At 71.2% G+C, this 115,343-nt stretch carries 101 protein-coding genes and 1 riboswitch (1 of these 102 cut by a window edge); of the genes, 69 read left to right on the top strand and 32 right to left on the bottom strand.

The window, feature by feature from the left end:
* The 10 genes from carB to EDD92_RS09255 form a co-directional block, all read left to right on the top strand.
* Window positions 1-1,664 carry the 3' portion of a carbamoyl-phosphate synthase large subunit gene (gene carB, locus EDD92_RS09300; RefSeq protein WP_123963864.1) on the top strand. The gene continues 1,645 nt to the left of window position 1, outside the view, so the window shows 1,664 of its 3,309 coding nt (coding positions 1,646-3,309); its start codon lies beyond the left edge, outside the window; it ends in the stop codon at window positions 1,662-1,664.
* Window positions 1,665-1,738: 74 nt separating this feature from the next.
* Window positions 1,739-2,845 carry a quinone-dependent dihydroorotate dehydrogenase gene (locus EDD92_RS09295; RefSeq protein WP_123963863.1) on the top strand — a complete coding sequence of 369 codons (1,107 nt, stop codon included), beginning with the start codon at window positions 1,739-1,741 and terminating at the stop codon, window positions 2,843-2,845.
* Window positions 2,842-3,687: an orotidine-5'-phosphate decarboxylase gene (gene pyrF / locus EDD92_RS09290; RefSeq protein ID WP_123963862.1), complete on the top strand. Its 846-nt coding sequence runs from the start codon at window positions 2,842-2,844 to the stop codon at window positions 3,685-3,687. Before EDD92_RS09295 ends, pyrF begins: the two co-directional genes overlap by 4 nt.
* A gap of 343 nt (window positions 3,688-4,030) precedes the next feature.
* On the top strand, window positions 4,031-4,354 hold the full coding sequence (locus EDD92_RS09285) for an integration host factor (RefSeq protein ID WP_003977346.1): 324 nt from the start codon (window positions 4,031-4,033) through the stop codon (window positions 4,352-4,354).
* A gap of 59 nt (window positions 4,355-4,413) precedes the next feature.
* Window positions 4,414-5,007, top strand: coding sequence for a guanylate kinase (gene gmk / locus EDD92_RS09280; RefSeq protein WP_115909361.1), 594 nt, complete (start codon window positions 4,414-4,416; stop codon window positions 5,005-5,007).
* 53 nt (window positions 5,008-5,060) lie between these two features.
* Complete coding sequence (gene rpoZ, locus EDD92_RS09275) at window positions 5,061-5,333, top strand: DNA-directed RNA polymerase subunit omega (protein WP_003977348.1); 273 nt, start codon at window positions 5,061-5,063, stop codon at window positions 5,331-5,333.
* A gap of 112 nt (window positions 5,334-5,445) precedes the next feature.
* Window positions 5,446-6,648 (top strand): bifunctional phosphopantothenoylcysteine decarboxylase/phosphopantothenate--cysteine ligase CoaBC, encoded by a 1,203-nt coding sequence (gene coaBC / locus EDD92_RS09270; RefSeq protein ID WP_123963861.1) that lies wholly within the window; start codon window positions 5,446-5,448, stop codon window positions 6,646-6,648.
* Between the two features lie 240 nt (window positions 6,649-6,888).
* Window positions 6,889-8,097, top strand: a complete 1,209-nt coding sequence (metK, locus tag EDD92_RS09265) for a methionine adenosyltransferase (RefSeq protein ID WP_123963860.1) — start codon at window positions 6,889-6,891, stop codon at window positions 8,095-8,097.
* A 175-nt stretch (window positions 8,098-8,272) separates the two neighbouring features.
* Window positions 8,273-10,426 carry a primosomal protein N' gene (locus tag EDD92_RS09260; RefSeq protein WP_123963859.1) on the top strand — a complete coding sequence of 718 codons (2,154 nt, stop codon included), beginning with the start codon at window positions 8,273-8,275 and terminating at the stop codon, window positions 10,424-10,426.
* Between the two features lie 358 nt (window positions 10,427-10,784).
* The gene (locus tag EDD92_RS09255) at window positions 10,785-11,102 is read left to right on the top strand and encodes a hypothetical protein (protein WP_123963858.1); all 318 of its coding nucleotides are present in this window, start codon (window positions 10,785-10,787) and stop codon (window positions 11,100-11,102) included.
* A gap of 202 nt (window positions 11,103-11,304) precedes the next feature.
* Here the strand turns inward: EDD92_RS09255 and EDD92_RS09250 are convergent, their stop codons facing one another.
* Window positions 11,305-11,847 carry a hypothetical protein gene (locus EDD92_RS09250; RefSeq protein ID WP_123963857.1) on the bottom strand — a complete coding sequence of 181 codons (543 nt, stop codon included), beginning with the start codon at window positions 11,845-11,847 and terminating at the stop codon, window positions 11,305-11,307.
* 246 nt (window positions 11,848-12,093) lie between these two features.
* Here EDD92_RS09250 and fmt point away from each other — a divergent pair, with 246 nt between their 5' ends.
* The 14 genes from fmt (at window position 12,094) to EDD92_RS09180 (ending at window position 27,649) form a co-directional block, all read left to right on the top strand.
* Window positions 12,094-13,026, top strand: coding sequence for a methionyl-tRNA formyltransferase (gene fmt, locus EDD92_RS09245; protein WP_030946826.1), 933 nt, complete (start codon window positions 12,094-12,096; stop codon window positions 13,024-13,026).
* A gap of 63 nt (window positions 13,027-13,089) precedes the next feature.
* Window positions 13,090-14,517 (top strand): RsmB/NOP family class I SAM-dependent RNA methyltransferase, encoded by a 1,428-nt coding sequence (locus tag EDD92_RS09240; RefSeq protein ID WP_123963856.1) that lies wholly within the window; start codon window positions 13,090-13,092, stop codon window positions 14,515-14,517.
* A gap of 89 nt (window positions 14,518-14,606) precedes the next feature.
* A complete protein-coding gene (rpe, locus tag EDD92_RS09235; protein WP_123963855.1) occupies window positions 14,607-15,293 on the top strand; it encodes a ribulose-phosphate 3-epimerase in 687 nt (228 codons plus the stop codon).
* A 78-nt stretch (window positions 15,294-15,371) separates the two neighbouring features.
* Complete coding sequence (locus tag EDD92_RS09230; RefSeq protein ID WP_030946817.1) at window positions 15,372-16,415, top strand: sugar-binding transcriptional regulator; 1,044 nt, start codon at window positions 15,372-15,374, stop codon at window positions 16,413-16,415.
* Between the two features lie 46 nt (window positions 16,416-16,461).
* Window positions 16,462-16,779 carry a barstar family protein gene (locus tag EDD92_RS09225; protein ID WP_123963854.1) on the top strand — a complete coding sequence of 106 codons (318 nt, stop codon included), beginning with the start codon at window positions 16,462-16,464 and terminating at the stop codon, window positions 16,777-16,779.
* A 151-nt stretch (window positions 16,780-16,930) separates the two neighbouring features.
* A complete protein-coding gene (locus tag EDD92_RS09220; RefSeq protein ID WP_185124403.1) occupies window positions 16,931-18,373 on the top strand; it encodes a GuaB1 family IMP dehydrogenase-related protein in 1,443 nt (480 codons plus the stop codon).
* A 73-nt stretch (window positions 18,374-18,446) separates the two neighbouring features.
* Complete coding sequence (locus EDD92_RS09215) at window positions 18,447-18,935, top strand: GNAT family N-acetyltransferase (RefSeq protein WP_123963852.1); 489 nt, start codon at window positions 18,447-18,449, stop codon at window positions 18,933-18,935.
* Between the two features lie 233 nt (window positions 18,936-19,168).
* A complete protein-coding gene (locus EDD92_RS09210) occupies window positions 19,169-20,671 on the top strand; it encodes an amino acid permease (RefSeq protein ID WP_123963851.1) in 1,503 nt (500 codons plus the stop codon).
* Window positions 20,672-20,681: 10 nt separating this feature from the next.
* Window positions 20,682-21,134: an Lrp/AsnC family transcriptional regulator gene (locus tag EDD92_RS09205; RefSeq protein ID WP_099927428.1), complete on the top strand. Its 453-nt coding sequence runs from the start codon at window positions 20,682-20,684 to the stop codon at window positions 21,132-21,134.
* A gap of 136 nt (window positions 21,135-21,270) precedes the next feature.
* Window positions 21,271-22,479 carry an MFS transporter gene (locus tag EDD92_RS09200; RefSeq protein WP_123963850.1) on the top strand — a complete coding sequence of 403 codons (1,209 nt, stop codon included), beginning with the start codon at window positions 21,271-21,273 and terminating at the stop codon, window positions 22,477-22,479.
* Between the two features lie 57 nt (window positions 22,480-22,536).
* Window positions 22,537-24,498, top strand: a complete 1,962-nt coding sequence (locus EDD92_RS09195) for an ATP-binding protein (protein ID WP_123963849.1) — start codon at window positions 22,537-22,539, stop codon at window positions 24,496-24,498.
* A complete protein-coding gene (locus tag EDD92_RS09190; protein WP_260326431.1) occupies window positions 24,495-24,872 on the top strand; it encodes a DUF742 domain-containing protein in 378 nt (125 codons plus the stop codon). Before EDD92_RS09195 ends, EDD92_RS09190 begins: the two co-directional genes overlap by 4 nt.
* A gap of 239 nt (window positions 24,873-25,111) precedes the next feature.
* Window positions 25,112-25,900, top strand: a complete 789-nt coding sequence (locus EDD92_RS09185; protein ID WP_123963848.1) for a carbon-nitrogen hydrolase family protein — start codon at window positions 25,112-25,114, stop codon at window positions 25,898-25,900.
* 48 nt (window positions 25,901-25,948) lie between these two features.
* A complete protein-coding gene (locus EDD92_RS09180; RefSeq protein ID WP_123963847.1) occupies window positions 25,949-27,649 on the top strand; it encodes an NAD(P)/FAD-dependent oxidoreductase in 1,701 nt (566 codons plus the stop codon).
* Here the strand turns inward: EDD92_RS09180 and EDD92_RS09175 are convergent.
* Both EDD92_RS09175 and EDD92_RS09170 read right to left on the bottom strand, forming a co-directional pair.
* A complete protein-coding gene (locus EDD92_RS09175; RefSeq protein WP_123963846.1) occupies window positions 27,646-28,575 on the bottom strand; it encodes an LLM class F420-dependent oxidoreductase in 930 nt (309 codons plus the stop codon). The genes EDD92_RS09180 and EDD92_RS09175 overlap by 4 nt on opposite strands.
* Before the next feature lie 87 nt (window positions 28,576-28,662).
* Window positions 28,663-29,349 carry a DUF5995 family protein gene (locus EDD92_RS09170; RefSeq protein ID WP_123963845.1) on the bottom strand — a complete coding sequence of 229 codons (687 nt, stop codon included), beginning with the start codon at window positions 29,347-29,349 and terminating at the stop codon, window positions 28,663-28,665.
* Between the two features lie 162 nt (window positions 29,350-29,511).
* Here EDD92_RS09170 and EDD92_RS09165 point away from each other — a divergent pair, with 162 nt between their 5' ends.
* The 3 genes from EDD92_RS09165 (at window position 29,512) to EDD92_RS09155 (ending at window position 32,650) form a co-directional block, all read left to right on the top strand.
* On the top strand, window positions 29,512-30,627 hold the full coding sequence (locus EDD92_RS09165) for a glycoside hydrolase family 6 protein (protein WP_123970328.1): 1,116 nt from the start codon (window positions 29,512-29,514) through the stop codon (window positions 30,625-30,627).
* Window positions 30,628-30,832: 205 nt separating this feature from the next.
* Window positions 30,833-32,092, top strand: a complete 1,260-nt coding sequence (locus EDD92_RS09160) for an alginate lyase family protein (protein WP_123963844.1) — start codon at window positions 30,833-30,835, stop codon at window positions 32,090-32,092.
* 99 nt (window positions 32,093-32,191) lie between these two features.
* A complete protein-coding gene (locus tag EDD92_RS09155) occupies window positions 32,192-32,650 on the top strand; it encodes a thioesterase family protein (protein WP_123963843.1) in 459 nt (152 codons plus the stop codon).
* Here EDD92_RS09155 and EDD92_RS09150 read toward each other — a convergent pair.
* The gene (locus EDD92_RS09150) at window positions 32,610-33,821 is read right to left on the bottom strand and encodes an MFS transporter (RefSeq protein WP_123963842.1); all 1,212 of its coding nucleotides are present in this window, start codon (window positions 33,819-33,821) and stop codon (window positions 32,610-32,612) included. The two genes, EDD92_RS09155 and EDD92_RS09150, sit on opposite strands and share 41 nt — an antisense overlap.
* A gap of 142 nt (window positions 33,822-33,963) precedes the next feature.
* On the opposite strand from EDD92_RS09150, the gene EDD92_RS09145 reads away from it, so the two are divergent.
* Window positions 33,964-35,310: an ROK family transcriptional regulator gene (locus EDD92_RS09145; RefSeq protein ID WP_123963841.1), complete on the top strand. Its 1,347-nt coding sequence runs from the start codon at window positions 33,964-33,966 to the stop codon at window positions 35,308-35,310.
* Here EDD92_RS09145 and EDD92_RS09140 read toward each other — a convergent pair.
* From EDD92_RS09140 to EDD92_RS09130, 3 genes are all read right to left on the bottom strand, one after another.
* Entirely contained in the window at window positions 35,265-35,678 is a 414-nt protein-coding gene (locus EDD92_RS09140; protein WP_185123972.1) for a hypothetical protein, read from the bottom strand. The two genes, EDD92_RS09145 and EDD92_RS09140, sit on opposite strands and share 46 nt — an antisense overlap.
* Window positions 35,679-35,742: 64 nt before the next feature.
* Complete coding sequence (locus tag EDD92_RS09135) at window positions 35,743-36,483, bottom strand: SDR family oxidoreductase (protein ID WP_123963840.1); 741 nt, start codon at window positions 36,481-36,483, stop codon at window positions 35,743-35,745.
* A 157-nt stretch (window positions 36,484-36,640) separates the two neighbouring features.
* A complete protein-coding gene (locus EDD92_RS09130) occupies window positions 36,641-37,531 on the bottom strand; it encodes an RNA polymerase sigma-70 factor (protein ID WP_123963839.1) in 891 nt (296 codons plus the stop codon).
* A 231-nt stretch (window positions 37,532-37,762) separates the two neighbouring features.
* Window positions 37,763-37,893: riboswitch (FMN riboswitch) on the top strand.
* Window positions 37,894-38,045: 152 nt separating this feature from the next.
* On the opposite strand from EDD92_RS09130, the gene EDD92_RS09125 reads away from it, so the two are divergent.
* From EDD92_RS09125 to EDD92_RS09085, 9 genes are all read left to right on the top strand, one after another.
* Window positions 38,046-38,651, top strand: a complete 606-nt coding sequence (locus EDD92_RS09125; protein ID WP_123963838.1) for a riboflavin synthase — start codon at window positions 38,046-38,048, stop codon at window positions 38,649-38,651.
* Window positions 38,648-39,289, top strand: a complete 642-nt coding sequence (pnuC, locus tag EDD92_RS09120; protein WP_123963837.1) for a nicotinamide riboside transporter PnuC — start codon at window positions 38,648-38,650, stop codon at window positions 39,287-39,289. The genes EDD92_RS09125 and pnuC overlap by 4 nt, the downstream gene beginning before the upstream one ends.
* Window positions 39,286-40,575, top strand: coding sequence for a bifunctional 3,4-dihydroxy-2-butanone-4-phosphate synthase/GTP cyclohydrolase II (locus EDD92_RS09115; RefSeq protein WP_123963836.1), 1,290 nt, complete (start codon window positions 39,286-39,288; stop codon window positions 40,573-40,575). Before pnuC ends, EDD92_RS09115 begins: the two co-directional genes overlap by 4 nt.
* 39 nt (window positions 40,576-40,614) lie before the next feature.
* Window positions 40,615-41,100 (top strand): 6,7-dimethyl-8-ribityllumazine synthase, encoded by a 486-nt coding sequence (gene ribH / locus EDD92_RS09110; RefSeq protein ID WP_030946752.1) that lies wholly within the window; start codon window positions 40,615-40,617, stop codon window positions 41,098-41,100.
* Window positions 41,101-41,134: 34 nt separating this feature from the next.
* Window positions 41,135-41,407 carry a phosphoribosyl-ATP diphosphatase gene (locus tag EDD92_RS09105; RefSeq protein WP_030946750.1) on the top strand — a complete coding sequence of 91 codons (273 nt, stop codon included), beginning with the start codon at window positions 41,135-41,137 and terminating at the stop codon, window positions 41,405-41,407.
* A gap of 64 nt (window positions 41,408-41,471) precedes the next feature.
* On the top strand, window positions 41,472-42,320 hold the full coding sequence (hisG, locus tag EDD92_RS09100; RefSeq protein WP_123963835.1) for an ATP phosphoribosyltransferase: 849 nt from the start codon (window positions 41,472-41,474) through the stop codon (window positions 42,318-42,320).
* 13 nt (window positions 42,321-42,333) lie between these two features.
* Window positions 42,334-42,777: a PH domain-containing protein gene (locus EDD92_RS09095; protein WP_123963834.1), complete on the top strand. Its 444-nt coding sequence runs from the start codon at window positions 42,334-42,336 to the stop codon at window positions 42,775-42,777.
* 177 nt (window positions 42,778-42,954) lie between these two features.
* A complete protein-coding gene (locus EDD92_RS09090; RefSeq protein ID WP_099927409.1) occupies window positions 42,955-44,280 on the top strand; it encodes a hemolysin family protein in 1,326 nt (441 codons plus the stop codon).
* Entirely contained in the window at window positions 44,277-45,362 is a 1,086-nt protein-coding gene (locus tag EDD92_RS09085) for a hemolysin family protein (protein WP_123963833.1), read from the top strand. Before EDD92_RS09090 ends, EDD92_RS09085 begins: the two co-directional genes overlap by 4 nt.
* Window positions 45,363-45,465: 103 nt before the next feature.
* Here EDD92_RS09085 and EDD92_RS09080 read toward each other — a convergent pair whose 3' ends face one another.
* A complete protein-coding gene (locus tag EDD92_RS09080; RefSeq protein WP_123970327.1) occupies window positions 45,466-47,331 on the bottom strand; it encodes an AAA family ATPase in 1,866 nt (621 codons plus the stop codon).
* Between the two features lie 428 nt (window positions 47,332-47,759).
* A complete protein-coding gene (locus tag EDD92_RS09075) occupies window positions 47,760-48,413 on the bottom strand; it encodes a uridine kinase (RefSeq protein WP_123963832.1) in 654 nt (217 codons plus the stop codon).
* A 219-nt stretch (window positions 48,414-48,632) separates the two neighbouring features.
* Between EDD92_RS09075 and EDD92_RS09070 the strand changes: the two genes are divergently transcribed.
* The 5 genes from EDD92_RS09070 (at window position 48,633) to EDD92_RS09050 (ending at window position 53,758) form a co-directional block, all read left to right on the top strand.
* Complete coding sequence (locus EDD92_RS09070; protein ID WP_185123971.1) at window positions 48,633-49,583, top strand: hypothetical protein; 951 nt, start codon at window positions 48,633-48,635, stop codon at window positions 49,581-49,583.
* A gap of 68 nt (window positions 49,584-49,651) precedes the next feature.
* On the top strand, window positions 49,652-51,106 hold the full coding sequence (locus EDD92_RS09065; RefSeq protein ID WP_185123970.1) for an amino acid permease: 1,455 nt from the start codon (window positions 49,652-49,654) through the stop codon (window positions 51,104-51,106).
* Between the two features lie 205 nt (window positions 51,107-51,311).
* Window positions 51,312-52,700, top strand: a complete 1,389-nt coding sequence (locus EDD92_RS09060) for a peptidase C39 family protein (RefSeq protein ID WP_123963830.1) — start codon at window positions 51,312-51,314, stop codon at window positions 52,698-52,700.
* A 136-nt stretch (window positions 52,701-52,836) separates the two neighbouring features.
* Window positions 52,837-52,974 carry an SCO1431 family membrane protein gene (locus tag EDD92_RS09055; protein ID WP_123963829.1) on the top strand — a complete coding sequence of 46 codons (138 nt, stop codon included), beginning with the start codon at window positions 52,837-52,839 and terminating at the stop codon, window positions 52,972-52,974.
* 124 nt (window positions 52,975-53,098) lie between these two features.
* On the top strand, window positions 53,099-53,758 hold the full coding sequence (locus tag EDD92_RS09050; protein WP_123963828.1) for a TetR/AcrR family transcriptional regulator: 660 nt from the start codon (window positions 53,099-53,101) through the stop codon (window positions 53,756-53,758).
* 102 nt (window positions 53,759-53,860) lie between these two features.
* On the opposite strand, the gene EDD92_RS51010 is transcribed toward EDD92_RS09050, so the two are convergent.
* Window positions 53,861-53,992 carry a hypothetical protein gene (locus EDD92_RS51010; protein ID WP_260326426.1) on the bottom strand — a complete coding sequence of 44 codons (132 nt, stop codon included), beginning with the start codon at window positions 53,990-53,992 and terminating at the stop codon, window positions 53,861-53,863.
* A gap of 230 nt (window positions 53,993-54,222) precedes the next feature.
* Here EDD92_RS51010 and EDD92_RS09045 point away from each other — a divergent pair, with 230 nt between their 5' ends.
* Entirely contained in the window at window positions 54,223-55,395 is a 1,173-nt protein-coding gene (locus EDD92_RS09045) for an acyl-CoA dehydrogenase family protein (RefSeq protein WP_123963827.1), read from the top strand.
* On the opposite strand, the gene EDD92_RS09040 is transcribed toward EDD92_RS09045, so the two are convergent.
* The gene (locus EDD92_RS09040) at window positions 55,358-55,606 is read right to left on the bottom strand and encodes a hypothetical protein (protein ID WP_078912850.1); all 249 of its coding nucleotides are present in this window, start codon (window positions 55,604-55,606) and stop codon (window positions 55,358-55,360) included. The two genes, EDD92_RS09045 and EDD92_RS09040, sit on opposite strands and share 38 nt — an antisense overlap.
* Window positions 55,607-55,745: 139 nt before the next feature.
* Between EDD92_RS09040 and EDD92_RS09035 the strand changes: the two genes are divergently transcribed.
* Window positions 55,746-56,870, top strand: coding sequence for a hypothetical protein (locus EDD92_RS09035; protein ID WP_123963826.1), 1,125 nt, complete (start codon window positions 55,746-55,748; stop codon window positions 56,868-56,870).
* A gap of 12 nt (window positions 56,871-56,882) precedes the next feature.
* Entirely contained in the window at window positions 56,883-57,980 is a 1,098-nt protein-coding gene (locus tag EDD92_RS09030) for a phosphotransferase family protein (protein WP_123963825.1), read from the top strand.
* 10 nt (window positions 57,981-57,990) lie between these two features.
* Here the strand turns inward: EDD92_RS09030 and EDD92_RS09025 are convergent, their stop codons facing one another.
* On the bottom strand, window positions 57,991-58,425 hold the full coding sequence (locus EDD92_RS09025) for a hypothetical protein (RefSeq protein WP_123963824.1): 435 nt from the start codon (window positions 58,423-58,425) through the stop codon (window positions 57,991-57,993).
* 266 nt (window positions 58,426-58,691) lie between these two features.
* On the opposite strand from EDD92_RS09025, the gene EDD92_RS09020 reads away from it, so the two are divergent.
* The 4 genes from EDD92_RS09020 (at window position 58,692) to fxsA (ending at window position 62,803) form a co-directional block, all read left to right on the top strand.
* Complete coding sequence (locus tag EDD92_RS09020; protein ID WP_030946711.1) at window positions 58,692-59,132, top strand: Lrp/AsnC family transcriptional regulator; 441 nt, start codon at window positions 58,692-58,694, stop codon at window positions 59,130-59,132.
* A 77-nt stretch (window positions 59,133-59,209) separates the two neighbouring features.
* Window positions 59,210-60,820: an amidohydrolase gene (locus tag EDD92_RS09015; protein WP_123963823.1), complete on the top strand. Its 1,611-nt coding sequence runs from the start codon at window positions 59,210-59,212 to the stop codon at window positions 60,818-60,820.
* Window positions 60,821-61,355: 535 nt separating this feature from the next.
* Window positions 61,356-62,150 carry a polyprenol monophosphomannose synthase gene (locus EDD92_RS09010; protein ID WP_123963822.1) on the top strand — a complete coding sequence of 265 codons (795 nt, stop codon included), beginning with the start codon at window positions 61,356-61,358 and terminating at the stop codon, window positions 62,148-62,150.
* Between the two features lie 95 nt (window positions 62,151-62,245).
* Window positions 62,246-62,803 (top strand): FxsA family membrane protein, encoded by a 558-nt coding sequence (gene fxsA, locus EDD92_RS09005; RefSeq protein WP_123963821.1) that lies wholly within the window; start codon window positions 62,246-62,248, stop codon window positions 62,801-62,803.
* A 100-nt stretch (window positions 62,804-62,903) separates the two neighbouring features.
* Here the strand turns inward: fxsA and EDD92_RS09000 are convergent, their stop codons facing one another.
* The 4 genes from EDD92_RS09000 to EDD92_RS08980 all read right to left on the bottom strand — a co-directional run bounded on the left by EDD92_RS09000 (window position 62,904) and on the right by EDD92_RS08980 (window position 66,523).
* Window positions 62,904-63,278, bottom strand: a complete 375-nt coding sequence (locus tag EDD92_RS09000; RefSeq protein WP_003977404.1) for an RNA polymerase-binding protein RbpA — start codon at window positions 63,276-63,278, stop codon at window positions 62,904-62,906.
* 267 nt (window positions 63,279-63,545) lie between these two features.
* Window positions 63,546-64,880, bottom strand: a complete 1,335-nt coding sequence (locus tag EDD92_RS08995) for an MFS transporter (protein ID WP_123963820.1) — start codon at window positions 64,878-64,880, stop codon at window positions 63,546-63,548.
* Window positions 64,881-65,105: 225 nt separating this feature from the next.
* Window positions 65,106-65,873, bottom strand: a complete 768-nt coding sequence (locus EDD92_RS08985; RefSeq protein ID WP_123963818.1) for a glycerophosphodiester phosphodiesterase — start codon at window positions 65,871-65,873, stop codon at window positions 65,106-65,108.
* Window positions 65,870-66,523, bottom strand: coding sequence for a YitT family protein (locus EDD92_RS08980; RefSeq protein WP_123963817.1), 654 nt, complete (start codon window positions 66,521-66,523; stop codon window positions 65,870-65,872). Before EDD92_RS08980 ends, EDD92_RS08985 begins: the two co-directional genes overlap by 4 nt.
* A 101-nt stretch (window positions 66,524-66,624) precedes the next feature.
* Here EDD92_RS08980 and EDD92_RS08975 point away from each other — a divergent pair, with 101 nt between their 5' ends.
* Entirely contained in the window at window positions 66,625-68,124 is a 1,500-nt protein-coding gene (locus tag EDD92_RS08975; protein ID WP_123963816.1) for a PLP-dependent aminotransferase family protein, read from the top strand.
* A gap of 48 nt (window positions 68,125-68,172) precedes the next feature.
* Here the strand turns inward: EDD92_RS08975 and EDD92_RS08970 are convergent, their stop codons facing one another.
* Window positions 68,173-69,837 carry an ATP-binding protein gene (locus tag EDD92_RS08970; protein ID WP_123963815.1) on the bottom strand — a complete coding sequence of 555 codons (1,665 nt, stop codon included), beginning with the start codon at window positions 69,835-69,837 and terminating at the stop codon, window positions 68,173-68,175.
* 40 nt (window positions 69,838-69,877) lie between these two features.
* Entirely contained in the window at window positions 69,878-70,072 is a 195-nt protein-coding gene (locus EDD92_RS08965) for a hypothetical protein (RefSeq protein WP_016434155.1), read from the bottom strand.
* Between the two features lie 259 nt (window positions 70,073-70,331).
* On the opposite strand from EDD92_RS08965, the gene EDD92_RS08960 reads away from it, so the two are divergent.
* The 5 genes from EDD92_RS08960 (at window position 70,332) to EDD92_RS08935 (ending at window position 75,775) form a co-directional block, all read left to right on the top strand.
* Window positions 70,332-70,724 (top strand): ankyrin repeat domain-containing protein, encoded by a 393-nt coding sequence (locus EDD92_RS08960; protein WP_123963814.1) that lies wholly within the window; start codon window positions 70,332-70,334, stop codon window positions 70,722-70,724.
* Between the two features lie 301 nt (window positions 70,725-71,025).
* Entirely contained in the window at window positions 71,026-72,444 is a 1,419-nt protein-coding gene (locus EDD92_RS08950) for a HEAT repeat domain-containing protein (RefSeq protein WP_123963813.1), read from the top strand.
* Between the two features lie 186 nt (window positions 72,445-72,630).
* Complete coding sequence (locus EDD92_RS08945; protein ID WP_123963812.1) at window positions 72,631-73,776, top strand: glycosyltransferase family 1 protein; 1,146 nt, start codon at window positions 72,631-72,633, stop codon at window positions 73,774-73,776.
* A complete protein-coding gene (locus tag EDD92_RS08940; protein WP_123963811.1) occupies window positions 73,773-74,930 on the top strand; it encodes a glycosyltransferase in 1,158 nt (385 codons plus the stop codon). The genes EDD92_RS08945 and EDD92_RS08940 overlap by 4 nt, the downstream gene beginning before the upstream one ends.
* Window positions 74,927-75,775, top strand: coding sequence for an SGNH/GDSL hydrolase family protein (locus EDD92_RS08935; RefSeq protein ID WP_123963810.1), 849 nt, complete (start codon window positions 74,927-74,929; stop codon window positions 75,773-75,775). Before EDD92_RS08940 ends, EDD92_RS08935 begins: the two co-directional genes overlap by 4 nt.
* 88 nt (window positions 75,776-75,863) lie before the next feature.
* Here EDD92_RS08935 and EDD92_RS08930 read toward each other — a convergent pair whose 3' ends face one another.
* From EDD92_RS08930 to EDD92_RS08910, 5 genes are read right to left on the bottom strand one after another with little or no spacing between them, the layout of a single operon-like run.
* Window positions 75,864-76,742, bottom strand: a complete 879-nt coding sequence (locus tag EDD92_RS08930; RefSeq protein WP_123963809.1) for a biotin-dependent carboxyltransferase family protein — start codon at window positions 76,740-76,742, stop codon at window positions 75,864-75,866.
* Window positions 76,739-77,356, bottom strand: a complete 618-nt coding sequence (locus tag EDD92_RS08925) for an allophanate hydrolase subunit 1 (protein ID WP_123963808.1) — start codon at window positions 77,354-77,356, stop codon at window positions 76,739-76,741. Before EDD92_RS08925 ends, EDD92_RS08930 begins: the two co-directional genes overlap by 4 nt.
* On the bottom strand, window positions 77,353-78,111 hold the full coding sequence (locus EDD92_RS08920; protein ID WP_123963807.1) for a LamB/YcsF family protein: 759 nt from the start codon (window positions 78,109-78,111) through the stop codon (window positions 77,353-77,355). Before EDD92_RS08920 ends, EDD92_RS08925 begins: the two co-directional genes overlap by 4 nt.
* Window positions 78,112-78,130: 19 nt before the next feature.
* On the bottom strand, window positions 78,131-78,952 hold the full coding sequence (locus tag EDD92_RS08915; RefSeq protein WP_123963806.1) for a putative hydro-lyase: 822 nt from the start codon (window positions 78,950-78,952) through the stop codon (window positions 78,131-78,133).
* Window positions 78,949-80,244: an MFS transporter gene (locus EDD92_RS08910; protein WP_123963805.1), complete on the bottom strand. Its 1,296-nt coding sequence runs from the start codon at window positions 80,242-80,244 to the stop codon at window positions 78,949-78,951. The genes EDD92_RS08915 and EDD92_RS08910 overlap by 4 nt, the downstream gene beginning before the upstream one ends.
* Window positions 80,245-80,419: 175 nt before the next feature.
* Between EDD92_RS08910 and EDD92_RS08905 the strand changes: the two genes are divergently transcribed.
* The 4 genes from EDD92_RS08905 (at window position 80,420) to EDD92_RS08890 (ending at window position 88,402) form a co-directional block, all read left to right on the top strand.
* Entirely contained in the window at window positions 80,420-81,121 is a 702-nt protein-coding gene (locus EDD92_RS08905) for a GntR family transcriptional regulator (protein WP_123963804.1), read from the top strand.
* 157 nt (window positions 81,122-81,278) lie between these two features.
* The gene (locus EDD92_RS08900) at window positions 81,279-82,805 is read left to right on the top strand and encodes a hypothetical protein (RefSeq protein ID WP_123963803.1); all 1,527 of its coding nucleotides are present in this window, start codon (window positions 81,279-81,281) and stop codon (window positions 82,803-82,805) included.
* 31 nt (window positions 82,806-82,836) lie between these two features.
* Window positions 82,837-83,727 (top strand): hypothetical protein, encoded by an 891-nt coding sequence (locus EDD92_RS08895; RefSeq protein ID WP_123963802.1) that lies wholly within the window; start codon window positions 82,837-82,839, stop codon window positions 83,725-83,727.
* 37 nt (window positions 83,728-83,764) lie between these two features.
* Window positions 83,765-88,402 (top strand): hypothetical protein, encoded by a 4,638-nt coding sequence (locus EDD92_RS08890; RefSeq protein WP_123963801.1) that lies wholly within the window; start codon window positions 83,765-83,767, stop codon window positions 88,400-88,402.
* A gap of 31 nt (window positions 88,403-88,433) precedes the next feature.
* Here EDD92_RS08890 and EDD92_RS08885 read toward each other — a convergent pair whose 3' ends face one another.
* A complete protein-coding gene (locus EDD92_RS08885) occupies window positions 88,434-88,976 on the bottom strand; it encodes a hypothetical protein (RefSeq protein WP_123970325.1) in 543 nt (180 codons plus the stop codon).
* A 417-nt stretch (window positions 88,977-89,393) separates the two neighbouring features.
* On the opposite strand from EDD92_RS08885, the gene EDD92_RS08880 reads away from it, so the two are divergent.
* From EDD92_RS08880 to EDD92_RS08860, 5 genes are read left to right on the top strand one after another with little or no spacing between them, the layout of a single operon-like run.
* Entirely contained in the window at window positions 89,394-92,324 is a 2,931-nt protein-coding gene (locus EDD92_RS08880; RefSeq protein ID WP_123963800.1) for a nitrate- and nitrite sensing domain-containing protein, read from the top strand.
* Complete coding sequence (locus EDD92_RS08875) at window positions 92,321-92,758, top strand: roadblock/LC7 domain-containing protein (RefSeq protein WP_099927375.1); 438 nt, start codon at window positions 92,321-92,323, stop codon at window positions 92,756-92,758. Before EDD92_RS08880 ends, EDD92_RS08875 begins: the two co-directional genes overlap by 4 nt.
* Window positions 92,759-92,767: 9 nt before the next feature.
* Window positions 92,768-93,163, top strand: coding sequence for a DUF742 domain-containing protein (locus EDD92_RS08870; protein WP_030946641.1), 396 nt, complete (start codon window positions 92,768-92,770; stop codon window positions 93,161-93,163).
* Window positions 93,164-93,187: 24 nt separating this feature from the next.
* Complete coding sequence (locus EDD92_RS08865; RefSeq protein ID WP_123963799.1) at window positions 93,188-96,817, top strand: hydantoinase B/oxoprolinase family protein; 3,630 nt, start codon at window positions 93,188-93,190, stop codon at window positions 96,815-96,817.
* Complete coding sequence (locus EDD92_RS08860; protein ID WP_123963798.1) at window positions 96,798-97,403, top strand: ATP/GTP-binding protein; 606 nt, start codon at window positions 96,798-96,800, stop codon at window positions 97,401-97,403. The genes EDD92_RS08865 and EDD92_RS08860 overlap by 20 nt, the downstream gene beginning before the upstream one ends.
* 76 nt (window positions 97,404-97,479) lie before the next feature.
* Here EDD92_RS08860 and glpK read toward each other — a convergent pair whose 3' ends face one another.
* The 4 genes from glpK to EDD92_RS08840 all read right to left on the bottom strand — a co-directional run bounded on the left by glpK (window position 97,480) and on the right by EDD92_RS08840 (window position 102,849).
* Window positions 97,480-98,991 (bottom strand): glycerol kinase GlpK, encoded by a 1,512-nt coding sequence (glpK, locus tag EDD92_RS08855; RefSeq protein WP_123963797.1) that lies wholly within the window; start codon window positions 98,989-98,991, stop codon window positions 97,480-97,482.
* 484 nt (window positions 98,992-99,475) lie between these two features.
* Window positions 99,476-101,128 carry a GGDEF domain-containing protein gene (locus EDD92_RS08850; RefSeq protein WP_123963796.1) on the bottom strand — a complete coding sequence of 551 codons (1,653 nt, stop codon included), beginning with the start codon at window positions 101,126-101,128 and terminating at the stop codon, window positions 99,476-99,478.
* Between the two features lie 108 nt (window positions 101,129-101,236).
* The gene (locus EDD92_RS08845; RefSeq protein ID WP_123963795.1) at window positions 101,237-102,427 is read right to left on the bottom strand and encodes a lipid-transfer protein; all 1,191 of its coding nucleotides are present in this window, start codon (window positions 102,425-102,427) and stop codon (window positions 101,237-101,239) included.
* A complete protein-coding gene (locus EDD92_RS08840; protein WP_123970324.1) occupies window positions 102,424-102,849 on the bottom strand; it encodes a Zn-ribbon domain-containing OB-fold protein in 426 nt (141 codons plus the stop codon). Before EDD92_RS08840 ends, EDD92_RS08845 begins: the two co-directional genes overlap by 4 nt.
* Window positions 102,850-103,029: 180 nt before the next feature.
* Between EDD92_RS08840 and EDD92_RS08835 the strand changes: the two genes are divergently transcribed.
* Together EDD92_RS08835 and EDD92_RS08830 are read left to right on the top strand one after the other, a co-directional pair.
* Window positions 103,030-103,839, top strand: coding sequence for a M15 family metallopeptidase (locus EDD92_RS08835; RefSeq protein ID WP_123963794.1), 810 nt, complete (start codon window positions 103,030-103,032; stop codon window positions 103,837-103,839).
* 47 nt (window positions 103,840-103,886) lie between these two features.
* Window positions 103,887-104,423 carry an NUDIX domain-containing protein gene (locus EDD92_RS08830; protein ID WP_123963793.1) on the top strand — a complete coding sequence of 179 codons (537 nt, stop codon included), beginning with the start codon at window positions 103,887-103,889 and terminating at the stop codon, window positions 104,421-104,423.
* Window position 104,424: 1 nt separating this feature from the next.
* Here EDD92_RS08830 and EDD92_RS08825 read toward each other — a convergent pair whose 3' ends face one another.
* Window positions 104,425-106,791, bottom strand: a complete 2,367-nt coding sequence (locus EDD92_RS08825) for a glycoside hydrolase family 31 protein (RefSeq protein ID WP_123963792.1) — start codon at window positions 106,789-106,791, stop codon at window positions 104,425-104,427.
* A 213-nt stretch (window positions 106,792-107,004) separates the two neighbouring features.
* Between EDD92_RS08825 and EDD92_RS08820 the strand changes: the two genes are divergently transcribed.
* Window positions 107,005-108,972, top strand: a complete 1,968-nt coding sequence (locus EDD92_RS08820) for an acetoacetate--CoA ligase (RefSeq protein WP_123963791.1) — start codon at window positions 107,005-107,007, stop codon at window positions 108,970-108,972.
* A gap of 10 nt (window positions 108,973-108,982) precedes the next feature.
* Here EDD92_RS08820 and EDD92_RS08815 read toward each other — a convergent pair whose 3' ends face one another.
* A complete protein-coding gene (locus tag EDD92_RS08815; protein ID WP_123963790.1) occupies window positions 108,983-110,302 on the bottom strand; it encodes an aminotransferase class I/II-fold pyridoxal phosphate-dependent enzyme in 1,320 nt (439 codons plus the stop codon).
* Window positions 110,303-110,413: 111 nt separating this feature from the next.
* Here EDD92_RS08815 and EDD92_RS08810 point away from each other — a divergent pair, with 111 nt between their 5' ends.
* A complete protein-coding gene (locus EDD92_RS08810) occupies window positions 110,414-111,628 on the top strand; it encodes an MFS transporter (protein ID WP_123963789.1) in 1,215 nt (404 codons plus the stop codon).
* Between the two features lie 22 nt (window positions 111,629-111,650).
* Window positions 111,651-112,544: a hypothetical protein gene (locus EDD92_RS08805; protein ID WP_123963788.1), complete on the top strand. Its 894-nt coding sequence runs from the start codon at window positions 111,651-111,653 to the stop codon at window positions 112,542-112,544.
* 79 nt (window positions 112,545-112,623) lie between these two features.
* On the opposite strand, the gene ptsP is transcribed toward EDD92_RS08805, so the two are convergent.
* Together ptsP and EDD92_RS08795 are read right to left on the bottom strand one after the other, a co-directional pair.
* The gene (ptsP, locus tag EDD92_RS08800) at window positions 112,624-114,294 is read right to left on the bottom strand and encodes a phosphoenolpyruvate--protein phosphotransferase (protein WP_123963787.1); all 1,671 of its coding nucleotides are present in this window, start codon (window positions 114,292-114,294) and stop codon (window positions 112,624-112,626) included.
* Between the two features lie 78 nt (window positions 114,295-114,372).
* On the bottom strand, window positions 114,373-114,822 hold the full coding sequence (locus EDD92_RS08795; RefSeq protein ID WP_030946599.1) for a PTS glucose transporter subunit IIA: 450 nt from the start codon (window positions 114,820-114,822) through the stop codon (window positions 114,373-114,375).
* Between the last annotated feature and the right edge of the window lie 521 nt (window positions 114,823-115,343).

The raw sequence follows: 115,343 nt of genomic DNA, 5'->3' as shown, positions 1-115,343 counted from the left end.
AGGAGACGGAGGTCGCACAGCGCGAGAAGCCGGCGGTCATCATCCTGGGCTCCGGCCCCAACCGCATCGGCCAGGGCATCGAGTTCGACTACTCCTGCGTCCACGCCTCCTTCGCACTGAGCGACGCGGGCTACGAGACCGTGATGGTCAACTGCAACCCGGAGACCGTCTCCACGGACTACGACACCTCCGACCGCCTGTACTTCGAGCCGCTGACGCTCGAGGACGTCCTGGAGATCGTCCACGCCGAGCAGCAGGCCGGTCCGGTGGCGGGCGTCGTCGTCCAGCTGGGCGGCCAGACCCCGCTGGGCCTCTCGCAGGCGCTGAAGGACAACGGCGTGCCGATCGTGGGCACCTCGCCCGAGGCCATCCATGCCGCCGAGGACCGCGGTGCCTTCGGGCGGGTGCTCGCCGAGGCGGGCCTGCCGGCCCCCAAGCACGGCACGGCCACCACCTTCGCCGAGGCCAAGGCCATCGCCGACGAGATCGGCTACCCGGTCCTGGTGCGGCCGTCGTACGTGCTCGGCGGACGCGGCATGGAGATCGTCTACGACGAGACCCGGCTGTCGTCCTACATCGCCGAGTCGACCGAGATCAGCCCCTCCCGTCCGGTCCTCGTCGACCGCTTCCTCGACGACGCCATCGAGATCGACGTCGACGCGCTCTACGACGGCCATGAGCTCTACCTCGGCGGCGTCATGGAGCACATCGAGGAGGCCGGCATCCACTCCGGCGACTCGGCGTGCGCACTGCCGCCGATCACGCTGGGCGGCTTCGACATCAAGCGGCTGCGGGCCTCGACCGAGGCCATCGCCAAGGGCGTCGGCGTCCGCGGGCTCATCAACATCCAGTTCGCGATGGCCGGCGACATCCTCTACGTCCTCGAGGCCAACCCGCGGGCGTCCCGCACCGTCCCCTTCACCTCGAAGGCGACCGCGGTGCCGCTGGCGAAGGCCGCCGCCCGGATCTCCCTGGGCGCGACCATCGCCGAGCTGCGCGCGGAGGGGCTGCTTCCGGCCAACGGCGACGGTGGCGAGCTCCCGCTCGACGCGCCGATCTCCGTCAAGGAGGCCGTCATGCCGTGGTCCCGCTTCCGCGACATCCACGGCCGGGGCGTCGACACCGTCCTCGGCCCGGAGATGCGCTCCACCGGCGAGGTCATGGGCATCGACTCCGTCTTCGGCACGGCGTACGCCAAGTCGCAGGCGGGCGCGTACGGCCCGCTGCCCACCAAGGGCCGCGCCTTCATCTCGGTCGCCAACCGCGACAAGCGCTCGATGATCTTTCCGGCGCGCGAGCTGGTCGCCCACGGCTTCGAGCTGCTCGCCACCTCCGGCACCGCCGAGGTCCTCAAGCGCAACGGCATCAACGCGACCGTCGTGCGCAAGCAGTCCGAGGGCACCGGTCCGAACGGCGAGAAGACCATCGTCCAGCACATCCACGACGGCGAGGTCGACCTCATCGTCAACACCCCGTACGGCACCGGCGGCCGCCTCGACGGTTACGAGATCCGTACGGCGGCCGTGGCGCGGTCGGTCCCCTGCCTGACGACGGTCCAGGCGCTCGCCGCAGCCGTCCAGGGCATCGACGCCCTCAACCACGGCGACGTGGGCGTCCGTTCGCTCCAGGAACACGCGGAACACCTGACCGCGGCCCGCGACTAGCAGCCCTGAGGGGGACACCGGAAACGGTGTCCCCCTCTTCATGAGGTCACCTGAGACTTCAAGAGGACACCGACATGTACAAGCTTTTCTTCCGTCTGGTTTTCAAACGGATGGACCCGGAGCAGGCCCATTACCTGGCCTTCCGCTGGATCCGGCTCGCCGCCCGCGTCCCCGTGCTGCGCACCTTCGTCGCTGCCGCCCTCGCACCGCGCTACCAGGAACTGCGCACGGAGGCCTTCGGGCTGCGTATGCACGGGCCCTTCGGGCTCGCCGCCGGCTTCGACAAGAACGCGGTCGCGATCGACGGCATGTCGATGCTCGGCTTCGACCACGTCGAGATCGGTACCGTGACCGGGGAGCCGCAGCCCGGCAACCCCAAGAAGCGCCTGTTCCGGCTCGTGAAGGACCGTGCGCTGATCAACCGCATGGGCTTCAACAACGAGGGCTCGCTGGCCGTCGCGGCCCGTCTGGCGTCCCGTGAGCCGGTTTTCAGGACCGTCGTGGGCGTCAACATCGGCAAGACGAAGGCCGTCCCGGAGGCGGAGGCCGTCGGCGACTACGTGAAGTCGACCGAGCGGCTGGCGCCGTACGCCGACTACCTGGTCGTGAACGTGTCGTCCCCGAACACCCCCGGCCTGCGCAACCTGCAGGCCACGGAGGCGCTGCGGCCGCTGCTGAGCGCCGTCCGCGAGGCCGCCGACCGCACGGTGACCTCCCGCCGTGTCCCGCTGCTCGTGAAGATCGCGCCGGACCTCGCCGACGAGGACGTCGACGCCGTGGCCGACCTGGCCGTCGAGCTCGGCCTGGACGGGATCATCGCCACCAACACCACCATCGCGCGCGACGGACTCGGTTTGAAATCCGAACCGTCTCTCGTGAAGGAGACCGGTGGCCTGTCCGGCGCACCCCTCAAGTCCCGCTCCCTGGAGGTGCTGCGCCGCCTCTACGCGCGCGTGGGCGACCGCATCACCCTCGTGGGCGTCGGCGGCATCGAGAACGCCGAGGACGCCTGGCAGCGCATCCTGGCCGGCGCCACCCTGGTCCAGGGTTACAGCGCCTTCATCTACGAGGGCCCCTTCTGGGGCCGCGCCATCCACAAGGGCCTCGCCGCCCGCCTCGGCACCAGCCCGTACGCCACCCTCGCCGACGCGGTCGGCGCCGACGTGAGGAAGACGGCATGAGCTCTCTCGAACCCTTCGGCGCACGCCTTCGCCGCGCCATGGACGAGCGCGGGGCGCTCTGCGTCGGCATCGACCCGCACGCCTCCTTGCTGGCCGAGTGGGGCCTGAACGACGACGTCGCCGGTCTTGAGCGGTTCAGTCGCACGGTCGTCGAGGCGATGGCCGACCGGGTCGCAGTCCTGAAGCCGCAGAGCGCGTTCTTCGAGCGCTTCGGCTCGCGCGGCATCGCGGTCCTGGAGAAGTCGGTGGCCGAGGCGCGGGCGGCCGGTGCGCTGGTCGTGATGGACGCCAAGCGCGGCGACATCGGCTCGACCATGGCCGCGTACGCCGAGACCTTCTTGCACAAGGACTCCCCGCTCTTCTCGGACGCGCTCACCGTCTCGCCCTACCTCGGCTACGGATCGCTCTCCCCGGCCGTCGCGCTCGCCCGGGAGAGCGGCACCGGCCTGTTCGTGCTCGCGCTGACCTCCAACCCGGAGGGCGGCGAGGTGCAGCACGCGGTGCGCACGGACGGACGGAACATCGGGGCGACGATGCTGGCGCACCTCGCCGCCGAGAACACGGGGGAGGAGCCTCTGGGGTCCTTCGGGGCCGTCGTCGGCGCCACTCTGGGCGACCTGTCGTCGTACGACCTGGACATCAACGGGCCGCTCCTGGCGCCCGGCATCGGCGCCCAGGGCGCCACCGCTGCCGACCTTCCCGGCGTCTTCGGAGCCGCCGCGCGCAACGTCGTGCCGAACGTCAGCCGGGGGGTGCTGCGGCACGGTCCCGACGCCGGGGCGCTGCGCGCGGCCGCGGAGCGCTTCGCGGAGGAGATCAGGGCCGCCGTGGGAGCCGTATGAGGCTTTCGCGACGGTCGTCGCAGGTGTTCGAGGCGCTCGCACGAGTCCTCCGATGAGTGGTCGTCGGGTGCTTCGAGGTCCGCTTGAGTCTGGATACATCCTCAAATCCGGGGCATTATGTCCTAAATGTCCGTCCTGGCAGAGGCTGACCAGGACTTTTCCGCTGTTCTCGCTGACTCTGGCGCGCTCGCCCGCTAGTCTCCGACGAGTGGGGGCCCCTCCCGCGCTCTTGAAGCAATGGGGGACAACGGGCAAGCGTGTTGCTCGTGGCTCCCCAGGTGTGGGGCGACTAGGTTCCTCACCGGTCCGTATCCGACAGTTCGACATCCGAGGTGACGTAGGCGTGGCTCTTCCGCCCCTTACCCCTGAACAGCGCGCAGCCGCGCTCGAAAAGGCCGCCGCGGCTCGCCGGGAGCGGGCCGAGGTCAAGAATCGACTCAAGCACTCCGGCGCCTCCCTGCACGAGGTCATCAAGCAGGGCCAGGAGAACGACGTCATCGGCAAGATGAAGGTCTCCGCCCTGCTCGAGTCCCTGCCGGGCGTGGGCAAGGTCCGCGCCAAGCAGATCATGGAGCGTCTGGGCATCTCCGAGAGCCGCCGGGTGCGCGGCCTCGGTTCCAACCAGATCGCTTCCCTGGAGCGTGAGTTCGGCAGCACCGGCTCCTGAGTCCGGGTACTCCGGACCGGGAGTCCCGGGCACTCCGGGATTGCTGGAATAATCGCTGCATGGCTGCAACATTCCGGGGGACGACCCCCGAGCCCCCGGACGTACGTCCGCGGCTGACCGTGCTCTCCGGCCCCTCCGGGGTCGGCAAGAGCACGGTCGTCGCTCATATGCGCAAGGAACACCCCGAGGTCTGGCTCTCGGTGTCGGCGACGACCCGCAAGCCCCGCCCCGGCGAGAAGCACGGAGTCCACTACTTCTTCGTCACCGACGAGGAGATGGACAAGCTGATCGCCAACGGCGAGCTGCTGGAGTGGGCCGAGTTCGCCGGCAACCGCTACGGCACGCCGCGTGCGGCCGTGCTGGAGCACCTGGAGGACGGCGTGCCGGTCCTCCTGGAGATCGACCTCCAGGGCGCCCGGCAGGTCCGCGAGACCATGCCGGACGGCCGGCTGGTGTTCCTGGCTCCGCCCTCCTGGGAGGAGCTCGTCCGCAGGCTCACCGGCCGGGGGACCGAGCCGCCCGAGGTGATCGAGCGCCGTCTCGACGCAGCCAAGATCGAGCTGGCGGCCGAGCCGGAGTTCGACATGACCTTGGTCAACACCTCCGTCGAGGACGTGGCTCGCGAGCTGCTAGCCTTGATGGATGTCCTGTGATCACGAGTGATGTGATCACGACCGATCTTTTCCCATCCATCGGAAGGTAGAGCGTGTCCTCTTCCATCTCCGCGCCCGAGGGCATCATCAACCCGCCGATCGACGAGCTCCTCGAGGCCACCGACTCGAAGTACAGCCTCGTGATCTACGCGGCCAAGCGTGCCCGCCAGATCAACGCGTACTACTCGCAGCTCGGCGAGGGCCTCCTCGAGTACGTCGGTCCGCTCGTCGACACCCATGTCCACGAGAAGCCGCTCTCGATCGCCCTGCGCGAGATCAACGCCGGTCTGCTGACGTCCGAGGCCATCGAGGGCCCGGCGCAGTAGTACTTTCGTATTGCGGTTGGTTTTTCCACAGGCCCGACAGCGCGACTGTCGGGCCTGTGGTGTGTGATGGAGTCGTTGATGGACTCGTACGTTGCCGAGCCGGGGAGAGACGGTGGACAAGCCCAAGGTCGTCCTGGGGGTCAGCGGTGGCATCGCCGCCTACAAGGCCTGCGAGCTGCTGCGGAGGCTGAGCGAGTCCGGCCATGACGTACGCGTGGTGCCCACGGCCTCCGCGCTGCACTTCGTCGGCGCCGCCACCTGGTCCGCCCTCTCCGGCAACCCCGTCTCCACCGAGGTCTGGGACGACGTCCACGAGGTCCCGCACGTCCGCATCGGGCAGCACGCCGACCTGGTCGTCGTCGCCCCGGCGACCGCGGACATCCTCGCGAAGGCCGCCCACGGCCTGGCCGACGACCTGCTCACGAACACGCTCCTGACCGCCCGCTGCCCGGTCGTCTTCGCACCCGCCATGCACACCGAGATGTGGGAACACCCGGCCACCCAGGAGAACGTGGCGACGCTGCGCCGCCGCGGCGCCGTCGTCATCGAACCGGCCGTCGGCCGTCTGACCGGCGTCGACACCGGCAAGGGCCGCCTGCCCGACCCTACGGAGATCTACGCGATCTGCCGCCGCGTGCTGTCCAGAGGCGTCACCGAGCCCGACCTCAACGGCCGGCACGTCGTCGTCAGCGCCGGCGGCACCCGCGAACCCCTCGACCCGGTGCGCTTCCTCGGCAACCGCTCCTCCGGCAAACAGGGCTACGCCCTCGCCCGCACCGCCGCCGCGCGCGGGGCCCGCGTCACGCTGATCGCCGCGAACACCGGCCTGCCGGACCCTGCGGGCGTGGACGTCGTCCAGGTGGGCACGGCCGTACAGCTGCACGAGGCGGTACTGAAGGCGACCTCGGACGCGGACGCCGTCGTCATGGCCGCAGCGGTCGCGGACTTCCGGCCGGAGACCTACGCGGCCGGAAAGATCAAGAAGAAGGACGGCCAGGACCCGGACCCCATCGTGCTGGTGCGGAATCCGGACATCCTCGCGGAGATCTCGACGGAGCGCGCGCGCCCCGGACAGGTGATCGTCGGCTTCGCCGCCGAGACCGACGACGTCCTGGCCAACGGCCGCACCAAGCTGGAGCGCAAGGGCTGCGACCTCCTCGTGGTGAACGAGGTGGGGGAGCGCAAGACCTTCGGCTCCGAGGAGAACGAGGCAGTGGTACTGGGCGCCGACGGCACCGAGACCCCGGTACACCGCGGCCCGAAGGAACATCTGGCCGAAACTGTCTGGGACCTGGTCGCGGAGCGCCTCGGCTGAATGTTTCATTCGCTTCTCGGTCCCCACAAACCTCTGCCACCGGGCGTGGCGCCCCCTGGCCAACGCCCCTCGGTATTGGGCAGAATGCGCGTGCCGCAGGTCACAGCACTCCCGAGAGGCGAGACAGGGAGGCGGGTGGCCGAGCACGACCGATAAACTGTTCTCGGACGACGCCGGGCGCAGCCCCCGGGCCCGTCCGCCAATGATCAGCCAGCAGCCGCTGCAACCCCAGGGAGCGTTGTGTCCCGTCGCCTGTTCACCTCGGAGTCCGTGACCGAGGGTCACCCCGACAAGATCGCTGACCAGATCAGCGACACCATTCTCGACGCGCTTCTGCGCGAGGACCCGACCTCCCGGGTCGCCGTCGAGACGCTGATCACCACCGGCCTGGTCCATGTGGCCGGCGAGGTCACCACCAAGACGTACGCGGACATCGCGACCCTCGTCCGCAACAAGATCCTCGAGATCGGTTACGACTCCTCGAAGAAGGGCTTCGACGGCGCCTCCTGCGGCGTGTCGGTGTCCATCGGCGCGCAGTCCCCGGACATCGCCCAGGGCGTCGACACGGCGTACGAGAACCGCGTCGAGGGCGACGAGGACGAGCTGGACCGCCAGGGCGCCGGCGACCAGGGCCTGATGTTCGGCTACGCGACCGACGAGACGCCGACCCTGATGCCGCTGCCGATCTTCCTGGCGCACCGTCTGTCGAAGCGCCTGTCCGAGGTCCGCAAGAACGGCACCATCCCCTACCTGCGCCCCGACGGCAAGACGCAGGTCACCATCGAGTACGACGGCGACAAGGCCGTCCGCCTCGACACCGTGGTCGTCTCCTCGCAGCACGCGAGCGACATCGACCTGGAGTCGCTCCTCGCCCCCGACATCCGCGAGTTCGTCGTCGAGGCGGAGCTGAAGTCGCTCCTGGACGACGGCATCAAGCTGGACACGGACAGCTACCGCCTCCTGGTCAACCCGACCGGCCGCTTCGAGATCGGCGGCCCGATGGGTGACGCCGGCCTCACCGGCCGCAAGATCATCATTGACACGTACGGCGGCATGGCCCGCCACGGCGGTGGCGCCTTCTCCGGCAAGGACCCGTCCAAGGTCGACCGCTCCGCCGCGTACGCGATGCGCTGGGTGGCGAAGAACGTCGTCGCCGCGGGTCTCGCCTCCCGCTGCGAGGTCCAGGTCGCGTACGCGATCGGCAAGGCCGAGCCCGTCGGTCTGTTCGTCGAGACCTTCGGCACCGCCAAGATCGACCACGAGAAGATCGAGAAGGCCATCGACGAGGTCTTCGACCTGCGCCCGGCCGCGATCATCCGCGACCTCGACCTGCTCCGCCCGATCTACGCCCAGACGGCGGCGTACGGCCACTTCGGCCGTGAGCTGCCCGAGTTCACCTGGGAGAGGACGGACCGCGTGGACGCGCTGCGGAAGGCGGCGGGGCTGTAGGCTCCGCGGTCCTTCACCGGGCCCGGCTCCCTCGGGGAGCCGGGCCTCGGTGCGTTCCGGGTGCAATGGGCCCGCCCACCGGACCGGACCGTGGACCCCGCGCGGTATCCGTGACCCGCGGCCGGACTGATCTCGGGCGCCGACGTTGTCAGTGGCGTTTGGTAAGAATGCAAGCGTGAGCAGCGAGAACGGGCGGATGGACGGCGGGGCGGAGGGTGCGCCGCCCGAGCAGCTTGCGCTCATCCGGGAGAGCGTGCGCAAGGCCGAGGTGCCCAGGGCCAAGCCGCGGACCTGGCGGGGGGCCGCGCTGGCCAAGGAGCTGCCTGTCGCGCGGGTGCTGGTCGACAAGGGGGTGCTGCATCTTGACCGGTACTTCGACTATGCGGTGCCGGAGGAGCTCGATGCAGATGCTCAGCCCGGGGTTCGGGTCCGGGTGCGGTTCGGGGCCGGGCGGCATCGAGTGCGGGACGGGCGGCGCGAGGGCGGCGGGCTGATCGACGGGTTCCTTGTCGAGAGGCTTGCCGAGTCGGACTACTCCGGGCCGCTTGCCGCGCTGGCCCAGGTCGTGTCTCCCGAGCGGGTGTTGAGCGAGGAGTTGCTGGGGCTGTCCCGGGCCGTCGCCGATCGGTATGCGGGGAGTCTGGCCGACGTGCTCCAGCTCGCCGTGCCGCCACGCAGCGCGCGGGCCGAGCAGCGGCCCTCGCCCGAGCCGTTGCCGCCGCCTGCGATGCCGGAGGCGGCGTCCTGGGTCCGGTACGAGCGGGGGGCCGGGTTTCTGGAGTCGCTGGCGTCGGGCGGTGCGCCGCGTGCGGTGTGGAATGCGCTGCCCGGGTCCGAGTGGAGTGACGAGCTGGCGCGGGCCGTGGCGGCGACGCTGGTCTCCGGGCGCGGTGCGCTCGCGGTGCTGCCCGACGGGCGGGCGGTCGCCCGGGTCGACGCCGCGCTGACCGCGCTGCTGGGGGAGGGGCGGCATGCGGTGCTCACCGCCGACGCCGGTCCCGAGAAGCGGTACCGCGAGTGGCTCGCAGTGCGGCGGGGGGCCGTCCGGGCCGTCATCGGGACCCGGGCCGCCATGTTCGCCCCGGTTCAGGATCTCGGCCTTGTCGCCATCTGGGACGACGGGGACGACAGCCACAGCGAGCAGCACGCACCCCAGCCGCATGCGAGAGAGGTGCTGCTGCTGCGGGCCGCTCTGGACAAGTGTGGTTTCCTGCTGGGCAGTTGGAGCTGCACGGTCGAGGCGGCACAGCTGGTCGAGACTGGTTGGGCCCGGCCGCTCGTCGCCGGGCGGGAGCAGGTGCGGGGGGCTGCGCCGCTGGTGCGGACCGTGGGGGACGGGGACCTCGCGCGGGACGAGGCGGCGCGGGCCGCCCGGCTGCCGACCCTTGCCTGGCAGGCCGCGAGGGAGGGGCTGCGGCAGGGGCCGGTGCTCGTGCAGGTGCCCCGGCGGGGTTACGTCCCTCGGATGGCGTGCGCCAACTGCCGGGCGCCCGCGCGATGTCGGCACTGCGCGGGGCCGCTTGAGGGGCAGGAGGCCGGGGCCGCACTGCGGTGCGGGTGGTGCGGGCGGGACGAGAGCGGCTGGCACTGCCCGGAGTGCGGCGGGTTCCGGCTGCGGGCGCAGGTGGTGGGGGCGCGGCGCACCGCCGAGGAGTTGGGGCGGGCGTTTCCCGCCGTTCCGGTGCGGACCTCCGGGCGTGAGCATGTGCTGGACACCGTGCCGGACGCGCCCGCGCTGATCGTGAGCACACCTGGGGCCGAGCCCGTCGCCGAGGGCGGCTACGCGGCGGCCCTGCTGCTGGACGGCTGGGCAATGCTCAACCGGCCCGACCTGCGCGCCGGCGAGGACGCGCTACGACGCTGGATCGCGGCCGCCGCGCTCGTCCGGCCGCAGGGTGCCGGCGGCACCGTGGTGGTCGTCGCCGAGCCGACGCTGCGGCCCGTGCAGGCACTCGTGCGGTGGGATCCCGTCGGGCACGCGGTGCGGGAGCTCGCCGAGCGGGCCGAGCTGGGCTTTCCGCCGGTGTCACGGATGGCGGCGGTGTCCGGGGACGGGGAGGCGGTCGCCGAATTCCTGCGCGCGGCCGAACTGCCCCGGGAGGCCGAGGTGCTGGGACCCGTGCCGCTGCCGGTCACGACAGCCGGGCGGCCGCGGCGGACGGGGGCGCCTCCGCCCGGGGAACACTGGGAGCGGGCACTCGTTCGCGTACCGCCGGGGCGCGGAGCCGCACTGGCCTCGGCACTGAAGGCTGCGCAGGCTGCGCGGATGGCACGGGGGGCCGGAGAGGCCTTGGTCCGGGTGCGGATCGATCCGCCTGATATCGGGTGAGGCGGTTGGGCGCTGGGGACGCCGGGGCCGTTGACATCGGGTGAAGCGGCTGGCTGTCGTGCGCGGCCGGGCAGCGGGTGAAACCGCATGACTTCGGTGAGGTCGCCGGGCAGCGGCACAGGCTGCGTGGCTCGGGTCGGGTGAGGCCGTCGGACATCGGGCGATGCTGTGGGACGTCGGGTGTGGGACCGCCCGGCAGCGGGGGAACCGCCTGAGAGCTCCCGGCAGCGGGTGAGGCTGTCGGCCCCGGGCTGAGGTGGGCCGCTTTCCGGAGGCATGGGCATCTCGAGAGGTTCCGGAATGCGCATCCCGGGGGTGTTCCCGAGGGAGCGGCCCGTCGTGTTCCCGAAGAAGCGCCATGTCGCGTTCCGGGGCCCCGGCCCTGTTCCCGGAGGCGCAGCCCGCCCTGTGTCCCGGGGCGTGCCCCGCCGCGTTCCCCGAGGCGTGCCCCGCCGCGTTTCCCGAGGTGCACGCCATCCCCGTGCCCCGACGTGCGGCTGCCCTCCCGGGGCCGGTCCCGGAGGCGTGCCCCGCCGCGTTTCCCGAGGCGTACGCCGCCCCCGTGCCCCGACGTGCGGCTGGCCTCCGGGGGCCGGTCCCGGAGGCGCAGCCCACCCCGTTTCCCGAGGCATGCCTCGCCGCGTACCGCGAGGTGCACGCCGTCCCCGGTCCCTGACGTGCGGTTGCCCTCCCGGGGCCGGTCCCGGAGGCGTGCCCCGCCCCGTTGCCCGAGGCCTGCCTGGCCCCGTTCCCCGACGCCTGCCCGGCCGCGTTCCCCGAGGCGTGCCTCGCCGCGTACCCCGAGGTGCACGCCGTCCCCGTGCCCCGACATGCGGCTGCCCTCCCGGGGCCGGCCGGGAGGGCAGGGGAGAGGTGGTTCAGCCGTTGCGGGGGCCGGGGAAGGCTGTTGGCCTGGCCTCGTCGCGGAGGGACGGGCTGCCGGCGGTCGGCTGGGTCGGCATGGAGCGCGCGGCGGGGACCGTCGGCACCGTCGTGATGCCGGTGTTCACACTGACCGTCCGGGAGCCCGCCGACTCGGTGGCCCGCTCGGTCTCGGCGGCCGCCTGGGCCGCGGCGCGACGGGCACCGTAACGGCGGTGGACCGCCTGCTTGGTGACCCCGAGTGCGGAACCCACCGCGTCCCACGAGAAGCCGAGGGAGCGGTCGAAATCGACCGCAGCCGTAACCAGGGTCTCGACACTGTCCCGCAGCTCCTGCGCAAGACGGACCGTCGGGGCGGGAGCGCGTCCGTACACGACGAAGCCCGTGGAGGGGCCGGAGCGGCGCGGGCGGTAGACATTGCCCAACTGCGCGGTGAGCGTGCGCAGTGCGTCCACCTGCCGGCGGACCCGCTCGATGTCCCGCACCAGCAAGTGCAGGCTGGCCCGAGCCTGGGCGTCGTGGGTTGCGTGGTCGGCCATGAACAAGCCTCTCGAACCGGCGTTGAAAAGGATCCGGGCCGCGCGATTGCGGCCCGTTGTGGTCAACTCTGTCTTGACCAACGTGTTTTTGCTTCGGGGGTCACGGTCTGGGGGCGTAGGGGCATATGCGTACGCCCCCCGCTGGGACAGGTTTGCGCCTCGGGCGCAGGCGTCGAGCTCCGCCGGGCGTGGTCATAGACTTGTGCGTTGCCACAACAACTCCCGTCCGAGAGGCCCCGCCCACCCATGAAGCTCGTCTTCGCCGGTACCCCCGAGGTCGCCGTCCCCGCTCTGGACGCTCTCATCGCCTCCGGGCGGCACGAGGTGGCCGCCGTCGTCACGCGGCCCGACGCGCCGGCCGGACGGGGACGCAGGCTGGTGGCTTCGCCCGTGGCGCAGCGGGCGCAGGAGGCCGGGATCGAGGTGCTGAGGCCGCTCAAGCCGCGGGACCCCGAGTTCCTGGAGCGGCTGCGGGAGATCGGGCCCGACTGCTGTCCCGTCGTCGCATACGGGGCGCTGCTGCCACGCGTCGCGCTCGACGTCCCGGCCCACGGCTGGGTCAACCTGCACTTCTCACTGCTGCCCGCATGGCGGGGGGCAGCGCCTGTGCAGCACTCCATCATGGCGGGCGACGAGATCACCGGCGCCTCCACCTTCCTCATCGAGGAGGGACTCGACTCGGGGCCGGTCTACGGCACCGTCACCGAGGAGATCCGGCACACCGACACCAGCGGTGACCTGCTGACCCGGCTCGCCTTCGCCGGTGCCGGGCTGCTCGCCGCGACCATGGACGGCATCGAGGACGGCACGCTGAAGGCCGTACCGCAGCCGAACGAGGGCATCACCCTCGCCCCGAAGATCACCGTCGAGGACGCCCAGGTCGACTGGGCCACCCCTGCGCTGCGCGTCGACCGGGTGGTGCGCGGCTGCACCCCCGCGCCCGGCGCCTGGACCACCTTCCGCGGCGAGCGGCTCAAGCTCATCCAGGTCACGCCCGCGCCGGACCGGGCCGACCTCGCACCGGCGCAGCTGGCCGTCGGCAAGAACAGCGTCCACGTGGGCACCGGTTCGCACGCCGTAGAGCTGCTGTGGGTGCAGGCCCAGGGCAAGAAGCCGATGCGGGCGGCGGACTGGGCGCGCGGGGTGCGGATCGCGGACGGGGAGACGCTCGGCGGGTAACGGGGGACGAGCGGGACGTACCCTTGGTGCGTATCCACATCAGACATCCGGAGCACCTTTTTCGTGAGCGACACCTCCCGTGGGCCCCGCAAGCCCGGCAAGCCCCACCGTCGGCCCAAGAAGGACCCCGTCCGCATCCTCGCCTTCGAGGCCCTGAGGGCCGTGGACGAGCGGGACGCGTACGCCAACCTCGTGCTGCCGCCGCTGCTGCGCAAGGCGCGGGAGAAGGAGGGACCCGACAAGTTCGACGGGCGGGACGCCGCGCTCGCGACTGAGCTGGTGTACGGGACGCTGCGACGGCAGGGCACGTACGACGCCGTCATCTCCGCCTGCGTGGACCGGCCGTTGCGCGAGGTCGACCCGCCGGTGCTGGATGTGCTGAGTCTTGGTGTGCACCAGCTGCTCGGGACGCGGATTCCGACCCATGCGGCCGTGTCCGCCTCCGTCGAGCTGGCCCGGGTCGTACTCGGTGACGGGCGGGCCAAGTTCGTCAATGCCGTGCTGCGAAAGGTCGCGCAGGACGACCTGGACACCTGGATCGAGCGCGTCGCACCGCCCTACGACGAGGACCCCGAGGATCACCTGGCCGTCGTGCACTCGCACCCGCGCTGGGTCGTCTCCGCGCTGTGGGACTCGCTCGGCGGCGGCCGCGCCGGCATCGAGCGGCTGCTGGAGGCGGACAACGAGCGGCCCGAGGTGACCCTGGTCGCGCGCCCCGGGCGGGCCACGACCGAGGAGTTGCTCCGTGAGGAGGCCGCCGTCGCGGGGCGCTGGTCGCCGTATGCCGTGCGGCTCACCGAAGGCGGTGAGCCCGGTGCGATCGCGGCCGTGAGGGACGGCCGCGCGGGCGTGCAGGACGAGGGCAGTCAGCTCGTGGCCCTGGCGCTGGCCGGCGCTCCGCTGGACGGGCCGGACGAGAAGTGGCTCGACGGATGTGCCGGCCCCGGCGGCAAGGCGGCGCTGCTCGGTGCGCTGGCCGCCCAGCGGGGGGCGACACTGCTCGCCGCCGAGAAGCAGCCGCACCGGGCCGGCCTGGTGGCCAAGGCCCTGCGCGGCAACCCCGGGCCGTACCAGGTCATCGCCGCGGACGGCACCCGCCCGCCGTGGCGGCCCGGCTCCTTCGACCGCGTCCTGATGGACGTCCCCTGCACCGGGCTCGGCGCGCTGCGCCGGCGGCCCGAGGCGCGCTGGCGGCGCCGTCCCGAGGACCTGGACGGGTTCGGGCCGCTGCAGCGCGCCCTGCTGCGCACCGCACTGGACGCCGTACGGGTCGGCGGAGTCGTCGGCTACGCCACCTGCTCGCCGCATCTCGCCGAGACCAGGGCCGTCGTCGACGACCTGCTCAAGCAGCACCCGGACGCCGAGCTGATCGACGCGCGCCCCCTGCTGCCGGGCGTACCGGACCTCGGCGACGGCCCCGACGTACAGCTGTGGCCGCATCTGCACGGGACCGACGCCATGTATCTGGCGCTCATCCGGAGGACTGGCTGACTTCGCGCAGCGCCGTCCTCAACGTCCCATCAACGTCACAGGTCCGGACCGGCGCGAACAAACGTGCCCGGACATGGCAGGCTTGGGTCATGGCCGTGCAGATCAACCCCAGCATCCTGTCCGCCGACTTCTCCCGCCTCGCGGACGAGGCGAAGGCGGTCGAAGGAGCCGACTGGCTCCACGTCGACGTCATGGACAACCATTTCGTCCCGAACCTCACGCTCGGCGTGCCGGTCGTAGAGTCGCTGGCCCGTGCGACGGACACCCCGCTGGACTGCCATCTGATGATCGAGGCCCCCGATCGCTGGGCTCCGCAGTACGTCGAAGCGGGGGCCTCGTCCGTCACCTTCCACGTCGAGGCGGCCGCCGCGCCCGTCCGGCTCGCCCGGGAGATCCGGGCCAAGGGCGCTCGCGCCTCCATGGCCCTGAAGCCCGCCACGCCCATCGAGCCGTACGAGGACCTGCTCCCCGAGCTCGACATGCTGCTGATCATGACGGTTGAGCCGGGCTTCGGCGGGCAGGCGTTCCTCGACATCATGCTTCCCAAGATCCGCCGCACCCGCGAGCTGATCAGCAAGCACGGCCTCGAACTGTGGCTCCAGGTGGACGGCGGAGTCTCCGCCTCCACCATCGAGCGCTGCGCCGAAGCCGGCGCGGACGTGTTCGTCGCGGGTTCGGCGGTGTACGGGGCGGAGGACCCGGCGCACGCGGTACGTGCACTGCGCACCCAGGCGGAGACGGTGACCGCCAAGGCGAGCTGGGCGTGCGACCACTGAGCCAAGACAACGTGAACGGCGCCCATCAGGGCGGATCAAGTGCGCCGAATCTGCAAGGATGAACGGCGAATCCAGAGTGTGAACAGCAGTGAGGAGATCGCCGTGTCGGGTATGTCGGCGGGCCGGTCAGCAGTGCGGATGGGACCCGCTGAGCTGGTGCAGGCGGCGGCCATGGCCCGCCGCTTCTACCTCGAGGGCAAGTCCAAGATCCAGATCGCGGAGGAGTTCGGCGTCAGCCGCTTCAAGGTGGCCCGGGTCCTGGAGACGGCTCTCGAACGGGATCTCGTACGCATCGAGATCCGCGTCCCGGCCGAGCTGGACGCCGACCGCTCGGACGCGCTGCGTGCCCGCTACGGCCTCAGGCACGCCGTCGTGGTGGAGTCCCCGGCCGAGGCCGAGGAGACACCCGACCCGGAGAACCTCGGTGAAGTGGCTGCCGACCTGCTCGGCGAACTCGTCAACGAGGGCGATGTGCTCGGCCTTGCCTGGGGCCGCTCCACCATCCACATGGCCGCGGCCCTGGACCGGCTGCCGCCGTGCACGGTGGTGCAGTTGACGGGCGTGTACGACGCCGGGACCGCCGAGCGCGGCTCCGTCGAGGCCGTACGCCGTGCCGCGCAGGTGTCCGGCGGCGACGCCCACCCCATCTATGCGCCGATGCTGCTGCCGGACGCGGCGACCGCGGCCGCGCTGCGCAACCAGACCGGGATCGCCCGGGCCTTCGAGTACTTCGACAAGGTCACGGTCGCCTGCGTCTCCATCGGTTCCTGGGAGCCCGGCATCTCGACGGTGCACGACATGCTCAGCGACGAGGAGCGCGCGCACTACGCCTCGCTCGGTGTCGCCGCCGAGATGTCCGCGCACCTCTTCGACGGCCAGGGCCGCCGGGTCGGCCGGGACCTCGGCGAGCGGTGCATCACCGTCAAGGCCGACCAGCTCCGCCGTATCCCCGAGGTCGTCGCGATCGCGGGCGGGGCGCGCAAGGCGTCCGCCATCGACGCGGTGCTGCGCTCCGGGCTCGTCACCAGCCTGGTGACGGACACGTCGGCCGCGGACGTCCTGATGACCGCGGGCCCGACGCCGAAGCCGGCGCTCAACAGGGCCGATCCGGACGGGATCTGACAGATGGTCAGGACCATTGCCACGACTCGTTCAGGGCGGTACTGAGATGACGGAACTCGTGGTCACGCTGGACCTCGACGGGGTCACGGACAAGGCGGGCCTGATGGACCGCTGCGTCGGTGCCCTGCAGCTGCCCGACTGGTTCGGACGCAACTGGGACGCCCTGGCCGACAGCCTCTCCGACCACACCGTCTGGCCCGAGGCCGCGGTGGAGAGGGGGCTGCTGGTCGTCGTACGGAACTGGCAGACGTACGCCAAGGCGAGCCCGCAGGAGTGGGAGACCGCGCAGGAGGTGTTCGCCGAGGCGGCGGACCGGACGCCGGCGCTCTGTGTGGCGCTGGCTCTCGGGGGTGCGGCGCGATAGTGCTTGGAGGTTCCTCCGAAGGGGCCTCTGACCAGCCTGGATGATCTGCCCGTGCATCGCATTCCGGTCGACATGGGACAATGAAGTACGTGCTCTTCCCCCTGGCTGACCTGTCCGGGGGCCACCTCTGATCGACTGGGATGTGCAGCACGTGCGTTTCCTCAACGACATCCAGCCCCCGTACGACCTGACGTACGACGACGTCTTCATGGTCCCGAGCCGCAGTGCGGTCGGCTCGCGGCAGGGCGTGGACCTCAGCTCCCCGGACGGCACGGGCACCACGATCCCGCTGGTCGTCGCCAACATGACTGCCATCGCCGGCCGCCGCATGGCCGAGACGATGGCCCGGCGCGGTGGCCTCGTCGTCATCCCCCAGGACATTCCGATCGAGGTCGTCACCGAGGTCGTCTCCTGGGTGAAGAGCCGCCACCATGTCCTGGACACCCCGATCGTGCTGGCCCCGCACCAGACCGTCGCCGACGCGCTGGCCCTGCTGCCCAAGCGTGCGCACAACGCCGGAGTGGTCGTCGACGAGGACGGCCGGCCGGTCGGCGTCGTCACCGACCAGGACCTGACCGGCGTGGACCGCTTCACGCAGCTCGAGGTCGTCATGTCCCGGGATCTGCTGCTCCTGGACGCGGACATCGACCCGCGTGAGGCGTTCAACCGGCTCGACCACGCCAACCGCCGCTACGCGCCCGCCGTCGACAAGGACGGCAGGCTCGCCGGCATCCTGACCCGCAAGGGCGCCCTGCGTGCCACGCTGTACACGCCGGCCACCGACGCGCAGGGCAGGCTGCGCATCGCCGCCGCCGTCGGCATCAACGGCGATGTCGCGGGCAAGGCCAAGCAGCTGCTCGATGCGGGCGTGGACACACTCGTCATCGACACGGCGCACGGCCACCAGGAGTCGATGATCAGCGCGGTCAAGGTCGTGCGCGCCCTCGATCCGCAGGTCCCGATCGTCGCCGGCAACATCGTCGCCGCCGAGGGTGTGCGCGACCTGATCGAGGCGGGCGCGGACATCATCAAGGTCGGCGTCGGCCCCGGCGCCATGTGCACCACCCGCATGATGACCGGCGTCGGCCGGCCGCAGTTCTCCGCCGTGCTGGAGTGCGCGGCCGAGGCGAAGAAGTACGGCAAGCACGTGTGGGCCGACGGCGGTGTCCGTCACCCGCGCGACGTCGCCATGGCCCTGGCGGCCGGTGCGTCGAACGTGATGATCGGCTCGTGGTTCGCGGGCACCTACGAGTCCCCCGGCGACCTGCAGCAGGACGCGAACGGCCGCCTCTACAAGGAGTCGTTCGGCATGGCCTCCGCGCGTGCCGTCCGCAACCGTACGTCGGACGAGTCGGCGTACGACCGCGCCCGCAAGGCGCTGTTCGAGGAGGGCATCTCCACCTCCCGCATGTTCCTCGACCCGGTCCGTCCCGGCGTGGAGGACCTGATCGACTCGATCATCGCGGGCGTCCGCTCCTCCTGCACCTACGCCGGTGCGGGCTCCCTGGAGGAGTTCGCCGAGAAGGCGGTGGTCGGCATCCAGAGCGCGGCCGGCTACGCGGAGGGCAAGCCGCTGCACGCGAGCTGGAGCTGAGCCAAGTCCCTTGCGTACGGCCCCCGTTGAAATTCGGGGGCCGTACGCGTGCCTGGGCTCTACCGTCGTTCGCATGGAGATCACCGTCTGCCGCGCCTGCGACGTCGCGCTGCTCGACCGGCACATGCCCTCGCCCGGAGTCACCTCGTTCCACGCCCGGCGCTTCGCCCGGCAGGAGGCGGGGGACTGCACGTACCTCATCGCGTGGCTGGAGGGCCGGCCCGTGGGGCACACGGAGATGCGCTGGATCGGCTGTGAGGCGCCCGAAGTCGCCGTGGACTGCCCCGAGATCGGCGGGCTGGGCGTCTGGCCCGAGGGGCTGCGCTCGCGGGGGATCGGTACCCAACTGATCGGAGCCGCCGAGGAGTTGGCCAGGGGGCGGGCCCTGTCGGTGGTCGGCATCGGTGTCGGCAAGGACAACCCGCGAGCGGCCGCGTTGTACGCACGGCTCGGGTACCGCCCGATGGTGGACTACCTCGACCGCTACACGTACGTGGACGTGAACGGCGTCGAGCGCGAGTGCGTCGACTCGTGCACCTTCCTGGTCAGGGAGCTGGACTGAGCGGCCCAACGCAATGCTCGACAGCCACCGTGCAACGAACGCCCGCTCCGGTGCGATGAACGCAATGATCTTGCGGCTATGCGCAAGGTTGCTGCATTTCATATGTGAAGGCCTGGCCCGTAGGGTCGTGCCCTGTACGTGGCGTGGCAGGGACCCCGCTCGGTGGGTTCCTGCTCGCGCAGGGGTGCCGCCGGTCCCCGCCGCCCTGACCGCAGTGACGAAGGAGTCAGCGCGTGCTCGATCAAGGCGCACCCCCGCAGGACCGCACCACGAACGCCCCACCGTCCCCGGGCGTCGGCGCCCGCCTCATGCGTCGCAAGCCGGTGGAACGCCTGGTCGCGGAGGGCGGCCAGGGTGAGGGCGGCAGCCTGAAACGCTCCCTCGGGCTGTGGCAGCTGACGATGATCAGCATCGGCGCCACCCTCGGCACCGGCATCTTCGTGGTCCTCGGCGAGGCCGTGCCCAAGGCCGGTCCCGCCGTCACCCTGTCCTTCGTGATCGCGGGTCTGACCGCGCTCTTCTCGGCCCTCTCGTATGCCGAGCTGGCGGGCACCATCCCGGTCGCCGGATCCTCGTACTCGTATGCATACGCAACCATGGGTGAGCTGATCGCCTGGATCTGCGGCTGGTGTCTGGTCCTGGAGTACGGCGTCTCGGTCGCCGCCGTGGCGGTCGGCTGGGGCGAGTACCTCAACGAACTGCTCGACGGGACCATAGGCGTCACCATCCCGGACGCCCTGTCCGCCCCGCCCGGCGACGGCGGCATCTTCAACCTGCCCGCGCTGATCGTGGTCCTGCTGGCCATGGCGTTCCTGCTGGGCGGCGCCCGGGAGTCCGCGCGCGCCAACACGGTCATGGTCTGTGTGAAGATCGCCGCGCTGGTGCTGTTCTGCGCCATCGGCATCCAGGGCTTCAGGTCCGGGAACTACGCGCACTTCATGCCGCTCGGCATGGCGGGCGTGAGCGCCGCCGGTGCCACGCTCTTCTTCTCCTACATCGGCTTCGACGCCGCCTCCACCGCAGGTGAAGAGGCCAAGAACGCCCAGCGAGACCTGCCGCGGGCCATCATGCTGTCGCTCGTCATCGTCACCGCGCTGTACGTCCTCGTCGCCGCCGTCGCTGTGGGCGCCAAGCCCTGGCGGCGGTTCAACGACTCGGAGGCCGCGCTCGCCCAGATCATGCGCGACGTCACCGGCCAGTCCTTCTGGGGCACCCTCCTCGCCGCCTGCGCCGTCATCGCCATCGCGAGCGTCGTGCTGACCGTGCTCTACGGCCAGACCCGCATCCTCTTCGCGATGTCCCGGGACGGGCTCGTCCCCAAGGTGTTCGGCAAGGTCCACCCGAAGACCGGTGCGCCCCGCGCCAACACGGTCATCGTCTCCCTGTTCTGCGGAGTCCTGGCCGCCGCGATCCCGCTCGGCCAGCTCGCCGACGCCACCAGCATCGGCACCCTCTTCGCCTTCGCGCTGGTCAACATCGCCGTGGTCGTGCTGCGCCGGACCCGGCCGGGCATGCCCCGCACCTTCCGGGTGCCGCTCTCCCCGGTGCTGCCCGCCCTGGGCTTCGCGTTCTGCGTCTGGATGATGGGCAGCCTGTCCGCCGTCACCTGGGTGGTCTTCGGGGTCTGGATGGCGGTCGGGCTCGTGTTCTACTTCGGGTACGGCTATCGCCGCTCCCGCCTTGCCACGCGAGAAGACCTCGCGACTCCAGACGTACTCGCGACTCCAGAGAAGTGAACCACCAGCAGTGCTGAACGATCTCGACGAACGCATCGTGCACGCCCTCGCCGAGGACGCCCGCCGCTCCTACGCGGACATCGGGCAGCTCGTCGGCCTGTCCGCGCCTGCCGTGAAGCGGCGCGTGGACCGGCTGCGCGCCACCGGGGCCATCACCGGCTTCACCGTACGGGTGGACCCTGGGGCGCTCGGCTGGGAGACCGAGGGGTTCGTCGAGATCTACTGCCGGCACAACACCTCGCCGGACACCATCCGGCGGGGCCTGGAGCGCTACCAGGAGGTGGTGGCCGCCTCCACGGTCACCGGCGACGCGGACGCGATCGTGCAGGTCTTCGCCTCCGACATGCGGCACTTCGAACGGGTCCTGGAGCGGATCGCCGGAGAGCCGTTCGTCGAGCGCACCAAGTCCGTGCTGGTGCTGTCGCCGCTGCTGCGCCGCTTCTCGTCGGGGTCGCCGACCTAATTCACCGGACGAGATCGCCGCACGCGCCTACCATCGGTGCCATGACCTGGCGACATTGATCCACCAGCCGTGCCTCCCGAGGGCCGCCTCGGACGCCGTACCTCCGGCATCCGATCCGTCCCTGCGGGAAGGCCTCATGACACTCTCACCTGCGCGCGTGCCCGTCGCCGCCGGCGTCCGTCGGCTCACGGCCACGCTCTACGGCTACGCGTTCCTCGACGACTTCGTCCTGCTCTACCCGGTGTACGCGCTGCTGTTCAGCGACACCGGGCTGTCGGTCTGGCAGATCTCCTCCCTCTTCGCCCTCTGGTCGATCACGGGCGTCGTGCTGGAGGTGCCTTCCGGTGCCTGGGCCGACGCCGTCTCCCGGCGGCTGCTGCTCTGGCTCGGCCCGCTGCTCACCGCTGTCGGCTTCGCCCTGTGGGTGCTCACCCCGTCGTACTGGGCCTTCGCCCTGGGCTTCGTCCTGTGGGGTGCGCGCGGAGCACTCGGCTCCGGCGCGCTGGAGGCGCTGGTGTACGAGGAGCTGGAACGGCTCGGTGAGGGCGAGCGGTACGCCAGGATCATGGGCCGGGCCCGGGCCGCCGGACATGTCGCGATCATGGCGGCCATGGCGCTCGCCGGACCCGTGTTCGCCTGGGGCGGCTACCCCGCCGTCGGAGCGGCGAGCGTGCTGGCCTGTCTGGCGAGCGCCGCGACGGCGACCCGGTTCCCGGAGGACCGGGCAGTGCCGGAGGCCGGCGCCGAGGACTGGTCCACGACTCTTCGGGAGGGGCTCGCCGCCGTCCGCCGCGACCGGTCGCTGCGCGGAGCGCTCCTGCTCGTCCCGGCGGTGGCGGCCGTGTGGGAGGCGCTCGACGAGTACACGCCGCTGCTGGTGCGGGACACCGGCGTGGCGGAGACGACGGTCCCCTATCTGCTGCTGTTGATCTGGGCGGGAGCGACCGCCGGGGGCCTGCTGGCCGGGCCGTGGGAGCGCATGGGTACGGCAGGACTGGCGGCCGTCCTCGCGGCGGCGGCCCTCTCCATGGCCCTGGGCGCCGCGGCCCGGACCCCTGCCGCCCTGGGCCTGTTGGCGCTCGCCTTCGGTGGCTTCCAGCTGGCGACGGTACTGGCCGACGTCCGTCTCCAGCAGCGCATCGACGACACACGCCGGGCCACCCTGACCTCGGTCGCGGGCCTGGGCAGTGACCTCGCCACGGTCGCCGCGTACGGCGGCTACGCGGCGATCGAGACGAGAGCCGCGCACAGCACCGTGTTCGCGCTGTTCGCGGTGCCGTATCTGGTGACAGCGATGCTGTTGGTGCTCAGGAGGTCATTGCGGTTCCGGCAGAGCATCCCGTAGGTTGTGCGGCGCCGTTACTGATGGGTAGCACTGGCGAGTAACTCCGAGGGGGAGAGCATGCGCCGGCTCATCGGCCGTCCCAGCACGGTCCGCGCCCGGATCGTCGCGCTCGCGCTCGCTCCCGTGCTGGCCCTGCTGGTGCTGTGGAGCTTCGCCATGGTGTCCGTCACCGGGGAGCTGCGCGCGCTCGTGCGGGTGCAGGGGGTCTACGAGGAGTTCGGCACCCCCGTCGACACGGCGATCGGACAGATCCAGATCGAACGGCGGCTCTCCGCCGCGTACTTGGGCACGAACCGCCGTACGCCGCCCGTCGCCGGCCTGCTGGAGCAGCAGCGCCGTACGGACCGGGCCGTGGACGCCATGCGCGACGCGATCCGGTCCGGGGACCGGGGCCGGCTCTCCGGTCGGCAGCGGCAGGCGCTGGACGCCATGGTCACGACCGTCGGCAGGCTGGAGGGGGTGCGGGAGCAGGTGCTGTCCCGGGACATCTCCTGGGACCGGGCGGTGAGCGAGTACAGCGCGCTGGTGGAACCCGGCTTCGACGTCGAGTCGACGCTCACCGCCCTGCAGGCCGGGCAGCTGGCGCGGGAGGCCCAGGTCGTCGTCGAGCTGGTCCGGGTACGGGAGTTCGTCTCGCGGGAGGACGCGCTGGTCGCCGGAGCGCGGGCGGCCGGGACGCTGACCGACCGGCAGTACGACACGCTCACGTCGGCCGTCGAGGACCGGCGGGTCTTCGAGCGGACGTATGTGCCCGACCTGCCGGGTGACTCGCGCGCGCTGTTCGAGGAGTTCCAGCGCGGCCAACTGCACCGGAAGCTGGTGAGCAGTGAGGACGCGCTGCTGCGCGCGGGCGCGGCGGGCGCGGGGGACGCCGTCGCGGCCGACTCCTGGCGCTCCACCACCGACCGGGCGGTCAAGCAGTACATGCGGCTGTGCACCCGGTCCGCCATGAACTCCGCCGGGCGCGGGAGGGAGTTCGCCTACCGGGAGCTGGCCAGGGCCGCGGCGGTGGGAGTGGTCGGGCTGGCCGCCGTAGGACTGTCGCTGTGGTTCGCGGTGCGGGGTGCCCGTCGGATCTCGCGGCGGCTGGAGACGCTGCGGGACACCGCCGATCTGCTGACCACCCGTCAACTGCCCGACGTCATGGCCAGGTTGAGTGCCGGCGAGGACGTGGACGCGGTCACCGAGGCGCCGCCGCTCGCGGACGGGGAGGCGGGTGCGGACGAGATCGGCGACGTGGGGCGGTCCTTCAACGCCGCGCGCCTCGCTGCCGTCGAGGCGGCCGTACAGCAGGCGAACCTGCGTCGTGGGCTGTCCGCGGTGCTGCTCAACATCGCCCGCCGGAACCAGTCGCTGGTGCACCGGCAGCTGAAGCTCGTCGACACGCTGGAGCGGCGCACGGACGACCCGGATGTTCTGGAACAGCTCTTCCGCATCGACCATCTCACCACCCGTATGCGGCGCCACGCCGAGAACCTGATCGTCCTCTCCGGCTCGGCGCCCGGCCGCAGATGGCGGCGACCGGTTCCCGTAGCCGACGTCGTGACCTCCGCGGTCGGCGAGATCGAGGCGTACGCCCGGGTCGAGGTGCCGCCGATGCCCCCGGTGGGCGTCGCGGCGGACGCCGTCGCCGACGTCGTCCACCTGATCGCCGAGCTCGTCGAGAACGCCACGGTGTTCTCCCCGCCGGACACCCGTGTGACCATGCGCACCGCACGGGCCGAGGGCGGCTTCGCCCTGCAGATCGACGACCGGGGGCTCGGGTTCGACGCAGGGCAGTTGGAGGAGGCGGATCGGACGATCAGGAATCCGGGCGGCTTCGACCCCACCCGGCACGACAGGCTCGGGCTGTACGTGGTGGGTCGCCTCGCCGCCCGGCACGGGATCGAGGTGACGTTCGGCCCGTCGCCGTACGGCGGGACGACAGCGGTGGTGACCCTGCCGGAGGGCGTGCTGGCGGAGGAGGGCGGCGGCGCCAAGGGGACGGAGGACGTGTCGGCGCGGGCGTCCCTGCCGTGAGCGACGAGCACTGGTACGAGGACGAGACCGGGGCGATGGTACGGCCGTACACCGTCACCCGGGGGCGGACCCGGCCCTCCGAGCGGCATCACATCGACCTGATGGCGCGGGTCACCGCCGTGGGCGGGGAGGTACGGCCGGGTGTCGATCATGCCGGGACCGCCCTGCTCGCCCTGGTGCGGGGTCGGTCCCGGCCTGTGGTGGAGCTTGCCGCGGACGCGGATCTGCCGCTGACGGTGCTGCGCGTGCTGCTGGGGGATTTGGCCGAGGCCGGGCTTGTGCGGGTCGATGCGCCGCGGCGCGTGGATGCGGGCGGGCCCGCGGGTGATCCTGAGTTGCTGCGGGAGATTATTGAGCGGTTGCGTGAGCTTTAGCGTTGCGGGCGGTCGTCGGTCGTCTGCGGGTGCGTCGTGGCTTGTCGCGCCCACGCGGCGGAGCCGCATGTCGACACAGTCCCGCGCCCTCTCGGCGCGCGCAACGAATCGCCGTCGGACGGGTCCCGTACGCAACGAACCGCTCACCGACGCGCAACGGCTCCTTCTTGCTGGGCCGAGCCCGGCGACCGTACCGTCTAAATGGCCCCCGAACCCCTCCGTACCGCTGAGGAACACGCATGCGTACCGCCCTGCTCCAGAGCTCCGGTCGTCCCGGGTCCGTCGCCGAGAACCTCAAGGTGCTCGACGCGGCTGCCGGGCGTGCCGCAGCCGCGGGCGCCCTGCTGCTGGCCGCGCCGGAGATGTTCCTGACCGGGTACGCGATCGGCGACGACATCGGCCGCCTCGCCGAGCCCGCCGACGGCGAGTCCGCGGACGCGATCGCCGACATCGCCGGACGGCACGGGCTCGCGATCGCGTACGGGTACCCGGAGCGGGACGGCGAGACCGTCTTCAACTCCGCGCAGATGATCTCCGCCGAGGGCATTCGCCTCGCGAACTACCGCAAGACCCACCTCTTCGGCTGCTTCGAGCGCGACCACTTCACCCCGGGCGAACAGCCGGTCGTCCAGGCCGAGCTCGGCGGGCTCACCGTCGGCCTCATGATCTGCTACGACGTCGAGTTCCCGGAGAACGTCCGCGCCCACGCCCTGGCCGGCACCGACCTGCTCGTCGTGCCGACGGCGCAGATGCACCCGTTCCAGTTCGTCGCCGAGTCGATGATCCCGGTGCGCGCCTTCGAGAACCAGATGTACGTCGCGTACGTCAACCGGGTCGGCCAGGAAGGGGAGTTCGACTTCGTCGGCCTCTCCGCACTGGCCGGTCCCGACGGAGTCGCCCGCGCCCGCGCCGGACGCGGCGAGGAGCTGGTGTTCGCCGACGCCGACCCCGCCTTCCTCGCCGCCTCCCGCGAGGCGAACCCGTATCTGGAGGACCGCCGCCCCGGTCTCTACGGGTCCCTCGTCTGAACCCCTCACCCCGTACTCGTACCTTTCTGTGCAAGGAGTCCGTACCCCATGACGTCCACCGTGCCCAACGCCGTCGAGCACGCAGACGAGCAGCAGCTGCCGCCGATCACCATGTTCGGGCCGGACTTCCCGTACGCGTACGACGACTTCCTCGCCCACCCGGCGGGCCTCGGCCAGATACCGGCGACCGGGCACGGCGCCGAGGTCGCGGTCATCGGCGGCGGACTGTCCGGCATCGTGGCCGCCTACGAGCTGATGAAGATGGGCCTCAAGCCGGTCGTGTACGAGGCCGACCGGATCGGCGGCCGCCTGCGGACCGTGGGATTCGAGGGCTGCGACCCCTCCCTCACCGCCGAGATGGGCGCGATGCGCTTCCCGCCCTCCTCGACCGCCCTGCAGCACTACATCGACCTGGTGGGACTCGAGACCCGGCCGTTCCCCAACCCCCTTGCCGAGGCGACCCCTTCGACCGTCGTCGACCTCAAGGGAGAGTCGCACTACGCCGAGACGGTCGACGACCTGCCGCAGGTCTACCGCGATGTCGCCGAGGCGTGGAACAAGTGCCTCGAAGAGGGCGCCGACTTCTCCGACATGAACCGTGCCCTGCGCGAGCGTGACGTACCGCGCATCCGCGAGATCTGGGCGAAGCTCGTCGAGAAGCTCGACAACCAGACCTTCTACGGCTTCCTCTGCGACTCCGAGGCCTTCAAGTCCTTCCGCCACCGCGAGATCTTCGGCCAGGTCGGCTTCGGCACCGGCGGCTGGGACACCGACTTCCCCAACTCCATCCTGGAGATCCTGCGGGTCGTCTACACCGAGGCCGACGACCACCACCGCGGCATCGTCGGCGGCAGCCAGCAGCTCCCGCTGCGGCTCTGGGAGCGCGAGCCCGAGAAGATCGTCCACTGGCCGTACGGCACCTCCCTCAAGGCCCTGCACGTGGACGGCGAGCCCCGCCCGGCCGTGACCCGGCTGCACCGCACGGCGGGCAACCGGATCACCGTGACCGACGCGAACGGCGACATCCGCACCTACCAGGCGGCGATCTTCACCGCCCAGTCCTGGATGCTGCTCTCGAAGATCGCCTGCGACGACTCGCTGTTCCCGATCGACCACTGGACGGCCATCGAGCGGACCCACTACATGGAGTCCAGCAAGCTCTTCGTGCCCGTCGACCGCCCGTTCTGGCTCGACAAGGACGAGGAGACGGGCCGGGACGTCATGTCGATGACGCTCACCGACCGTATGACGCGCGGGACCTACCTCCTCGACGACGGCCCGGACAAGCCCGCCGTCATCTGCCTCTCCTACACCTGGTGCGACGACAGCCTGAAGTGGCTCCCGCTGTCCGCGAACGAGCGGATGGAGGTCATGCTGAAGTCGCTCGGCGAGATCTACCCGAAGGTCGACATCAGGAAGCACGTCATCGGCAGCCCGGTGACGGTGTCCTGGGAGAACGAGCCCTACTTCATGGGCGCGTTCAAGGCCAACCTGCCCGGCCACTACCGCTACCAGCGGCGTCTGTTCACGCACTTCATGCAGGACCGGCTGCCCGAGGACAAGCGGGGCATCTTCCTCGCCGGCGACGACATCTCCTGGACGGCCGGCTGGGCCGAGGGCGCGATCCAGACCGCGCTGAACGCGGTCTGGGGCGTCATGCACCACTTCGGCGGCGAGACCGACGCGACCAACCCCGGGCCGGGCGACGTGTACGACGAGATCGCGCCGGTGGAGCTGCCGGAGGACTAGATCCCGGCCGCCCTTGCCTTCTCGTACACCTCCGCGGCGACGTCCTTGAGCTCCTGGGCGTCGCGCGCGGTGCTCTGGAGATCGATGACGATCTCGTCCAGGCCGAACTCGGTGAACTCCGCGAGGTCCGCCACGATCTGGTCGGCGTCGCCCTGGAAGGGCTGGCGGTCCGTACCCTCGTGCGGCTTCGCCTGCCGGCGGGCGTTCACCCGGAGCGCCGCCCGGATCGGCCCGCTGCGGCCCCGCTCCTCGGCCAGCTCCTGCAGGCGTCGCCACTGGGCACGGACCTGCTCGGCGCTGAAGGCCGCCGGCAGCCAGCCGTCGGCGTGGTCGACGAGCCGCCGGAAGGACCGCTCGTTGCTCGCGGCCAGCATGATCGGGATCGGTCGCGCGGGCTTGGGCCCGACCACCGCGGAGGCGATGCTGGTCAACTTGCCGTTGTACGAGACCGGATCGGGGCCCCACACGGCCCGGCACACCTCGATGATCTCGTCCAGTACGGCGCCGCGCTCCTCGATGGGCCGCACGCCCGAGGCCGCGTACTCGTCGATCGACCAGCCGGTGCCGAAGCCCGCGAGCACCCGGCCGCCGCTCGCCGCGTCCAGCGAGGCGAGGGCCTTGGCGAGCTGGAACGGCAGGTGCAGCGGAGCCACCAGGACACTGGAGCCCAGCTCCGCCCGCTCGGTGGCCGCGGCGGCGAGGGTGAGCGTCACCAACGGGTCCGCCACGTTCCGGTACTCGTCGGGCCAGGGGAGCCCCTCGATGCCGTAGAGCCCCTGGGTGGCGGGCTCCGGGAACAGGGCCCGCTCGAAGACCCACAGACTCTCGTAGCCGATCCGTTCGGCGGTTCGCGCCACGTCGGGGACGTCCGTGCCTATGGAGTACTGCCGCATCTGGGGAAGACCGAGACCGAGCCGAGTCGCCATACCTGTGCTCCTTTGCAAAGGGTCCACTCCTGTCGAACGTACAACGTTCATCTACGAGTTGAGGTCCGGAGCGCGGGTGTGGCCGGATCAGTCCGGCAGGGGCGTGAGCAGCATGCGTCCGGCGAAGCCCACCGCTGCGTCGAGGCGCTCGGTGAACTCGGCGGCGACCTCGGGCAGTCCGCGCAGGGCCCACAGCGCCCGCGCCGCGGTCCAGGTGGCGTCCCGGGCGCGCTCCAGACTCCAGGCGCCGAGCAGATGGGTGAGCGGGTCGGCGATCTGGAGCAGGTCGGGGCCCGGCATCAGATCTTCGCGGATGCGCTCCTCCAGCGAGACGAGGAGGTCACCCACGCGATCGAACTCGTCCTCCAGTTCGGCCGGTTCGCAGTCCAACGTACGGCAACTGTCCACGACGGCGAGCGCCAGGTCGTGGCCGATGTGCGCATTGATGCCCGCCAGCGCGAACTGCAGCGGTCGTACTCCGGGATGGCGGCGGAGCTGGAACAGGGGCCGCCAGCAGGCGGGCGGACGCCGCTCGTAGGTGACCGCGTCGACGGCGGCGAGATAGCGCTGCGCGAACCGTACGTCCAGCGTGGTCGCCGCCCGCGCGTCCGCGAACCGATGGGCGTCGATGCTCCGGTCGACGGCCTCGGTGACGGCGAGGTAGACGCGGTTGAAGACCGCGACACCGTCCCGTTCGGGCAGGGCCGCGTCGAGGGCGCGCATCCGGGAGACGACTGCGTCTACAGAAGTGGTGAACTGTTCCAATTGCGCCATGGGGGAAGGGTCCCAGTCCTAGGCTGACGGGAGTGTCGGCGGGCCCGGCGCTTCCCCAGAACGGGGGAACGGAGTGGGGGGAGCAGCACTGTGTCAGGCTTACGCGCGCAGCGGCTGGCCGCACGCAGGGCCGAGCGCAGACGGGCGGGCCGACGCAGCGCCATGGTCGCGGCGGCCTCCGTCGTGGTCGCCGTCGGCACCGCGACCGGCATGATGTCGGCCCTCGACGACGGACGCGGCACGGAGCAGGCGAAGCCCGAGGTGACCAGTTCGCCCCGGGTCGAGCAACTGCCGGTGGTGCCCTCCGCGTCGGCCACGGTCACCAAGTCCGCGTCCCCGAAGCCGAGTTCGTCCATGAAGGCCGGCCCGTCGCCCACCAGGACGGAGCAGAAGAGGGAGCCCGTCGAGGTGGCCGCCCGCCTCTACCGGCAATCCGACTCCCACGTGCTCGACTGGGTCCGAGCGAACCCGCGCGACCCGCGCACGCCGGTCATAGAGTCCCGGATAGCCGACCAGCCGGCCGCCGTGTGGTTCGCCGACTACACGCCGGCGACCATCGCCTCCCGCGTCCGCACGGTCACCTCGGACGCCGCGGCGCAGGGCCGGGTGCCCGTCGTCGTGCCGTACGCGATCCCCGGCCGCGACTGCGGGGGCGCCTCCAAGGGCGGGGCACCCGACCTCGCCGCGTACGACGCATGGATCGACAGGTTCGCGGCGGGGCTCGGCTCCGGCGAGGTCGTCGTCGTCCTGGAGCCCGACTCCATAGCCCAGTCCGACTGCCTCTCCGACCGTGCCCGCGCCGACCGGTTCGCCTCGCTGGCCCGCGCGGGCCGCGTCCTGAAGGCCGCGGACCCGAAGGCGCGGGTCTACTACGACGCCGGGCACTCCGGCTGGCACCCGGCCGCGCAGCAGGCCGCACTGCTGAAGAAGGCGGGTGCCGCGTCGGCCGCTTCCTCCGACGGGATCTTCAGCAACGTCTCCAACTTCCATACGACGCCCGACGAGATCGCCTACGACCGACAGGTCCTCGCCGCCCTCGGCGGCGCCGCGGGCCTGGGCGCCGTCATCGACACCAGCCGCAACGGCAACGGCGCCCCGGCCGACGGCCAGTGGTGCGACCCCGCGGGCCGCAGGATCGGCCGGGCGCCCACGCTCAGCACCGGCGAGGCGCGCATCGACGCCTATCTGTGGGTGAAGCTGCCGGGGGAGTCGGACGGCTGCAAGGGGGCTCCGGGCACGTTCAGTCCGTCGTACGCCTATGACTTGGCCTCGTCGTAGGAGGACGTGCCCTCGTCCAGGAGCGGCTGCTGGGTCTTGAGATGCGTCCAGCGTACGCCGAGACCCATGCCGGGTTTCGCTTTCTCTGTACATGAAGACTGTCCGGACCATTGTCACGGCCACCTGGCGCCTCTACGCTCACACGGTCCTACTCATGAACGGTGTTCACATTCCTGACCCCTCGTTCGATGGATCGGAGTGCTCGATGAGTGGAAGATCCCGTGCCGCCGTCCTGCTGGCCGCGGTGGTGACCCTCGCAGCCGCCCTCGTCCCCTCCGCGCAGGCGGCACCCAGGGCTCCCGACACCGCCGTCCTCGACGGCGCCCGGCTGCAGCGGACGAAACTCCGCCTGGCTCAAGGCGATCCACAACTGCGCCGCGCCCTGGGGGAGTTGACGACCCGCGCCGACAACTGGCTGACCCAGGGCCCCTGGACGGTCGTCGACAAGCCGAAACCGGCACCCGGCGGCGACCTCCACGACTACCTGAGCCAGGCACCCTACTGGTGGCCCACCCAGGCCCCGACGGCCGGCAATCCGTGGGGCTGCCCGTATGTTCAACGGGACGGACAGCGCAACCCAGAGGTCGACTCCGGCACCGACCGCCAGGACGTCGAGAAGGTCTTCGACTCGACCTACGACCTGTCCCTGGCCTGGTACTACACCGGCAAGCGGGCCTACGCCGAAAAGGCGTCCCAGGTCCTGCGCACCTGGTTCCTCGACCCGGCCACCCGCATGAACCCCAACCTCGACCACGCCCAGTTCATCCCCTGCAGATACGACGGCCGGGCCATCGGCATCATCGACTTCTCGCAGTCGTACACCAGCGTCGTCGACGCCCTGGCCATCCTCGGCACGGGCGCCCCCGGCTGGACCAAGGCCGACCGGACGGGGATGTCCCGGTGGAATTCCGATTTCCTCGGCTGGCTGAAGAACAGCGCCTTCGGCAAGGAGGAGGGCGCGGCGGCCAACAACCACGGCACCTTCTACGACCTGCAGCTCGCCGCCCTCGCCTACGCGACCGGCGACCGGGCACTGGCCCGCCGAACCGTCCTCGACGCGCGCACCGGACGCATCGACCCGCAGATCGCGGCCGACGGCAGCCAGCCGCAGGAGCTCGCCCGGACGCGGAGCTGGCACTACTCGACCTTCGACCTGGTCGCGTACACCCGGCTCGCGGCGATCGGCCGGCACGTCGGCGTGAACCTGTGGGCCTATCAAGGGCCGTACGGGCAGGGGCTGTTCAAGGCCGTCGACTACCTCCTGCCCGCCGCGACCGGCTCCGCCGCATGGCCGCACCCCGAGCTGGAGTTCCACCGCTACGCGGCGAGCGACGTCGTACGCGCGGCGGCGGACGCGGGTGACAAGGCCGCTCGGCAGGCCGGCCCGAAGCTGGAGGCACCGCCCGGCGGGGACCTGTGGGCGCTGCGCCCGGCGGCCGAGCAGCTGGACTCGATAGCGGGCTGACCAGGGCCTTTCCGGCGCCCCTCCCGACCGGGGCTCCTGAGCGTCCGCTTAGGATGGAGCGTCCCCACCGCTTCGTCCCCTTGCTCAGGAGCCCCACCCGTGACCGCCGAAGCCGCGATCGCCCCCGCCCTGGCCTATGGCCGGCTGATCCCCGTCACCGTCCACTTCGACGACCTGGACGCCCTCGGCCTGCTCCACAACGCCCGCTACCCGCTGATGGTCGAGCGGGCCTGGGCCGAGCTGTTCCAGGGGTACGGCTTCAGCTTCGAGGGTGACTGGGCCGCGGCGGGGGATGCCTGCAACGCGGTCAAGGAACTCCGGATCAGCTACGAGGCCCCGGTCACCCGGCCGGGCGCCTACGCGGTCCACCTCTGGCTGGAACGGCTCGGCAACACCGGACTGACCTACGGCTTCCGGTTCTGCTCACCGGACGGCTCTGCGACCTACGCGCACGACATCCGGGTGCTGGTCCGGCTGGACTCGGAGACGATGCGCCCCGCGCCGTGGAGCGAGCGGTTCAGGGCCGCGGGTCGGGAACTGCTGCGCTCGGACGGCTGACCTCCGGGCGGCTGCGGCCGCCGGTGCGCAGAACGCCCGCGAAGGCCGCAAGACCGCACGCCAGGGCCGTCACCAGCACGAACGACACCACCAGGCTCGTCGCCTGCGCCACCCCGCCGATCAGGCTGGGTGCGATCAGCCCCGAGGTGTACGTGATGGTCGCGACGCCGGCGATGGCCTGGCTCGGGTTCGGGCCGCTGTGACCGGCCGCCGCGAAGCACAGCGGTACGACGACCGCGATCCCGAGGCCGAGCAGCGCGAACCCGCCCATCGCCACCGCCGGATGGCTCGCGACGACGATGAGCAGCCCGCCCAGGACCGCCAGTCCGCCGCCCGCCCGCACGGTGCGGACCGCGCCGAAGCGGTTGACCACCACGTCGCCCACGAGCCGGGCCACCGCCATGGTGAGCATGAAACCGGTCGTGCACGCGGCGGCCAGGCCCGCCGAGGTGTCGAGCTGGTCGCGCAGATAGACCGCCGACCAGTCGAGGCTGGCGCCCTCCGCGAACACCGCGCAGAAGCCGACGGTGCCGATCAGCAGCGCGGACTTCGGCGGCAGCGCGAACCTCGGCGGCGGCTCCTCGCCCTCGGTGGCCTGCACGTCGAGGACCCAGCGGCAGGCCAGCACGCCGAGCAGGGTGAGGGTGGCCGCGGCCAGCGCGAAGTGCAGGCGTGCGTCCGAACCGAGGTGCGCGGCGAGCGTGCCGGCCGCCGAGCCGATCAGCGCGCCCGCGCTCCACATGCCGTGCAGGCTCGACATGATCGACCTGTCGAGCAGCCGCTCCACCTCGACACCGAGCGCGTTCATCGCGACGTCGGCCATGCCCGCGCTCGCCCCGTACGTGAACATCGCCAGGCACAGCGTGAGCATGTTCGGCGCGAGCGACGGCAGGACGAGGGAGAGCGTCCACAACGCGATCAGGCCGCGCAGCGCCGTACGGCTGCCGAAACGGTGACTGATCCGCCCGGCCAGCGGCATGGAGCAGGACGCGCCGAACGCGGTGAAGGCGAGGGCGAAGCCGAGCTGTCCGGCACTCAGCGAGGCATGCTCCTGGACCCACGGCACGCGGGTCGCGAACGAACCGGTGACGGCGCCGTGCACGGCGAACACGGCGGCCACGGCGTACCGGGCCAGCCTCACCTCGCGCAGGTCGTAGACCACGTCGCCCATTCTCGGCCCCTCCCCTTCCCCAACACGGCTCCCATCGGCGTCGCGTAAACTATCAGGAACCCTGCCTGATAGATAGAGGATTGTCGGCCGCCCGGACGCACGCCCGCCTCGGCCGGTCCCGCCGATCTGGAAGGATCCCGGCATGCCCGCATCCCCCAGCACCGCCCGGGCCATCAACGACCGGCTCGCCCTGCGTCTGCTGCAGCAGGAGGGCCCGTTGACGGCAGGCCAGTTGAAGCAGCTGACCGGACTGTCGCGGCCGACGGTCGCCGACCTGGTGGAGCGCCTCACCGCGTCCGGCCTGCTCACCGTGGTCGGGGAGGCGGGGGAGCAGCGGCGCGGACCGAACGCGAAGCTGTACGGGATCGTCGCGGACCGCGCGCATCTCGCTGCCCTGGACGTTCGTACCGAGGGCGTGTCCGTGGTCGTCTCCGACCTGGTCGGCCGGGTGCTCGCCGAGGCGTCCCTGCCGATCGGCGGCGACACGGGCACGGGTCCGGCGGTGGAGCAGGCGGTCGCGCTCGTCGAACGCGTGGCGAAGGAGGCCGGCGCCGACCGCCTCCACACCGTCGGGATCGGCGCCCCCGGCCTGATCGACCCGTCCACCGGCGAACTCCGCGACTCCTCGGGCCTGCCCGAGTGGCACCGCCGCCTCGTCGCCGCGCTCCAGGAGCGCCTTCCCGAGGCCCGCGTCAGCGTCGAGAACGAGACCAACCTCGCGGCACTCGCCGAACAGCGCGACGGCGCCGCCCAGGACCGCGACACCTTCGTCCTGCTGTGGCTCGACCACGGCACCGGCGCGGCCGTGGTCCTGGACGGCACGCTGCGCCGCGGGGCCTCCGGCGGCACCGGGGAGATCGGCTTCCTGCCCGTACCGGGGACGACCGCCCTGCCCTCGGCGACGGACTGCGACGGGGGATTCCACTCTCTGGCGGGTGCGGCGGCGATCGCGGAACTGGCACGGGAGCACGGGTTGACGGTGGAGGGGCCGGCGCATGAGCCCGTTGCCGCCGGGGTGGTGCGGGCGGCTGTGGGGCTGGTTTCGGGTGTTGGTGGGGTGGCCGGGGCGGCGGTTTCGGGGTCCGGTGGGGTGGCCGGGGCGGCGGTTTCGGGGGCCAGCGGTATGGCCCAGGCGGCGGTATCGGGGGATGTCGGGAGGGCGGAGGCGCCGCCCGGGCAGTCGAGCCGGAACCCCTCCGCCGCCCGTTTCCTCGACGCCCTCGCCGATCGCCTTGCCGTCGGTGTCGCCTCCGTGGTGGCGATCCTCGACCCCGGCTGCCTCGTCCTCGGCGGCGAGGTCGGCCAGGCCGGCGGCGACGAACTCGCCGCCCGTGTGGCCGAACGGGTCCGCCGTATGTCTCCGCTGCTCACCGAGGTCCGCGCGAGCGCCCTCGGTGGCAGTGCCGTACTCCGCGGAGCCCTGCTCACCGCGCGGGACCGCGCTCAGGACGAACTGTTCGCGCCGCCCGGGCGGTGGTCCGCGCGGTGATCCGTGTCCCCGAGCGGTAGGCGACGGGCTCCGGCGCCGTGAAGGCCGAGGCGTCCGCAGCCGGACCCAGCAGCACCGCCGGAACCACAACCCCCGCCCCCAGCAAACGCCATCAACCCCGCACCGCTCGCCGCTGACAACGGCTCCAGGTGCCCGGCGTGGAACACCCGATGGGGCACCCCCGCGGTGGGGTAGGCCACCAGCGCAGTGACCACCAGACGCCGCTCCATCGTCACGACCGCCGCACACAGCACCACCGCGAACGCGAGGTTCGACCCGCCGAGGTCCCTCAGCAGATGCTCGTTGCGCAGCGGGAGCAGCGACACCCAGCGCCACTTCCAAAAGGCGCCCGGCAGCAGCAGGATCACAGGCCGAGCAGCACCTGCACACCGGCGAGCAGCCCGAGGCCCCTGCGGAGCCGGTCGCGCCGGCTCATCCGCGCGGCCCGGCGAGGTACTGCTCGAACGTCCCCTTGCCGACGGCGTGTTCCGGCGCGAGGTGCCCACCGCTGCGGAACTCCCGGTACGCCCTGCCCCACAGCGGCACGTTCACCACCGCCCGCCGACGCCCGGTCGCCTTCAGATACGCGCGCGCCAGCGACTCGAACGTCCGGATCTGCGGCCCGCCCATGTCCTCGACCCGCCCCGCGGGAGCACCGGCGGCCAGTTCGGCCAGCCGCGCAGCGACCTCCGCCACCTCGACCGGCTGGTCGCTCACACGCGCCGGCAGCAGCATGACCGGCAGCTTGGCCAGCGCCTTGAACACCATCACGAGCAGATCGTGGAACTGGGTCGCGCGCAGCACGGTCCAGCCCAGCCCCGACTCCTCGATGAGCTTCTCGACGGCGAACTTGGTCCGGTAGTACGGATACGGCACTCGGTCGACGCCGACGATCGAGATGTAGACCAGGTGCCCCACCCCGGCCCGCCGCGCCGCCGCGACCAGGTTCTCGGCCGCCTTCTCGTCACCGCCGGTCTGAGTCGTCGCACAGTGCACGATCGTGTCCACGCCAGCGACCGCCGCTTCCAGCCCGGCACCGCCCTTGCGCAGATCAACGGCGTAGGGCTGGGTGTGACGGCTGAGTACCCGCACCTCGTGCCCGTCCGACCGCAGCCGCTCGGTGACGAGTCGGCCGAGGGTTCCGGTGCCGCCGGTCACCAGGATCGTGGTCATGCTGTTCAGCCCCTTCGGACGCCGGGCGTTCCCGGGTGGAGCGCCCTACGCCAGCTGAGACTGAGCAGGTGCGTGGAATGTGACATGCCACTACGACCGGTCGGGTGGCATGTGACATACCACCGCTACGACCGGTCGGGTGGAATGTGACATGCCACTACGCCGCCCGCGCGAGCTGCCGCCGAACGAAGCCCAGCTTGTCCGGGTTCAGCACCACCCGCACATGCGAGATCAGACCGTCCCGCACCTCGAACGCGACCATGCCGACCAGCGCGTCGCCCGCCCACGCGGCCAGCCCCGTCTCGCCGTTGACCTCGGCCGCCGTGAAGTCCAGCCCGGCCGCGAACCGCTCGGCGCCCCCCACCGAGAGCCGCGCCACCTTGTCCAGCCCCACGACCGGCCGCCGGGCCGCACTGACCTTGCCGCCGCCGTCGCTCGACCAGACCACATCCGCGGTCAGCAGCTTCTCCAGCCCGGCCAGATCACCGTCCCGGGCCGCCGTGAGGAACGATCTGACGAGCTCCTCCTGCCGCTCGGGCACCGGCTCGAAACGGGACCGGTCCTCGCCCACCCGCTGCACCGCCCGCCGGTACAGCTGACGGCAGTTGGCCTCGCTCAGGTCCAGTACGCCGGCGATCTCGCGGTGCCCGTACCCGAACGCCTCCCGCAGCACGTACACCGCGCGCTCGGTCGGGCTGAGCCGCTCCAGCAGGATCAGCATCGCCATCGACACGGCATCGCGCTGCTCGGCCGACTCCAGCGGGCCGAGCGTGCCGTCCGAGGTGACCACGGGCTCCGGCAGCCAGGTTCCGACGTAGTGCTCGCGCCGGGCGCGGGCCGAGGTCAGACGGGTGAGGCAGAGGTTGGTGACCACCTTGGCCAGCCAGGCCGCCGGGTACTCGATGCCCGTGCGCTCGGTCCCGCTGAAACGCAGATAGGCGTCCTGGACCGCGTCCTCCGCCTCGTCGGCCGAGCCCAGCAAGCGGTAGGCGAGACCGAACAGCCGCGGGCGGTGCGTCTCGAACTCGTCGGCGATCGCGCTGCTCATGCGCACCACCCTGCCAGAGCCCGTGGACGGGGGAGTTGTGAGGCCCGGCGGTGGGCAAGGGCCGTCGTCACCACCGCCGGGCCGGTCTGCGAAGATCCCGAAAGGACTAGACCAAAGGGTCCAACAGGTGGCCCGGGTTGAGAAGTCCATCGACAGCCCCTGTGAGCCAACCCACACCACTCGCCCGTATGGACCTCGATCAGGCGTGGCACACTGGCTCTGTACCAGAAGCAGCGCACTCCGGGGTCGGTGAAAGTCCGAACCGGCGGTTACAGTCCGCGACCCGACCGCTTCCAGCGGCCGGTTGACCAGGTGAAATTCCTGGACCGACGGTTAAAGTCCGGATGGGAGGCAGTGCGCGGCGGGCGGGCATCGACGTATGCGCGCCGCCGTATCTGGGCTCGTCCTCGGGGCGGGCCCCGTCCGGCGTCGCCCCCGGTGTCCTCGCTCGTTCATTCTGTCGTCATCGACAGGCCCCGGAGTCCGTGCCCGAAGAGGCAGGAGGACCCGGGAAGTGTTCACCGGAATCGTCGAAGAGCTGGGCGAGATCACGGCCGTCGAAAACCTCGGCGACGCCTCCCGCTTCCGGCTGCGCGGCCCCGTCGTCACCGATGGCGCGAAGCACGGCGACTCCATCGCCGTGAACGGGGTCTGTCTCACCGTCGTCGACCACGAGGGTGACGAGTTCACCGCCGACGTCATGGCGGAGACCCTCGACCGATCCAGCCTCGGCGCCCTCGCCGTCGGCTCCCGCGTCAACCTGGAGCGCCCCATGGCCGTGGGCGCCCGCCTCGGCGGCCACATCGTCCAGGGTCATGTCGACGGCACGGGCGAGGTGTTGGAGCGCAAGCCCTCCGACCACTGGGAGATCATCAAGATCTCCCTGCCCGCGGACCTGGCCCGCTATGTCGTGGAGAAGGGCTCCATCACGGTCGACGGCATCAGCCTCACCGTGGTCGACGCAGGCCCGGACTACTTCACGGTCAGCCTCATCCCCACCACCCTCGCCCTGACCACGCTCGGCATCAAGCAGCCGGGCGACCCGGTCAACCTCGAGGTCGACGTCGTCGCCAAGTACGTCGAGCGCCTGCTCGGGGCCGGTCAGGGGGCGGACCGGTGAACTGGCTGAACTCGGAGGCCTTCACCCTCCTCGACCAGCGCATCATCTGGTCGGACATGATCGGCAACATACTCGGCCTGATCACCCTCGCCCTCGGCTGGCGCCGCTCCCTGCTGACCTGGCCGGTCCAGTTCCTCTCCGGTCTCGTCCTGTTCATCGCCTTCTACGGCCACCTCGCCGGCAGCGCCGGCAAGCAGGTCGTCGTCATGGTCGTGGCGCTCTACGGCTGGTGGCAGTGGAACCGCAACAAGGGGCAGGCGGAGGACGGTCACATAGCCCCGCGGTTCGCCACCTGGCGCGAGCGCGGCGCGATGATCGCCACCGCGGCCGTCGGCACGGTCGCCGTCGCCCTGCTCTTCAAGGCCTATCCGTCCCTGTCCTGGGACCCCTGGCCGGACGCCTACATCTTCGTCGGCACCATCGTCGCCATGTACGCCCAGGCCCGCGGCATGACCGAGTTCTGGATCGCCTGGCTCCTGGTCGACCTGGTCGGCGTCCCCCTCAACTTCGCCAACGGCTACGCCTTCTCCGGCTTCGTCTACGTCATCTACGGCGCACTCGTCCTGTGGGGCATGCGCGACTGGTGGCTGCGCTCCCGTCAGGCGTCGCAGCCCGTCCTGGAAGGAGCGCCGGCATGACCACGGCACCGATCCTGTACAGCACCGACGGCATCGAGGACTGGTCGCTCGACCCCATCGAGCAGGCCATCGCCGACATCGCGGCGGGCCGCCCGATCGTGGTCGTCGACGACGAGGACCGCGAGAACGAGGGCGACCTCGTCGTCGCGGCCGAGAAGGTCACCCCCGAGATCGTGGCCTTCATGATGAGCGAGTGCCGCGGCCTGATCTGCGCGCCCATGGAGGGCGAGGAGCTGGACCGGCTCAAGCTCCCGCAGATGGTCGAGGACAACACCGAGCAGATGAAGACCGCGTTCACGGTCTCCGTGGACGCCTCGGCCGCGCACGGCGTGACCACCGGCATCTCCGCCTCCGACCGCGCCACCACCCTCCGGCTGCTGGCGAGCGGAGAGACCCACGCCGACGACTTCGTCCGCCCCGGCCACATCTTCCCGCTGCGCGCCAGGTCCGGCGGTGTGCTCGTGCGCAACGGCCACACCGAGGCCGCAGTCGACCTCGCCCGCCTCGCAGGGCTGCGCCCGGCCGGCGCGATCGTCGAGATCGCCGGCGAGGACGGCCGTATGCTGCGCCTGCCCGAGCTGATCCCCTTCGCCCGCAAGCACGGCCTGACGATCATCTCCATCGAGGACCTGATCGCCTACCGCCGTACCGCCGAGCCCACCGTCCGCCGCGAGGCCGAGACCCAACTGCCCACCGCCCACGGCGAGTTCACGGCCTACGGCTACCGCTCCACCGTCGACGGCGTCGAGCACGTCGCCCTCGTCCACGGCGAGATCGGTGACGGCGAGGACGTCCTGGTCCGCGTCCACTCCGAATGCCTGACCGGCGACATCTTCTCCTCCCTGCGCTGCGACTGCGGCCCCCAGCTGGACGCTTCCCTGGAGCGCATCCAGTCCGAGGGCAGGGGAGTGGTCGTCTATCTGCGTGGCCACGAGGGCCGCGGCATCGGCCTGCTGTCCAAGCTGCGCGCCTACGAACTCCAGGAGCGCGGCCGAGACACCCTCGACGCCAATCTGGAGCTCGGCCTGCCCGCCGACGCCCGGGACTACGGCGCAGGGGCCCAGATCCTGGAGGACCTCGGCGTCCGCAGCGTGCGCCTGATGACCAACAACCCCGACAAGACCGACGCGCTCGTCCGCCACGGACTCAAGGTCACCGGCCGCGAGCCGATGCCCGTACAGGCGGGCGAGCACAACCTCCGCTACCTGCGCACCAAGCGGGACCGGATGGGGCACGACCTGCCCTGGCTGGACACGGCCCCCGTGTCCACCTGCAGCACCCAGTAGCACCCGGAAGACCAGAGCACACCGAGGAGACACGAGAACGTGAGCGGCAAGGGCGCACCGGAACTGTCCGTACGCAACGTCGGAGACCTGCGGGTCGCCGTCATCGCGGCGCAGTGGCACGAAAAGGTGATGGACGGCCTGGTGGACGGCGCCCTGCGCGCCCTGCACGACCTGGGCATCGACGAGCCGACCCTGCTCAGGGTCCCCGGCAGCTGGGAACTCCCGGTGGTCGCCAAGGTCCTCGCGGGCCGCGGCTACGACGCGATCGTCGCCCTCGGCGTCGTCATCCGCGGCGGCACCCCGCACTTCGAGTACGTGTGCCAGGGCGTGACCCAGGGCCTCACCCAGGTCTCCGTGGAGACCGGCGTCCCCGTCGGCTTCGGCGTCCTCACCTGCGACACCGAGGAGCAGGCCCTGGACCGGGCCGGCATCGAGGGCTCCAACGAGGACAAGGGGCACGAGGCGGTGACCGCGGCGGTGGCGACCGCGGCGACGCTCCGCTCAGTATCTGAACCGTGGCACTGACGTATACGGGGTTTGGCATAGGCTGAGCGTCACCATGTCCAATAAGACGTTCGAGGAGCTCTTCACCGAGCTCCAGCACAAGGCCGCCCACGGCGATCCCGCCACTTCCCGCACCGCAGAACTGGTCGGAAAGGGCGTCCATGCCATCGGCAAGAAGGTCGTCGAAGAGGCCGCCGAGGTCTGGATGGCCGCCGAGTACGAAGGCAAGGAAGCGGCCGCCGAGGAGATCTCGCAGCTGCTGTACCACGTCCAGGTGATGATGGTCGCCCGCGGCATCTCCCTGGACGACGTCTACGCCCATCTCTGAGCCGTCACAGCCGCAAGAAACCCCGCACACATCTCCGTACGCACGAACAAAGGAAGCCGACCTCATGCTGCGCATCGCCGTCCCCAACAAGGGTTCCCTGTCAGGCCCTGCGGCGGAGATGCTGCATGAGGCCGGCTACCAGCAGCGCCGGGAGTCCAAGGAGCTGCGGATCGTCGACCCGGGCAACGAGGTCGAGTTCTTCTACCTCCGCCCGCGCGACATCGCGATCTACGTCTCCTCGGGCCGCCTCGACATCGGCATCACCGGCCGCGACCTGCTGATCGACTCCGGTGCCAACGCCGAGGAGATCCTCCCGCTCGGCTTCGCCCGCTCCACCTTCCGCTACGCCACCAAGCCGGGCACGGCGAACGGCGTCGAGGACCTGGACGGCATGACGGTCGCCACCTCCTACGAGGGCATCGTCGCCAAGCACCTCGCCGACAAGGGCGTCGACGCCTCCGTCGTCCACCTCGACGGCGCCGTCGAGACCGCCATCGAGCTGGGCGTCGCCGAGGTCATCGCGGATGTTGTCGAGACCGGCACCAGCCTGCGCAACGCGGGCCTGGAGGTCATCGGCGAGCCGATCATGAAGTCCGAGGCCGTCGTCATCCGCCGCACCGGCGAGAACGGCGAGGAGCCCAAGGTCCAGCAGTTCCTGCGCCGTCTGCAGGGCGTCCTGGTGGCCCGGACGTACGTGATGATGGACTACGACTGCCGCGCCGAGCACCTGGAGGAGGCGGTCGCCATCACCCCCGGCCTGGAGGGTCCGACCGTCTCGCCGCTGCACAACGAGGGCTGGGTCGCCGTCCGCGCCATGGTGCCCGCCAAGGACGCCCAGCGGATCATGGACGACCTGTACGCGATCGGTGCGCGGGCCATCCTGACCACGGCCATCCACGCCTGCCGTCTCTGAGGGGCGCAGAAAGATGTCCGACCTGCCTGCTCTGCCCGTCACGTTCCGGCCGGGCCGCACCCGGGCCGTCCTGCTCGCCTCCGGTGCGGTGATCTTCGTGGTGATCACGACCGTCGCGCTGCTCCTGGAGCAGCTGAGCCCCGGCGAGAAGCTCAGCTTCGTCTTCACCGGAGCGATCCTCTTCGGTGTGCTGGCGCTGCTCGCCCGGGTGAAGGTCGTCGCCGACGAGACGGGCGTCACGGTCGTCAACATCGCCAGCAGGCGGCACCTGGAGTGGGCCGAGATCCTCCATGTGAACCTGCGGCCCGGCGACCCCTGGGTCTTCCTCAACCTCAGCGACGGCACCAGCCTGCCGGCGCTCGGCATTCAGCCGGGCATCGCCAAGGAGCGCGCCATCGCCGATGCGCGCACCCTGAGGGCACTCGCCGAGGCCCGCTCGACAAGGGATCTGCCGTAACGGCCCATGTCTTGATTAATCTGTTGGCGGAGGCGTTTTCGTTGCGCCTCCGCCGCTGACGTCCGCGACGGACTTCAGCAGCCCCCTGCTACCCGAGGAGTGACTCCCTCCAGCGATGGACGGATCGTCCTGTAGTACCTGCGCCGCCACCTCACGACATACCGAGGCGGCGGCATCATGACCACCCCCCTGCTGCTCCTCGGAGCGGCCCTCCTGCTGATTCTGGCCAACGGCTTCTTCGTGGCCGCCGAGTTCGGCCTGGTCACGGTCGAGTCGACGGACGCCGAGAAGGCGGCCGCCGAAGGCGACAAACGGGCCCGAAGGGTCGCCGAGTCGCTCAGGGAGCTGTCCTTCCAGCTCTCCGGCACCCAGCTCGGCATCACCATCACCTCCCTCGTCGTCGGCATGCTCGCCGAGCCCGCGCTCGCTCAGCTGCTGCACGGTCCGTTCACCGCGATCGGCATCCCCGAAGGCGCCGTCTCCGGTGTCGCGGTGGTCGTCGGCATGCTGCTGGCCTCCGCCGTGCAGATGGTGATCGGCGAACTGGTGCCCAAGAACTGGGCGGTGTCCAAGCCGATGCAGGTCGCGCGCTTCGTCGCCGGTCCGCAGCACGCGTTCGCCCGTCTGTTCCGCCCGGTCATCGCCGCGTTGAACGCGGTGGCCAACCGCCTGGTCCGCGCCCTGGGCGTCGAGCCCGCCGAGGAGCTGGCCTCCGCCCGCACTCCCGGCGAACTGGTGTCCCTGGCCCGACATTCTGCCCAGGCCGGCGCACTGGAACAGGACACGGCCGACCTCTTCGTACGGACGCTGTCGCTCGCCGAGCTGACCGCGCAGCACGTCATGACCCCGCGGGTGAAGGTGAGCGCACTGCAGTCGACGGCGACCGCCGAGGACGTGGTGAACCTGACCCGTGCCACCGGCCTGTCCCGCTTCCCCGTCTACAAGGAGCGGATCGACGAAATCGTCGGCATGGTCCATCTGAAGGACGCCCTGGCGGTCCCGGCGCACGAGCGCCTGCGCACCCCCGTCGGCCGCATCGCCCGCCCGGCGCTGCTCGTCCCAGAGACCCTGCCCGTGCAGCCGCTCCTCGCCCAGCTGCGCAGCGAGCAGCCCATCGCGGTCGTCGTCGACGAATACGGCGGCACGGCGGGCGTCGTGACGCTGGAGGACATCGTCGAGGAGATCGTCGGCGAGGTCCGCGACGAGCACGACGGGCAGGACGTGCCCGAGCTCGCCGCCGCCCCGCCGGAGGACGGCAGGCCCGCCTGGGACGCCGACGGCAGCTGCCGCGTCGACATCCTGCAGCGCATAGGACTCGACGTGCCCGAGGGGCCGTACGAGACCGTCGCCGGACTGGTCGCCGACCGGCTCGGCCGTATCCCGGCCGTCGGCGACAAGGCCGAACTGCCGGGCTGGCGGCTGACCGTGCGCCGGGTCGGCCACTACCGCGCCGAGCGGGTCCGGCTGGTGCGGACCGGCCTGGTCGTGGAGGTCGCCCGATGAGCGTGCTCCAACTCCTGTTCGCCGCCCTGCTCGTGCTCGCCAACGGCTTCTTCGTCGGCGCCGAGTTCGCCCTCGTGTCCGTACGCCGAAGCCAGATCGAACCGCTCGGCACGGCCCGCGCCCGCCAGGTCCTCTACGGCCTGGAGCGGCTGCCGCAGATGATGGCCGCGGCCCAGTTCGGCATCACAGTCTGCTCGCTGACCCTGGGCGCGGTCGCCGAACCGACCGTCGCGCACCTGCTGGAGCCGGTCTTCGAGTGGATCCACCTGCCCGACGGGGTGATCCACCCGCTCGGCTACGTCATCGCACTCGCCGCCGTGGTCTTCTTCCACCTCGTCATCGGCGAGATGGTCCCGAAGAACCTCGCGATGGCAGCCCCTGAGAAGGCCGCCATCTGGCTCGCCCCGGGCCTGGTCGCCTTCGCCCGAGTCTGCAAGCCGATCACCGTCGCCCTCGGCGCCGTCGCCCAGGCGATCCTGCGGCTCTTCCGGGTCGAGCCGAAGGACGAGGTCGAGGCCGTCTTCACCAGCGAGCAGCTCAACCGCCTGGTGGAGGACTCCGGACAGGCGGGCCTCCTCGACCCCGAGGAGCAGGAACGCCTCGAGGACGCCCTGGAACTGGGCTCCCGCCCGGTGACGGACGTGCTGCTGGCGCGCGAGTCCCTGGTGACGGTTCCCCCGTCGGTCACCCCGGGCCGGATCGTCGAGCTCACCGCGCGCACGGGATACTCCCGCTTCCCGATAGCCGCGGAGAACGGCGCCTTCATGGGCTACCTGCATGTGAAGGACGTACTGGACCTGGAGGACTCGCAGCGGGCGGTGCCGCAGCAGCTGTGGCGGCCGATGACGACGCTGCGGTCCGAACTCCCCCTGGACGACGCCCTGACGGTGATGCGCCGCGCCGCCACCCACCTGGCCCAGGTGGCCGACGCCTCCGGCAAGGTACTGGGCCTGGTGGCCCTGGAGGACGTACTGGAACTACTGGTCGGCGAGGTCACGGACCCGGCCCACCGGGACGTGCCGGAGGTACGCGTCACCGAGCCGCGGGGGAGCGGGGAGCCGGAGCAGGCCCTGGCAGGCTGACGCGGGTTCCCCGCGCCCTGAAGGGGCGCGGGGAACTGCGCGACAAGCCACGACGAACCCGCATTCGCAAGACTTCGATCTCGACCGAGCTCGTGGGCGCAGCTCACAGCCCAGACGGATCCTGCGGCCCCCGCCCCGACAGCACCTCTCCGTACGCCTGCATCAAGTCCGGAAGCCGTAGAGTCGACAAATCGTCCCGCGACAACACCCCGGGATACGTCGACAACCGCAGATCCCGATAAGCACAGCTCTTCTCGTACAGCGTCCGAAGAAACCGCCCGTTCCCCAGCTCGTCGATCCACCCCTGATCCACCACATGCCCGGCGATCGACCGCAGCTCGTCCAACGCCTCCTCGTCCCAGACGTCGCCGTTCTCGCCAGCCAGCACCTCACCGATCGAGGTGAGTTCGAGCGGCCGGTACGAGGGGAAGTCGACGCGGGTGGTGAAGCGGGACGACAGGCCGGGGTTGGCGGCCAGCAGGCGGTCCATGCCCTCCGGGTAGCCGGCCAGGATGACCACCAGGTGGTCGCGGTTGTCCTCGGCCCGCTTCAGCAGCACCTGCAGCGCCTCGTCGCCGTAAGCGTCGCCCTTGCCGTAGCCGGAATTGGAGAGCGAGTAGGCCTCGTCGACGAAGAGCACACCGCCGATCGCGGAGTCGATCAGTTCGTTGGCCTTCACGGCCGTCTGGCCCAGGTACTCGCCGACCAGGTCGGCCCGCTGTGCCTCCACGAGGTGGTCGCCGCCGAGCAGCCCGAGGGCGTAGAAGACGCGGCCGAGGATGCGGGCGACCGTGGTCTTGCCGGTGCCGGAGGGGCCGGAAAAGACGAAGTGCCGCTTCGGCGGCTGGACCGGCAGGCCCTGACCGGCGCGCAGCCGCGCCATGTTCAGCTGGGCGGACAGTGCCTTGACCTGCCGCTTCACCGGCTCCAGGCCCACCATGCGCTCCAGTTCGGCGAGCGCCTCCTCGAGCAGTGCGGGGTCGGTGGGTCCTGCGGGCAGCGGGGATCCGGGCGGGCCGACGGTCTTCTCGCGCACCGTCGGGTCGATCGAGGACGGCAGCGGCCCGACCGGTGGGAGGTCGGACTCGGAGAGCCTCAGGTCCCGGCCCTCGGTGCCGAAGAGCGGGTCCAGGGTGTCCGGGCCCTCCAGGGCGTCCTGGCCGCCGGAGAGCGTGATCGCCGCGAGGTCGGTGGCCTCGTCGTACCCGTCGCCCTCGGCGATCGCCGCGAGCCGGGCCGAGGTGTCCATGAAGGCGGGATCGACGCGGTGCACGGCCCGGTACAGGGGAAGGGCGGCGGCCGAGCGGCCTGTGCCCTCATGTGCGCGCGCCAGCCAGTAGCGCAGCTCCTTGCGCTGCGGCTGCTCGCTGCGGCAGCGCATCAGGGCGGACGACAGGAGCGGTTCGGCCTGACCGTACATCTCCAGGCGCACCCGCGCCATGCCGCCGAACAGGCCCGCCTCGATGCCGAGCAGGGCGTCGTCGATCAGCGGGTCGGTGTGGCGGACGAGTTGGTCCCAGTCCTTGACGAGATAGGCGCGGCAGGCGTGCAGAAAGCGGACCTGCGGGTCGGTGTCCACGGGCGGGAGCCCGGCGAGGGCCCGGTCCAGCTCGGGGACATGGCGGCCGTCCAGCCAGTGCGAGGCGTGCGCGAGCAGCAGGTCGCGGGGGCTCTCCAGCACGGGCTGCACCCACCAGCCGAGCCAGTACCAGGAGTTGAGGGAGCGGCGGTGCCGGGCGCGCTGTTCACCGAAGCGGTCCCGGTGCCGGAACATCCGTAACAGCGCGGTCGTCGTGTCGACGCGCAGCGCATGCAGTCCGAGCCAGCCGTCGGCCATCCCGGGATCCATCCGGACCGCGGCCCTGAACTCCTCCTCCGCCTGCGGATAGGCGCCCATCGTGTAGGCATCCACACCTCGCAGCCAGGCGAGGTCGGCCGGGGCCTCGGGGCCCTGCGTGCCGAAATCCATCACGTCCCCCACAAACCGTGCCCCCGTCGGTTGACCGCCGGACCGCTGTCCGCCGGCCGCCTTGATCGAACCGCCGTACCGCGGACCGGAGTTGCGGTGCGCGCAGCCGTCCATCAGGTCGCACCGAGGGCATCGTACCTGCGGGGGTGTCGCCCGCCGAAGGGTGCCGCACAGGCCGTTTGGCAAGGTGGGAGCAGACGGGGCGCACTTCGGACGGTGACGGTGTGTGAGCGAAAAGTGTCGCGGAGCGTCCGGAAAACGGGGTGTGGGCAGAACGAAGCCCCCGATCACGGGGGAACAACCGGGGGCTTCGCGACTGTGGGCGGCTTCGAATGGCCGCGCATTGAGAACGTAAGTCCTGTACGGGCCCCCGGTCAAGCGGAGTTGAGGCACTCCGTGAAGTTCTCCCGGCGGGCGTCTTCACAAGTTCAGCACATTGCCGATGGTCCGTCACCGTGCGTGAGCAGCTGGTCCGGTCCAACAGTCTTCACGGGTCCCGGGAGCACCTCGTACCCCTTCTCCGACTGCCGTATCAGAAGGTCGGCGAACGGCCGCGAGGGATCCTCGGCGAAGTGTCGTCGTTCCGCCCCGACCCAACCGACCCAGAAATCCCGCTGCTCCTCCCCGTCCCGCTGCCGTCCCCGCGTCCAGGACTCCTCGTGCGGCAACTCCATCCACAGCAGTGCCGCGAGGTGCGGGCGCAGTGCGCGGCGGCCCGCTCCGACGCCCTCGACGAGGACCAGTGGGGCGGGCGGCAGTGTGCGGGGCGGTCCGAAGCGGCGGGTGTGCCAGTCGTAGGGGGCGTAGTGGGCGCTCTCACCGCGGCTGAACGGTTCGATCACCTGGGTCAGCAGTCGTCCGGTCCACTCGAACAGTTCGTCGTGGCTGGCGATGTCGTCGAGGTGCAGCACGGGCGCCCCGTCCAGGGCCCGGGCCAACCGCTCGGCGAACGTGGACTTTCCGGAGCCGGCATGTCCGTCGACGCCGATCAGGCGGACCGGGCCGCAGGACGGGGGCAGACGGCGGAGCCGGGAGGTGAGGTCGTGAATGGCTGTTCCCTGGCTGGCTGGAGAGTCGGGCATATTCGACAGGAACATTCTAGTGGTGGGTGAAATCGGGGCGAATGGGTGGGCCGGAAAATAGTGCGGTATTGAACCAGTCGTTGGCTGGCTGCGAGCCAGTGTTAATCCCGCCCCGAAACATCGGACGGCCATCTCGAAAATCGCGTTCCGGTTGCGCTCGTCGCTGAGTAAGGTGCTGGGTGCACAACTGCGAGGCGTCGTACGGGGAGACAGGAGCAGATGGTCGCTGGGTTATTCGAGGGGCAGTATGTGTGGCATCCGGCGGCCGACGACCGCTTGCTCGCGAGCGTATGCGTCGACGTACGCGCCGGCCGATACCGGAGCACTCATGAAGCCCTCGCCGAAACACGCGGCGACTTCGGTCTGCGTGCCCACCGCTCCCTGGTCCTCGCCTCCGAGGCCGCCGACTCCGACCTCGCCGAGCGGTGGCTGGCCGAGGAGTCGACCCCCGAGGCGGCGCTGCTGTGGGCGCGGGTGGCGGTGCTACGGGCGCTGCGCGCGGCCGACGCGCACGACGAGCGGGCCGGCGCCCTGGAGCGGATCGCGCTGACCGCCTGCGACCGGGCGGCGGCGGCGAACCCGGCCGACCCCACGCCCTGGACGGCCCGGCTGGCCATGGCCCGGCTGCACCGGCTGACCGACCCCGCCCCGCGCGGGCTGCTCACCGCGCCGCCCGGACCGTGGCGGCTGTTCGCGCACGTCCTGTCCCTCGACCCCTGGCACCGCGAGGCCCACCACCGCTTCCTGGCCTGCTTCTTCTCCCGCCACGGCGGCTCCGTGAACGCGGCCTGGGACGTCGCCGCCTTCCTCGGTCAGCGTGCCCCCGCCGACTCCCCGCTGCGCCTGCTGCCCCTCGTCGCCCTCGTCGAGAGCTACAACCCGACCCAACTGCTCGCCGACCGGGTCTGGGAGCAGCCGCAGTGGCGCTCCACCGCCCTCGTGATCTACCAGAACTGGCTGCCCACGATGCCGGGTTACCGCTTCACCCCGGTGCTCGACCTGGCCTACCTGGCGCACGCGCTGGTCATGGGCAAGCGCGAGTTCGAGGCCCGCGCGGTCTTCGCGGCCATGGGGCCGTACGCCTCCCGTATGCCCTGGTCCGCCTTCGGAGAGCCCGCCGACCAGCTGTCCCGGGCCCGCCGCGCCTGCGGCCTCCCGGTGCCCCCGTAGCCCCCCGCAGAGAGAAAGGCCGACCTGTGCCGGAACGGATATCGGACGACGATGCCGTACTTCATGAGATGGGTTACCCGAGAAAACTCACCCGTCGATTTCAGGCGTTCGACAATTTCGCCATCTCATTCACCATCATCAACATCATTTCGGGAATCTTCTCCAGCTTCGGATTCGGGCTGAATGCCGGAGGCCCCCGTATTCTCGTCTTCGGCTGGATCGGCGTCTCCGTCATGGTGCTCTTCGTCGGTCTCGCCATGGCGGAAGTCGCCTCCGCCTATCCCACGAGCGGCGCCCTGTATTTCTCCGCCGGGAAACTCGCCAGACGGCACAAGGGAGCCTGGTCCTGGTACACCGGCTGGCTGAACTTCGTGGGCCAGATCGGCGGCACGGCCGCCACCGGCTACGCCGCCGCCACCTTCATCCAGGCCTTCATGGCCCTGCAGTGGGACTCCTACGTGCCGACCACCCACCAGACGGTGCTGATCACGGCCCTGCTCATCGTGCTCCAGGGGCTGGCCAACACCTACACCGTCCAGTTGGTCGCGCTGCTCAACCGGATCTCCGTGTGGTGGCTGCTGATCGGTCTCGTGGTGATCGTGGGCGCCCTGATCGTCGGACCCGACCAGCACCAGTCGGCGTCGTTCGCCACCCATTTCGCGAACAACACCGGTTTCACGAACGGTCTTTACGGCGGGATGCTCGGCCTGCTCGTCACGAGCTGGACCTTCACCGGCTTCGACGGCAGCTTCCACATGTCGGAGGAAACGGTGCGGGCCACGGTCAACGCGCCGAAGGGGATCACACGTGCGATCGGCTACTCGGCGATCACCGGTCTGATCCTGATGCTCGCACTCGTCTACAGCATTCACGACTACGACCATGTGGCTAGCGCCTCCGCTCCACCCGTCCAGATTCTCATCGACGGTCTCGGCCTGACCACGGCCAAGGTGCTCCTGCTGATCGTGATCGGCGCGATGCTCTTCTGCGGTCTCGCCAATCTCACCAGCAACACCCGGCAGATCTTCGCCTTCTCCCGCGACGGCGCCATGCCCGGCTCCCGTCTGTGGCACTCGGTCTCACCGCGCACCCGCACCCCCGTCAAGGCCGTCTGGCTCGCGGTCGCCTGCTCGCTGGCCCTCGTCGTGCCCGGCTGGTGGTCGCACACGGCGTTCACCGCCATCGTCAGCGTCAACGTCGTCGGCCTCTTCCTCGCCTACGCCGTGCCGATCCTGCTCCGGCTGAGCCTGGGCGACGAGTTCCAGCCGGGGCCCTGGCACCTGGGCCGCTGGAGCAGACCCGTCGGTGTGATCGCGGTGGCCTGGATCCTGCTCAGCAGCGTGCTGTTCATGCTCCCGCAGGCCTCGCCGATCACCGTCGACTCCTTCAACTACGCGCCGATCGCCCTCGTGGTCGTCCTGGTCGTCGCCACCGTCTGGTGGTTCGCCACCGCCCGCCGCCGCTTCCAGGGGCCGGTCAGCTACGGCCGCCCCGACGAGGTCGCGGCGATGGACCTGATCTGAGCCCCGGGCCCGGCGCGCGTCCGCGTGCGCCGGGCCGGACGGCCCAGCAGGTCATGCCAGTGGTTCAAACCAATATTGGTGGGCGTGGCAAGGTCCGAAGTGCTGGCAGGAGGGTCCGCACGCGGCCATAGTTGGCGCACAACAATGCAGCGCAACCGCGCATTTGGACCTGCCCGACTCGGACAACCTGGGGGTCGTTCCGCCCATGAGCAGAGCCGAACAGCCGTCCCGCAGAACCGTCCTCGCCGCCGCGGTGGCCGCCGCGGTGGCGGGCTCCGCCGTCACCGCCGACGTGGCCGACGCCGAGGAGGCCGCCGTGGCTCCGCCCCTCGCCCACTCCGGGCTTCGCCCGAGCGGGGGGAGCCCCACGGTCGACTACCGCTCCTGGACCTCGTACCAGGACTGGCGCGCCGGCGCGGCGCACGGCACCCGTGCCGTCGCGGGCGCCCGCCCCGGCGTGGTGATCGCCGCCCCCGCCGGCACCACCGACTACACGGACCCGCACACCAACGCGACCGCCGCCTGGGAGTACGCGACCTGGACGTCCCCCGTCCACCGGCTCCGCGTCCCCGCCACCGAGGTGATCGCCTCCTGGAACGCACACACCCCGGCCGGCACCTGGCTCCAGGTCGAACTGCACGGCACGTACTCCGACGGCACCGAGACCCCCTGGTACGTGATGGGCCGCTGGGCGGCCGGCGACCAGGACATCAAGCGGACCTCGGTGGACGACCAGAAGGACGGCAAGAGCACCATCTGGACGGACACCTTCGCCATCGACGACGCGACGACCGGCCTGCGCCTGGTCTCCTACCGGCTCCGCCTCACCCTCTACCGCAAGCCCGGCACCAAGCTCAGCCCCACCGTGTGGCGGCTCGGCGCAATGGGCTCGGACATCCCCGACCGCTTCACCGTCCCGGCCTCCACGCCAGGCCTCGCCAGGGAACTGATCGTCCCGCGCTACTCGCAGGAGATCCACAAGGGCCAGTACCCCGAGTACGACAACGGCGGCGAGGCCTGGTGCAGCCCCACCTCCTCGCAGATGATCATCGAGTACTGGGGCGGCCGGCTCACCCCGGAGCAACTGGCCTGGGTGGACCCGAGCTACGCCGACCCCCAGGTCGACCACGCGGCCCGCTTCACCTACGACTACCAGTACGAGGGCTGCGGCAACTGGCCGTTCAACGCCGCCTACGCAGCCACGTACAAGGACCTGCAGGGCGTGGTCACCCGGCTCGGTTCGCTCACCGACCTGGAGACGCTGATCGCGGCCGGCATCCCGGCCATAACCTCCCAGTCGTTCCTCAAGGGGGAGCTGACGGGGGCGGGTTACGGCACTGCGGGGCACCTGATGACCGTCATCGGCTTCACTGCCGAGGGCGACGTGATCGCCAACGACCCGTTCTCGCCGAGCGACGACGCGGTGCGCCGTGTCTACAAGCGGCGCGAGTGGGAGAACATCTGGCTCAGGACCAAGCGGTACAACGCCTCCGGCAAGGTCGTCTCCGGCACCGGCGGCGTCTGCTACCTGTACTTCCCGGCCCGGCCCACACCCCGCCGGCGCAAGGCGCTCGCGGCGGTCGGGGTGCGCTGAACGACAGGCGAAAGGCCGCGGGAAACCGGGGCCTTTCGCCTGTGACCAACGTCTCCGCCGCAAAAGCCGCTCCAGCTGGCAAGGTGGGCAGAACCCCTGGGGGAGTCCACTGCACGCCCGACCTCAGCGAGACGCCATGACCGCACACTCAGCCGCCGCCCGCACCCGCACCGGCGGCCCCGGGAACGACGGCCCGAAGATCCTCGAGCACATCATGGGCTGGACCCTGGTCATGGTCGTCGCGATGCTCGTCACCCAGCTCGGCCTGCTGTGATCTGAGGCAAGCGGGGCCCCGCCCTCCTCTGCGGCCACTCGTCGACCCGACTCGAACGAGTGGACGTGGTCGTTCTGACATACTGCGGATGTCCCGAACAGCCTGCCCGAGACCAGGGTCGAAATTGAAGATCAGCGAACAGAGCGACGCCACCCGCCCCCGGGCGCGCGGCACCGAGCGCTCGCTGGCGCGCCGAGCCGAACTCATCGCCATCGGGCGGAAGTTGTTCGCCGACAGGTCGTACGACGCGCTCTCGATGGACGACATCGCGCGGCAGGCGCATGTCGCCAAGGGGCTGATCTACTACTACTTCCAGTCCAAGCGCGGCTACTACCTGGCGATCATCAACGATTCGGTCGCCGACCTGGTCACCTTCGCGGCGAGCGAGATCGAACTGGAGCAGCTGGACCGGGTCCATCGCACCATGGAGGGCTATCTGCGCTACGCCGAGCACAACCAGGCCGCCTTCCGCGCGGTCGTCAGCGGCGGCGTCGGATTCGATGCCGAGGTGCACGCCATCCGGGACGGCGTGCGTGAGGCGATCGTGGCGACGGTCGCCGAAGGTGCGTACGGCCGCACGGACATCGCCCCGCTCGCCCGCATGGGCCTGTTCGCCTGGGTGTGCGGCGTGGAGGGTGCGACTCTCGACTGGATCGACCGCCCTCAGCTGTCCCGCGAACAGCTGCGCGAACTCCTGGTCAAGCAGCTCGGCGGCGCCATGCGCGCCATCGAGGAACTGGACCCGGCCTACCCCACTCCGGCCCCGGCCCGCCGCGACCCCTGAGCGAGGGGCGAAGGCTCCCGTGTCCCCGCCCCAACCACCGTACTCCTGCGCTCAGTTGACCCCCCTGATCGGCTCACCGCCCGCGGTGCCACCGCTGAGCCCTCAGAGGTACGTACCGCAGTACGTACCGCCCGGACCCTGCTGGCTCTTGTACGTCATCTTCGTCGTGCCGAGGCCCTTGAGCCTGGCGCTCGTCGCCGAGGCGGCCGCTCGCAAGTCCCAGCCGCTCGTCACGTTCCGCTGGACATCGCGTGCAGTGAGTGGCCGGGATATTCTTGAAGTAAGCGCTCGTTAACTGGTGACGGGGTGCCTGCAATCGGGCATACTCACAGCGCAGCCGCTGGTCAGCAGCTTCCGAGACCCGGGAGAGCGAGCATCGGCCGGCCCCAGGAAGACCCGGCGGAGCCGCCCCCACCCAAGGCGCACGTCGGCCGATGTGCCCGAACAGGGAGGAGAGCGTCGCCATGCCCGACCGCGCCCCGCAGCCGGTGGACCGTCAACTGCCCACGGACGAGGCCCGGGATCTGATCTCGCTCGTCCGCGACATCGCCCAGCGCGAGATCGCTCCGAAGGCGGCCGGGGAGGAGGACGCCGGACGCTTCCCGCGCGAGGTCTTCACGCTGCTGTCGGAGTCGGGACTGCTCGGCCTGCCGTACGACTCCGAGTACGGCGGCGGCGACCAGCCCTACGAGGTCTACCTCCAGGTCCTCGAAGAGCTCGCCGCGGCGCGCCTCACCGTCGGCCTCGGCGTCAGCGTGCACACGCTCGCCTCCTACGCGCTCGCCGCCTACGGCACCAAGGAACAGCAGGTCGAGCACCTGCCCGCGATGCTGGGCGGCGGCCTGCTGGGCGCCTACTGCCTGTCCGAGCCGTCGTCAGGTTCCGATGCCGCCTCTCTTCGCACGAAGGCGGTGCGCGACGGCGACGACTGGGTGATCACCGGGACCAAGGCATGGATCACGCACGGCGGGATCGCCGACTTCTACACGGTCATGGCCCGGACGGGGGAGGACGGACCGCGCGGCATCACCGCCTTCCTGGTCCCGGGCGATGCCGAGGGTCTCAGCGGTGCGGTGCCCGAGAAGAAGATGGGGATGAAGGGCTCGCCCACGGCGCAGGTCCACCTCGACGGCGTGCGGGTGGCGGACGAGCGGCGCATCGGCGAGGAGGGTCAGGGCTTCGCGATCGCCCTGGCCGCGCTCGACTCCGGCCGGCTCGGCATCGCCGCCTGTGCGATCGGCCTCGCCCAGGCGGCGCTGGACGAGGCGGTCGCGTATGCCACCGGGAGGCAGCAGTTCGGGCGGCCCATCGCCGACTTCCAGGGGTTGCGCTTCATGCTCGCCGACATGGCCACCCAGATCGAGGCGGGCCGGGCCCTGTATCTGGCGGCTGCGCGGCTGCGCGACGCGGGGCGGCCGTTCGCCAAGCAGGCGGCCATGGCCAAGCTGCACTGCACGGACACCGCGATGAAGGTGACCATGGACGCCGTCCAGGTCCTCGGCGGATACGGCTACACCGCGGACTTCCCGGTCGAGCGCTATATGCGCGAGGCCAAGGTGCTGCAGATCGTCGAGGGCACCAACCAGATCCAGCGGATGGTCATCGCCCGTCACCTTGCGGGTCCTGAAACGCGCTGAACTGGCCTCTGGTGACCTGTGGGGCCGCCAGCCTGATCCACTCCGGGTCGTGGCGGCCCGGCAGGGTGCGGCCCCGGTCGGCCCAGGCGCGCATCAGATCGCGGTAGATCGGCGGATCCTGCAGGTGCGGCGGCACCGGCACAACCGTTCCTTCGGGCGGCGGAACGAACACGCGGCGCTGACGCCCGATCACGGAATAGGTGGGGGTCATACCTGGGCAACGCGGAGGTAGGCGGACAGGTCACCCATCCGGGGAATCGAGCGTGAGTTCCCGGACGTCCGGCTCCCTCTCTGGCCTCCGCCAGCTGTCTGACGTACCGTCAGCCCAGCCGTCTCCAGGGAGGTTTGGCGTGGCCGACGACCGCCCCGTACCACTCGACGAGTACCCCGTGCACCAGGTCCCGCTGTCCATGAAGCACGTGGCGACCGGGGACCGGAACGCCTACGACCGCTGCATCTTCCACGTCCTCGACCACGAGGGGCGCGCCCTGCTCATCGTGGGCCTCGGGGTCTACCCCAACCTCGGCGTGATCGACGCGTACGCGACCCTGCGGACCGGGGACGCGCTGCACGCGGTGCGCGCCTCGGACGCCCTCGGTGAGGACCGCATGCGGCTCGCCGTCGGCCCGCTCAGGATCGAGGTCGAGGAGCCACTGCGGCGACTGCGGCTGGTGGGTGACGACGACCTGCTGTCGTACGACGTCACCTGGACCGCCGGATTCCCCGCCCTGTGGGAACCCCACCACCTCCAGCGTCGCGGCGACCGCCTCACCCTCGAAGGGCGCCGCTTCGTCCAGGCGGGCGGCGTGGAGGGCGTGATCCGTGCCGCGGGTGAGGAGTTCCGGGTCACCGCCGGCGGGTGGACCGGTACCCGCGACCGCAGTTGGGGCGTGCGGCCCATACCGGGGGAGGAGGCCGGCCGCCTGGCGGAGGAGCACCCGACCGAGGGCTTCCACTGGCTGTGGTGCCCCGTGCGCTTCGAGGACCGGTTCCTGATGGTGATCGTCCAGGAGGACGCGGACGGCTACCGCACTCTGAACGACGCCACCCTGGTCCATCCCAGTGGTATGTCACATACCACTGGGGGCCGTCGTGACCGCCAACTCGGCTGGCCTGTCCCCGAAATCACCTACCGCCCCGGCACCCGCCATCCCGAACGTGCCCTCATCCACCTCGGAGACCTGCGCAAACCGCAGGAACTGGAGGTCGAGATCCTCACCTCCTCGCCGCTCGCGATCGGGGCCGGCTACCCGCCCGCCGACGACTGGCAGCACGGCACCTGGCGCGGCCGCGGCTGGACGGACCGCCGTACCTACGACCTGACGCAGCCGCACGCCCTGGCCGCCTACGGGGTCACCGACCATGCCGCCCGCTTCCGGCTGGACGGCCGGACCGGACATGGCATCTTCGAGCACGGCTCGTTCGGGCGGCACGATCCGAGCGGGTTCACGGACTTCACTTCGGTCGCACCGTAGGCGGTATGTGACATGGCACCCACTGCACCCCGCCCCCGCACCACCACGCGCGACCCGGAGGAGCTGGCCCGCCGCCTCACCGCCTGGCTCTCCACCCGCCTGCCTGGGGCGAAGGCGGCCGGCGTCACCGTCCCCGAGTCCAACGGCATGTCCAGCGAGACCCTGCTCTTCGACATCGAACACCCCGAACCACCCGTACGCCGTTGCGCGTTGAGGCTCGCGGCGGACCCGGCAGCGTACACCGTCTTCCCGGTGTACGACATGCCGCGCCAGTACCGCACGATGCGCGTCGTGGCGGAGCACTCGGACCTGCCCGTGCCGAAGGTGCTGTGGCTGGAGGAGGATCCCGGCCCGCTCGGGGCGCCGTTCTTCGTGATGGAGCGCGTCGAGGGACGCGTGCCACCCGACGTCATGCCCTACACCTACGAGGGCAACTGGCTGCACGAGGCGAGCGAAGCCGAGCGCGAGCACCTGGAGACGGCCTCGATCGGACTGCTGGCCCGACTGCACGACCAAGTGCCGCCGAAGGCCGCGGAGTTCCTCGCACTTCCGGGCGAGGGCGACGCCCTGCGCCGCCATGTCACAGCCCAACGCGCGTACTACGACTGGGTCGTCGACGGACGCGCCCGATCACCGCTCATCGAGACCGCGTTCGACCGGCTGGAGGAGCTCTGGCCGGGTGATCCGGGCACACCGGTGCTCAACTGGGGCGACGCGCGCATCGGGAACGTCGTCTACGACGGCTTCGAGCCCGCCGCCGTCCTCGACTGGGAGATGGCTGCCCTCGCCCCGCGCGAGGTCGACCTGGGCTGGACGGTCTATCTGCACCGCTTCTTCCAGGACCTCACGGTCGCCTTCGGCCAGCGCGGCCTGCCGGACTTCCTGCGCCGCGACCGGGTGGAGGCCCGCTACGCCGAACTCACCGGCCACACACCGCGCGACATGGACTTCCACACCCTGTACGCCGCCCTGCGGCACGCGATCGTCATGCTGCGTGTCGCCTACCGGCAGGTGCACTTCGGGGAGGCAGCCGTTCCGGCGGACCCGGACACGCTGATCCTGCACCACGGCAGCCTGCGGGCCATGGTGCAGGGCAGCTACTGGAATTGAGCGAGGCGGTTCAGGCGGCCTGACGGCGCATTGTCGGCACCCGCATCGGGCGCGAGCCCGGGCCGCCGACGTGCGAGAACGGCTGTGTCCGCCAGTCGAGCCCCTGAGGGAGCGTCAACAGGAGGGCCGTGCCCTGCTCCTGGGGCTCCGCCGACTCGTCCGCGGAGCGGGCCTCGGCCGCCCGGCGGCCGGTGCCGGCGCAGACCGTGAGGCCGAACGGGTTCCACGGCGAGGCGCACAGCGCATGCTCCGGCAGGACCTGCTCGTCCGCCAGCAGGGCGATGGGCTGCGCGCAGTCCGGGCAGATCACCCGGTACATCTCGAAGGTGTCGTACGCGTCGAGCTCGTCCTCGAAGGCGTCGGGTTCGACGCCCTCCGGCTCGGGCTCGACGACGGCCTGGAGCCGCTTGGGTGCGGTACGACCAGGGCGCTTAAGACTCTGCATGGGTTCTCCCCCTCGGGTGGGCCGTTCGGGCACTGCGGCCTCGACCACAGCAAGCACTTCCCGCCCCGTATCGGCGGTAATCACGAGAGCATCACGGAGACGTCTCGGCGGCTGTGTCCTTCGTCACATGCCGCCCGCAGGTGCCCGGGGCGGACGTTTTGTCCCTCGGGCGGCTCACAGACAGCTCTCGGGCACATCACAAAGCGGGTATGACCTGGACTGCTCAGGTATCCGAGGAGATCAAGCGCACTGTAGGTTCTTGCGTCATGGAGGAGCTGGACCGTCAGATCGTGCAGCTGCTCGTCAAGGACGGGCGGATGAGCTACACAGACCTGGGCAAGGCCACGGGCCTGTCCACGTCGGCCGTGCACCAGCGGGTGCGCCGGCTGGAACAGCGTGGCGTCATCCGCGGCTATGCCGCGGTGGTCGACCCCGAGGCCGTCGGGCTGCCCATGACCGCGTTCATCTCGGTCAAACCCTTCGACCCCAGCGCCCCCGACGACATCTCGGACCGCCTGGCCGGGGTCCCCGAGATCGAGGCCTGCCACAGCGTCGCGGGCGACGAGAACTACATCCTCAAGGTACGGGTGGCCACGCCGCACGAGCTGGAGGAGCTGCTGGCGCGCCTGCGCACGCTGGCGGGCGTCTCGACGCGCACGACGGTGGTCCTTTCCACGCCGTACGAGGCGCGGCCGCCGCGGATCTGACCGGCCTACGGGCAGGACACCGGGCGAAGGCCGACCTGCGTACCGGGCGGCCCCGGTGAGGCGCGAGACTGTTCCCCATGAGTGAGCGCATCCCCGAGCCGAAGACCGTCCTGCTCCGCCGCGGAGAGGTCCACAGCCCCGCCGACCCCTTCGCGACCGCGATGGTCGTGGAGCGCGGCCAGGTCGCCTGGGTCGGTTCGGAGGGCGCCGCGGACGCCTTCGCGGACGGTGTCGACGAGGTGGTCGACCTGGACGGCGCCCTCGTCACCCCGGCCTTCACCGACGCCCATGTGCACACCACCTCCACCGGCCTCGCGCTCACCGGCCTCGACCTGTCCGACGCGCCCTCCCTGGAAGCCGCCCTCGTCCTGGTGCGGGACTTCGCGGCGGCCCGCCCGCAGGACAAGGTGCTGCTCGGGCACGGCTGGGACGCCGCCCGCTGGCCCGGCGGCCGCCCCCCGACGCGCGCGGAACTGGACGAGGCCACCGGAGGCCGCCCCCTCTATCTCTCCCGGATCGACGTCCACTCGGCGGTCGTCACCACGGCCCTGCTCGACCTGGCCCACGGGGTCGGCGCAGAGGACGGCCCGCTGACCGCCGACGCCCACCACGCCGTACGCGCCGCCGCGTTCGCATCCGTGACGCCGGCCCAGCGTGCCGAGGCCCAGCGCACCGCGCTCGCGCACGCCGCCTCCCTCGGCATCGGCTCCGTCCACGAGTGCGCGGGACCGGAGATCTCCTCCGAGGACGACTTCACCGGACTGCTCCGGCTCGCGGCCGAGGAGCCGGGACCGCGAGTCATCGGCTACTGGGCGGAACCGGCCGAAGAGGGCGTGGCGAAGGCGCGTGAGCTGGGCGCGGCCGGCGCCGCCGGCGACCTCTTCGTCGACGGGGCCCTCGGCTCGCACACCGCCTGCCTGCATACGCCGTACACCGACGCCGACCACAGGGGCACCGCCTACCTGGATGCCGCCGCGGTGGCCGCCCACGTGGTGGCCTGCACCGAGGCGGGCCTCCAGGCCGGTTTCCACGCGATCGGCGACGCGGCCGTGACCACGGTCGTCGACGGTGTGCGCGCCGCCGCCGAGAAGGTCGGCCTGGCCCGCGTCCGCGCCGCCCGCCACCGTGTCGAGCACGCCGAGATGCTCACCCCCGAGACGATCGCGGCCTTCGCCGAACTGGGCCTGACCGCCTCCGTGCAGCCGGCCTTCGACGCACTGTGGGGCGGCGAGGACGGCATGTACGCCCAGCGCCTGGGCGCCGACCGGGCCCGCACCCTCAACCCCCTCGCGGCCCTGCTCAGGGCGGGCGTCCCGCTCGCCTTCGGCTCCGACAGCCCGGTCACGCCGCTCGACCCGTGGGGCACCGTCCGCGCGGCCGCCTTCCACCGCACGCCCGAGCACCGTGTCTCTGTGCGCGCCGCCTTCACCGCCCACACACGCGGCGGCTGGCGGGCGATCGGGCGGGACGACGCGGGCGTCCTGGTGCCGGGCGCACCCGCCGACTACGCCGTGTGGCGCACCGACGAGCTGGTGGTCCAGGCCCCCGACGACCGGGTCGCCCGCTGGTCCACCGACCCCCGCTCCGGCACCCCCGGCCTGCCCGACCTGAGCCCCGGCCGCGACCTGCCGGTCTGTCTGCGCACCGTGGTCGGCGGGCGGACGGTGTTCGTACGGCCGGGCGAGTGATCTCCCGGGGTGGCGCGGCGCCGATCGATGCCCTCAGCGGCGTCGCACGACCTGCGTATCCTCCGCCCTGACCAGGGCATTGATGCAAAACGCGCAGGTCAAACGGCTGTTGACAGCCGATGGCAGGGGGCCGGTAGGTTCGGCCGAGTCCACCACCGGACGCCCGACCGGGGAACTTCCGCGCACTCGTCGCAGCGCCGCTGGGTCAGGGACGGTGTGCCGCACCGGGGCACCGCCACTGGGAGCCAGGCTCAGCGCCCGCGCCGCGACGGGAGGACCGTTCCGGCCGGTCGGGGAGGTGTGACCCGGGTGGGGCCCGGGCTCAGTAGACAACGGCTTTCGGTCGACCCGCAGCCAGCGGGCCCCAGGTCGGCCCGAAGGGCGCCGGGCCCCCATCCGTAGATCCACGAAGGTGCCCGAAAACGCGCTCTTACCCCGCTCTTGTGGAATCGACACCACTATACGAACGTCCTGTCGCGTCATTGCAGGCCGTGGCCATTATGGTGGACGTCTGCGTACGGACGAAGGGGCAGCAGTGAACGACGGCGACGGGACCCGCGCGGCAAAGGCCCAGGGGAGGCAGTTCGGCCCGCTCGGCACGGCCTTGGTGATCATTCCGACCTACAACGAGGCGGAGAACATCAAGTCCATCGTCGGCCGGGTACGGAAGGCGGTCCCCGAGGCGCACGTCCTCGTGGCCGACGACAACAGCCCGGACGGCACCGGCAAGCTCGCCGACGAAGTGGCCGCCGAGGACGACCATGTCCAGGTGTTGCACCGCAAGGGCAAGGAGGGCCTCGGCGCCGCCTACCTCGCAGGCTTCCGCTGGGGCATCGACAACGGCTACGGCGTCCTGGTCGAGATGGACGCCGACGGCTCCCACCAGCCCGAGGAACTGCCCCGGCTGCTGACCGCGCTCAAGAGCGCCGACCTGGTCCTCGGCTCCCGCTGGGTGCCCGGCGGGCGGGTCGTGAACTGGCCCAAGAGCCGTGAGTTCATCTCCCGCGGCGGCAGCCTCTACTCCCGCCTCGCCCTCGCCCTGCCGCTGCGCGACATCACCGGCGGCTACCGCGCCTTCCGCCGCGAGACCCTCGAGGGCCTCGGCCTCGACGAGGTCGCCTCCCAGGGCTACTGCTTCCAGGTCGACCTGGCCCGCCGCGCGGTCAAGGCCGGCTACCACGTCGTCGAGGTGCCCATCACCTTCGTCGAGCGCGAACTGGGCGACTCCAAGATGAGCCGCGACATCCTCGTCGAGGCACTGTGGCGGGTCACGGCGTGGGGCGTCGGGGAGCGGGTCGCCAAGGTCACGGGCCGCGGCAAGAAGGCCTGACCTCGTCCGTCTGCACAGGGCCCGCGCACGGTCTCACAGCCGCGGTTGATCATTCGCTTATGCCGCACTGAGGCGGGCCCAGGCACACTGGATGCATGACGACAGGTGCTCCGACCCCCACGTATCCCGCCCGGCCCCGGCGCTCCCGGCTGCGGACCTTCCTGCCGCTCGGCGTGGCGGCCTGGCTGGTGCTGGAGATCTGGCTGCTGACCGTGGTCGCGGGCGCGTCGAGCGGGTTCACGGTGTTCCTGCTGCTCCTCGCGGGCTTCGTGCTCGGTGCCGCGGTGATCAAGAAGGCGGGCCGGCGCGCCTTCCAGAACCTCAACGAGGCGCTGCAGCGCGGCGGCACCCCGCAGAGCGGCGGAGGCAACGGCCTGCTGATGCTCGGTGGTCTGCTCCTCATGATCCCCGGTCTGATCTCGGACGCGGTGGGCCTGCTTCTGCTGATCCCCCCGGTCCAGAAGGCGCTGAGCCGCCTCACCGAGCGCACCCTCGACCGCAAGCTGCGCGAGGCCGGTGCGGGCAGCTTCGGTGACGCCTTCCAGCAGGCCCGAATCCACCGTCCCGACGGCAAGGTCGTCCAGGGCGAGGTCATCAGGGACGAGCCGGGTGGCGACACCCCGCAGGGTCCGCGGCCGCCGCTGACCCGCTGAGAACGGTGTACGGACACACGACTGCGGGCGTCCACGTGATTCCACGTGGACGCCCGCAGTCGCTTGCGTGCGTAGGTTGTCCGCTCGACCCCGGCAGGAACTAAGCCGACTTGCGGCTGTCCCGCGGGTGGACCGCGATGTTCATCGCGCCCGAACGGAGAACGGCCAGGCGCTCCTCGAGGACCTCTTCGAGTTCCTCGCGGGTGCGCCGTTCCATCAGCATGTCCCAATGCGTACGCGCGGGCTTGGCCTTCTTTTCCTCAGGGCCATCGCCGTCAACGAGGAGTGCCTGGGCCCCGCAGACCTTGCACTCCCACTCCGGCGGGATCTCCGCCTCGACCGAGAAGGGCATCTCGAACCGGTGCCCCTTCTCGCATGCGTACTCCACGGCCTGGCGCGGGGCCAGGTCGATGCCGCGGTCCGTCTCGTAGCTGGTCACCACGAGGCGCGTGCCGCGAAGAGCTCGCTCACTCATGAATCGTGCCTCCCGGGCTTGTCGCCCACAGGACAGGTGTCGCTGTCGTCGTCATCCGGTCAACGTCCGGTCGGCGGTAAAGATTCCCGTTCCGTGTCCCGTTCCGGGTCATGCGTCGCCGTCGTAGCCGCCCCTTGTTGTACCCACCAGCGCCCGGTTTGTCACATCTGCTAGCAGATGTCACCCAGCGTTTCGGCATCTTTGACGCGCAGTAACGGTACGCCTGGCAGGCCAAACGCGTACACTACAGCCCTTTCGCCGTGAGTGCTAAATCCTCTCAGGGACCGGATTGCCCGCCGCCAAGATCGCCTGCCGCACCGGAACCCTTGCGAGCAGGGCGAATCCGATGACGAAGAAGGCCACGAGCGAGATGATCGCGTCGCGATAACTTCCCGTCAGCTGGTAGGTGATCCCGAACAGAAGCGGTCCCAGCCAGCTCATGCCCCGGTCGCTCATCTCGTACGCCGAGAAGTACTCGGCCTCCTTGCCGGGCGGGACCAGATGCGAGAACAGGGAGCGGGACAGGGCCTGGCTGCCGCCCAGCACGAGACCGATCCCGGACGCCAGCACGAAGAACCACACCGGCGCCCCGGCCGGCAGGAAGTACCCGGCGCCCAGGGTCACCGTCCAGGCCACCAGCGAGCCGAGGATGGTGCGCTTGGCCCCGTACGTCCGGGCCAGCCTTCCCATCCCCAGCGCGCCCGCCACCGCCAGCACCTGGACCATCAGGACGGCCGTGATGAGCGTGGACTGGCTCAGGCCCAGCTCTTCCGAGCCGTACACCGACGCCTGGGAGATCACCGTCTGGATGCCGTCGTTGTAGATGAGGTAGGCGAGAAGGAAGGCCAGAGTGAGCGGTTTGCCGCGCATGTCCCGGACGGTGGACGCCAGCTGCCGCCAGCCGTGGACCGCGGGCGCCGCGGACGCCGTACGGCGGTCCCGCAGCCCCTTCAGCGGTACGAGGGTGAAGGCGCCCCACCACAGACCCGCGGAGGCCAGGCAGATACGGACCGCCGTCGACTCGGAGACGCCGAAGGCGTCGTGCCCGGTGAACAGCACCAGGTTCACGATCAGCATCGACGAGCCGGCCGCATAGCCGAAGGCCCAGCCGCGCGAGGAGACCCGGTCACGGTCCTCGGGCGGGGCGATCTGGGGCAGGTAGGAGTTGTAGACGACCATCGAGACGGCCACGGACGAGTTCGCGACGATCAGCAGAAGGCCGCCCAGCAGATAGCGGTCCCCGGACAGGAAGAACAGGCCCGTGGTGGCCGTCGCCCCCACATAGGCGCAGGCGGCGAGCAGCGGCTTCTTCCGCCCCGTGCGGTCGGCGGCCGCGCCCACGAGCGGCATCACGAGGATCGACACGATCACGGACGCGGAGACGCAGTACGCGAAGAACGACCCGGCGCGCACCGGGATGCCCAGCGGATGCACGAAGCCGTCCGCGTCCGCCGCCGACTTGGCGACCGCCGTCAGATAGGGGCCCAGGAACACGGTGAGCACGCTCGTCGAGTAGACGGAGCAGGCCCAGTCGTAGAAGTACCAGCCGCGTTGCTCGCGCTGCCGGTCGATGACGTCCGTCCGCACGGTGTCGGTGCTCACCCGTGCCCTCGCTTCCCCGCTGAAGTGCCGTGCGAAGGCTCGGGGGAGGGGCCGCCGGGCTCAGCGCCTGTGTCACATCCCCGGCCGGGCGTGCGACGCCTGGCACGCACGCTCGCCGCGTTGCCGAACCGCCCTGGTAGCTCCGCTACGAGGGCGCTCCGGCGCCTTGCGATCGCACGCACCGGACGCCGCGTGCTGATCCGGCCGGGCATGTGACACAGGCGCTCAGACCCAGACGCCGCGTTCTTCCATGACCTTGCGCAACGTGTCGATGTGATCGGTCATGATGCCATCGACTCCCAGGTCCAGGAGCCGGTGCATCCGATCGGGCTCGTTGATGGTCCACACGTGCACCTGCAGCCCGCGCGCGTGGGCGGCGCGGACGAAGCGGTGGTCGACGACCTGGATGCCGGACTGCGACTCGGGCACCTGGGCTGCGACCGCTGAGGCGCGCAGCGCGGCCGGGACGCCCCAGGAGCGCAGCCGGAGGTTGAGCACGCCACGGGTGCCGTACGAGGTCGCCAGGCGCGGACCGGCCAGCCGCTGGGCGCGCACCACGCGCGCCTCGGAGAACGAGCCGACACAGATCCGGTCCCACGCGCGCGTGCGCTCGATCAGGTCCAGGAAGGGGTGGAGCGAGGTCTCCGCCTTCAGGTCGACGTTCCAGCGCACCTCGGGGAAGGTCTCGAGCAGCTCCTCGAAGAGGGGGACCGGTTCCTTGCCCGCCACGCGCGCGTGGCTCACGTCCTTCCACGGCAGGTCCGCTATGCGCCCCGCGCCGTCCGTCATCCGGTCCAGGGTCGAGTCGTGGAAGGCGACCAGCTTGCCGTCCGCCGTGGTGTGGACGTCGGTCTCGATGTAGCGGTAGCCCGCCTCCACCGCCCGCCGGAACTGCAGCACGGTGTTCTCCAGGCCGTCCGCGGCCCCGCCCCGGTGGGCGAAGGCGATCGGGCCGGGATGGTCGAGATAGGGATGGTGTATCCGCGTGGTCACGGTCGCAGTATCGCCCTGCGGGGTTGCCCCTCGGCAACCACCGTGCTGCCGCCGGATGCCGACGGGACGTCGAACACCCGCAGGAAGAGCTGGGCGAGCGGACCGATCGACACCGCGTAGAGGACCGTGCCGATGCCGACGGTGCCGCCGAGGATGAAGCCGGTCGCGACGACCGCCAGTTCGATCGCCGTCCGCATCAGGCGGACGGAGCGGCCGGTGCGCCGGTGCAGGCCGGTCATCAGCCCGTCCCGCGGGCCCGGCCCGAAGCGGGCGGAGATGTAGAGCCCGGTGGCCACGCCGTTGAGCAGGATGCCGGCCAGCAGGAGGGGGATCCGTACGGCGAGGGAGTGCACGTCCGGGACCAGGGCGAGCGTGCCGTCCATGGCGATGCCAACCACGAAGACATTGGAGACCGTGCCGAGGCCCGGGCGCTGGCGCAGCGGGATCCACAGCAGCAGCACCGCCGCGCCCACGACGATCGACACGACACCGATGGTCAGTCCGGTGAGCTCGGCCAGGCCCTGGTGCAGCACGTTCCAGGGCTCAAGGCCCAGGCCCGCCTCGACGAGGAGCGCGGAGCTCGCGCCGTACAGCGCGAGACCGACGTACAGCTGGATCAACCGTCGCCCGAGACGGTTCTTCGTGGACAAGAGGTGCCCCCCCTGTGGTCGTAGTGGCCTGGTTCGTGACACCCTGTGGCTTGGGTGGAAACATCATCCATGGCCAATTCGGGGAAGGTGGACTGATTTCCATGGCGACGTGGACCTCGGCGATCGGGGCGGCGCAGCTCGCCCGGCTGCTCAACTCGCAGCAGGACCGCCCGGCCGGCCCCGGCACGCGCCGTCCGCCCGCCTACCGTGCGCTGGCCGACGGCATCCGGCTGCTGGTTCTGGAGGGCCGCGTTCCGGTGGCCGCCCGGTTGCCCGCCGAGCGCGAACTCGCCCTGGCCCTGTCCGTCAGCCGTACGACGGTCGCGGCGGCCTACGAGGCGCTGCGCACCGAGGGATTCCTGGAGTCCCGGCGCGGCGCCGGCAGCTGGACCGCCGTACCGGCCGGAAACCCGCTCCCCGCGCGCGGCCTGGAGCCCCTGCCGCCCGAGGCCCTGGGATCGATGATCGACCTGGGCACCGCGGCGCTCCCCGCCCCCGAGCCATGGCTGACCCGCGCCGTCCAGGGCGCCCTGGAGGAACTGCCGCCGTACGCCCACACGCACGGCGACTATCCGGCCGGGCTGCCCGCGTTGCGCTCGATGATCGCCGACCGGTACACCGCGCGCGGGATCCCGACGATGCCGGAGCAGATCATGGTGACGACGGGAGCCATGGGGGCGATCGACGCGATCTGCCACCTCTTCGCCGGCCGGGGTGAGCGCGTCGCCGTCGAGTCGCCGTCCTACGCCAACATTCTCCAGCTGATGCGGGAGGCGGGGGCGCGGCTGGTGCCCGTGGCGATGGCCGAGGGCCTGGCCGGCTGGGACCTGGACCGCTGGCGGCAGGTGCTGCGCGACGCCGCACCCCGGATCGCGTACATCGTCGCCGACTTCCACAATCCGACCGGCGCGCTCGCCGACGACGACCAGCGGCGTCAGCTCGTGGAGGCGGCCCGGTCGGCGGGGACGGTGCTGATCGCCGACGAGACGATGAGTGAGCTGTGGCTGGACGAAGGCGTCGAGATGCCGCGGCCTGTGTGTGCCTTCGACCCCGCCGGGTCCACGGTGATCACCGTCGGGTCGGCCAGCAAGGCCTTCTGGGCGGGGATGCGCATCGGCTGGGTGCGCGCCGCACCGGACGTGATCCGCAGCCTGGTCGCCGCGCGCGCGTACGCCGATCTCGGCACCCCCGTGGTGGAGCAGCTCGCCGTGAACTGGCTGTTCAGCACGGGGGGTTGGGAGAAGGCCGTGGAAGTGCGGCGCGTGCAGGCCCGGGAGAACAGGGACGCGCTGGTCACGGCGGTGCGGCGGGAGCTGCCCGACTGGGAGTTCGAGGTCCCGAGGGGCGGACTGACGCTGTGGGTGCGGACCGGGGGGCTGTCGGGCTCCCGGCTCGCCGAGGTGGGGGAGCGGGTCGGGGTGCGGGTGCCGTCAGGGCCGCGCTTCGGGGTCGACGGCGCCTTCGAGGGGTATGTGCGGCTGCCGTTCACCGTGGGCGGTGCGGTCGCCGACGAGGCGGCGGTGCGGCTGGCCGCTGCGGCTCGGTTGGTGGAGAGCGGGGCGCCCGGGGGCGGGGAGTCGCCGCGGACGTTCGTGGCGTAGCTGCGGACGAGGGGTCACCACTTTCACAGCGCCACCCGGCGGTGAAACCTACTGCGCCTCCGCCGCCACGGCATCCGCGGGCACCGGCTTTGCTTCGACCGGATCCTCGTCGATGGGCACCGCCTCGACCGGCACCGCTTCAACCGGCACGGCCCCGACAGACTTGGTCCCGACGGGCTCCTGATCGACCGGCGTGGTCCGCGGCGGCAGCAGCGCCAGCACCGCCTCGCGGTGCGCGTCGCTCGCCGTGTCGTCGTACGGGTCCGGAGTCGACGGCACCTGAAGCCGGTGCACCGGGCCCGGGCCGAGACGGGCGTAGCCGCGGCCGGGCGGGACCTCGGCGGCCGGAGTCGTGGCCGGGAGGGCACCCAGGACCCCTGACAGCTGCTCGGCCGTCGCCGGGCCGAGGACGACACGCGCGCGTGTGTGCTGCCGTACGTCATCGCTCAGCGCTTCGGCATGGTCGAACTGCTCGCCCACCACGACCGTCACATTCACCGCGCGGCCGTGCCGGAGCGGGACCTGGAGCAGGGACTGCGGGTCCTCGCGGCCGTCCGCGGCGGCGAGATGGGTGAAGGCGCTGGGGCGGTCCAGGAGGAGCCACAGGGGACGCCTGGTGTCCTCCGGCGGCGGCTGGCCGGCCTGACGGGCGCGGTTCGCGGCGATCAGACGGCGCTCCGTCTCCAGGGCGGCCCACTCGAGGCTCGTCAGCGCCCCGGTCAGCCCGCACTCGACGGCCAGAACGCCGTCCCGGCCGGTCAGGCACGCGTACTCGCCGGAGCCGCCCTCGACGATCACGACGTCGCCGTGCTGCAGCGCCTGCACGGCGATGGAGCGCAGAAGGGTCGAGGTGCCGCTGCCGGGCTGGCCCATGATCAGGAGGTGCGGTGCGGTGGAGCGGATACCAGTGCGCCAGACGACGGGCGGAACGTCACGTCTGTTCTCGCCGTAGGTGAGGGGAAGCGTGCGCTGGACCTGGGTGGGGTCCGTGAAGCCGAGGACCGTCTCGCCCGGCGCCGTGACGAACCGCTGGGCGGCGATGTCGGTGGGCAGTGGGGGCAGCACCGTGACCGTCAGCTCGTTGCCCTCTTCCTCCCATGCGAAGTGGTACTCGCGGCCGCGCCCCGACTTGGCGTGCAGCAGCTGCTCGATCCTGGCGCGGGACCCGGCCTCGCCGTCGGTGAAGTACGCCGGGTAACGGATCACTAGATGGGTGATACGGCCCGATTCGTCGAACTCGTATGCCGGGAAGGCCTTCTCCCACTCGCCGCCGTGGGCGTACAGGGGGGAGGGGTCCTCGGTGATCGAGAAGTACGGGATCAGGGCCTCGTACAGCGACTTGAGGCGCTGCACCTGGGACTCGTCCGGCCCTTCGGGCGCCGCCGGTTCGCGGTCCCTGCCGTGCAGGGCTGCCGCCGTCATCAGGCCGATGACGGCGAGCAGGGGACCGTAGGGCACGAGCGCCACGACCAGGACCACCGAGGCCACCAGGAACAGCAGCGGCCCACGCCTGTCCTTGGGGGTGTCGGCCCACTTGTGCCGCCCGGCCGCTGCCAGTCGGCGCAGACCGCGGGTGATCGTGATCAGCGGGTGGAGGACGTCGGTGGCGCTGTCGGCCGCCGTCCGGGCCAGTTCCCGGCTCCGGGCGATCTGCATCCGGGCGATCTGCGCGTTGTCCTTGCTCAGGATGCGGGGGAGGGGGCGCCGGGCCACTGCATTCTCCAGGTGGTGCGTACGGGCGGGAGGGGCGGCGTCAGAACTTGATGCCGCCGAGGAGGCTCGCGAGGCTCTCGCCGCCTGCCTTGATGCTCGGGGCGATCGCAGTGCTTGCGAGGTAGAAGCCGAACAGGGCCGAGACCAGGGCGTGCGACGCCTTCAGGCCGTCCTTGCGGAAGAAGAGGAAGACGATGATGCCGAGCAGGACCACGCCGGAGATGGACAGGATCATTTTTTTCTCCTGGTTCACGGGGACAGTCACCATGAGTACTTCCAGGATCACAGCATGTATCCATAGTATTAAAGGTGCAAATGGATGAATCTCGGTAGATTTCCCTCAGGTGGTCGAGCCGGCTCGGGCCGACCGGGCCGAACCCCGTGTCCTGCCTGGCCTGGGGTGATCTTTACCTCCGGCGCATCGGGTCATGTGTCGCGGAAGCCAGTACCCTGGCGATTCACCTGAACGGTTGTATTGAGAGGCGGTCCGGCCGATGACTGAAGCCCCCGACCCCGAGGTCGTGGAGCTGGCGACCAAGATCTTCGATCTGGCCCGGCAGGGGCAGACCGAGGCGCTCGTGGCGTACGTCGACGCGGGTGTACCGGCCAACCTCACCAACGACCGCGGTGACTCGCTCGTGATGCTCGCCGCCTACCACGGGCACGCGGACGCGGTACGCGCTCTGCTCGCTCGGGGCGCGGAGGGCGACCGGATCAACGACCGGGGCCAGACTCCGCTCGCCGGGGCCGTCTTCAAGGGCGAGACGGACGTCATCAAGGCCCTCCTTGAAGGGGGTGCCGATCCGGCCGCGGGCACCCCGTCGGCCGTCGACACGGCGCGGATGTTCGGCAAGACGGAACTGCTCGAGTTGTTCGGCGCACACTGATCCGAATGTTCTGACCAGTAAAAACACGGAAAACGGGGGAGGCGGTACAGGGCCGCCGAAATTTCGGTCGCGGCAGGTCGAAGTGCCGAGTCATCATGACGTCGTGATTCACGGACGCGATGGCTGGGCAGATGTTGCCGCACCGCGCGGGCCGTGATGCGGTCCGCGAGGGCCACTGACGAGAGGCAGAGGAAGATGGTCTACAGCAAGCAAGAGACGGCGGGCGCCCCGACGTTGTGTCACGCGGCCAGGTAATGCGTGTTCCCCGGTTGCGTCGACGCTTGATGTGAGGCTGTTTCCCATGTTCGATCCGGTCATAGCGCCCAGCGGTACGCTGCTCGGCCTGCTCCAGCGGGGCCGCGGCGACGGCACACTGCACGCGCTCACCGCTCCGCGCGCCGAGGCGCTCGCGGCGCTGAACCACTGTGTGCTGCGCGACCCCCGCCACGACTGGCAGGTGGAGAACCGCTCCCTCTACTACGCCCGTCTCTACCTCGACCTGAACGGCGAGCTGGACGAGATCGAGGCGCACCTCTTCGACGTCGAGGACGTCTTCGACACCGAGGAGTCCCGCACGGGACTGGCCCTGGCCGTCCTCGGCCACCTCGCCTCCTACGGCAGGCGGGACGCGCTCGCACTGCTGCGCAGGTACGCCGCCTCCGGTTCCAACTGGGCCTGGGCCCTCGACGAACTGGCGCTGCGCGACGACGACGCCGGCCTGCGGGCCCTCGCGGCTCCCGTGCTGGCCCGCTTCGCGACCGACGCCGAGGGCGAGGCCGAACTGGCCGCCACCGTTCGTGACGCTTTCGAGCCCCGGCCCTGGCGGCTGTGGGCCGAGGACCCCCGCGAATCGATCGCCACGCGAGTGCGTGCCGCTCAGGAGACCGGCTGTTTCGACCGCTGGCAGCGGCAGATGCGACCATCCGGGCCCCGTCCGGGGTGGAGCGTGCAGGCCGTGTTCGAGTGGGCCCAGCAGGGCATCGAACGTGGCGCCGCGCTGCACGTCCCCGCAGCCCGTTGTCTCACCGCCGTCGCCGGCCCCGAGGACCGGCCCGAGATCGTGGCCGCCGCCAAGAACGGCACCGACGGAGCCCGCTGCACCGCGCTGCGCTACCTCGCCGACAGCAATGATCCCGACGCTTTCGACCTGATCGAGGGTGCCGTCCTCACCGGCTCACCGGCCGTCGTGGAAGCCGCCGTCGACGCCTTCGAACGGATGTGCAGTGTCGCCGCGGTCGAGCGGGCCCGCGGCTGGGCGCACCGGCCCGACCCCCTGGGCGCCGCCGCCGGCCGTATGCTCGCCTGCCGCGGGGGAATCGAGGACAAGGACCTCGTCCTCGGTGCGTTGCGCGAAGCCGTACGGGGCGAGGGGCCGGACGCCCCGACCCTGTGGACCCTCGTCGACGGCACCGGCCGGCTCGGCATCGCCTGCGCCGCCCCCGTACTGCGCCATATCTATCGCGAAACTGCCTCCTCCCATCTCCGCGGCCGGGCCGCCCGGGCCCTGGCCGCCACCGATCCCTCCTTCCCGGCAGGCTTCGCCGTCGAGTGCCTCTGGGACTGCGAGGAGACCACCCGCGAAATCGCCGCCCGGCACGCCGAGACCGGCGACGCACGGGTCGTCGAACAGCTCCGCCGGCTCGCCGCCGATCCGGCCGAGGAAGCCGAAGTGCAGACCGCCGTACGAAGTCGGATCGCACCCGACGGACCCGCTGTTTGAGCCAGCCACGCACACCTGCGCCGGGCTCCGGCACGGCCCCCGGATGAACAACGGGTGACCCGCGGGTCAGGTGGTCATGGACACGGCCTGACCTGCTCGGGTGTGCGAAGGAACGCTCACGGGACGTTCATCGTTCGCAAAGATCCACGTTGTCGCGACCACGTCCTGCACGGCGACAACACGGGTATGCGTGTCGTCATAGTGACCGAATCCTTTCCCCCCGACGTGAACGGCGTGGCCCACTGCGCGCTCCAGACCGCCCGGCACCTCGTAGATCGCGGTCACCTTCCGCTCGTCGTCGCCCCGGCCAGCACCGCTCTTGCCGGCCGGGCCGGGACCGGGCCCGACGCCCAGGCGCCGTGTCCCGTCGTCCGTGTCCCCTCCCTCCCGCTCCCGGGCTATCCCCAGGTCCGTGTCGCCCTGCCCAGCCGACGCCTGGCCGCGGCCGTCGTCGAGCACCGGGCCGACATCGTCCACCTGGCCAGCCCCTTCGTCCTCGGCGTCCGCGGCATGGCGGTCGCCGCCCGGCTCGGCGTCCCCGCCGTGGCCGTCTACCAGACGGATCTGGCCGGATACGCCCGTACCTACATGGGCGCCGGTGAGGCCGCGGCCTGGCGTCGCATCCGCTCCGTCCACTCCGCCGCCGACCTCACCCTTGCCCCCTCCAGCGCCTCGATGCACGACCTGGAGACCCACGACGTGCCCCGGGTCAAGCTCTGGCAGCGCGGCGTGGACACCGTCCGTTTCCGCCCGCACCTGCGCGACGAGGCCCTGCGCCGCGAACTCGCCCCGAACGGCGAGCTGATCGTCGGCTACGTCGGCCGGCTCGCCCCCGAGAAGCACATCGAGCTCCTGGCCGGCGTGTGCCGCCTCGACGGGGTGAAGGTCGTGATCGTGGGCGACGGCCCGAGCCAGCCGAGCCTCGCCGAGGCACTGCCGGGCGCCGTCTTCCTCGGCCGCCGCACCGGCGACGAACTCGCCCGGATCTACGCCTCGCTGGACGTCTTCGCGCACACCGGTCCCTTCGAAACCTTCTGCCAGACCGTGCAGGAGGCCATGGCGAGCGGCATTCCCGTCGTCGCGCCCGCCGCCGGCGGCCCCCTCGACCTGGTCGCCCACGGGCGCACCGGGCTGCTGGTGCCACCCCATGACGCGGACGCCGTACGGGACGCCGTGCAGTCCCTGGCGGCAGACCCGGAGCAGCGGATCACCTTCGGCGCCACCGCGCGCGCCACCGTCGAGGGACGCACCTGGGCCGCCGTGGGCGATCAGCTGATCGGGCACTACGCGGACGTGCTCGCCGCGCGGCAGAAGACGGTGGTGGCGGCATGACCTCGTTGCGAATCGTTCGACTTGCGAACTTCGTCGCTCCCTCCTCCGGAGGTCTGCGCACCGCCCTGCGCGAACTGGGCAAGGGCTTCAAAGCAGCAGGACACGAGCCCGTGCTCATCATCCCCGGCGAACGCGCCGACGACCGCGACACCGAGCAGGGGCGTGTCATCACCCTGCCGGGACCGCTGCTGCCCGGTACGGGCGGGTATCGCGTACTCACCGACAAGCGGCGCGTGGCCCGCCTCCTGGAGGAGCTGGCGCCCGACCGCCTGGAGGTCTCCGACCGTACGACCCTCAGGTGGACCGGCAAGTGGGCGCGGCGCGCCCGCGTGCCCGCCGTGATGGTCTCCCACGAGACCGCCGACGGCGTCCTGCGCACCTGGGGGCTGCCGGAGGGAGCGGCCCGCCGCGCCGCCGACGCCCTCAACGTGCGTACGGCGCACACGTACGCGCGCGTGGTGTGCACCACCGAGTTCGCCGAGCGGGAGTTCGTGCGGATCGGCGCCCGCAACGTCGTACGCGCCCCGCTGGGCGTCGACCTGGTCGAGCGGCATCCCGCGCTGCGCGACCCGGGGCTGCGGGCCCGCTACGCGCGCGGGGACGAGTCGCTGCTCGTGACGTGTACCCGGCTGTCCGTGGAGAAGCGGCCCGGCACAGCGCTGGACGCCCTCGAGGCGCTGCTGCGGCGGGGCCGGCGGGCGGTGCTGGTGGTGGCCGGGGACGGTCCGCTGCGGCCGCGGCTGGAACAGCGGGCGCGGGAGCGCGGGCTGCCGGTCACCTTCCTCGGGCACGTCTCCGACCGCGGCGCGCTCGGCGCCCTCCAGGCCTCCGCCGACGTGTGCCTGGCACCCGGGCCCGCCGAGACCTTCGGGCTCGCCGCGCTGGAGGCGATGGCCTGCGCCACGCCCGTGGTGGTGAGCACGTCGTCCGCGCTGCCCGAGGTGATCGGATCCGCCGGAGCCGTCGCCGCGGACCACGGGGAGGCCTTCGCGGACGCCGTCGACATGCTGCTCGAACTCCCCGAGCGGGAGCGGCGCGAGACCGCACGCGCGCGTGCGGAGTGCTTCGGGTGGAACACGGCGGTGGATGCGTTCCTCGCCGCGCACGACGCGCCGGTACCGGTGCGTCGTCTTGCGCCCGGAGGCGTGGCATGAGACCGGTACGTTTCGTCGCCCTCGGGGACTCGCTGACCGAGGGCGTGGGCGATCCCGTCCCCGACGGGTGGCGCGGCTGGGCCGCGCTGCTCGCCGGCGGGCTCGCCGAGGAGCACGTGGAGTTCACCAACCTCGCCGTCAGCGGCGCCCAGACCCGGGAGGTGCTGGAACAGCAGACACCGGCCGGGCTCGCCCTGCAGCCCGACGTGGTGTCCGTGGTCATCGGTGTCAACGACACCCTGCGCTGCACCTTCGACATCCACGCCGTGGCCGAACGGCTCGACAAGGTCTACGCCGCCTTCACCGAGCAGGGGGCGACCCTGCTCACGGCCTGTCTGCCCGACCCTGGCTCGATGCTCGGTCTGCCCGGCTCGCTGGCCCGTCCGCTGGCCCGGCGGCAGCGGGCCGTCAACCGGGTGGTCCACGCGCTCTCGGACCGCTACGGGGCCGTCCATCTGCACGCGGCCGAGGAAGCCTGGATCACCGACCGCGCGATGTGGAGCGCGGACCGGCTGCACCCGGGCGAACAGGGGCACCGGCAGTTGGCGGTGCGCTTCCACTCGCTGCTGGCGGAAGCGGACCGTGCGGCGGGTCCTGCGCCTTCGCCCGAGCCGCAGTTCCCCGTGCCCACCAGGTCGGCGAGCCTGTTGTGGCTGGCCACGGCGGGCACGGCGTGGGTGGCACGGCGGTGCACCGACCTGCTGCCGCAGCTGCTGCGGCTCGCCGCCGACGAGATGCGGCACCGGGTGCGGGGGACCAGTGCGCGGCTGGATCTGCGCGCCGCTGCGGCGGTGTCGGCGGCTTTGGCCGCCGTTTCTGTTGCGGAGCAGCCGGACGCGGCGTGAACGGTGCGCGGTCGGTGGGTCGCTGCGGGTCCGTCGTGGCTGGTCGCGCCCACGCGGCGGAGCCGCAGATCGATACAGCCCCGCGCCCCTAGGGGCGTTGCGGTGTGCGTCTCGTTATGAAGCGGACCGGGTTGCCTGGTAGGGCCTGGGCTGCGGCAGGGAGGTCCTGCGGGTGGACGACCGCGATCACCGGGTAGCCCCCAGTGGTCGGGTGGTCGGCCAGGAAGACCACCGGTTTGCCGTCAGGCGGGACCTGGACCGCGCCCAGCACCATCCCCTCGCTGGGCAGTTCACCCGGTAGGGATCGCTCCAGTGCGGGTCCTTCCGTGCGCAGGCCGATGCGGTTGCTCGCGGGGGACACGCGGTACGGGTGGGACGTGAACGTACGCACTGCCTCCGGGGTGAACCAGTCGTCGCGTGGTCCCAGCGTCACTCGTAGGACGAGTTCGGTCGGAGGTGCGGGTTGCGGGGCGACGTCCACGCGCGCGTGGACGTGCTGCGGCGTCCCCAGGGGCAGCACCGTGCCGTCCGCGAGCGGTGCCGGACCGAGGCCGGACAGCAGGTCCGTGGAGCGACTGCCGAGCACGGGGTCGACGGCGATGCCCCCCGAGACGCCGACGTAGGAGCGCACTCCGGAGCTGACGGTTCCGATGTCCAGGAGGGCGCCCGCGGGCACCCTCACCGGAGCTCCCCAGGCGACCGGCCTACCGTCCACCGTGACCGGGCAGGGGGCGCCCCCGACGGCGATGGAGACCGCCGAACGCGGCCGTACGGCACACCCGTTGACCGTGGTCTCCAGGACGGCCGCCTCGGGCGGGTTGCCGACCAGCCGGTTGACGAGCGCCGCGGCGTGGCCGTCGAGCGCACCGGAGCGGGGCACGCCGAGGTGTGCATGCCCGGGGCGTCCCCGGTCCTGCACGGTGGTCAGCGCTCCGGCTCGTACGACGACGAGTGCTCGGTCCGTCATGCGGGCCCCACCGGGACGAAGCGCACGCGCGTGCCGGGCGACAGCAGCGCGGCCGGCACGCGCGCGTGGTCCCACAGCACGGTGTCCGTGCGCCCGATCAGCTGCCAGCCGCCCGGCGACGAGCGCGGGTATACGCCCGTGTACGGGCCCGCCAGCGCCACCGATCCTGCCGGGACGGCCGTGCGCGGGGTGGCCCGGCGCGGGACGTCGTACAGCGGCGGCAGGCCGGTGAGATAGCCGAAGCCCGGGGCGAACCCGCAGAAGGCGACGCTGAACTCGGTGGCCGCGTGGATACGGGCCACTTCCCGCTCGCCGACACCCCAGTGGGCGGCAACGTCGGCCAGGTCGGGGCCGTCGTAGCGCACCGGGATGTCCACGACCGCCTGTTCGCGGCGGGGAGCGGCGGGCACCTCGGAGGCGGTCAGTTCGGAAGCCAGACGGACCGGGTCGTCGAGGCCGTCGAGCAGCACGGTGCGGGCCGCAGGGACGATCTCGCGCACCGTGAGCAGGCCTTCCGCGCGGCGCCGCAGCAACTCCGCGTGCAGGGACTGCGCCTCGTCCCCGGAGGACACCTCCAGGAGCAGGGCGCTGTCCCCGACAGGCAGCGCCCTCATGCGAAGGCCTCCACCCGGACTCCCGACTCCTGCAGCCGTTGTCGGACGCGCCGGGCCAGTTCGACGGCGCCCGGTGTGTCCCCGTGCAGGCACAGCGAACGCGCACGAACGTCGACGCGCGCACCGGAGTGCGAGGTGACCGTGCCGAAGCGGGCCAGTCCCACCGAGCGCTCCACCACGGCCTCCGGGTCGGTGACCACGGCGCCGTCGTGACCGCGCGGCAAGAGCGTGCCCTCCGGGGTGTACGCACGGTCCGCGAAGGCCTCCGGGACGGCCGGGAGGCCCGCCTTGCCGGCGAGCTCCAGCAGGCGCGAGCCGGGCAGGCCGAGCACGGGCAGCGAGGCGTCGGCGAGCCGTACGCCGTCCACGACCGCGCCGGCCTGCTCCTCGTCGTGCACGACGCGGTTGTAGAGCGCCCCGTGCGGCTTGACGTACGACACGCGCGTGCCCGCCGCGCGCGCGAAGACCTCCAGGGCGCCGATCTGGTAGGCCACTTCGGCCGCGAGCTCCGCGGGCGGCACGTCCATCGCGCGCCGCCCGAACCCCGCCAGATCCCGGTAGGAGACCTGGGCGCCGATCCGGACGCCGCGCTCGGCCGCCAGCTCGCACACCCGCCGCATGGTGGCGGCGTCCCCGGCGTGGAAGCCGCAGGCCACGTTGGCGCTGGTGACGACGGACAGCAGTTGTTCGTCGTCGGTCAGCTGCCAGCGGCCGAAGCCCTCGCCGAGGTCGGCGTTCAGATCGATCGAGGTCATGGGTCCTTCGTGTTTTCTCTCAGGCCACGCGGTACTGCTCGTCGCGGGCGTCGGTCAGGAACATCTGGCCGGGTGCGTGGGTGATGGCGAAGGGCGGGAGCGAGGCCATCACTGCCGCCTGCGGGGTCACTCCGCAGGCCCAGAACACCGGGATGTCGTCCGGTTCGAGGTCCACCGGGTCGCCGAAGTCGGGGCGGCCCAGGTCGTCGATGCCCAGCCCCGAAGGAGTGCCGCAGTGTACGGGGCTGCCGTGCACCGCCGGGAGCAGACTGCTCTCCCGGATCGCGGCCGCGAGGTGCTGCGGCGGCACCGGCCGCATGGACACCACCAGCGGGCCGTGCAGCCGCCCCGCCGGACGGCACTGACGGCTCGTCACATACATCGGGACGTTGCGGCCCTGCTCGACGTGGCGGATCGGCACGCCTGCCTCGGTCAGCGCCCACTCGAAAGTGAAGCTGCAGCCGATCAGGAACGACACCAGGTCCTCGCGCCAGTGCGCGCGGACGTCCGTCGGCTCGTCCACCAACTCGCCGTCCTGCCACACCCGGTAGCGCGGCAGGTCGGTGCGCAGGTCCGCGCCGTCCGCAAGGATCGTCGTGACGGAGCCGGCGTCCGTGACGTCGAGCACCGGACAGGGCTTGGGGTTGCGCTGGCAGAACAGCAGCATGTCGTACGCCCAGTCGGCGGGCACCGAGATCAGGTTGACCTGGGTGTGGCCGGGTGCCACCCCCGCGGTGGGTCCGCTGAGTCCCTCCCGGAAGCGGGCCCGGGCGGTTTTCGGGCTCCACGCGTGCGCGTGCTCGTCGACGACGGTCAGCGGGCGGTCTTCCGTGCGGTTCACGCGAGCTCCTTCCCACGGGTCTCCGGCAGCCCCAGCAGCGCCAGCGCCGCGAGGCCGTAGCCGATCGCGCCGAACACCAGCGCGCCACCCACACCCCAGCTGTCGGCCAGGAAGCCGACGGTCGTGGGGAAGACGGCGCCCACGGCACGCCCGGTGTTGTACGTGAAGCCCTGTCCCGTGCCCCGTACCGCCGTCGGGTAAAGCTCGCTCAGGTAGGAGCCGAAACCGCTGAAGATCGCCGACATGCAGAACCCGAGCGGGAAACCGAGCACCAGGAGCAGGGTGTTGGCGCCGTGCGGGATGTTCGCGTACGCCAGGATGCAGACCGCCGACAGCAGGGCGAACAGCCAGATGTTGCGTTTGCGGCCCAGCCGGTCGGTGAGGTAGCCGCCGGTCAGATAGCCCAGGAAGGCGCCGGAGATCAGGAAGGTCAGGTAGCCGCCGGTGCCGACGACCGACAGGCCGCGGTCGGTCTTCAGGTATGTCGGTACCCAGGTGGCGAGGGTGTAGTAGCCGCCCTGGACGCCCGTGGACAGGAGTCCGGCGAAGACTGTCGTGCGCAGCAGGCCGGGTTTGAAGATCGCGGTGAACGAGCCCTTCTGTGTGCTCTGTTCGCGTACGGCCGCCGCCTCCGGGGCGTCGTGCACCCGGCGCCGCATCCAGATCACCAGCAGTGCGGGCAGCGCGCCGGTCCAGAACATGATGCGCCAGGCCAGATCGTCGCCGGCGAACGAGAAGACCAGGGTGTACACGATCGCGGCCAGCGCCCAGCCCACGGCCCACGAACTCTGGACCGCGCCGAGCGTACGGCCACGGTGCCTGGCGCTCGCGTACTCGGCGACGAGGATCGCGCCGACCGCCCACTCACCGCCGAAACCGAGGCCCTGCAGAGCCCGGAAGACCAGCAGCGTCTCGTAGTTGGGCGCGAAGCCGCAGGCCACCGTGAAGACCGCGTAGGTGATCACCGTGATCATCAGTGCCCTGACCCGGCCGACCCGGTCCGCCACCACCCCCGCGACGGCGCCGCCGACCGCGGAGACCACGAGGGTGACCGTCGTGAACAGCCCCGTCTGGCCGCTGTCCAGGCCGAAGTACGCGGCCAGCGCGACCATGCTCAGGGGCAGCGTGAAGTAGTCGTACGAGTCCAGGGCATAGCCGCCGAAGGCGCCTGCGAAGGCGCGGCGGCCGCGCGGGCCGAGGGCGCGCAGCCAGCCCAACGCGCCGTCGTCGAGGGCGTTTTCATCGGTTCCGGGCCGTTTGGTCAGGGCCTGGGGTGGAGGGGTCGTGCTCATGGGCACCTCGCAGTGGGAGGACGGAGGGTGCTTCAGAAGTGAGCCGTGCCGTGCGGGAGGAGCGGTCGGCGCCCGGGGTGAACGACGGCGCCGTGCGTAGCAAGGTAGAGGATCGTTGAACGATCCTTCAATACCCATGTTGTTTCGTTCTTGTATCTGCGATTGAATTCCGGGCATGGCAGAGCAGCTGACAGGACTGGCCGACGACCGGGCTCTCCTGGGGCGCACCAGCACCGCCGAGCGCGTCTCGGACATCCTCAGGGGCCGCATCGCCGAGGGGTTCTTCCCGCCCGGCACCCGGCTGTCGGAAGACAGCATCGGGGGCGCGCTCGGAGTCTCCCGCAACACGCTGCGCGAGGCGTTCCGGCTGCTCACCCACGAACGTCTGCTCGTGCACGAGCTGAACCGGGGCGTCTTCGTCCGGGTCCTGACCGTCGAGGATGTCGAGGACATCTACCGCACCCGCCGCCTCGTGGAGTGCGCCGTCGTCCGCGGGCTCGGCGATCCGCCGTACGGCCTGGACGCGCTCGCCGAGGTCGTCGAGGTCGGACAGCGGGCGGCGCGCGAAGGTGACTGGAAAGGCGTGGGTACCGCCAACATCCACTTCCACCGTGAGCTGGTGGCCCTCGCCGGCAGCGCCCGCACCGACGAGCTGATGCGCAGCGTCTTCGCCGAACTGCGCCTGGCCTTCCACGTCGTGGACGACCCCAAGGCCCTGCACGAGCCGTACCTGGCCCGCAACCAGCAGATCCTCCAGGCCCTGGAGGCGGGGAACCGGGCCGAGGCGGAGAAACTGCTCGCGGTCTACCTGGAGGATTCACTGGAGCGTGTGGTCGAGGTGTACAGACGAAGGGTCGGCGAGGACAGCGGCCTCTAGGGGCGCGCGGCTGTATCGACGTGCGGCTACGGCGCGTGGGCGCGACCAGTCACAGACGGCCCGCACATGAGTCACAACCGGTGGTCGCCCGCCCGGCCGCCGGAGGCAATCCATGCCGTTTGGGTCGATGTCAGACCGAGGACCTAGTCTGTGCACCGTGACTTCGCCTGCATCGACGGACAGCGTTCCGCCCCAGCTCAGCGCGGGGCCGCGCCCCGCGCCGGGCCCGGCCGCCGACGAGGGGCTGGCGCGGCGCCTGCGCGCGCTCGCCTGCACCGCGCCGCTGCACGACCTCGACGCACGCAAGGCCAACCTCGCGGGTGAGTACTCGGTCTACGGCATGGCGGAGGTGGCCCTCGCGGCCATCGACCTGGTCACCCTGAACATGGACTTCGACACGGGCGCCGACCACGACCAGATAGTCGCCCGGCTCATCCCGCGCATCGCCGCCCAGGCCCCGCAGCGGCCGGTCGCCGAGCACGAGCGCGTGGCCCGCTGGGTCCTGGAGAACCTGATCAACGTCGGCAGCGTCGACCGCGGCTTCCGGGCCGTCTACGGCACGTTCACGACCGACGGCAGCTATGTCCGCCGTGACTACGACTTCAAACTGATCGAGGAGGTGCCGGGCCCCGGCGGCACCGTCTACCTCCGTACCACGGACGAGGCGGTCAACGTCCTGGTCGGCGCTCTGGACACGGACGTCACCAGCGCCCAGATCGCCGCCGAGGTCAAGCTGGAGGTCCTGATCAACCGGGGCCGCCTCGCCGACGCCCAGCTCGCCGCCGAGCAGGCTCGCTACCGGACGGTGCAGTACTCGGAAACCCTGCGCAGAGCCCTGGACGCAACCCGGCGCAACGTCCGGGCGGTGGACTGGCTCAACTCCGTGCCCGACATGATCGCCGAGGCGCTGGACCACGTCGCCGACCGCTACCGGCACGAGAACGCGATCCTCACCAACATCCGCAAGGCCCGGGACGAGACCGAGGACGCCGAGCACAAGCGGCGCGCCGCCGAGCTCGTCGACATCGTCAAGGACTGCATCCGCAGGCACACACAGCTGCAGTCCCGCCTCCTGGAGGCCGGGCCGCTGTTCCGCGCCGAGCAGGACCGGCAGGCGTTCGCGACGCCCATGACGTCGTCCGGAATCGACCTGTACGGGCACCTTGTCGCCCCTGTGCTGCCCTTGCCGCTGGAACAGGCGGTGCGGGTCACGGATGCCTTCTTCGCCCGGGGCACCGGATTGCGTACGCCGGTGTCCGTGCGGGTGGGTGACCTCGTCGACGTACTGCTGACGCCCCCTGTGGAGCGGGAGCACCTGGGCGCGGAGATGCCGGAGCCGGATCTGATCGCGACGCCGGACGACAGCCGGTTCAGCGAGGAGCAGTTCGCCGCGGCGACGGAACTGCTGGACCTGCCCGCCGATGCGCCGCGCCGGTTGTCGGGACTGCTGGCGCAGGCCCGGATACAGGATCCCGAGCTGCCGTACCTGGTTGCCCTGTTGGCGGTGCACGCGGCCAGTCCGGCCGTCGGCACGGCATACCGCCAGGGTGAGGAGAAGCTGCTGTTCGCCGTGGACGACGGGACGGAGTTGGACGACCCGGAGTTCGGCGGAGCCGATCTCATCGTCGGGACGGCCCTGCTGGACGCGGCCGGCATGGCGGCGGACCGGACGGAAGCAGCATGAGTGAGCAGAAACGCGACAAGGAGCCCGAGCAGTGAGTGAGCACGTCGAGTGGAGTGAAACGGAGGCCCCGGCCCCGTCGGCGACCGCCGCCGTCACCCCCGCCGACGCCGCCGACGCGGCGCGGCTCGTCGCGTTCGGGCTGCAGCCCAAGCTGCAGCCCGCACGGGACCAGGAGTACGCCGAGCTGCTGCGCCGTTACCGCGAGGACTCTCCGTTCGCGCGGCTCGCGGACGCCGTGGCCGCCGGGCTCGGGCTGGTGGTGCTGGAGGTGTCCCCGCGCGCGGGGATGGCCGTGACGGCGGCCGAGGACTCGGTGTTCGCCGTCCGCATGGGCGACTACGCGCGTCGTACGTCCGCCGACGGCGGCGACCGCTTCCTGCACGGACTGGCCCATCTCGCTATCGCCGCCCTGGCGTTCCCGCGCCCCGAGGACCTCGCCGACGACGGATACATCGGGCGCGTGACGGTCAACGGTGTCGACGCGTTCGTACGGCAGGCCTGCCGCCGGCTGGAGGAGCGTGCCGAGGAAAACGGTGACAACACCGACCCGGCCACCGACGCACCCGGCCTTGAGGCCGCGTGGCGGATCTGGGCGAGACGCAGCGCGGCCGGTGCCACCAAGGACGCGCGCAGGCTTGCCGGTTCGACCACCGGCATCGTCGGCAAGGCGGCCGCGTTCCTCACCGACTCCGGATTCCTGCAGCGCACCGGCGACGACAACGGCGGCACGTACCGGACGACTTCCCGCTACCAGCTCCAGGTGCGCGACATGGCGGGCAGCGCCGCGATGGCCGAGCTGCTGGAGCTGGGCGTGGTCCCGGTGACCGACGGCACCCCGACGCTGCTGCCGCCCGAGAACACCGACGACCTGGAGCTGGCGGCCGACGCCGGACTGCCCTTCCACGCGCCGTCGCACCCCTGAACTTCCCCGACCTGCCGAAGACTTACGAGAGTCCGCCATGTACGAGCTGTCCCGGGTCCGCCTCTACTCCATCGGTCCCGCCGGTGCGCGCTACGCCGACACCGTGCTTGACCTGCGGGGCGTGGGCGAGCCCGTGCCCGACCCCGCGCCCACCCAGGCGGAGTTCTTCGAGGAGGAGCCCGTCGGCCCGCCGCGCCGCCCCGCGCCCGCCGGCGTGCTCTTCCTGGAGAACGGCGGCGGCAAGTCGGTGCTGCTGAAGCTGATCTTCTCGGTGATGCTGCCGGGCCACCGCAACACCCTCGGCGGCGCCAGCTCCGGCGTGCTGCGCAAGTTCCTGCTCGCCGACGACTGCGGGCACGTCGCACTGGAGTGGCAGCACACGCTGACCGGCGAGTGCGTCGTGGTCGGCAAGGTCAGCGAGTGGCGCGGACGGCAAGTCTCCAACGACCCGCGGAAGTTCGCCGAGGCCTGGTACTCCTTCCGGCCCGGCCCCGGGCTGTCCCTCGACAACCTGCCCGTCGCCGAGGCCACCGCCGTACGGCCGGTCGTCGAGGGGCAGTCGGGCGCGCAGGGCCGCCGGCGCACCATGAAGGGCTTCCGGGACGCCCTCACCGAGGCGGGCAAGGCGTATCCGCATCTGGAGGTGCACTGGGAGGAGATCCACGACCGGTGGATCGAACACCTCGGCGACCTCGGCCTCGATCCCGAACTCTTCCGCTACCAGCGGGAGATGAACGCCGACGAGGGTGAGGCGGCCGGCCTCTTCGCGGTCAAGAAGGACTCCGACTTCACCGACCTGCTGCTGCGCGCCGTGACCGACACCCGGGACACCGACGGGCTCGCCGACCTGGTCAGCGGCTTCGGCAACAAGCTGGGCCGCCGGGCCGAACTGATCGCCGAACGGGATTTCACCGCCGGTTCGGTGGACCTGCTCGGACGGATCGTCGAGGCCGCCGAGGCTCGTGCACGCGCGCGTGACATCCACGCCGGCGCCGAACGCCGTACCCGCACGCTGGCCCGTCGGCTGTCGGCCCGGGGTGTGCAGGAGCGGGTCCGGGCCGCCGACCTCGCCCAGCGCGTCACCGCCGCCGCGTACGCCGTCACGCACTGCGAGGCGGCCCGCGAGCGCAGCGCACTGATCGCCGCCGAACTGGCCTACCGGAACGCCTCCCTGGCGCTCGCCGCCGCCGAGAAGTCCGCCGCCGGGCAGAAGCGCGAGCTCGCCGACGCGCGCACCCTGCACTCCGCCTGGCAGGCCGCCGAGGCCGTGCTGCGCCACCGCGCCGCCGCCGACCGCGTCGCGCGCGTGGCCGCCGCGATCCAGGAGGCCGAGCGGGACGCGGCCCCCGCGCTCGCCGCCCGCGCCAAGGCCGCCGTGGATCTCGTACGGGCCCTGCACACGGCCGCGGAGAGCGCCGAGAGCCTCGCCAACGAGGAGGAGGAGCGGTCCGCGGCGCTGCAGGAGGCCGGCGAGATCGCCTACCGGGACTCGACCGCCGCAGCCACGGAGGCGCAGCGAGCCCGCAGCGAGATCGGCCACCTGCGGCAGCGCCTCGCCGAGGTCGAGCAGGAGACCGCCGAGGCGGTGCGCGCGGGCTGGCTCGACGACAGCGCGCCCGACGCCGACCCGGCCCGCGCCGCCCTCGCGGCCAGCGACGCCGAGAAAACGGCTGTCGCCGCCTGGGACACCGCACGTGAGGCCTCGCACAAGGCGACGGAGCACGCGCGCGAGGCGGCCTCCGTCGAATCCCGTGCCGAGCTGACGGCCGCCCGCGCGGCGGACGCGGCGACGGCGACGCGGCGGTCGTACGAGGCCGAGCGCCGCCTCGCGGAGTCGCTGGCGGCCGAGGAGCGACTGGCGGAGCTGCTGAACCTGTCCGGCAAGGACGCCCGGGCCTCGGTCCCGGACGCCCGGCCATCGGTCCCCCACCCCCGTCACGAAACGGACAGTGAAGAAGCCGCCCTCACCCCCGAGGAGCTCGACCGCTTCGCCGACGAGCTGCGCGAGCTGCTCGACGACTCGGTTTCCTCCGCGGAGCGGCAGCTCTTCGAGCTGCGGACCGCCGCGGCCGACGATGCGCGGATCCTGGGCGCGCTCGGTGACGGCGGGCTGCTGCCGCCCGGGCCGGACGTGCTGGCCACCGTGGAGTTCCTGGGCGAGCACGGCATCCCGGCGCTGCCCGGCTGGCGCTATCTCGCCCAGGCCGTGGACCCCGCCGACCACGCGCGCGTGCTGGCGGCGCGTCCGGAGCTGGTCGACGGCGTGATCATCACCGATCCCGACACTCATGCCCGCGCCCGCGAGGCCCTCAGCGAGGCGGCGTTGCTGCCGCGGTCCGCCGTGGCCGTCGGTACGGCTGCCGCCCTGCTCGCCCCCACCCCGGCCGCCGACTCGGGCGACAGCAACGTTTTCCTCGTACCGCCGAACCCCGCCATGCACGACGAACATGCCGCGGACGAGGAGCGGCAGGCCCTGCGCGCACGGGCGACCGAGCGGGACGAGGAGATCAGGGCGCTCGCAGCGCGCCTGGGCAAGGACCGCGAGCTGGCGGCGCGGCTGGCCTCCTGGCGTACCGGCTGCCCGGCGGGCCGGCTGGTCGAGCTGGCCCGGGCCGCGCATGACGCGCGGGTGTTCGCCGAGGAGGCCGAGGCCGAGCTGACCGAGGCGCGTTCGGTGCGGGCAGAGGCCGACGAGGTCGCCGCCGAGGCCGCGCAGCTGCGGGACGAGCGGCAGGAGGCGGCGCAGAAGGCCCGGCGTGCGGCCGACGCCCTCGCCGGGCTCGCCTTCCGGCTGCGCGAGCGGGCCGGCTGGCAGGTCAAACTGCGCGAACTGGCCGACGACGGCGTCGAGTCGGAGGCCCGTGCCCAGGCCTGCCTGGAGCGCGCCCGCGCCGCCGACGAGGACCGCCGCGGCGCCCAGCGCGCCGCCGACGACGCCCGCCGCACGGCACGGGCACTGCGCGCCGAGCGCGCGGAGATCGCGGGCGCCCCCGACGACGTACCCGAGGACGACGGGGCGGCCCCGAAGTCGTCGCTGCCCGCACTCCGCGAGGCCTACCGCGCCGCCTCCCAGGTCTACGAGAAGGTCGGCGTCGGCGCGGATCTGCGCGCAGAACAGGCCCGCGCGGAGAGCGACGAGAGCGCGGCCCGCGCCGAGCTGGACCGCCTCAGCAACAAGGTCCGTACACGCGCGGAGCAGCTGCTGCAGTCGCCGGACGGGTCCGACGGGCCGTCCCGGCAGGCAGCTGCCGCCCGGGCCGAGGAGCTGGTGCAGCTCCTGGAGACCCGGATGTCGACCGCGAGCGAGCAGCTCGGGCGGCTGCGCGGCGAGGCCGAGCGGCATGCGCCCGAGGACGGCGAGGCGCACACCGAGCTGCCCGGGGAACTCGAGCCCCGCGACGCCGAGCACGCACAGGCGCTGCTGCGCACCGCGACGGCCGAACTCGCCTCCCACACCGAGGCGTTGAGCCAGGCCCGCGAGGCACACGCCGAGCTCCTCGACGCCCACCGCGCCGCAGAGGACGCGGCCGGCGGCTTCGACGAGATCGCCGCGATGCTCCGCGACCTGCTGCGCGACCATGCCCTGGACGAGGAGCAGGAGGAGCCGGATCCGTATCCGGGCAGCCTGGAGGAGGCCCGGCAGTCCGCCGCCGAGGCCCGCCGTTCGCTGCGGGGCTGCGCCGCCGACCTGTCGGCCGCCGAGGCCGCCGTACGCGAGGCGAGTGACGTGCTCGTGCGGCACGCCAACTCCACCCGCTACGAGCAGGTCCGCACCCCGGCGCGGCAGCAGATCCGCGAGCTGCCCGCCTCCGCGCTGCCCGAGCACGCCCAGAAGTGGGCGGACGCGTTCGCGCCCCGACTGCGCGTCCTCACCGACGAGTTGGCGCAGCTGGAGCGGAACCGGGACTCGATCGTGGACCGGTTGCGCGGGCTCGTGGAGTCGGCACTGGCGACGCTGCGGTCCGCCCAACGGCTGTCCCGGCTGCCGGAGGGGCTGGGCGAGTGGTCCGGGCAGGAGTTCCTGCGCATCCGCTTCGAGGAGCCCGACCAGGCCACGCTCACCGAGCGGCTCGGCGAGGTCATCGACGAGGCCACCCGGGCGGCCGTGAAGAAGAACTCCGACCTGCGACGCGACGGCATGTCCCTGCTGCTGCGGGGTGTGGGCGCGGCACTCCAGCCCAAGGGCGTCGCCGTCGAGATCCTCAAGCCGGACGCCGTGCTGCGCGCCGAGCGGGTGCCCGTCGGACAGATGGGCGACGTGTTCTCCGGCGGTCAGCTGCTCACCGCGGCCATCGCCCTGTACTGCACGATGGCCGCGCTGCGCTCGAACGACAGGGGCCGCGACAAACACCGGCACGCGGGCACACTGTTCCTGGACAACCCCATCGGCCGTGCCAACGCGACCTATCTGCTGGAGCTGCAGCGGGCCGTGTCGGACGCGCTGGGTGTCCAACTCCTCTACACCACCGGCCTGTTCGACACGACGGCGCTGGCGGAGTTCCCGCTGGTGATCCGGCTGCGGAACGATGCCGACCTCCGCGCCGGCCTCAAGTACATCAGCGTGGAGGAACACCTCCGCCCCGGCCTGCCGCAGCAGCCTCAGACGGAGGAGGCGGTGCACAGCGAGATCACCGCGACGCGGATGTTCAAACGCCCGGCACCTGCCAACCCCTAAGGTCGAGCGACCGGGTCACGACTCGGCTCGGTCAGGGGTGCGACAACTGCCCTGCGCCGCCGCGCCGACGTATCCGCGCCTGGGCCCGCTCCGCAGCCCGCGCCTGCCGCCGTGCCTTTCGCCGCTCGCGCCGCAGGGCGCGGGCGGTGCTGCTCGGGACCGACACCACGCCGTTGCGCTGGTTCCACACCTGACGGGTCACCCAGACGTCGAGCGCAGCCCAAGTCGCCGCCACGGTGCTCGCCACGCTGCTGATGACCATGGGGAACGCCAGCCATGATCCGGCAAGAGTGCACAGGAACGCGACCATCGCCTGGATCAGCGTCACGGCGATGATCAGCACCGCACGCACCGCGGCCGTACGCACCGGATCGGGCATTCTGCGCCGCCGCGCGGGCTCCTCGATCCACAAGGGCCGGTAGTGCGGCTGCTCTTCAGCCGTGGTGCGCGCAGCGGGGCCGGTCCCGCCACCGCGCGCCGGAATGTCGTGATCCAGCGCCTCAGGGCTCCGCCGCACCGTCAGGTGCGCTGCATCGCCCGCCGTGGGCGCCTCGTGCCGCTCCGCCGTGCCCATCAACGCGTCACTCCCCACCGCCAGCAGACCCCCGTCCGTGTCCGAACACACGGCTCCCCAGTGGCTGCCCGGCTTGCGCTGTTTTACGCCGCCCGGTCGCGGGATGCGGCTCGTGTGGCCGATTCCGCCCCCATTTCCCGAAGAGAAGGACGAACAAAGCATCCCGAAGATTCCCAGGAAACGAAAAATTCTGGCCAACTGACCGGCCACGCCGATCGGATCCGCATGGGCGGTCGCCGCGCGAATGCAGGCGGCAATCTCCCGCAATGCCCGGACAACTCCCCATCTCACCGAGCCAGTGCGGAAGTTCAGCCTCCGGACGGGTCTTCGAGTTAACTGTGCGTCGGTAGTAGGCTCGCGCCGTTTGTTGACGCACATGTGTACCCCCGTCTGCAGGGGGTCGAGCTGGGGGAGGCCATGCGCTTTCGCGGGAAGTCGATCCGCCGGAAGATCGTGGCGCTGCTTCTCGTGCCGCTGGTGTCCCTCACCGCGATCTGGGGATTCGCCACGGTACTCACGGGACGGGCGGTCACTCAGCTGTTCCAGGTGTCCACGGCCGTCAAGGACATGGGCTACCCCATCGAGGACACCGTCCGCGTACTCCAGCAGGAACGCCGCCAGACCCTCGTCTATCTCGCCGATCCGCGGGCTTCGGACGCGCTCGCCGCGCTCCGCAGCACCCGCCGCGCCTCCGACGAGGCCATCGCCAAGGTCCGCAAGAACGCGAAGGACCCCGACGTCCGCGACGGACTGAACGCGGGCGACGACGAACGCCTCACTGCGGTCCTGGACGCCTTCAACGGCGTCGACTCCCTGCGCAGCAGCGCTGAACAGGGCACGGTGACCCGCGCCGAGGCCCTCCACCTCTACAACCGCCTTGTGGACCCCTGCTACGCCTTCCTGGCCGCGCTCGACGCGGTCGACAACGTGGAGATGGACCGGCAGACCCGCGCCCTCGTCAACATCACCCGCGCCCGCGAACTCCTCTCCCGGGAGGACGCCCTGCTCGGCTCCTCCCTGGTGGTCGGCACGCTCACCCGCGAGGAGGTCCGCGAGGTCTCCGACCTGGTCGCGCAGCGCACCCAGTTGTACGACATCAGCCTGCCGGTGCTGCCGTCGGCTGAGCGTGAACGCTACGACCGGTTCTGGAAGAACGCCGCCTCCGCCCCGCTGCGCTCGGCCGAGCAGTCCGTCATCAACTCCGGTCCCGGTACGCCCCGTTCTGTCAGCGCCAAGAGCTGGGACGCCGACGCGGACAGCGTCCTCACCGAACTCGCCGGCCTCGACGACCAGGCCGGCGACCGCCTGCAGGACCGGGTGCAGCCGGTCGCGATGAACGTCATCGTCAAGGCAGCCGTCGCCGGCGTGCTGGGCCTGGTCGCCGTGCTGCTCTCGCTCGTGGTCTCGGCGCGCATCGGCCGCACTCTCATCCGCGACCTGCGCCAACTGCGCCTGGAGGCCCACGAGGCGTCCGGCGTGCGGCTGCCCAGTGTCATGCGGCGCCTGTCCGCGGGCGAACAGGTCGACGTGGAGACCGAGGTCCCCCGGCTCGAGTACGACAAGAACGAGATCGGCGAGGTCGGCCAGGCCCTCAACACGCTGCAGCGTGCCGCAGTCGAGGCCGCCGTGAAACAGGCCGAACTGCGCGCCGGCGTCTCCGAAGTGTTCGTCAACCTTGCCCGCCGCAGCCAGGTCCTGCTGCACAAGCAGCTCACCCTGCTCGACACCATGGAGCGCCGGACCGAGGACACCGACGAACTCGCCGACCTGTTCCGCCTCGACCACCTGACCACCCGTATGCGGCGGCACGCCGAGGGCCTCGTGATCCTCTCCGGCGCAGCCCCTTCCCGGCAGTGGCGCAAGCCCGTCCAGCTGATGGACGTCGTCCGGGCCGCCGTCGCCGAGGTCGAGGACTACGAACGCATCGAAGTCCGCCGGCTGCCGCGGATCGCCGTCACCGGCCCGGCCGTCGCCGACCTGACCCATCTCGTGGCGGAACTCCTGGAGAACGCCACGGTGTTCTCTCCACCGCACACGGCCGTCCAGGTCCTGGGCGAGCGGGTCGCCAACGGCTTCACCCTGGAGATCCACGACCGCGGCCTCGGCATGGCGGCCGACGCCCTCCTGGACGCGAACCTCCGGCTCGCCGAGACACCGGAGTTCGAGCTGTCCGACACCGACCGGCTCGGACTGTTCGTGGTCAGCCGGCTCGCCCAGCGGCAGAACGTCCGAGTCTCCCTGCAGCCGTCCCCGTACGGCGGTACCACCGCGGTCCTGTTCGTCCCCGACGCGCTGCTCACGGACGACGTCCCGGACACCAACGGCATCGGCTTCCGCCTCGACCGGCCCCACCACTCGAAGGAGGCCGAGCTGGAGGAGCGGCAGGGGAACGCGCTCTCCCGGACGCCGGCGCAGCTTCCCGGTCTGCCCGCCGGGCTCCTGGACGGCCCGGTCGAACTGGAGGCACCGGTCGACCTCGACGCCATCGAGGACTTCCCCGGCGCGCTCGACGACGAGGACAGCGAACGCGGCGGCCTCTTCCGCCCTCGCCGCTCCATCGCGCTCGCGCAGGACGAGACCACCGGCGGCAGCGGCGGTCAGCTCCATGGCGAGCCCGACCTTCGCGAACCGGCCAGCGACGACGCCGACGACGACATGGGCGCGCCCGTCCCGCTGCCCCGCCGACGCACACCCAAGCTGGTCAGCTCGCACGGACGCCCGGTCACCGAGCAGCGGTCGTGGCGCGAGGACCCCGCCGACGAGCCGCCGACGGGTTCGCGACGATCCGAGCCGGAAGCCGCCGCACCACTGCCGTCCCGTCGCCGGGCCGAGGAGCCGCCGACCGGGCGGGGCCCGGGCCACTCCGACCAGGAATCCGCGCCCCCGCTGCCGACCCGCCGGCGCGGCGCCTCACCGCTGCGCCCGGGCACCGGCGGGGCCGACCGGCCTGCCGAGCGCGCCCCGTCCGCGGCCCCCGAAACAGGAGGCCGCGGCGGGAACCCGCAGCCCCCCGCCCTCCCCATGCGCAGCCGCCCGACCGCGATCGCACCCGGCGGCCAGGACAGCGCCGGCCCGCGCACCGGCACCCCACCGCAGGAGACAGGCCCCGGCGTGGGCGCGCTGCCCCGGCGCGTACGGCAGGCCAACCTGGCCCCGCAGCTGAAGCAGAGCGCCCAGCGGCGCACGGAGGACGGCCCGGAGCTCGCGGAGCGGGACGCCGAAGAGGTACGCAGCCGTATGGCCTCGCTCCAGCGCGGCTGGCAGCGCGGCCGTGACGAGAACGCCGCGGGCGACGACGCCCACAGCGGCACAGCACCACAACGAACGACAAAGGGGGACGGTCGATGACCGCACCGAAGGCGAGCGGCCACACCGACACCGGCAAGTCCGGGGAGCTCAACTGGCTCCTGGACGACCTGGTGGACCGCGTGGCGAGCATCCGCAAAGCCCTCGTGCTCTCCGGCGACGGCCTGCCGACGGGCGTGTCCAAGGACCTGACCCGGGAGGACAGCGAGCACCTGGCTGCCGTCGCCTCCGGATTCCACAGCCTGGCCAAGGGTGTGGGCCGGCACTTCGAGGCCGGCAACGTCCGGCAGACCGTCGTCGAGCTGGACGACGCCTTTCTCTTCGTGACGGCCGCCGGCGACGGCAGCTGCCTGGCCGTCCTCTCGGACGCCGACTCGGACGTCGGCCAGGTCGCCTATGAGATGACACTCCTCGTCAAGCGGGTCGGTGTGCATCTGGGGGCCGCTCCGCGCACCGATCTGCCCGCAGGCGGGTAGTGGGATGTCATGAGCGCTGACGGTCAGGGAAGAAGCCACTGGTTCGACGACGAAGCCGGTCCGGTCGTCCGCCCGTACGCGATGACGCGCGGCCGCACCACCAGTGCGGGCCAGCACCGCCTCGACCTGATCGCGGTGGTCGTCACGGAGCCCCAGGCGGACGATCCGGACGCCGACGCGACGCTGTCCCCGGAGCACGTGGACATCGTCGATCTGTGCCGTGACGCCCCCCAGTCGGTCGCCGAACTCGCCGCCGGACTCGATCTGCCGATCGGAGTGGTGCGCGTCCTCGTCGGTGACCTCGTCGCCGGCGAATTCGTCCATGTGACGCGGCCGGTACCCCCTGCCGAACTGCCGGACGAGAGTATTCTGCGCGACGTGATCAACGGCCTCCGGGCACTGTGAGAGGCGCGGAAGCGGGGTACTGACGTGACAGGCTGGCAGTTCTGGGTCGACCGCGGCGGCACGTTCACCGACATCGTCGCGCGGCGCCCGGACGGCCGCCTGCTGACGCACAAGCTGCTGTCGGAGAACCCGGCGCGATACTCCGACGCGGCGGTCGCGGGCGTACGCGAACTGCTGGACGGCTCCCAGGACCCCATCGAGGCCGTCCGGATGGGGACGACGGTCGCCACCAACGCGCTTCTGGAACGCAAGGGCGAACGCACACTGCTCGTCGTCACCCGGGGCTTCCGTGACGCGCTGCGCATCGCCTACCAGAACCGCCCGCACATCTTCGCCCGCCGCATCGACCTCCCCGAACTGCTCCACGAGCGGGTCGTGGAGGTGGACGAGCGCATCGCCGCAGACGGCACCGTCCTGCGCGCCCCCGACCTGGACGCCCTCCTCGGCCCCCTCCAGGAGGCGTACGACGACGGCATCCGCGCTGTCGCCGTCGTCTGCATGCACAGCCATCTGCACCCCGCTCACGAGCAGTCCGTGGGGGAGCTGGCCGCACGCGTCGGATTTCCGCAGATCTCGCTGTCCAGCGAGGTCAGCCCGCTGATGAAGCTCGTGCCGCGCGGGGACACCGCGGTCGTCGACGCCTACCTGTCGCCCGTACTGCGCCGCTACGTCCAGCACGTCGCCGACGAACTCCACGGCGTACGGCTGATGTTCATGCAGTCCAACGGCGGGCTCGCCGAAGCCGGGCAGTTCCGCGGCAAGGACGCCATCCTCTCCGGGCCGGCCGGAGGCATCGTCGGCATGGCCCGGATGTCGCAGCTGGCCGGCTTCGACCGCGTCATCGGCTTCGACATGGGCGGCACCTCCACCGATGTCTCGCACTACGCGGGCGAGTACGAGCGTGTCTTCACCACCCAGATCGCCGGCGTCCGGCTGCGCGCGCCGATGCTGGACATCCACACCGTCGCAGCCGGTGGCGGCTCGATCCTCCACTTCGACGGCTCCCGCTACCGCGTAGGGCCGGACTCGGCGGGCGCGGACCCGGGGCCAGCCTGCTACCGCGGCGGCGGCCCGCTCGCCGTCACCGACGCCAACGTCATGCTGGGGCGGATCCAACCCGCCCACTTCCCCAGGGTGTTCGGCCCGGACGGCGACCAGCCTCTCGATGCGGCCCTCGTCCGCGACCGCTTCACCGCCCTCGCGCGCGAGATCCGCACCAGGACCGGGGACGACCGCACCCCCGAGCAAGTCGCCGAGGGCTACCTGCAGATCGCCGTCGCCAACATCGCCAACGCCGTCAAACGAATCTCCGTCCAGAAAGGCCACGACGTCACCCGGTACGCCCTCACCACCTTCGGCGGTGCGGGCGGCCAGCACGCGTGCAAAGTCGCCGACTCGCTCGGCATCCGCACCGTCCTCGTACCGCCCATGGCGGGCGTCCTGTCCGCTCTCGGCATCGGACTCGCCGACACCACCGCCATGCGGGAACAGTCCGCCGAGGCACCCCTGGAGCCCGCTTCCATGCCCGCCGTCCTCAAGACGGCCGACGACCTGGAGGCAGCGGCCCGCGCAGAACTCCTCGCCGAAGACGTCCCCGAGGACCACATCCAGGTCACCCGCCGCGCACAGCTGCGCTACGACGGCACCGACACCACCCTCACCGTCGAGCTGACCGATCCCGACACGATGCGTCACACCTTCGAAGAACGTCATCGCGCCACGTACTCCTTCACGCTCGACCGACCGATCGTCGTCGAAGCCCTCTCCGTCGAAGCCACCGGCATCACAGAACCCCCCGATCTCTCTGTTCTCGCCCCGTACCGAGCCGCCCGCGCAGGCGGCCCGTCCGCGCCCGAGACCGTCCGGCTCCACACCGGCGGCGCCTGGCGCGACGTCCCCCTCCACCGCCGCGAGGACCTCCCTCCCGGCGAAACCGTCACAGGCCCCGCGATCATCACCGAGGCCAGTGCGACGACCGTCGTCGACGACGGCTGGCAGGCCGTGGCACGAGACGACGGGCATCTGGTCATGGAACGTGCGGCGATTACGGAGAGTTCCGACCTCGGCACAGAAGCAGATCCGGTTCTCCTTGAGGTCTTCAACAACCTCTTCATGTCGATCGCCGAACAGATGGGCGCCCGGCTGGAGTCAACGGCCCAGTCCGTCAACATCAAGGAGCGGCTCGACTTCTCCTGCGCCCTCTTCGACCCGGACGGAAACCTGGTGGCCAACGCGCCGCACATCCCCGTCCACCTGGGTTCCATGGGCACCAGCGTCAAGGAGGTCATCCGCCGCCGGGGCACCTCGATGCGGCCGGGCGACACCTACGCCGTCAACGACCCGTACCACGGCGGCACCCACCTGCCGGACGTCACGGTGATCACCCCGGTCTTCGGCACGCAGGGTGACCGAATCCTCTTCTACGTCGCCTCCCGCGGCCACCACGCCGAGATCGGCGGCATCGCCCCGGGCTCCATGCCGGCCGACAGCCGCACGATCGACGAGGAGGGCATCCTCTTCGACAACTGGCTCCTCGCCGAGGACGGCCGCTTCCGCGAGGAGGAGACCCTCGGCCTGCTCACCGAGGCGCCCTACCCCTCCCGCAACCCAAAGACCAACCTCGCCGACCTGCGCGCCCAGATCGCCGCCAACCAGAAGGGCGTCGACGAAGTCGCCCGCATGATCGAGAACTTCGGCCTCGACGTGGTGCAGGCCTATATGAAGCACGTCCAGGACAACGCCGAGGAGGCCGTACGACGAGTCGTCGACGCCCTGGACGACGGCGAGTACGCCTACGAGACCGACTCGGGGGCCGTCATCCGCGTACGCGTGCGCGTGGACCGCGAAAACCGTCGCGCGACCGTCGACTTCACCGGTACCTCCCCCCAGCTGGCGAGCAACTTCAATGCCCCCTTCGCAGTGGTCAACGCGGCCGTCCTGTACGTGTTCCGCACCCTCGTCGCCGACGACATCCCGCTCAACGACGGCTGCCTGCGCCCTCTCGACATCGTCGTCCCGCCCGGCTCCATGCTCGCGCCCGAGCCGCCGGCCGCCGTGGTCGCAGGCAACGTCGAGACCTCCCAGGCCATCACCGGCGCCCTCTACGCCGCGCTCGGCGTCCAGGCCGAAGGTTCCGGCACCATGAACAACGTCACCTTCGGGAACGAGCGGCACCAGTACTACGAGACCGTCGCCTCCGGCTCCGGCGCGGGCGAGGGCTTCCCCGGCGCGCCCGTCGTGCAGACCCACATGACCAACTCGCGGCTCACCGACCCCGAGGTCCTGGAGTGGCGGCTGCCCGTGCAGCTCGACGAGTTCGCCGTCCGGCACGGCAGTGGCGGCCCCGGCCGCTGGCAGGGCGGGGACGGCGCGGTGCGCCGCATCCGCTTCCACGAACCCATGACGGTCTCCACGCTCTCCCAGCACCGCAGGGTCCCGCCCTACGGCATGGCGGGTGGCGAGCCCGGTGCCCTGGGCGCCAACCGTGTGGAGCACGCGGACGGCACGGTCACCGCACTCGGCGGAAGCGACTCCGCGGACGTCGGCCCCGACGACGTACTCGTCATCGAAACCCCCGGCGGCGGAGGCTACGGACCGCCGTCGTCCCACCCCCAGCAAGCAGGAGAAGAGATCGATGATCTTCGGGCGTTCTGAGCGCGGGAAGCCTCCGGTCGAGCCCGTCACGCTCAAGATCCTGGTGGCCGGTGGCTTCGGCGTGGGCAAGACCACCCTCGTCGGCGCGGTCAGCGAGATCAGGCCCTTGCGCACCGAGGAACTGCTCACCGAGGCCGGACGGCCCGTTGACGACACCAGCGGCGTGGAGGGCAAGCACACCACCACCGTGGCCATGGACTTCGGCCGCATCACCCTCCGTGAGGACCTGGTGCTGTACCTGTTCGGCACGCCGGGGCAGGAACGGTTCTGGTTCATGTGGGACGAGCTCTCCGAGGGCGCCCTCGGAGCCGTCGTGCTCGCCGACACCCGCCGCCTGGAGGACTGTTTCGCCGCGGTCGACTACTTCGAGCGGCGCTCCATACCCTTCCTCGTCGGCGTCAACTGCTTCGAGGGCTCGGCCCGATACCCGGCCGACGACGTCCGCCAGGCCCTCGACCTGGACGAGGACGTACCGCTCGTGCTGTGCGACGCCCGCGACCGCGAGTCCGTCAAGGAGGTCCTCATCGGCGTGGTCCAGCACGCCATGGCGTACGCGGCCGACCGCCGCCAGACCGTCACCACCTGAACCATGTGCGCGGCCCGTACCCCCGCCGACCGGGGTACGGGCCGCAGCCGAAGGGCTCACGCACGCGCGCGTGGGCCTAGTTCTCGCCGTCCTCCTCCCAGGCGAAGCTCTTCTCCACGGCCTTGCGCCAGTTGTGGTACTGGCGGTCCCGTACGGATGCCTCCATGGCGGGCGTCCACTCGACGTCCTTCTGCCAGTGGGACTTCAGCTCGTCGAGGTCGTTCCACACGCCGGTGGCGAGCCCGGCCGCGTACGCGGCGCCGAGACAGGTGGTCTCGGAGACCTTCGGGCGGACCACCGGAACATCGAGCACGTCCGCCTGGTGCTGCATGAGCAGGTTGTTCTTGGTCATGCCGCCGTCCACCTTCAGGGTGGTGATGTGCACCCCGGAGTCCTGGTACATGGCGTCCACGACCTCGCGCGTCTGCCAGCTCGTCGCTTCGAGCACGGCCCGGGCCAGGTGCGCCTTGGTGACGTAGCGGGTCAGGCCGGTGATGACACCGCGCGCGTCGGAGCGCCAGTACGGTGCGAACAGGCCGGAGAACGCGGGCACGATGTACGCTCCGCCGTTGTCCTCGACGCTCGCCGCCAGGGGCTCGATCTCGTCGGCGGTCCGGATGATGCCCAGCTGGTCGCGGAACCACTGCACGAGGGCACCCGTTATGGCTATCGACCCCTCCAGACAGTAGACCGGCGCCTCACTGCCGATCTTGTAGCCCATCGTCGTCAGCAGGCCGCTCTTCGACGCCACCGGCCGGTTGCCGGTGTTGAGCAGCAGGAAGCTGCCCGTGCCGTAGGTGTTCTTCGCCGTGCCCACGTCGTAGCAGGCCTGCCCGAACACGGCCGCCTGCTGGTCGCCGAGGGCCGAGGCGACCGGCACCCCGGCCAGCTGGCCCACGGCGGTGCCGTACACCTCGGCCGACGACCTGATCTCGGGGAGGACGGCTTCGGGGATGTTCATCGCGGAGAGGATGGACGGGTCCCACTGGAGGGTTTCCAGGTTCATCAGCATGGTGCGCCCGGCGTTGGTGACGTCCGTGACGTGGTGTCCGCCGTCGGTGCCGCCCGTCAGGTTCCAGATGAGCCAGGAGTCGATGGTGCCGAAGGCGATCTCGCCGTTCTCGGCGCGGGTCCTGAGCCCGGGCACGTTGTCCAGCAGCCAGGCGGCCTTGGGGCCGGAGAAGTAGGTGGCCAGGGGCAGCCCGGTCTGCTCGCGGAAACGGTCCTGCCCGTCCGAGCCGCCGAGCTGGTTGGTCAGCGCCGCGGTGCGGGTGTCCTGCCACACGATGGCGTTGTGCACGGGCTTGCCCGTCGCGCGGTCCCACAGGACCGTCGTCTCGCGCTGGTTGGTGATGCCGAGCGCGCTGAGCTGGTCGGCGCGCAGCCCGGCCTTGGCGATCGCTCCGGCGACCACCGCCTGCACCTTGGACCAGATCTCCGTGGCGTCGTGCTCCACCCAGCCGGGCTTCGGGAAGATCTGGCGGTGTTCGCGCTGGTCGACAGCGACGATCGCGCCGTCCTGGTTGAACACGATGCAGCGGCTGGAGGTGGTGCCCTGGTCGATAGCGGCGACGAACTTGTCCGGCATGACGTCCCCTTCGTCGTTCCTTCAGGAGGCTGCTTTGAATCAGAGGGCTGCTGTGAGGATGAGCCCGGAAAGCACTCCGCCGATCAGCGGTCCGACCACCGGGTTCCACGTGCCGCGGCCTTCGCCGTGGGTGTCTGCATTGCTCATGGCGGCTCCTAGGCCCTGTCCCGGGGCGATCGACCCCGGTCCTCGGTGCAGGGTGCGTTTCCCGTGGCGACTTCAGCCGAAGGCAGGGATGCTCCCGCGCCCCGTCCGGCGTCCGTGACGAGCGTGCCGTCGCAGCCGAATCGCCCGTGGGGGAACGGGCCTGTTCTTCAGGCGGGGCCCGCGCGGCGCGTGCCTGGATACACCGTGTATGTACGGCGATGTCGACTGACACCGGAAGTGTTCACCGGCGCCCACAGAGCGTCAAGGTCGCCGACGGCAACGGTGACAGCCGCCGTTGTGTCCGAGCGAAGGAGAGACGCTCGTTCGGTTACGACGATCAGCCTAGGCCGGGTTCCGCCACCGCGCACCCGGCCTGGGCGGGCGCCGTCCCCGAGCCCCGCCGGATCTCGTGGCCCGGCAGACCCGCCCGGCCCAGCACCCAACTCGCTCCGTGCAGTGATTTCGCAGCCTTCTTCAGCGGTGCCAGACACGCGGCGGCCTGCCGGTGGTCCATCACACTGCCGGGCGGGCACAGCACTGTGGCCAGGGACAACGTGACGGGACGCCCACCGGCCGACCAGGGTGCGTCCAGCACCGAGGCGGCCAGCGGATCCAGCCACTCCGGCTCGGCGAGCACCAGGAAGTCGTCCCCGCCGATGTGGCCGACGCGGGTGGTCCCGGACGCCGCGTGCTGCAGCGCCCGCCCCACCGAACGGATCAGCTCGTCCCCTGCCGCGAACCCGGCCCCGTCGTTGACCTGCTTGAAGTGGTCCACGTCCAGCCAGCTCAGCGCGAATGGCCGGCCGTCCGCGATGCGGCGGTCGACCTCGCCGGTGATCGCGTCCGACCCTGGCAGGCGGGTGAGCGGATTGAGCCCGGCGGCCTCCTCGACCCGGCTCTCGGCCAGTGCCCGCACGAGGTCCGCGAGCCGCACGACACCCACGCACCGCCCGGTCCGGTCCACCACCGCCACATCGTCCGACGTGCGGCCACGGTCGCCGACGGCCACCACGTCCAGCACCTCCCAGGCGGTGGCGTCGACGCCCACCGTCCGCGGCGGGTCTCCGAGCTTGGCGGCGGGCCGGTCGGCGTACAGCGCATGTCCGTAGCGCCCCGACATCGACAGCAGGAAGCGTGAGCGGTGCACCGACCGGACGGGCAGCCCGTGCGCGTCCACGAGCAGCACGCCCGACACCTCGGGAGACCCGGTCAGCAGTGCCCGTACCTGACCGGCCGACGCGGTGGCGGGCAGCAGCGCGGCGGGCCGTACGAATTCCAGCACCGAAGGCCCGGACCTCGGGACTGCCACGACGCCGGGGGAGCGGGGCGGAACGTATACGTCCGCCGCGGGCAGCCGGGCCGGCGGCGCGAACAGCTCGCCCTGCGCCAGCTGAGCACCCGCCGAGACCGCTGCCGCGCACTGCAGTTCCGTCTCCACGCCCTCGACGGACAGGAGCGCTCCCAACTGCTCGCACAGCGTCCGCATCGCCTTGACCGCGGCCGGCCGCGCCAGCAGCGACGCATCCAGTTTCACCAGGTCGGGCCCCATATCGGTGAGCAGCCGCAGGGGTACGTCCCCGTCCCCGACGCCGTCCGCACTGATTCGGAAGCCCTGCGCCCGCAGCGCGCTCACCGCCTCCAGCAGCGCATGCTGCGGGACGTGTGTATACGGCGGCCCGATGTCGATTGTCACCTCCCAGGGCAGCCGTCCCGCCTCGCGTACGGCGGCGTGCAGCGGGGTGAGGCCGCCGAGGTCGGCCAGGGTGCCCGCGAACACGTTGACGTGCAGCGGCAGCAGCGTCTCCTTGCGTGCTGCCGCACGGACCGCCAACACCGCCAGCCGGCCGTCGAGTTCGGGGTCTCGACGGGCCTCTGCCAGGATGTCGCCGGTCTCCGGGCGGGCGAGTATCTCCAGCCCTGCGACCCCTCCGGTGGTCAGGTTGACCACAGGCTGGAAGGCGAAGCGGAGAGTATCCGTCCAGGAGTGCACGGCAGCATGATGGCTCCGCCGGAGCACGCCCAGGCCCAGTTCATGAGACGTTCACGCAGGATTCCGGGTTGATCACGCAGCGTGCGGGAAAGGGCTTGCTGGGCCGGGCTAGCGCACCGCGATCAACGCCGACCCGTGCCCGAACAATCCCTGGTTCGCCGTGATCCCCACGCGCGCCCCCGCAACCTGCCGCTCACCCGCCTCCTGCCTCAACTGCCAGGTCAGCTCGCACACTTGAGCAATCGCCTGCGCGGGAACCGCCTCTCCGAAGGAGGCCAGCCCGCCGCTCACGTTCACCGGTATTCGTCCGCCCAGGGCCGTCGCCCCCTCCCTCAGCAGCTTTGCGCCCTCTCCCTGCCCGCACAGCCCCAGATCCTCGTACCACTGCAACTCCAGGGCGGTGGACAGGTCGTAGACCTCCGCGAGGGAGAGGTCCTCGGGGCCGAGGCCCGCCTCCTCGTAGGCCGCCCGCGCGATGGACGCGCGGAACGTGTCGGCGGCAGGCTCCACGGCCGCCGCGGAGTCCGTCGCGATGTCCGGCAGATCCAGGACCGTGTTGGGGTAACGCGGCGTCACCGTGGACACGGCCCGGATCCGCACCGGCCGGCTCACTCCGTGCTGACGTGCGAAGTCCATGCTCGACAGCACCAGAGCCGCGCCTCCGTCCGACGTCGCGCAGATGTCGAGGAGCCGCAGCGGATCGGCGACCAGCGCGGAGGCGGCGACCTCCTCGGCGGTGACCCGCTTGCGGTAGCGCGCGTTCGGATTGAGCGCCCCCAGGGCCGAGTTCTTCACTTTGACCTGGGCGAAGTCCTCCACCGTGTCGCCGTGCACGGCCATGCGGCGGCGCGCGTACAGTCCGAAGTACGTGGGATTGGTCGCGCCCAGCACCCGGAAGCGCAGCCAGTCCGGATCGTCGGGCCGGTCGCCTCCCGCCGGCCGGAAGAACCCCTTGGGCGCTGCGTCTGCACCCACCACGAGGACTACGTCCGCCAGACCCGCAAGGATCTGCGCCCGCGCGGTGTTGACGGCCAGCGCCCCGGATGCGCACGCCGCGTACACACTCGCCACCCTGGCCCCCTGCCAGCCCAGAGCCTTCGCGAAGGTCGCACCGGCCACATGGCCCGGATAGCCGCCCCGCACGGTGTCGGCACCGACGACCGAGCCGATGTCCTGCCACTCCAGCCCGGCGTCGGCGAGCGCCGCACGGGCCGCCGCAGCCCCGTACTCGACGAAGCTGCGCCCCCACTTGCCCCACGGATGCATGCCCGCGCCGAGCACTGCCACCTCACCCGTCATGCCTTCACCCCCGTCGGCCGCCAGTGCCAGGTCGTCCAGATCGTCTCCGCGTCCTCATGGAGCACCCCCGGGACGACCTCCACCTCCATGCCCACCGTCAGGTCGGCGACGGTGACCCCGGGAGCCGCCTGCCCCAGCACCACGATCCGCTCGGACTCCAGCTCCACAGCGATCAACGCGTACGGCTCCCACGGAAGTTCCGGATCGGTCACATAGGGTGACGGCGGTCGATACCGGCTGTCTGTGTACGACCAGACGCGCCCGCGCCGCGAGAGGGGCACCTCCTCAAGATCTCCGCCAGGACACCCGGGATTGCGGCAGTGTGCGTCCTCACGGGGAAAGAAGACCGAGGCGCACCCCGCGCAGCGCGTGCCGAGAAGCCTGAAGCCGTCCCCGTCGCCGGTGAACCACCCGTCGACCACAGGTGTGCGCGTACGCGACACAACCCCTCCCCACTACGGAATCTGACGGAACGTCAGGAGTCTGCCACGGGCGCCCGGAAATGGGCAGGGCTCCGTTCCGGCCGTCCCACGGCGCATCCGGGGGTGAACTGCATCCGATCGCTTCCCGAGAGGAACATCAACCTGATAGATGCAGGAGACATGACACGTCTCTCCAGTGCAGTACGCGGTCTGATCACCGCCCTCGCCGCCCTGCTGGCCGTGACCGCCACCTCCGCCCCCACCCGGGCCGCGACTCGGCCCGACGCGCCGAAGGACTTCGTGGCCCTGAGAACCGTGGACCCCACGATCATCCAGGAGATGCGCTACTTCACCCCGCACAACTTCGTCGGCGAGCGCATCGACGGCTACCAGCAACCGATCTGCCTCCTCACCCGGCCGACCGCCGAAGCACTCCACAAGGCCCAGCTGAGGCTGCTGCGCAAGGGCTACACCCTCAAGGTCTACGACTGCTACCGGCCACAACGCGCCGTGAACCACTTCGTCCGCTGGGCCAAGAACCTCGACGACCAGGCGATGAAGAGCGAGTTCTACCCGAACGTCGACAAGACCCGTCTGTTCGAGGACGGTTACATCGCGGAGAAATCCGGCCACAGCCGTGGCTCGACCATGGACCTCACCATCGTGAAGCTCCCCGCGAAACCGACCCGGCCGTACCACCCGGGAGAGCCCCTCGTGCCCTGCTACGCCCCCAAGGGCGAGCGATTCCCCGACAACTCCGTCGACATGGGCACCGGGTTCGACTGCTTCGACACCCTCGCCCACACTCTCGACCCGCGCATCCAGGGCGAACAGCGCGCCAACAGGCTGCTCCTCAAGACCACCATGGAGGGTCTCGGATTTGTGAACCTCGCCGAGGAGTGGTGGCACTACACGTACAAGCCCGAGCCCTACCCGGACACCTACTTCGACTTCCCCGTCTCCCGGAAGTCGCTCACCAGCGGCCACTGAGCCGCCCCCCGAAGACGCCCATCAGTTGATCGGATACATTCCGCTTCGTGTCCGAAACTCATGCCTCCACCCCCAACTCCGCGCCCGACTCCCACTGTTCGAGCTGCGGAGCGCCCTACGGAGAGGGCGTCTCCGGCTGGCCCCGCACCTGCCCGGCCTGCCACGCGGTGGCCTACCGCAACCCCCTGCCGGTGGCCATCGCGCTCCAGCCCGTGTACGACACGAAGGGCACCGCCCTGGTCGTCATCACCCGAACCGTCGCCCCCGCGCGCGGAGGCATCGCGTTGCCCGGTGGTTACATCGACGACCGCGAGGACTGGCGGCAAGCCGTCGTCCGCGAGCTCAAGGAAGAGACCGGCATCGACGCGGCCGGCCGCGACGTGCGGCTCGTCGACGCCATAAGCTCACCCGACGGACACCTACTGCTGTTCGGACTCCTCCCGGAGCGCCCGGCCGAAGGCCTCCCGCCGTCCACGGCCACCGACGAGACGGAGGGCTGGCACCTCCTGCGCAGGCCGGAGGAGCTCGCCTTTCCCCTGCACACGCTCGCCGTACGGGCTTGGTTCGAGGGCCGGTACGTCTGAGTCAGCCCTCCTTCAGGCCTCGCACTCGCACCGGGTAGGGCGGCTCACTCGTGCCGCCCTCGCCCTGCCGCTCGACGATGAGCCGCCGTCTCGTCCAACGGGCGACGTAGCGCTCCAGTTCCGGCTCGTCCCATCCGTCACCCGCGTCCTGCACCACCAGTCCGCCCCCACTCCGTCCCCGGGCAGGCGCCCAGACCTCCAGCTCCAGCCCGCCGTCGTCCCCGCGCACCGGGACGACGGCACCCGCGCGCGCGAGCACCGGAATCCGCGACAGGGGGGCGTCGAGGAGCACCTGCCCCGGCCCCTCGTACACCTGCTCCGTCACCGTGTCGTACCAGCGCCCCCGTGGCAGCTGCACCGCCCGTCGGTCCGCGCCCGGGTCGAGCACCGGCGCCACCAGCAGACAGTCGCCCAGCAGGAACGCGTCCTCGCAGTCGCGCAGCGCACGGTCCTCGGGCTCCGCCCACCACAGCGGCCGTACATAGGGCGCTCCGGTGCGCCGCGCCAGATGCGCGAGCGTCACGAAGTACGGCAGCAGCCGACGGCGTTCGACGAGCGCCACGCGCGCGTGCTCCAGCACTTCGGCACCGAACTCCCAGGGTTCCCGGCGCCCCGCCCGCAGACTCGCGTGCGTCCGGAACAGCGGCAGGTAGGCGCCCAGTTGGAGCCAGCGCAGATACAGCTCGGGCGACGGGCTCCCGTCGAAACCGCCCACGTCCGGCCCCGAATACGGCACCCCGCACAGCCCGAGGCCCATGACCAGCGACAGTGAGGCCCGCAGCCCTGGCCAGCCCGTGGCCACGTCACCGGACCACGTGCCCCCGTAGCGCTGCAGGCCGGCCCAGCCGGAACGCGAGAAGATGAACGGCCGTTCCTCGGGAGCAAGTTCGCGCAGCCCCTCGTAGGCCGCCCTGGCCATGCACAGCGCGTAGACGTTGTGCGCCTCCCGATGGTCTCCGCCCCGTCCTTCCAGCGAGTGCCTGGCCGAACGCGGCAGCGTCGACTCCCCGAAGGCGGCGAAGGAAGTTGGCTCGTTCATGTCGTGCCAGAAACCCGAGAACCCCTGGGCGAGCCGCTCCTCGTACAGAGCGCCCCACCACGCACGCACGCGCGCGTGCGTGAAATCCGGGAAGACCGCCTCCCCGGGCCACACGACCCCGCGCACGAGCCGCCCCGAAGCGTCCCGCACGAACGCGTCCACGGCGGCCCCGCTCGCGTACACCGCGTTGTCCTCTGCGGCCTTGACCGCGGGGTCGACGATCGACACCAGCCGGATCCCGTCCCGGCGCAGCTCCTCGGCCAGCACCGGCAGCTTCGGAAAATGCTCCTGGTCGACCGTGAACACCTGGTGCTCGTCGTAGTGGTCGATGTCCAGATGGACGGCGTCGAGCGGCAGCCCGCGCTCCTGGTAGCCGGAGACGATCCGCCGCACCTCCTGCTCACTGCCGAAGCCCCAGCGTGCGTGGTGATGACCCAGCGCCCACGCCGGCGGAAGCGCGGGTGCACCCGTCAGCGACGCCCAGGTGAGCAGCACGCGCGCGGGGGTGCCCACGACCACCCAGCAGCGGAGCGGGCCGCCGTCCATCCGCAGCTCGCACGTCCCCGCCCGGTCGTGCCCGGAACCGGCGCCCTCCTCGCCCTCGCGCAGTGTCGCCGTGCCGTCCCACGAGGTGTCGTGGAACACCAGATGCGTCGCCGCGTCGGCCACCACCAGCTGCACCGGCATCGTGAGGTACAGCGGATCCTCTCCGGGACCGAACGCGCGCCCCGGGTCCGTGTTCCACAGGCGGTACGTTCCTTCCCGCAGCCGCGGGCCCGATGCCCGTCCGCCGAGCCCGAAGAACCGCGCGTCCGCGGCCACCTCCGAGCGCTGCATCCAGCGTGCGGTGCCGCCCCCGACCGGCTCCCACCACCGGGGCGGCAGATCACGACGCAGGGTCACACCTCCGGGAGTGAGCACCTCGACCGCACCGTGCCGCGAGACGACGACCGTCACCCGCTCGGCCACGACCCGCCAGCCGCCGTCCTTGTCAGGCTCCAGGACGGCCCGGGGATCCGGCTCCGGACAGCGGCCCGCGAGCGCGTACGACGGCTCGGGAGAGGCCCCGTCCCAGCCCCAGAAGACCGCCCCGTTCACAGCGACGAAGATGCGCAGCTCGGAACGGCTGAACCTGACGACGCCACCGCCCGGACCGGGCTCCACCTCCTGCACGGGCCCGGGCACCCGCGCCCGCTCGGCACCCCGCGACGGCAGCGCGGCGGCGTCGGCACGCCTCCTGCGCCACGCCGCCTTCACGGTACGCAACCCCTGGGCCGCCCTCACCGAACCGACCACCCTTATCGAACGCACCAGGTCACGACCGTCCATGCTGCTCACCCTGCCATTGACCGCCCCACGCGCGCGTGTCGTTCAACTGCCGTTCACCCGTGCCCGGACCACATCTTCACGACGCGGACTATGTGGGGCGCGCCCTGGTGCAGAAGTCGATCACATGGCATCGTCCGTGTCAGCCGCGTCACGCGCACACCCCAGCTCGTGCGCGACCGACGCATACGAAGCGCACAGTCCGGGAGCCGCCCCATGTCGACCGTGAACCCCCAGCCGCTCTGGCAGCCAGATCCGGAACGCATTGCCCAGGCGCAGGTCACAAAGTTCCAGGCCTGGGCGGCCGAGCAGCACGGGGCTCCGGCCGAGGGCGGCTACGCGGCACTGCACCGCTGGTCCGTCGACGAACTGGACACGTTCTGGGAAGCCGTCACCCGGTGGTTCGACGTACGGTTTTCGACACCCTACGCGCGCGTACTCGGCGACCGCTCGATGCCGGGTGCCCAGTGGTTCCCCGGGGCGACTCTCAACTACGCCGAGCACGCTCTGCGCGCGGCCGCCACCCGCGCGGACGAACCGGCCCTCCTGTACGTCGACGAGACACACGAGCCGCACCCGGTGACCTGGGCCGAACTGCGCCGCCAGGTCGGCTCCCTGGCCGCCGAACTTCGCGCCCTCGGCGTGCGCCCCGGAGACCGCGTCAGCGGCTACCTCCCGAACATCCCGCAGGCCGTCGTCGCTCTCCTCGCCACGGCCGCCGTGGGCGGCGTCTGGACCTCCTGCGCCCCCGACTTCGGCGCCCGCAGCGTCCTGGACCGCTTCCAGCAGGTCGAACCGGTCGTCCTGTTCGCCGTCGACGGCTACCGCTACGGCGGCAAGGAGCACGACCGCCGCGACATCGTCGCCGAGCTGCGCCACGAACTACCCACCCTGCGTGCCGTCGTCCACATCCCCCTTCTCGGCACCGAGCCCCCTGCAGATGCCCTGGACTGGTCCGCCCTGACCAGCGCGGACGTGGAACCGGTCTTCGAGCAGGTCGCCTTCGACCACCCCCTCTGGGTGCTCTACTCCTCGGGCACGACCGGCCTCCCCAAGGCGATCGTCCAGTCCCAGGGCGGCATCCTGATCGAGCACCTCAAACAGCTCGGCCTGCACTGCGACCTCGGCCCCGAGGACCGTTTCTTCTGGTACACCTCGACCGGCTGGATGATGTGGAACTTCCTCGTCTCCGGCCTCCTCACCGGAACGACGATCGTGCTCTACGACGGCAGCCCCGGCTTCCCGGACACGGCCGCCCAATGGCGCATCGCCGAACGGACCGGAGCCACCCTCTACGGCACCTCGGCGGCGTACGTCATGGCCTGCCGCAAGGCCGGCGTCCATCCGGCGCGCGACTTCGACCTCTCCAAGGTGCAGTGTGTCGCCACCACCGGATCACCGCTGCCGCCCGACGGGTTCCGCTGGCTGCACGACGAGGTGCGCGAGGATCTGTGGATGGCATCCGTCAGCGGCGGCACGGACGTGTGCTCCTGCTTCGCGGGAGCCGTACCGACCCTCCCGGTGTACATCGGCGAGCTCCAGGCACCCGGCCTCGGCACCGACCTGCAGTCCTGGGACCCGGCCGGCAAGCCCGTGACCGACGAGGTCGGCGAGCTGGTGGTCACCAACCCCATGCCGTCGATGCCGATCCGCTTCTGGAACGACCCCGACGGCAGCCGCTACCACGACAGCTACTTCGACACCTACCCCGGTGTGTGGCGCCACGGCGACTGGATCACCGTCACCTCCCGCGGCTCCGTCGTCATCCACGGCCGCTCCGACTCCACCCTGAACCGCCAGGGCGTACGCATGGGGTCGGCCGACATCTACGAAGCCGTCGAGCGCATCCCCGAGATCAGGGAATCCCTCGTCATCGGCATCGAACAGCCCGACGGCGGCTACTGGATGCCCCTCTTCGTGCACCTCGTTCCCGGCACCGCCCTGGACGACACCCTGCTGGCCCGCATCAAGCAGACCATCCGCGAACAGCTCTCACCGCGCCACGTCCCCGACGAGATCATCGAAGTCCCCGGCATTCCGCACACCCTCACCGGAAAGCGCATCGAGGTCCCCGTCAAGCGCCTCCTCCAGGGCACTCCACTGGAAAAGGCCGTCAATCCGGGCTCCATCGACAACCTGGATCTGCTGCACTTCTACGAGGACCTCGCCCGCAAACGTGCCTGACGCGGGCGGCTCAACCGCCGTAGGTGGCCTCGGACTCACCGAGCACGGCAGCGAAGTCCGAGGCCAGCCGCGCCGCGTCGGCCGGCTCCAGCTCGGCCACGGAGATCCGTACACCCGGCGGTGACGACGACCGGAACCGGGCGCCGGCCGCGACCCACCAGCCGTACGAGCGCAGTCCGTTCACCACGGCCGACTCGTCCTGCACGGGCACCCACAGGTTCATCCCGCTGGCCCCGCGCGCGGGGACGCCGCGATCGTCCAGCTCGCCCAGGAGTGCGCCGCGGCGCACTTCGTACGTTTCCTGGGCACGCGCCACCAACGCGCGGGTGGCGGTGTCGGTCAGCAACCCGTGCACGGTCTCCTGGAGGAGATGACTCACCCAACCGGAGGTCAGCAGCAACCGCCCGTCGTGGCGGGCCAGGGTGGTCGCGTCACACGCCGCTGCCGCCCACCGCAGGTCGGTCCCGAGGAACTTGCTCACCGTGCGCACATGCACCCAGCGCGCCAACCCGTTTCCGGTCAACGAGTGGAGGGGGGCGGCGGCGACGGCGGACGCGTGGTCGTTCTCGACGACCAGCACGTCCGGCTCGTCCCGGAGCACGTCCACGAGCGCGTCCCGGCGTGCCACGGAGAAGCAGCCGCCGTACGGATTCTGTGCCCGAGGACTGCACACCACAGCCCGCACACCCGCCCGCAGCGCCCCGCGCAGGGCCTCGGGCCGCACGCCCTTGTCGTCCACGGCCACCGGCACGATGCGCAGCCCCAACGCCGTGATCAGGTCGAGCAGATGGTGATACCCCGGGTCCTCCATCGCCACGGCGTCGCCGGGCCGCAGCTCCACGGACAACAGCCGTCCGATCAGATCCAGCGCTCCATGCGCGAACGTCACGTGCTCCACGGGCACCCCATCGGCGCCCATCCAGTCACGCGCGGCGTCCTCCAGCCGTGCCAGCCTCGGCGCCGAACGGTGCGACCGGGCGCCGGGGGAAAGCCGTGACGGCGGTACGAGAGCGGGAAGCAGCGCGGGATCCGGGTGTCCGCCGGACAAGTCCCGGAGCCCGTCAGGGACCTTGGGCGGCCGACGTGAGGCCACCGCGGGAGCCGGGGCGACCACGGTCCCGCCCCGCCCGCGCGTGATCACGATGCCGCGCCGGCGCAGCTCCTTGTAGGCGGCGGCGACCGTACCGGGACTGACCCCGAGGTCGTCCGCGAGCCGTCGCACGGGAGGCAGCGCGGCCTCGGGCCCCAATGATCCTTCCGCCACGGCCCGTTCGACGGACGCCGCAATTCCCTTGGCCGTCGTACCAGAGATCCCATATTGTGTTGCCACGTTGGAAATTATGTATCAGTACATAACTGAAGGCAAGGGGGAGCAGTGCATCCGATGCGCCGCGCAGCCGCATGGTCGAGCCGCATACCAGGAGGGCGCGACGGACGCAGAATGCTCACCATCGCCCTCGTCGACCGCATCGGCAGCGGGTTGTGGGCCTCCGTGTCCGTCCTGTACTTCATCTATGTCTCGGGTCTCTCCGTCACACAGGTCGGCACGCTCGCCGCAACCGCCGGAGCGATCGGCATCGCCGGCGCACCCCTCGGGGGCCGCATCGCCGACCGATTCCCGCTCACCCGCGTCCTGCTCGCCGTCCAACTCCTGCGCGCACTGGCCTCCCTGGCGCTCCTCACCACGAACGACTACGCCCTGCTCCTCGCCTTTTCCGCGATCGGCAGCCTCGGAGACCGCGCGGCAAGCGTCCTCACCAGGCTCTACGCCACCCGCGTGGCAGGGCCCGACCGTGTCCGCTACCAGGCCGTCCACCGCACCATCGCCAACGCGGGCTGGGCCCTGGGCGGCCTCGCCGCCGCGGCGGCCCTGGCCCTCGGCACGACGACCGCCTACCAGTGGCTCCTCGCCGGAGACGCCATCTCCTTCCTCGCCTCCGCCCTCCTCACCCTGCGCTGCGGCGAGCCTCCGTCCGGTTCCCGCACCGTCACCACCTCGAAGACCCCGCCACCCGCGACCAAGCCGGCAAGCACGAATCCCTGGCGGGACCGCACCTACCTCGCCTACGTGGCCACCGAAACCGTTCTCTTCCTCGACGACGCAGTCTTCAAGGTCGGCCTGCCTCTCTGGATCGCTCACGCGGGCAACGCACCGCACGGCCTCGCGCCCCTGCTCCTGGTCCTCAACAACGTGATGGTGGTGGCCCTTCAAGTCCCCCTGGCCCGATTCGGGACCACCACTGCGGCCGCCCGCGCGCTTCTGCTTCCGCTGTCAGCCGTCTTCGCTCTAGGAGGCGTCGCCATGGCGCTCTCTGCCGCCGGGGGAACCGTGACCGCGACCCTGCTCCTCACGGCCTCGGCCGCCGGCTTCACCTTGGCCGAGATGCTCCACGCCACCATCTCCTGGGAACTCTCCGTCGCGCTCGCCCCCGGCACGGCGCAGGGCGCCTTCCTCGGCGTGCACGGCCTGGCCCAGTCCGCCCAACGCAGCGTCGGGCCACTCGCCGTCACCGCGGCCATCACCACCGGCCCGGCCGGATGGCTGTCCTTCGGCGCCATCATCGGCCTGACCTGCCTGATTCAGCACCGTCTGGTCCGTGATCGCCTCGCTAGGACGCCATTGTCAGTGCCGACGGTTACTGTGAGTGAGCATTGATCGACCGTGCACAGGGGGAAACATGGCGCACACCGACCACCAGACCATGCGAAGCGTCCTGCGTCGCGAAATCGCAGGAACCATCGGTCTGCTGACCGACGAGCACGACTTCCGTGCCATGCGGCGCTACCGCAGCTTCACCTTCGACAACCACACGAGCTACCTCCAACACGTCGAGGCGCTCCTCAAGACACGCGCCTCCCAGGGCCGCCACACCGCGGTCGCCCTCTTCGACCCGCAGGAGTACGCAGAATTCTGCGCGGACACAGGCCTCGACCCCGACGTCCAGTCCAGCCGCACACGCTTCACCGCTGAACTGGCCACCACGGGACCCGTGCTTCCCTACGAGGGCCAGCCCCTGGCCGACCTGGTCCCGGCCCTTGTCGACGAAGCCGTCCGACAGGCCACCTGGGAGTACGCCTCCACACTCCTCGCCCGCCTCGGCGCCTGCGCCTCCTGCGGCGAGGACATCGGCCGCGCCGCCTTCACACGGGCCTCCCACCTCGTCGTACGCATCCTCGACACAGCAGGGGCAGGCACCCGTCATCTCGTCTGCAGCGTCACGGCAAAGCCCGAGACACTCCTCTCCGTCCTCCACGCAGACGAGGACGACCAAGGCGCCATCCAACTCGACGAGGCGGAAGCCCTCGAGTTCACCACAGTCCTGGCCCTCGGCATCGCCACCCAGAGCCCGGGCGGACTCGTCATGCGCACCAGCGCCCCCGGGACCACCGACCGCGTCTACGGCTGGCGTCTGCGCGGCGAGGGTCTCGAACCTCTCACAGCCGGCGAGGTGTTCGACGCCTACTGCACCGACATCGATTCCGGGGACCTGATCTCCCCGGAATCGGACGTCGACTACTGCGTACCGCCGGACCTCGGGGAGGAAGGACAGACACCGGGTCACCGCTACTGAAAGCAGAAGGGGTGCTCCACCCGCCGGTGGAGCACCCCTCAAGAACAGTCGGCGAATCAGCGCCCGACGGCCGACTCGGCTACTCGCCGGACAACACCGCCTGAGCCGCGTTGCGCGCCTCCTCGGCGCTCTCTGCAGCCCGGGCCGCGGCAGCAGCACGCTCACACTGGGCCAGCGTGTACTTGCCGAGAGTGGCACGCACATAGGGAATCGACGCCGCACCCATGGAAAGGGAGGTGACACCGAGACCGGTCAGCACACACGCGAGCAGCGGATCGGACGCCGCTTCACCGCAGACACCACAGCTCTTGCCCTCGGCCCTCGCCGCCTCGGCGGACAGCGCAACCAGGTCTAGCAGCGCGGGCTGCCACGGATCCTGCAGACGGGACACCGCACCCACCTGACGGTCCGCCGCGAACGTGTACTGCGCGAGGTCGTTGGTCCCCAGTGACAGGAACTCGACCTCCTGCAGAATCGACCGAGCCCGCAACGCGGCTGAAGGAATCTCGACCATGGCCCCGAACTTCGCCTGCAGCCCCGCTTCACGGCACGCGTCCGCGAACGCCTTGGCATCGGCACGGTCGGCCACCATCGGGGCCATGACCTCGAGGTAGACCGGCAGACCCTCCGCGGCCTTCGCGAGCGCCGTCAGCTGGGTGCGCAGAACCTCGGGGTGGTCGAGCAGCGTCCTCAGACCGCGTACGCCCAGCGCCGGATTGGGCTCGTCGGCCAGCGTGAGGAATTCCAGCGGCTTGTCCGCGCCGGCATCCAGCACCCGGACCACCACACGGCCCTCGGGGAACGCCTCGAGCACCTGCCGGTACGCCTCGATCTGCTTGGCCTCCGACGGGGCGTTCTTGCTGTCGTCCAGGAAGAGGAACTCGGTGCGGAACAGGCCCACACCCTCGGCACCGGCCGCCACAGCGGCCGGCACGTCCCCAGGCCCGCCGACGTTGGCCAGCAGCGGCACCTTGTGACCGTCCGAGGTGGCGCCCGGACCGGTCGAGCCGGCGAGCGCTGCCTTGCGCTCGGCGGCCGCGGCCTCCAGCTGCACCTTCTTCTCCTCGCTGGGGTTCACGAAGATCTCGCCAGTGCTGCCGTCGACAGCGATCACCGTGCCCTCCGCGAGCTCACCGGCACCCGGCAGCGCCACCACGGCCGGAACACCGAGCGCCCGCGCCAGAATCGCGCTGTGGCTGGTCGGCCCACCCTCCTCGGTGACGAAACCGAGGACCAGAGCGGGGTCGAGCAGCGCAGTGTCGGCAGGCGCAAGGTCACGTGCAATAAGAACGTACGGCTCGTCGCTGTCAGGAACCCCCGGCATCGGCACTCCGAGCAGCCGGGCGACGATACGATTCCGCACGTCATCCAGGTCGGCCACACGACCCGCCAGATACTCGCCGGCACCGGCCAGCAGGGCCCGGTACGCGGCGAAAGCGTCGTACACGGCACGCTCGGCCGTGCTCCCGACGGTGATACGCCGTTCGACATCCGCCATCAGCTCGGGGTCCTGCGCCATCATGGCCTGCGCCTCGAGCACCGCCTGGGCCTCGCCCCCGGCCAGATTGCCGCGCGCCATCAGATCGGCTGCCACAGCGTCCACGGCCTGGCGGGCGCGCCCCTGTTCACGCTCCGCGTCCTCCGCCGGAATCTGCTTGGCAGGCGGCTCCAGCACCGCCGTTCCCATGTGCCGAACCTCGCCGATCGCCACACCGTGACTCACACCGACGCCTCGCAGCGTTGTCTCCATCTCACCCGTCTCCGATAGTGCGGCGGGTCCCGCCGCCGCTGTGGTTGTCCTGCTTGCCGTCATACGACGGCACCGACGTCACTTCCAGACGAAAAGACTGTCGCCGGCCTTCACGTCACCATCGTCACGAAGATCGGAGAGAGCCTCGGCAGTGGCCTCGAGCGCCACGATGGGGCACACCGCGGACTTGCCGGCGGCTTCCACGGCCGCCGGGTTCCAGCGGACCACGCCCTGCCCCCGTGTCACGGTGTCCCCCTTGTTCACGAGCAGCTCGAAGCCGTCACCGTTGAGCTGCACGGTGTCGATACCGAGGTGAGTGAGCACGCCGTGCCCCTGCTCGTCGACAACGACAAAGGCGTGCGGATGGAGAGAGACGATGACTCCGTCCACGGGAGCGACGGCTTCGGACGGCTCGCGTACGGGGTCGATGGCTGTACCCGGGCCCACCATGGCCCCGGAGAAGACTGGATCCGGCACTGCTGCCAGGCCGATGGCGCGTCCTGCAATCGGGGACGTCACGGTGGTCATGGGAAGCCTCCCAGAGGTGGAGATCCACATATGGGCCGTCACTGCCTGCATCGGACGGCGCACTGTGGAGCAGGGTATGTCAGATGAACTGCCGGTTCCGCATGCAAGATACCGGATAGTGGTCTAGACCACCAGCTCTATCGATTTGCACCCGCTTCCCGCCCGCGTGTACAGTCGTACTCCTGCTTGAGGCCGAGCGGCGCGACTGAGCGTTCTTGGTTCAGCAGCACCCATACTCGTCAGATCCTATCTCGGGGTCACCTTCTGCATGTCTGCAGGGAGGTGGTCAGGGGGACGGAAAAACACTGATAGAGTTTGGAACACCGAAGGGAAACTGCCCGGAGGAAAGCCCGAGAGGGTGAGTACAAAGGAAGCGTCCGTTCCTTGAGAACTCAACAGCGTGCCAAAAATCAACGCCAGATATGTTGATACCCCGTTCTCGGCCGTCATGGCCGGGGCGAGGTTCCTTTGAAAAAACACAGCGAGGACGCTGTGAACGGCCGGGCTTATTCCGCCTGGCT

It is taken from the genome of Streptomyces sp. TLI_185, from assembly GCF_003814765.1.
Classification (GTDB): domain Bacteria; phylum Actinomycetota; class Actinomycetes; order Streptomycetales; family Streptomycetaceae; genus Streptomyces.
Note: the sequence above shows the minus strand (reverse complement) of the source record. Positions and strands in the feature narration are given on the sequence as shown.

Excerpts from the sequence above, each read along its gene's own strand:
- EDD92_RS09295 (WP_123963863.1), top strand. The coding sequence starts at position 1,739 with ATGTACAAGCTTTTCTTCCGTCTGGTTTTCAAACGGATGGACCCGGAG.
- pyrF (WP_123963862.1), top strand. The coding sequence starts at position 2,842 with ATGAGCTCTCTCGAACCCTTCGGCGCACGCCTTCGCCGCGCCATGGAC.
- gmk (WP_115909361.1), top strand. The coding sequence starts at position 4,414 with ATGGCTGCAACATTCCGGGGGACGACCCCCGAGCCCCCGGACGTACGT.
- EDD92_RS09255 (WP_123963858.1), top strand. The coding sequence starts at position 10,785 with ATGTCGCGTTCCGGGGCCCCGGCCCTGTTCCCGGAGGCGCAGCCCGCC.
- EDD92_RS09250 (WP_123963857.1), bottom strand. The coding sequence starts at position 11,847 with ATGGCCGACCACGCAACCCACGACGCCCAGGCTCGGGCCAGCCTGCAC.
- fmt (WP_030946826.1), top strand. The coding sequence starts at position 12,094 with ATGAAGCTCGTCTTCGCCGGTACCCCCGAGGTCGCCGTCCCCGCTCTG.
- rpe (WP_123963855.1), top strand. The coding sequence starts at position 14,607 with ATGGCCGTGCAGATCAACCCCAGCATCCTGTCCGCCGACTTCTCCCGC.
- EDD92_RS09225 (WP_123963854.1), top strand. The coding sequence starts at position 16,462 with ATGACGGAACTCGTGGTCACGCTGGACCTCGACGGGGTCACGGACAAG.
- EDD92_RS09215 (WP_123963852.1), top strand. The coding sequence starts at position 18,447 with ATGGAGATCACCGTCTGCCGCGCCTGCGACGTCGCGCTGCTCGACCGG.
- EDD92_RS09200 (WP_123963850.1), top strand. The coding sequence starts at position 21,271 with ATGACACTCTCACCTGCGCGCGTGCCCGTCGCCGCCGGCGTCCGTCGG.
- EDD92_RS09195 (WP_123963849.1), top strand. The coding sequence starts at position 22,537 with ATGCGCCGGCTCATCGGCCGTCCCAGCACGGTCCGCGCCCGGATCGTC.
- EDD92_RS09185 (WP_123963848.1), top strand. The coding sequence starts at position 25,112 with ATGCGTACCGCCCTGCTCCAGAGCTCCGGTCGTCCCGGGTCCGTCGCC.
- EDD92_RS09180 (WP_123963847.1), top strand. The coding sequence starts at position 25,949 with ATGACGTCCACCGTGCCCAACGCCGTCGAGCACGCAGACGAGCAGCAG.
- EDD92_RS09175 (WP_123963846.1), bottom strand. The coding sequence starts at position 28,575 with ATGGCGACTCGGCTCGGTCTCGGTCTTCCCCAGATGCGGCAGTACTCC.
- EDD92_RS09170 (WP_123963845.1), bottom strand. The coding sequence starts at position 29,349 with ATGGCGCAATTGGAACAGTTCACCACTTCTGTAGACGCAGTCGTCTCC.
- EDD92_RS09165 (WP_123970328.1), top strand. The coding sequence starts at position 29,512 with ATGGTCGCGGCGGCCTCCGTCGTGGTCGCCGTCGGCACCGCGACCGGC.
- EDD92_RS09160 (WP_123963844.1), top strand. The coding sequence starts at position 30,833 with ATGAGTGGAAGATCCCGTGCCGCCGTCCTGCTGGCCGCGGTGGTGACC.
- EDD92_RS09150 (WP_123963842.1), bottom strand. The coding sequence starts at position 33,821 with ATGGGCGACGTGGTCTACGACCTGCGCGAGGTGAGGCTGGCCCGGTAC.
- EDD92_RS09145 (WP_123963841.1), top strand. The coding sequence starts at position 33,964 with ATGCCCGCATCCCCCAGCACCGCCCGGGCCATCAACGACCGGCTCGCC.
- EDD92_RS09135 (WP_123963840.1), bottom strand. The coding sequence starts at position 36,483 with ATGACCACGATCCTGGTGACCGGCGGCACCGGAACCCTCGGCCGACTC.
- EDD92_RS09130 (WP_123963839.1), bottom strand. The coding sequence starts at position 37,531 with ATGAGCAGCGCGATCGCCGACGAGTTCGAGACGCACCGCCCGCGGCTG.
- EDD92_RS09115 (WP_123963836.1), top strand. The coding sequence starts at position 39,286 with ATGACCACGGCACCGATCCTGTACAGCACCGACGGCATCGAGGACTGG.
- EDD92_RS09105 (WP_030946750.1), top strand. The coding sequence starts at position 41,135 with ATGTCCAATAAGACGTTCGAGGAGCTCTTCACCGAGCTCCAGCACAAG.
- hisG (WP_123963835.1), top strand. The coding sequence starts at position 41,472 with ATGCTGCGCATCGCCGTCCCCAACAAGGGTTCCCTGTCAGGCCCTGCG.
- EDD92_RS09095 (WP_123963834.1), top strand. The coding sequence starts at position 42,334 with ATGTCCGACCTGCCTGCTCTGCCCGTCACGTTCCGGCCGGGCCGCACC.
- EDD92_RS09090 (WP_099927409.1), top strand. The coding sequence starts at position 42,955 with ATGACCACCCCCCTGCTGCTCCTCGGAGCGGCCCTCCTGCTGATTCTG.
- EDD92_RS09085 (WP_123963833.1), top strand. The coding sequence starts at position 44,277 with ATGAGCGTGCTCCAACTCCTGTTCGCCGCCCTGCTCGTGCTCGCCAAC.
- EDD92_RS09080 (WP_123970327.1), bottom strand. The coding sequence starts at position 47,331 with ATGGATTTCGGCACGCAGGGCCCCGAGGCCCCGGCCGACCTCGCCTGG.
- EDD92_RS09075 (WP_123963832.1), bottom strand. The coding sequence starts at position 48,413 with ATGCCCGACTCTCCAGCCAGCCAGGGAACAGCCATTCACGACCTCACC.
- EDD92_RS09070 (WP_185123971.1), top strand. The coding sequence starts at position 48,633 with ATGGTCGCTGGGTTATTCGAGGGGCAGTATGTGTGGCATCCGGCGGCC.
- EDD92_RS09065 (WP_185123970.1), top strand. The coding sequence starts at position 49,652 with ATGGGTTACCCGAGAAAACTCACCCGTCGATTTCAGGCGTTCGACAAT.
- EDD92_RS09060 (WP_123963830.1), top strand. The coding sequence starts at position 51,312 with ATGAGCAGAGCCGAACAGCCGTCCCGCAGAACCGTCCTCGCCGCCGCG.
- EDD92_RS09055 (WP_123963829.1), top strand. The coding sequence starts at position 52,837 with ATGACCGCACACTCAGCCGCCGCCCGCACCCGCACCGGCGGCCCCGGG.
- EDD92_RS09045 (WP_123963827.1), top strand. The coding sequence starts at position 54,223 with ATGCCCGACCGCGCCCCGCAGCCGGTGGACCGTCAACTGCCCACGGAC.
- EDD92_RS09040 (WP_078912850.1), bottom strand. The coding sequence starts at position 55,606 with ATGACCCCCACCTATTCCGTGATCGGGCGTCAGCGCCGCGTGTTCGTT.
- EDD92_RS09030 (WP_123963825.1), top strand. The coding sequence starts at position 56,883 with ATGGCACCCACTGCACCCCGCCCCCGCACCACCACGCGCGACCCGGAG.
- EDD92_RS09025 (WP_123963824.1), bottom strand. The coding sequence starts at position 58,425 with ATGCAGAGTCTTAAGCGCCCTGGTCGTACCGCACCCAAGCGGCTCCAG.
- EDD92_RS09020 (WP_030946711.1), top strand. The coding sequence starts at position 58,692 with ATGGAGGAGCTGGACCGTCAGATCGTGCAGCTGCTCGTCAAGGACGGG.
- EDD92_RS09015 (WP_123963823.1), top strand. The coding sequence starts at position 59,210 with ATGAGTGAGCGCATCCCCGAGCCGAAGACCGTCCTGCTCCGCCGCGGA.
- fxsA (WP_123963821.1), top strand. The coding sequence starts at position 62,246 with ATGACGACAGGTGCTCCGACCCCCACGTATCCCGCCCGGCCCCGGCGC.
- EDD92_RS09000 (WP_003977404.1), bottom strand. The coding sequence starts at position 63,278 with ATGAGTGAGCGAGCTCTTCGCGGCACGCGCCTCGTGGTGACCAGCTAC.
- EDD92_RS08975 (WP_123963816.1), top strand. The coding sequence starts at position 66,625 with ATGGCGACGTGGACCTCGGCGATCGGGGCGGCGCAGCTCGCCCGGCTG.
- EDD92_RS08965 (WP_016434155.1), bottom strand. The coding sequence starts at position 70,072 with ATGATCCTGTCCATCTCCGGCGTGGTCCTGCTCGGCATCATCGTCTTC.
- EDD92_RS08960 (WP_123963814.1), top strand. The coding sequence starts at position 70,332 with ATGACTGAAGCCCCCGACCCCGAGGTCGTGGAGCTGGCGACCAAGATC.
- EDD92_RS08950 (WP_123963813.1), top strand. The coding sequence starts at position 71,026 with ATGTTCGATCCGGTCATAGCGCCCAGCGGTACGCTGCTCGGCCTGCTC.
- EDD92_RS08945 (WP_123963812.1), top strand. The coding sequence starts at position 72,631 with ATGCGTGTCGTCATAGTGACCGAATCCTTTCCCCCCGACGTGAACGGC.
- EDD92_RS08940 (WP_123963811.1), top strand. The coding sequence starts at position 73,773 with ATGACCTCGTTGCGAATCGTTCGACTTGCGAACTTCGTCGCTCCCTCC.
- EDD92_RS08935 (WP_123963810.1), top strand. The coding sequence starts at position 74,927 with ATGAGACCGGTACGTTTCGTCGCCCTCGGGGACTCGCTGACCGAGGGC.
- EDD92_RS08930 (WP_123963809.1), bottom strand. The coding sequence starts at position 76,742 with ATGACGGACCGAGCACTCGTCGTCGTACGAGCCGGAGCGCTGACCACC.
- EDD92_RS08925 (WP_123963808.1), bottom strand. The coding sequence starts at position 77,356 with ATGAGGGCGCTGCCTGTCGGGGACAGCGCCCTGCTCCTGGAGGTGTCC.
- EDD92_RS08920 (WP_123963807.1), bottom strand. The coding sequence starts at position 78,111 with ATGACCTCGATCGATCTGAACGCCGACCTCGGCGAGGGCTTCGGCCGC.
- EDD92_RS08910 (WP_123963805.1), bottom strand. The coding sequence starts at position 80,244 with ATGAGCACGACCCCTCCACCCCAGGCCCTGACCAAACGGCCCGGAACC.
- EDD92_RS08905 (WP_123963804.1), top strand. The coding sequence starts at position 80,420 with ATGGCAGAGCAGCTGACAGGACTGGCCGACGACCGGGCTCTCCTGGGG.
- EDD92_RS08890 (WP_123963801.1), top strand. The coding sequence starts at position 83,765 with ATGTACGAGCTGTCCCGGGTCCGCCTCTACTCCATCGGTCCCGCCGGT.
- EDD92_RS08885 (WP_123970325.1), bottom strand. The coding sequence starts at position 88,976 with ATGGGCACGGCGGAGCGGCACGAGGCGCCCACGGCGGGCGATGCAGCG.
- EDD92_RS08880 (WP_123963800.1), top strand. The coding sequence starts at position 89,394 with ATGCGCTTTCGCGGGAAGTCGATCCGCCGGAAGATCGTGGCGCTGCTT.
- EDD92_RS08875 (WP_099927375.1), top strand. The coding sequence starts at position 92,321 with ATGACCGCACCGAAGGCGAGCGGCCACACCGACACCGGCAAGTCCGGG.
- EDD92_RS08870 (WP_030946641.1), top strand. The coding sequence starts at position 92,768 with ATGAGCGCTGACGGTCAGGGAAGAAGCCACTGGTTCGACGACGAAGCC.
- EDD92_RS08860 (WP_123963798.1), top strand. The coding sequence starts at position 96,798 with ATGATCTTCGGGCGTTCTGAGCGCGGGAAGCCTCCGGTCGAGCCCGTC.
- glpK (WP_123963797.1), bottom strand. The coding sequence starts at position 98,991 with ATGCCGGACAAGTTCGTCGCCGCTATCGACCAGGGCACCACCTCCAGC.
- EDD92_RS08845 (WP_123963795.1), bottom strand. The coding sequence starts at position 102,427 with ATGACGGGTGAGGTGGCAGTGCTCGGCGCGGGCATGCATCCGTGGGGC.
- EDD92_RS08835 (WP_123963794.1), top strand. The coding sequence starts at position 103,030 with ATGACACGTCTCTCCAGTGCAGTACGCGGTCTGATCACCGCCCTCGCC.
- EDD92_RS08825 (WP_123963792.1), bottom strand. The coding sequence starts at position 106,791 with ATGGACGGTCGTGACCTGGTGCGTTCGATAAGGGTGGTCGGTTCGGTG.
- EDD92_RS08820 (WP_123963791.1), top strand. The coding sequence starts at position 107,005 with ATGTCGACCGTGAACCCCCAGCCGCTCTGGCAGCCAGATCCGGAACGC.
- EDD92_RS08810 (WP_123963789.1), top strand. The coding sequence starts at position 110,414 with ATGCTCACCATCGCCCTCGTCGACCGCATCGGCAGCGGGTTGTGGGCC.
- EDD92_RS08805 (WP_123963788.1), top strand. The coding sequence starts at position 111,651 with ATGGCGCACACCGACCACCAGACCATGCGAAGCGTCCTGCGTCGCGAA.
- ptsP (WP_123963787.1), bottom strand. The coding sequence starts at position 114,294 with ATGGAGACAACGCTGCGAGGCGTCGGTGTGAGTCACGGTGTGGCGATC.
- EDD92_RS08795 (WP_030946599.1), bottom strand. The coding sequence starts at position 114,822 with ATGACCACCGTGACGTCCCCGATTGCAGGACGCGCCATCGGCCTGGCA.